This is a genomic window from Rhizobium sp. K102, assembly GCF_022385315.1.
Lineage (GTDB): Bacteria > Pseudomonadota > Alphaproteobacteria > Rhizobiales > Rhizobiaceae > Rhizobium > Rhizobium croatiense.
This window is the reverse complement of sequence record NZ_CP092437.1, coordinates 114,852-230,194: the sequence shown is the minus strand read 5'-3', so window position 1 is coordinate 230,194 and position 115,343 is coordinate 114,852. Positions and strand designations below refer to the sequence as shown.

95 protein-coding genes and 11 pseudogenes (1 of these 106 only partly in view) are annotated in these 115,343 nt (G+C 61.6%); 56 read left to right on the top strand and 50 right to left on the bottom strand.

All coding sequences use genetic code 11. From position 1 onward, the window contains the following. Nucleotides 1-716: 716 nt before the first annotated feature. Nucleotides 717-3,172, top strand: a pseudogene (locus MHI61_RS28565) (EAL domain-containing protein); the annotation flags it as partial. A 363-nt stretch (nt 3,173-3,535) separates the two neighbouring features. Next, nucleotides 3,536-3,730, top strand: a complete 195-nt coding sequence (locus MHI61_RS28560) for a hypothetical protein (protein WP_222138137.1) — start codon at nt 3,536-3,538, stop codon at nt 3,728-3,730. Nucleotides 3,731-3,773: 43 nt separating this feature from the next. Here MHI61_RS28560 and MHI61_RS28555 read toward each other — a convergent pair whose 3' ends face one another. From MHI61_RS28555 to MHI61_RS28545, 4 genes and pseudogenes are all read right to left on the bottom strand, one after another. Continuing rightward, a complete protein-coding gene (locus MHI61_RS28555) occupies nt 3,774-4,592 on the bottom strand; it encodes an ABC transporter ATP-binding protein (RefSeq protein WP_239793328.1) in 819 nt (272 codons plus the stop codon). Further along, entirely contained in the window at nt 4,585-5,280 is a 696-nt protein-coding gene (locus tag MHI61_RS28550) for an iron ABC transporter permease (RefSeq protein WP_275593098.1), read from the bottom strand. Before MHI61_RS28550 ends, MHI61_RS28555 begins: the two co-directional genes overlap by 8 nt. A gap of 49 nt (nt 5,281-5,329) precedes the next feature. Then, a pseudogene (locus MHI61_RS32675) lies at nt 5,330-5,617 on the bottom strand (iron chelate uptake ABC transporter family permease subunit); the annotation flags it as partial. Beyond that, nucleotides 5,614-6,504: an iron ABC transporter permease gene (locus MHI61_RS28545; protein WP_239793327.1), complete on the bottom strand. Its 891-nt coding sequence runs from the start codon at nt 6,502-6,504 to the stop codon at nt 5,614-5,616. The gene MHI61_RS28545 and the pseudogene MHI61_RS32675, both read right to left, overlap by 4 nt. 209 nt (nt 6,505-6,713) lie before the next feature. On the opposite strand from MHI61_RS28545, the gene MHI61_RS28540 reads away from it, so the two are divergent. Continuing rightward, nucleotides 6,714-7,634, top strand: a complete 921-nt coding sequence (locus tag MHI61_RS28540; RefSeq protein ID WP_239793326.1) for an iron-siderophore ABC transporter substrate-binding protein — start codon at nt 6,714-6,716, stop codon at nt 7,632-7,634. Between the two features lie 25 nt (nt 7,635-7,659). Here the strand turns inward: MHI61_RS28540 and MHI61_RS28535 are convergent, their stop codons facing one another. The 4 genes from MHI61_RS28535 to MHI61_RS28520 form a co-directional block, all read right to left on the bottom strand. Next, complete coding sequence (locus MHI61_RS28535; protein WP_239793325.1) at nt 7,660-8,382, bottom strand: RNA polymerase sigma factor; 723 nt, start codon at nt 8,380-8,382, stop codon at nt 7,660-7,662. Between the two features lie 39 nt (nt 8,383-8,421). Next, complete coding sequence (locus MHI61_RS28530; RefSeq protein ID WP_239793324.1) at nt 8,422-8,739, bottom strand: cupredoxin family copper-binding protein; 318 nt, start codon at nt 8,737-8,739, stop codon at nt 8,422-8,424. Nucleotides 8,740-8,746: 7 nt separating this feature from the next. Next, the gene (locus MHI61_RS28525) at nt 8,747-9,268 is read right to left on the bottom strand and encodes a DUF4142 domain-containing protein (RefSeq protein WP_239793323.1); all 522 of its coding nucleotides are present in this window, start codon (nt 9,266-9,268) and stop codon (nt 8,747-8,749) included. A gap of 155 nt (nt 9,269-9,423) precedes the next feature. Then, nucleotides 9,424-9,771: a DUF488 domain-containing protein gene (locus MHI61_RS28520; protein ID WP_239793401.1), complete on the bottom strand. Its 348-nt coding sequence runs from the start codon at nt 9,769-9,771 to the stop codon at nt 9,424-9,426. Between the two features lie 195 nt (nt 9,772-9,966). Between MHI61_RS28520 and MHI61_RS28515 the strand changes: the two genes are divergently transcribed. Next, nucleotides 9,967-11,106, top strand: a complete 1,140-nt coding sequence (locus MHI61_RS28515; RefSeq protein WP_345774876.1) for a polysaccharide biosynthesis/export family protein — start codon at nt 9,967-9,969, stop codon at nt 11,104-11,106. Here the strand turns inward: MHI61_RS28515 and MHI61_RS28510 are convergent. Together MHI61_RS28510 and MHI61_RS28505 are read right to left on the bottom strand one after the other, a co-directional pair. Beyond that, nucleotides 11,103-12,017, bottom strand: a complete 915-nt coding sequence (locus MHI61_RS28510; protein ID WP_239793321.1) for a serine/threonine-protein kinase — start codon at nt 12,015-12,017, stop codon at nt 11,103-11,105. The genes MHI61_RS28515 and MHI61_RS28510 overlap by 4 nt on opposite strands. After that, the gene (locus MHI61_RS28505) at nt 12,007-12,459 is read right to left on the bottom strand and encodes a hypothetical protein (RefSeq protein WP_239793419.1); all 453 of its coding nucleotides are present in this window, start codon (nt 12,457-12,459) and stop codon (nt 12,007-12,009) included. The genes MHI61_RS28510 and MHI61_RS28505 overlap by 11 nt, the downstream gene beginning before the upstream one ends. Here MHI61_RS28505 and MHI61_RS28500 point away from each other — a divergent pair. After that, nucleotides 12,446-12,634, top strand: coding sequence for a hypothetical protein (locus MHI61_RS28500; protein WP_239793418.1), 189 nt, complete (start codon nt 12,446-12,448; stop codon nt 12,632-12,634). The two genes, MHI61_RS28505 and MHI61_RS28500, sit on opposite strands and share 14 nt — an antisense overlap. Nucleotides 12,635-12,982: 348 nt before the next feature. Here MHI61_RS28500 and tagF read toward each other — a convergent pair. The 13 genes and pseudogenes from tagF to tssA form a co-directional block, all read right to left on the bottom strand. Continuing rightward, nucleotides 12,983-13,285, bottom strand: a pseudogene (gene tagF / locus MHI61_RS28495) (type VI secretion system-associated protein TagF); the annotation flags it as partial. Between the two features lie 103 nt (nt 13,286-13,388). Then, nucleotides 13,389-16,865: a type VI secretion system membrane subunit TssM gene (tssM, locus tag MHI61_RS28490; RefSeq protein WP_239793320.1), complete on the bottom strand. Its 3,477-nt coding sequence runs from the start codon at nt 16,863-16,865 to the stop codon at nt 13,389-13,391. Continuing rightward, nucleotides 16,862-18,391 (bottom strand): type VI secretion system protein TssL, long form, encoded by a 1,530-nt coding sequence (gene tssL / locus MHI61_RS28485; protein WP_239793319.1) that lies wholly within the window; start codon nt 18,389-18,391, stop codon nt 16,862-16,864. The genes tssM and tssL overlap by 4 nt, the downstream gene beginning before the upstream one ends. Next, nucleotides 18,388-19,728, bottom strand: a complete 1,341-nt coding sequence (gene tssK / locus MHI61_RS28480; RefSeq protein WP_239793318.1) for a type VI secretion system baseplate subunit TssK — start codon at nt 19,726-19,728, stop codon at nt 18,388-18,390. The genes tssL and tssK overlap by 4 nt, the downstream gene beginning before the upstream one ends. Continuing rightward, a complete protein-coding gene (locus MHI61_RS28475; RefSeq protein WP_239793317.1) occupies nt 19,718-20,890 on the bottom strand; it encodes an FHA domain-containing protein in 1,173 nt (390 codons plus the stop codon). The genes tssK and MHI61_RS28475 overlap by 11 nt, the downstream gene beginning before the upstream one ends. A gap of 15 nt (nt 20,891-20,905) precedes the next feature. Then, complete coding sequence (gene tssG, locus MHI61_RS28470; protein ID WP_239793316.1) at nt 20,906-21,907, bottom strand: type VI secretion system baseplate subunit TssG; 1,002 nt, start codon at nt 21,905-21,907, stop codon at nt 20,906-20,908. A gap of 20 nt (nt 21,908-21,927) precedes the next feature. After that, complete coding sequence (tssF, locus tag MHI61_RS28465) at nt 21,928-23,709, bottom strand: type VI secretion system baseplate subunit TssF (RefSeq protein WP_239793315.1); 1,782 nt, start codon at nt 23,707-23,709, stop codon at nt 21,928-21,930. Next, the gene (tssE, locus tag MHI61_RS28460) at nt 23,702-24,211 is read right to left on the bottom strand and encodes a type VI secretion system baseplate subunit TssE (protein ID WP_097581090.1); all 510 of its coding nucleotides are present in this window, start codon (nt 24,209-24,211) and stop codon (nt 23,702-23,704) included. Before tssE ends, tssF begins: the two co-directional genes overlap by 8 nt. After that, a complete protein-coding gene (locus tag MHI61_RS28455) occupies nt 24,204-25,034 on the bottom strand; it encodes a type VI secretion system accessory protein TagJ (protein WP_239793314.1) in 831 nt (276 codons plus the stop codon). Before MHI61_RS28455 ends, tssE begins: the two co-directional genes overlap by 8 nt. Then, complete coding sequence (tssC, locus tag MHI61_RS28450; RefSeq protein ID WP_239793313.1) at nt 25,031-26,419, bottom strand: type VI secretion system contractile sheath large subunit; 1,389 nt, start codon at nt 26,417-26,419, stop codon at nt 25,031-25,033. Before tssC (MHI61_RS28450) ends, MHI61_RS28455 begins: the two co-directional genes overlap by 4 nt. Nucleotides 26,420-26,489: 70 nt before the next feature. Next, nucleotides 26,490-27,972: pseudogene (tssC, locus tag MHI61_RS28445) on the bottom strand (type VI secretion system contractile sheath large subunit). 127 nt (nt 27,973-28,099) lie between these two features. Continuing rightward, complete coding sequence (gene tssB / locus MHI61_RS28440) at nt 28,100-28,624, bottom strand: type VI secretion system contractile sheath small subunit (protein ID WP_064684020.1); 525 nt, start codon at nt 28,622-28,624, stop codon at nt 28,100-28,102. A gap of 81 nt (nt 28,625-28,705) precedes the next feature. Then, complete coding sequence (gene tssA / locus MHI61_RS28435; RefSeq protein WP_239793312.1) at nt 28,706-29,770, bottom strand: type VI secretion system protein TssA; 1,065 nt, start codon at nt 29,768-29,770, stop codon at nt 28,706-28,708. 231 nt (nt 29,771-30,001) lie between these two features. On the opposite strand from tssA, the gene tssH reads away from it, so the two are divergent. The 19 genes and pseudogenes from tssH (at nt 30,002) to MHI61_RS28340 (ending at nt 46,609) form a co-directional block, all read left to right on the top strand. Further along, nucleotides 30,002-32,707: a type VI secretion system ATPase TssH gene (gene tssH / locus MHI61_RS28430; RefSeq protein WP_239793311.1), complete on the top strand. Its 2,706-nt coding sequence runs from the start codon at nt 30,002-30,004 to the stop codon at nt 32,705-32,707. Between the two features lie 97 nt (nt 32,708-32,804). Continuing rightward, a pseudogene (locus tag MHI61_RS32840) lies at nt 32,805-33,282 on the top strand (type VI secretion system tube protein Hcp). Between the two features lie 151 nt (nt 33,283-33,433). Continuing rightward, complete coding sequence (locus tag MHI61_RS28415) at nt 33,434-34,510, top strand: hypothetical protein (RefSeq protein WP_222138116.1); 1,077 nt, start codon at nt 33,434-33,436, stop codon at nt 34,508-34,510. A gap of 10 nt (nt 34,511-34,520) precedes the next feature. Next, entirely contained in the window at nt 34,521-35,447 is a 927-nt protein-coding gene (locus MHI61_RS28410; protein WP_239793310.1) for a hypothetical protein, read from the top strand. Between the two features lie 29 nt (nt 35,448-35,476). Further along, a complete protein-coding gene (tssI, locus tag MHI61_RS28405; RefSeq protein WP_239793309.1) occupies nt 35,477-37,951 on the top strand; it encodes a type VI secretion system tip protein TssI/VgrG in 2,475 nt (824 codons plus the stop codon). Continuing rightward, nucleotides 37,951-38,577, top strand: coding sequence for a DUF4123 domain-containing protein (locus tag MHI61_RS32835; protein ID WP_345774875.1), 627 nt, complete (start codon nt 37,951-37,953; stop codon nt 38,575-38,577). The genes tssI and MHI61_RS32835 overlap by 1 nt, the downstream gene beginning before the upstream one ends. Then, entirely contained in the window at nt 38,520-38,912 is a 393-nt protein-coding gene (locus tag MHI61_RS28400) for a hypothetical protein (protein ID WP_239793308.1), read from the top strand. The genes MHI61_RS32835 and MHI61_RS28400 overlap by 58 nt, the downstream gene beginning before the upstream one ends. After that, nucleotides 38,909-39,763: a polymorphic toxin type 15 domain-containing protein gene (locus tag MHI61_RS28395; RefSeq protein WP_239793307.1), complete on the top strand. Its 855-nt coding sequence runs from the start codon at nt 38,909-38,911 to the stop codon at nt 39,761-39,763. Before MHI61_RS28400 ends, MHI61_RS28395 begins: the two co-directional genes overlap by 4 nt. Nucleotides 39,764-39,789: 26 nt before the next feature. Continuing rightward, a complete protein-coding gene (locus MHI61_RS28390; protein ID WP_239793306.1) occupies nt 39,790-40,260 on the top strand; it encodes a GAD-like domain-containing protein in 471 nt (156 codons plus the stop codon). Continuing rightward, entirely contained in the window at nt 40,211-40,468 is a 258-nt protein-coding gene (locus tag MHI61_RS28385; RefSeq protein ID WP_239793305.1) for a T6SS immunity protein Tdi1 domain-containing protein, read from the top strand. The genes MHI61_RS28390 and MHI61_RS28385 overlap by 50 nt, the downstream gene beginning before the upstream one ends. 70 nt (nt 40,469-40,538) lie before the next feature. Beyond that, nucleotides 40,539-40,841, top strand: a complete 303-nt coding sequence (locus MHI61_RS28380) for a PAAR domain-containing protein (RefSeq protein WP_239793304.1) — start codon at nt 40,539-40,541, stop codon at nt 40,839-40,841. Between the two features lie 134 nt (nt 40,842-40,975). Next, the gene (locus MHI61_RS28375; protein WP_239793303.1) at nt 40,976-41,368 is read left to right on the top strand and encodes a hypothetical protein; all 393 of its coding nucleotides are present in this window, start codon (nt 40,976-40,978) and stop codon (nt 41,366-41,368) included. 27 nt (nt 41,369-41,395) lie between these two features. Next, nucleotides 41,396-42,544 carry a hypothetical protein gene (locus MHI61_RS28370; RefSeq protein WP_239793302.1) on the top strand — a complete coding sequence of 383 codons (1,149 nt, stop codon included), beginning with the start codon at nt 41,396-41,398 and terminating at the stop codon, nt 42,542-42,544. Continuing rightward, on the top strand, nt 42,459-42,875 hold the full coding sequence (locus tag MHI61_RS28365; RefSeq protein ID WP_239793301.1) for a hypothetical protein: 417 nt from the start codon (nt 42,459-42,461) through the stop codon (nt 42,873-42,875). The genes MHI61_RS28370 and MHI61_RS28365 overlap by 86 nt, the downstream gene beginning before the upstream one ends. A 9-nt stretch (nt 42,876-42,884) precedes the next feature. Next, the gene (locus MHI61_RS28360; RefSeq protein WP_239793300.1) at nt 42,885-43,343 is read left to right on the top strand and encodes a GAD-like domain-containing protein; all 459 of its coding nucleotides are present in this window, start codon (nt 42,885-42,887) and stop codon (nt 43,341-43,343) included. 8 nt (nt 43,344-43,351) lie between these two features. Then, nucleotides 43,352-43,636, top strand: coding sequence for a DUF1851 domain-containing protein (locus MHI61_RS28355; protein WP_239793299.1), 285 nt, complete (start codon nt 43,352-43,354; stop codon nt 43,634-43,636). 84 nt (nt 43,637-43,720) lie between these two features. Next, nucleotides 43,721-44,710 (top strand): GAD-like domain-containing protein, encoded by a 990-nt coding sequence (locus MHI61_RS28350; protein WP_239793298.1) that lies wholly within the window; start codon nt 43,721-43,723, stop codon nt 44,708-44,710. Between the two features lie 170 nt (nt 44,711-44,880). Continuing rightward, nucleotides 44,881-45,720: a hypothetical protein gene (locus MHI61_RS28345; RefSeq protein ID WP_239793297.1), complete on the top strand. Its 840-nt coding sequence runs from the start codon at nt 44,881-44,883 to the stop codon at nt 45,718-45,720. A 466-nt stretch (nt 45,721-46,186) separates the two neighbouring features. Then, entirely contained in the window at nt 46,187-46,609 is a 423-nt protein-coding gene (locus MHI61_RS28340) for a chemotaxis protein (RefSeq protein ID WP_239793296.1), read from the top strand. Nucleotides 46,610-46,736: 127 nt separating this feature from the next. Here the strand turns inward: MHI61_RS28340 and MHI61_RS28335 are convergent, their stop codons facing one another. After that, nucleotides 46,737-47,780: an aldo/keto reductase gene (locus MHI61_RS28335; protein WP_239793295.1), complete on the bottom strand. Its 1,044-nt coding sequence runs from the start codon at nt 47,778-47,780 to the stop codon at nt 46,737-46,739. Between the two features lie 317 nt (nt 47,781-48,097). On the opposite strand from MHI61_RS28335, the gene MHI61_RS28330 reads away from it, so the two are divergent. The 4 genes from MHI61_RS28330 to MHI61_RS28315 all read left to right on the top strand — a co-directional run bounded on the left by MHI61_RS28330 (nt 48,098) and on the right by MHI61_RS28315 (nt 54,073). Continuing rightward, a complete protein-coding gene (locus MHI61_RS28330; RefSeq protein WP_239793294.1) occupies nt 48,098-49,177 on the top strand; it encodes a hypothetical protein in 1,080 nt (359 codons plus the stop codon). A gap of 310 nt (nt 49,178-49,487) precedes the next feature. After that, nucleotides 49,488-51,401 carry a diguanylate cyclase gene (locus MHI61_RS28325; protein ID WP_239793293.1) on the top strand — a complete coding sequence of 638 codons (1,914 nt, stop codon included), beginning with the start codon at nt 49,488-49,490 and terminating at the stop codon, nt 51,399-51,401. 105 nt (nt 51,402-51,506) lie between these two features. Then, a complete protein-coding gene (locus tag MHI61_RS28320) occupies nt 51,507-53,801 on the top strand; it encodes an FdhF/YdeP family oxidoreductase (protein WP_239793292.1) in 2,295 nt (764 codons plus the stop codon). Next, on the top strand, nt 53,798-54,073 hold the full coding sequence (locus tag MHI61_RS28315) for a hypothetical protein (protein WP_239793291.1): 276 nt from the start codon (nt 53,798-53,800) through the stop codon (nt 54,071-54,073). Before MHI61_RS28320 ends, MHI61_RS28315 begins: the two co-directional genes overlap by 4 nt. 55 nt (nt 54,074-54,128) lie before the next feature. Here MHI61_RS28315 and MHI61_RS28310 read toward each other — a convergent pair. The 6 genes and pseudogenes from MHI61_RS28310 to MHI61_RS28285 form a co-directional block, all read right to left on the bottom strand. After that, nucleotides 54,129-55,126: pseudogene (locus MHI61_RS28310) on the bottom strand (AraC family transcriptional regulator). Nucleotides 55,127-56,331: 1,205 nt separating this feature from the next. After that, the gene (locus tag MHI61_RS28305) at nt 56,332-57,408 is read right to left on the bottom strand and encodes a glycine betaine/L-proline ABC transporter ATP-binding protein (protein WP_239793290.1); all 1,077 of its coding nucleotides are present in this window, start codon (nt 57,406-57,408) and stop codon (nt 56,332-56,334) included. Continuing rightward, a complete protein-coding gene (locus MHI61_RS28300; protein WP_239793289.1) occupies nt 57,401-58,288 on the bottom strand; it encodes a proline/glycine betaine ABC transporter permease in 888 nt (295 codons plus the stop codon). The genes MHI61_RS28305 and MHI61_RS28300 overlap by 8 nt, the downstream gene beginning before the upstream one ends. Nucleotides 58,289-58,383: 95 nt before the next feature. Beyond that, on the bottom strand, nt 58,384-59,385 hold the full coding sequence (locus MHI61_RS28295; RefSeq protein WP_239793288.1) for an ABC transporter substrate-binding protein: 1,002 nt from the start codon (nt 59,383-59,385) through the stop codon (nt 58,384-58,386). A 68-nt stretch (nt 59,386-59,453) separates the two neighbouring features. Next, a complete protein-coding gene (locus tag MHI61_RS28290) occupies nt 59,454-60,248 on the bottom strand; it encodes a pyrroline-5-carboxylate reductase dimerization domain-containing protein (protein WP_239793287.1) in 795 nt (264 codons plus the stop codon). A 13-nt stretch (nt 60,249-60,261) separates the two neighbouring features. Next, nucleotides 60,262-60,891 (bottom strand): TetR/AcrR family transcriptional regulator, encoded by a 630-nt coding sequence (locus tag MHI61_RS28285; protein ID WP_239793286.1) that lies wholly within the window; start codon nt 60,889-60,891, stop codon nt 60,262-60,264. A gap of 146 nt (nt 60,892-61,037) precedes the next feature. Between MHI61_RS28285 and MHI61_RS28280 the strand changes: the two genes are divergently transcribed. The 13 genes from MHI61_RS28280 (at nt 61,038) to MHI61_RS28220 (ending at nt 73,646) form a co-directional block, all read left to right on the top strand. Further along, a complete protein-coding gene (locus MHI61_RS28280) occupies nt 61,038-63,074 on the top strand; it encodes an NADH:flavin oxidoreductase (RefSeq protein WP_239793285.1) in 2,037 nt (678 codons plus the stop codon). A gap of 60 nt (nt 63,075-63,134) precedes the next feature. Continuing rightward, entirely contained in the window at nt 63,135-63,740 is a 606-nt protein-coding gene (locus MHI61_RS28275) for a dimethylsulfoniopropionate lyase (RefSeq protein WP_239793284.1), read from the top strand. Between the two features lie 93 nt (nt 63,741-63,833). Further along, nucleotides 63,834-64,583 carry an electron transfer flavoprotein subunit beta/FixA family protein gene (locus MHI61_RS28270; RefSeq protein WP_239793235.1) on the top strand — a complete coding sequence of 250 codons (750 nt, stop codon included), beginning with the start codon at nt 63,834-63,836 and terminating at the stop codon, nt 64,581-64,583. 23 nt (nt 64,584-64,606) lie between these two features. Next, a complete protein-coding gene (locus MHI61_RS28265; RefSeq protein WP_239793236.1) occupies nt 64,607-65,536 on the top strand; it encodes an electron transfer flavoprotein subunit alpha/FixB family protein in 930 nt (309 codons plus the stop codon). 13 nt (nt 65,537-65,549) lie between these two features. Next, complete coding sequence (locus tag MHI61_RS28260; protein ID WP_239793283.1) at nt 65,550-66,242, top strand: dimethylsulfonioproprionate lyase family protein; 693 nt, start codon at nt 65,550-65,552, stop codon at nt 66,240-66,242. A gap of 91 nt (nt 66,243-66,333) precedes the next feature. After that, nucleotides 66,334-67,461, top strand: coding sequence for an S-(hydroxymethyl)glutathione dehydrogenase/class III alcohol dehydrogenase (locus MHI61_RS28255; RefSeq protein ID WP_239792215.1), 1,128 nt, complete (start codon nt 66,334-66,336; stop codon nt 67,459-67,461). A gap of 3 nt (nt 67,462-67,464) precedes the next feature. Then, nucleotides 67,465-68,301: an S-formylglutathione hydrolase gene (gene fghA / locus MHI61_RS28250; protein WP_239793282.1), complete on the top strand. Its 837-nt coding sequence runs from the start codon at nt 67,465-67,467 to the stop codon at nt 68,299-68,301. A 57-nt stretch (nt 68,302-68,358) separates the two neighbouring features. Beyond that, on the top strand, nt 68,359-68,931 hold the full coding sequence (gfa, locus tag MHI61_RS28245) for an S-(hydroxymethyl)glutathione synthase (protein ID WP_239793281.1): 573 nt from the start codon (nt 68,359-68,361) through the stop codon (nt 68,929-68,931). Nucleotides 68,932-69,446: 515 nt separating this feature from the next. Next, the gene (locus tag MHI61_RS28240) at nt 69,447-70,664 is read left to right on the top strand and encodes a sugar ABC transporter substrate-binding protein (RefSeq protein ID WP_239793280.1); all 1,218 of its coding nucleotides are present in this window, start codon (nt 69,447-69,449) and stop codon (nt 70,662-70,664) included. 73 nt (nt 70,665-70,737) lie between these two features. Beyond that, entirely contained in the window at nt 70,738-71,655 is a 918-nt protein-coding gene (locus MHI61_RS28235; RefSeq protein ID WP_239793279.1) for a sugar ABC transporter permease, read from the top strand. Next, nucleotides 71,655-72,485: a carbohydrate ABC transporter permease gene (locus MHI61_RS28230; RefSeq protein WP_239793278.1), complete on the top strand. Its 831-nt coding sequence runs from the start codon at nt 71,655-71,657 to the stop codon at nt 72,483-72,485. Before MHI61_RS28235 ends, MHI61_RS28230 begins: the two co-directional genes overlap by 1 nt. Nucleotides 72,486-72,498: 13 nt before the next feature. After that, complete coding sequence (locus tag MHI61_RS28225) at nt 72,499-72,921, top strand: ABC transporter ATP-binding protein (protein WP_239793277.1); 423 nt, start codon at nt 72,499-72,501, stop codon at nt 72,919-72,921. Next, nucleotides 72,828-73,646 carry an ABC transporter ATP-binding protein gene (locus tag MHI61_RS28220; RefSeq protein ID WP_239793276.1) on the top strand — a complete coding sequence of 273 codons (819 nt, stop codon included), beginning with the start codon at nt 72,828-72,830 and terminating at the stop codon, nt 73,644-73,646. Before MHI61_RS28225 ends, MHI61_RS28220 begins: the two co-directional genes overlap by 94 nt. Nucleotides 73,647-73,672: 26 nt before the next feature. Here MHI61_RS28220 and MHI61_RS28215 read toward each other — a convergent pair whose 3' ends face one another. Next, entirely contained in the window at nt 73,673-74,416 is a 744-nt protein-coding gene (locus MHI61_RS28215) for a GntR family transcriptional regulator (protein WP_239793275.1), read from the bottom strand. A 148-nt stretch (nt 74,417-74,564) separates the two neighbouring features. Between MHI61_RS28215 and MHI61_RS28210 the strand changes: the two genes are divergently transcribed. The 9 genes and pseudogenes from MHI61_RS28210 to MHI61_RS28170 all read left to right on the top strand — a co-directional run bounded on the left by MHI61_RS28210 (nt 74,565) and on the right by MHI61_RS28170 (nt 83,997). Next, nucleotides 74,565-75,764, top strand: a complete 1,200-nt coding sequence (locus MHI61_RS28210) for a mandelate racemase/muconate lactonizing enzyme family protein (RefSeq protein ID WP_239793400.1) — start codon at nt 74,565-74,567, stop codon at nt 75,762-75,764. A 10-nt stretch (nt 75,765-75,774) separates the two neighbouring features. After that, a complete protein-coding gene (locus tag MHI61_RS28205) occupies nt 75,775-76,542 on the top strand; it encodes an SDR family oxidoreductase (protein ID WP_239793399.1) in 768 nt (255 codons plus the stop codon). A 27-nt stretch (nt 76,543-76,569) separates the two neighbouring features. Further along, nucleotides 76,570-77,605, top strand: a pseudogene (locus MHI61_RS28200) (L-idonate 5-dehydrogenase). 450 nt (nt 77,606-78,055) lie between these two features. Next, nucleotides 78,056-78,772, top strand: coding sequence for a GntR family transcriptional regulator (locus MHI61_RS28195; RefSeq protein WP_239793274.1), 717 nt, complete (start codon nt 78,056-78,058; stop codon nt 78,770-78,772). Then, entirely contained in the window at nt 78,769-79,680 is a 912-nt protein-coding gene (locus MHI61_RS28190) for a dihydrodipicolinate synthase family protein (protein WP_239793273.1), read from the top strand. The genes MHI61_RS28195 and MHI61_RS28190 overlap by 4 nt, the downstream gene beginning before the upstream one ends. Beyond that, nucleotides 79,673-81,190 (top strand): aldehyde dehydrogenase, encoded by a 1,518-nt coding sequence (locus MHI61_RS28185; protein ID WP_239793272.1) that lies wholly within the window; start codon nt 79,673-79,675, stop codon nt 81,188-81,190. Before MHI61_RS28190 ends, MHI61_RS28185 begins: the two co-directional genes overlap by 8 nt. Next, entirely contained in the window at nt 81,187-82,533 is a 1,347-nt protein-coding gene (locus MHI61_RS28180; RefSeq protein WP_239793271.1) for an FAD-binding oxidoreductase, read from the top strand. Before MHI61_RS28185 ends, MHI61_RS28180 begins: the two co-directional genes overlap by 4 nt. Before the next feature lie 107 nt (nt 82,534-82,640). After that, nucleotides 82,641-82,886 (top strand): annotated as a pseudogene (locus MHI61_RS28175) (proline/glycine betaine ABC transporter permease); the annotation flags it as partial. A gap of 97 nt (nt 82,887-82,983) precedes the next feature. Next, entirely contained in the window at nt 82,984-83,997 is a 1,014-nt protein-coding gene (locus tag MHI61_RS28170; protein ID WP_097581048.1) for a GlxA family transcriptional regulator, read from the top strand. Nucleotides 83,998-84,046: 49 nt separating this feature from the next. Here MHI61_RS28170 and MHI61_RS28165 read toward each other — a convergent pair whose 3' ends face one another. Then, nucleotides 84,047-85,138, bottom strand: coding sequence for an FAD-binding oxidoreductase (locus MHI61_RS28165; RefSeq protein WP_239793270.1), 1,092 nt, complete (start codon nt 85,136-85,138; stop codon nt 84,047-84,049). Continuing rightward, a complete protein-coding gene (locus tag MHI61_RS28160; RefSeq protein ID WP_239793269.1) occupies nt 85,128-86,381 on the bottom strand; it encodes an aromatic ring-hydroxylating dioxygenase subunit alpha in 1,254 nt (417 codons plus the stop codon). Before MHI61_RS28160 ends, MHI61_RS28165 begins: the two co-directional genes overlap by 11 nt. A 111-nt stretch (nt 86,382-86,492) precedes the next feature. Between MHI61_RS28160 and MHI61_RS28155 the strand changes: the two genes are divergently transcribed. Beyond that, nucleotides 86,493-87,380, top strand: coding sequence for a LysR substrate-binding domain-containing protein (locus MHI61_RS28155; RefSeq protein WP_239793268.1), 888 nt, complete (start codon nt 86,493-86,495; stop codon nt 87,378-87,380). On the opposite strand, the gene MHI61_RS28150 is transcribed toward MHI61_RS28155, so the two are convergent. Further along, on the bottom strand, nt 87,381-89,033 hold the full coding sequence (locus MHI61_RS28150) for an acyltransferase (RefSeq protein WP_239793267.1): 1,653 nt from the start codon (nt 89,031-89,033) through the stop codon (nt 87,381-87,383). It abuts the gene before it with no gap. 68 nt (nt 89,034-89,101) lie between these two features. Beyond that, on the bottom strand, nt 89,102-89,596 hold the full coding sequence (locus MHI61_RS28145) for an Lrp/AsnC ligand binding domain-containing protein (protein WP_239793266.1): 495 nt from the start codon (nt 89,594-89,596) through the stop codon (nt 89,102-89,104). 173 nt (nt 89,597-89,769) lie between these two features. Between MHI61_RS28145 and MHI61_RS28140 the strand changes: the two genes are divergently transcribed. The 3 genes from MHI61_RS28140 (at nt 89,770) to MHI61_RS28130 (ending at nt 96,636) form a co-directional block, all read left to right on the top strand. Next, nucleotides 89,770-89,976, top strand: coding sequence for a hypothetical protein (locus MHI61_RS28140; protein WP_239793265.1), 207 nt, complete (start codon nt 89,770-89,772; stop codon nt 89,974-89,976). Between the two features lie 29 nt (nt 89,977-90,005). Then, the gene (gene putA, locus MHI61_RS28135; RefSeq protein ID WP_239793264.1) at nt 90,006-93,713 is read left to right on the top strand and encodes a trifunctional transcriptional regulator/proline dehydrogenase/L-glutamate gamma-semialdehyde dehydrogenase; all 3,708 of its coding nucleotides are present in this window, start codon (nt 90,006-90,008) and stop codon (nt 93,711-93,713) included. Nucleotides 93,714-94,095: 382 nt separating this feature from the next. Next, nucleotides 94,096-96,636: a HAMP domain-containing methyl-accepting chemotaxis protein gene (locus MHI61_RS28130; protein WP_239793263.1), complete on the top strand. Its 2,541-nt coding sequence runs from the start codon at nt 94,096-94,098 to the stop codon at nt 96,634-96,636. Between the two features lie 33 nt (nt 96,637-96,669). Here the strand turns inward: MHI61_RS28130 and MHI61_RS28125 are convergent, their stop codons facing one another. Further along, a complete protein-coding gene (locus MHI61_RS28125; RefSeq protein ID WP_239793262.1) occupies nt 96,670-97,992 on the bottom strand; it encodes an FAD-binding oxidoreductase in 1,323 nt (440 codons plus the stop codon). 317 nt (nt 97,993-98,309) lie between these two features. Between MHI61_RS28125 and MHI61_RS28120 the strand changes: the two genes are divergently transcribed. After that, the gene (locus tag MHI61_RS28120; protein WP_004679019.1) at nt 98,310-98,786 is read left to right on the top strand and encodes an Lrp/AsnC family transcriptional regulator; all 477 of its coding nucleotides are present in this window, start codon (nt 98,310-98,312) and stop codon (nt 98,784-98,786) included. Between the two features lie 27 nt (nt 98,787-98,813). Here the strand turns inward: MHI61_RS28120 and MHI61_RS28115 are convergent, their stop codons facing one another. The 4 genes and pseudogenes from MHI61_RS28115 to MHI61_RS28100 all read right to left on the bottom strand — a co-directional run bounded on the left by MHI61_RS28115 (nt 98,814) and on the right by MHI61_RS28100 (nt 103,318). Beyond that, a complete protein-coding gene (locus MHI61_RS28115; RefSeq protein ID WP_239793261.1) occupies nt 98,814-100,541 on the bottom strand; it encodes an FAD-dependent oxidoreductase in 1,728 nt (575 codons plus the stop codon). Next, entirely contained in the window at nt 100,538-100,834 is a 297-nt protein-coding gene (locus MHI61_RS28110) for a (2Fe-2S)-binding protein (RefSeq protein ID WP_183934798.1), read from the bottom strand. Before MHI61_RS28110 ends, MHI61_RS28115 begins: the two co-directional genes overlap by 4 nt. After that, nucleotides 100,815-101,942, bottom strand: coding sequence for an FAD-dependent oxidoreductase (locus tag MHI61_RS28105; protein WP_239793260.1), 1,128 nt, complete (start codon nt 101,940-101,942; stop codon nt 100,815-100,817). Before MHI61_RS28105 ends, MHI61_RS28110 begins: the two co-directional genes overlap by 20 nt. A gap of 53 nt (nt 101,943-101,995) precedes the next feature. Beyond that, nucleotides 101,996-103,318: pseudogene (locus tag MHI61_RS28100) on the bottom strand (FAD-binding oxidoreductase). A gap of 438 nt (nt 103,319-103,756) precedes the next feature. Between MHI61_RS28100 and MHI61_RS28095 the strand changes: the two are divergent. Continuing rightward, nucleotides 103,757-104,440: an aspartate/glutamate racemase family protein gene (locus MHI61_RS28095; protein ID WP_239793259.1), complete on the top strand. Its 684-nt coding sequence runs from the start codon at nt 103,757-103,759 to the stop codon at nt 104,438-104,440. Between the two features lie 81 nt (nt 104,441-104,521). Here MHI61_RS28095 and MHI61_RS28090 read toward each other — a convergent pair. From MHI61_RS28090 to ltnD, 10 genes and pseudogenes are all read right to left on the bottom strand, one after another. Next, nucleotides 104,522-106,176 (bottom strand): annotated as a pseudogene (locus tag MHI61_RS28090) (ABC transporter ATP-binding protein). Next, nucleotides 106,176-107,030, bottom strand: coding sequence for an ABC transporter permease (locus MHI61_RS28085; RefSeq protein ID WP_239793258.1), 855 nt, complete (start codon nt 107,028-107,030; stop codon nt 106,176-106,178). Before MHI61_RS28085 ends, MHI61_RS28090 begins: the two are co-directional and overlap by 1 nt. Beyond that, complete coding sequence (locus tag MHI61_RS28080) at nt 107,027-107,977, bottom strand: ABC transporter permease (RefSeq protein WP_239793257.1); 951 nt, start codon at nt 107,975-107,977, stop codon at nt 107,027-107,029. The genes MHI61_RS28085 and MHI61_RS28080 overlap by 4 nt, the downstream gene beginning before the upstream one ends. Nucleotides 107,978-108,067: 90 nt before the next feature. Continuing rightward, nucleotides 108,068-109,677: pseudogene (locus MHI61_RS28075) on the bottom strand (ABC transporter substrate-binding protein). Between the two features lie 63 nt (nt 109,678-109,740). Then, nucleotides 109,741-110,454: an HAD-IA family hydrolase gene (locus tag MHI61_RS28070; protein ID WP_239793256.1), complete on the bottom strand. Its 714-nt coding sequence runs from the start codon at nt 110,452-110,454 to the stop codon at nt 109,741-109,743. A 219-nt stretch (nt 110,455-110,673) separates the two neighbouring features. Further along, nucleotides 110,674-112,050 carry an aspartate aminotransferase family protein gene (locus MHI61_RS28065; protein ID WP_239793255.1) on the bottom strand — a complete coding sequence of 459 codons (1,377 nt, stop codon included), beginning with the start codon at nt 112,048-112,050 and terminating at the stop codon, nt 110,674-110,676. A gap of 13 nt (nt 112,051-112,063) precedes the next feature. Further along, nucleotides 112,064-112,900, bottom strand: a complete 837-nt coding sequence (locus MHI61_RS28060) for a GNAT family N-acetyltransferase (RefSeq protein ID WP_239793254.1) — start codon at nt 112,898-112,900, stop codon at nt 112,064-112,066. Nucleotides 112,901-113,080: 180 nt separating this feature from the next. Further along, nucleotides 113,081-114,361 (bottom strand): 3-oxo-tetronate kinase, encoded by a 1,281-nt coding sequence (otnK, locus tag MHI61_RS28055; RefSeq protein ID WP_239793253.1) that lies wholly within the window; start codon nt 114,359-114,361, stop codon nt 113,081-113,083. A gap of 3 nt (nt 114,362-114,364) precedes the next feature. Beyond that, on the bottom strand, nt 114,365-115,141 hold the full coding sequence (gene otnI, locus MHI61_RS28050) for a 2-oxo-tetronate isomerase (protein ID WP_239793252.1): 777 nt from the start codon (nt 115,139-115,141) through the stop codon (nt 114,365-114,367). 11 nt (nt 115,142-115,152) lie between these two features. After that, nucleotides 115,153-115,343: the 3' portion of an L-threonate dehydrogenase gene (gene ltnD / locus MHI61_RS28045; protein ID WP_239793251.1), read on the bottom strand. It continues 754 nt past the right edge of the window; only the last 191 of its 945 coding nucleotides appear in the window; its start codon lies off the right edge, out of view — the gene reads right to left on this strand; the stop codon is at nt 115,153-115,155.

The window sequence follows — 115,343 nt, the reverse complement described above, 5'->3', positions numbered from 1 at the left end:
ACATCTCTGCGAATTATGGATAGTCATGCCCTTCTGCCGGGCATAACCTTCCGGCCCGAAGTTAGGCCGCTCGGCCGGGGCTGTCTTGTTCTGACGAAGCGCGAATGGTGGGGGTTCGGATTTGGAAAATACGGTGATGCCGTCCGGCGAGTCTTTACAATCATTTGCTAGAGATATCGGCCATCATGGCACCCGGCCCCGCGCGGCGGGTGCGGCGGGCCGGGAGAATGGCGTTCACGTCGCTGACGTGCAGGCCGAACCGATCTCGAGATCGTCGTCCAGCCGTCAACGGATAGCCGCTCGTCTGTTTTCCGACCCAATCGCCAGGCCTTTCGGACGCAGCGTTTGAGGTCACGAGAATCATGAATATCCATAATGCGCCGACCCGATCCGGTTCGCGCGTCGAAAGTTGCTGAGCTGCCGAAGACCACAGCGATCTCTTAATTTTCTGACCGCAATATCCAATGCCAAGCCGACATGCTCGGATCGCGGCGGACCGGTGCCTTTGCGATCCGATCTTCAGGCCATAACTTTCCCCTCAAATGACTTGGGCGGCCTTTGCTAAAGAATTCTCGACCGGGTGAATGAGACATCTGGTTGTTTCCCATGGTTGAGGGAGATCCACGATGACCTTGTCCCAGTCGCTTCAGCAGCCGGCCCTTCCTGCGCGGGGGCATGACCACGGGCGAAACGGAGAGCAGCATCAGAACGCGGCAATCGATCGGGAAGCCCTGCTCGAAGCCTTGCTCGGCGCCTTTCCTCTTCCGGTTTTCTACCAGAACAGGCATGGGCGTTACCTCGGCTGCAACAGGGCCTTCGAGAACCTGCTTGGCCATGCGCGCGAGGAGATCATCGGGAAAACTGACGCCGATCTCAATCCGGAACATCAGGCGGAATGGCATTTGGCGCAAGACGCGGCTCTGCCGGAAAGGGGTGGAGCCCGCGATTGCGAGACCAAGATCACCACGGCGGGCGGGACGGTGCGCGACGTCGTCGTCAACAAGGTGGCGTTGTCGGGGAAAGATGGCGATGCCGCCGGCGTGATCGGCGCCATCGTCGACGTTACCGAGCACAAGCGGGCGGAGCGGGATCTCAAGAAGGCGCTTGAATTCGCCGAGGGGATCATCACCGCCATTCCCGACGTCCTCTTCGAGGTGGATGAGGACGGCCGGTATCTTCAGGTCTGGACACGAAATCCGGAACTGCTGGCCCAGCAGAAGGAGATGTTGCTCGGCAGGACGGTCAACGACGTCCTTGCGCCCGATCAGGCCGCCATCGCCATGGAGGCGTTGCGCGAGGCCGGCAAAGAGGGCGTTGCCTACGGCCGATGCATATGCATCGGCTTGCCGGACGGTCAGATGCGGTGGTTCGAACTCTCCGTGGCCAGACGGCCGAGCGCCGATCCTGCTGCCGCGACCACGCTCCTGGCGTTGTCGCGCGACATTACCGAGCGGAAGCAGGCGGAAGACGCCATCAACCTCGTGCGAATGCAGTTGCTCAGCGTGCTTCAGACCATGCCCGACATGGTGTGGGTCAAGGACATGGACGGTGTCTACCTGCTGTGCAACCACGCCTTCGAGCGGCTGACGGGATTGGCGGAAGCCGACGTTGTCGGGAAAACGGATTTCGAGCTGTTCGACATCGAAAGGGCGCGGTTTTTTCGGGAATCGGACAAGGCGGCTCTCGAGGCTGGAGAATGCATCCTCAGCGATGAGGAATGGGTCATTTCCCGGGAGAACGGGCAATCTGTTCTTCTTGAAACACGCAAGGTGCCGGTCGTGGATGCAGGGGGAGGCGTCGTCGGGGTTCTCGGTGTGGCACGCGACGTTACCGAATTGAACGTCTCGCGCCAGAAAATCCACCAGATGGCCTTTTACGATCCCCTGACCTCCTTGCCGAACCGATCGCTGTTCAACGACCGGCTGCGGCAGATGATCACATCAGCCGTGTCGCGCGGTCAGCGGGCCGGCGTGGCGCTGATCGACATCGACCACTTCAAGGTGGTCAACGATACGATGGGGCATCCCGTCGGCGATCAACTGCTCTGCCAGGCGGCGGCCCGCCTCAAGGCGAGTGTCCGCGACTACGACACCGTCGCCCGTCTCGGCGGCGATGAATTCGCGATCCTGTTGCCGGACATCCGCCAGGGCGACGACCTCGGCCGGATTGCCGGCACGATCCTCGAGAGGTTCAAGGAAGGCTTTCTGCTGGATGGCAAGGAAGTATTCATCTCATGCAGCGTCGGCATCGCGCTCTATCCCGATGACAGCGCTGACGTCAACGATCTCGTGAAATACGCCAACTCCGCGATGTATCTCGCCAAACGCTCGGGGCGAAACAGCTTTCGCTTCTATTCAAAGGACCTGACGGCGAGCGCCGAAGAGCGCATGCGGCTGGAATCGGATTTGCGCCGCGCCATCGAGCGCGGTGAACTGGAGCTGCACTACCAGCCCAAGGTGCTCCTGGACAGCGGCGCCATGATCGGTTCCGAGGCCCTGTTGAGATGGCGTCACCCGGTGATGGGCATGATTCCCCCGTCCGCTTCATTCCGGTCGCGGAAGACACGGGGCTGATCGTGGAGCTCGGCCGATGGGTGCTGCGCGAGGCATGCCAGACGGCCGCCGAGCTGAATGCCGACGGCGGGATACCGCACAAGGTGGCAATCAACCTGTCGGTCAAGCAGTTCCAGTCCGCCGGATTGATAAAGTCGATCGCCGAGATTCTCGAGAACACAGGCTGCCGCGCGGAATGGCTCGAAATCGAAATCACGGAAAGCCTGCTTCTGGATCAGAAGGATGAAACGCTGCAGATGCTCTCCGAGCTTCGGAGCATGGGATTTTCGATCGCCATCGATGATTTCGGCACGGGCTATTCGGCGTTGAACTATCTGGCCCGTTTTCCCATCGACACGCTGAAGATCGACCGGTCTTTCATCAACAGCGCCGACAAGCGCAACGAGGAACTGGTGAAGGCGATCCTCTCCATCGCGCGCTGTCTCGGCCAGAGCGTAGTGGCGGAAGGCGTCGAAACCGCCGAGCAGGCAGCCTTCCTTGCCGCAAACGGATGCGGGTCGGCGCAAGGTTTCCTCTACAGCAAAGCCCTGCCGAAGACGGAAATCATGGCCCTCTGGCTGGGCTCTTCGATGGGCGAGTCTGCAGGAGGGCGCCTATAACGCCGCGCGGATAAAGAACGACCGCTTGCGAGTTCGCTTCGAAGCATGGCAAGCGGCCGGGATTTCCGCATTTTGCCGGTTCTTAAGCTGCAGAGACTGAACGGTTCTCAAAGTTGACGGTTGCGTTATCCGAATTTCGCAACGCTGTCCGATCGGCGCAGCAAAGCTTGGAACTGAGCCGCCAGTAGGGGCAAAAGTAGGAGTTTGTTAAGGTTGACAAGGCGTTTACTGGGTGCAGGGACGAGCGCAACACATTGAAATGAAAAGCGAAGACGTTCCGGTCGATCGGCAATGAACCCACGCCGCATCCTGGAGACATGAGAGTTTCCATCCTCCCAGGCACAATGAAAATAATGAATGAGAATGGCTGAAATCATCCAGTTCCCAAATCCAGTCTCCGATATCACGTCGAATGCTCATGACCTGCAGACCGCAGCCGGACCATCCGGAGGCTCCGACATTGATCAGATGCTTCAGGCACGCGCCCGCATCCAAAAGGTTCTGCACGAACTCGACAGATTGACCGGTGAGCTCTGCCAGTTGTCTATCGAGGGGTGACAGCGGAATGATTGGTCGGCGCGCTCCTTGCCGGCGAGGCCGCCTACTCGGATGAGGTCTCGGCAAGGCGCAGCGGGATGCAGAGCGGCCGGCCGTGAACAGGATCGGTTATGACCCTTGCCTGCACGCCGAAGACGTCGGAGACCATCGCCTCGGTGACCAGATCGGCGGGCGCCCCCGTGGCGACGATCTCGCCGCCCCTCAGAAAAACCAGCGTGTCGCCGTAGCGCGCCGCGAGATTGAGGTCATGCAGGACGAGGACGACCGTTCTGCCGAATTGCTGCTTGAGACGGTCGACCAGTTCGAGGCATTCGAGCTGGTGGGCGAGATCGAGATGGTTGACCGGCTCATCGAGGCAGATGATGTCGGTCTCCTGCGCCAGAACCATGGCGATCCAGGCGCGCTGCAACTGCCCGCCCGAGAGCGAGCCCAGCCTGCGGTCACGCAGATGCCCGACGCCGGTGCCTGCCATCGCCTGCTCGATCGCTTCCGCGTCGCCGGCGTTCCAGGGCTGCAGCAGCGTCTGGTGCGGATAGCGGCCAAGCCGGACGAGCTCCTGCACCGTCATGTCCTCAGGGGCTGAAGGACTCTGGGTCAAGAGCCCGATCTTCCTGGCGAGCGCCTTTTCCCCGAGGCTGTGAAGGCTCAGTTCCTCAAGGAGGATCTCGCCCTTGCTGGGCTTGTGCAGCCTGCGGATCGCTCTCAGCAGGGTGGATTTGCCGCAGCCGTTCGCGCCCGCCAGCACGGTGATCTTGCCCCTGGGGATGGCGAGTGACAGGGAATGCAGGACGTTGACCTTGCCATAATCCAGGCTCAGCCCCTCGATCGATATGACGTTTCCGGTGGTGGTCGCACTAGCCATGGCGCTGGTTTCTCATCAGGAGATAGAGGAAATACGGAGCGCCAATGACGGCCGGAACCGTTCCGGCAGGCACCTCCGTCGGTGAAAAGAGCAACCGGACGATAAGATCCGCGCCCACCAGCATCGACGCTCCGATGAAGAAGCTGCCGATCAGGCCGAAATGGACGCCTCGCCCGATCAGCCGGCGCGCCAGATGCGGCGCCATCAGACCGATGAAGCCGACGCCGCCGACGAAGGCGGCCGAAAGTGCGGTGATGGCCGCGGCAAGGACAAAGATTTGAATGCGGAAGCTCGGCAGGTTGAGGCCGACGCTTCTGGCCGACATCTCGTCAAGGTCGGCCGGCGGCAGCCTGCGGGCGACGATCAGCACGATGAGGGTCAGCGGGAGCATGCCGATCGCCGTGATCCGGATCTCGTTCCAATTGATCTCGTTGACTGCGCCGGCGATCCAGCGGGCGGCCTGTCCTGCCTGGTAGACCGGGCCGACAAGCATGGCGATGACCGTGAGCGATTTGAGCACCGCGGCAACGGCGGTGCCGAAGAGAAGCAGACGGATCGCCGACGCCGATTGGCGGCCGGCAAAGGTGAAGACGACGAAGATCGCCGCTATCGATCCGGCAACCGCGGCGACGGGCTGATAGGCGACCGAGGTGAGGAGCGCGTTCGACTCGATTGGAGAGCGCCGCAAGGAAGCAGACGACCGCCAGCGCCGCGCCGTCGACGACGCCCAATATGCCGGGCGATGCGAGTTCGTTGCGGGTGACGCGCTGGAGAAGATATCCGGCGACCGCAAAGCCGCCGCCCGCCAGAGCAGCGATCACGACACGCGGCAGGCGGAACTGCAGGACGATGACGGTTTTGCCGCGGATCTCGGCGCCGAGAAGGACGTCCCAAACCTGGGCAAGCGGGATCCAGGTGGAGCCGAATGCCACGCCGGTCGAAGCGAGACCGAGGAAGAGGAGGACGATCGCCGCGAGCGTCAGCAGGGGTCTGGAGGCTGCGAGTGACCGGACAGGGGAGGTCATGCCGCTCTCCGTTTAAGCAGGATGAGCAGCGTGATGCCGCCGACGGTGGAGGTGATGGCGCCGACCGGAGCTTCGGCGGGATAAATGATGAAACGCGCGAGAATATCGGCCGCAGTCGCGTAGATGGCGCCGATCAGTGCCGAGGTGACGATGAGGCGGCGATGGCTGAGGCCGACGAGCCATCGGGCGAGGTGCGGCACGACGAAACCGACGAAGCCGACCGGACCGGCCATGCAGACGCCAACTCCCGTCAGCAGCGAGATCGTTAGGAACCCCGCCCAGCGCACGACGGCGAGCGGCACGCCGAGATTTGCTGCTGTCGTATCATCGGCCTGGAGGGCGTCGAGCGGCTGCGCGAGCATCCATGCGGCCGCCAGCCCGGCGAGGACCACGGGTGCGCCGCCGATCGCAAAGGCGATCGGCCGGTCGGCAAACGAGCCGGTCAGCCAGAAGAGCAGCTCCTTGAGCTGGGCTTCGTTGGTGGTCAGGATGATCTGGACGATCGAATATGCCAGACCGCCGACGGTCACGCCGACAAGGACGATGCGGATCGGCGAGAAACCTCCCGAAGTGGCGGCGACGCCGAAGACGAGCAGGCTGGTCGCCAGTGCGCCCGAAATAGCCGCCACCGACATTCCGGCAATCGAGCCGATCCCGAGCCAGATGCTGGAGGCGACGACCGCGAGAGCTGCGCCGCCATTGATGCCGAGCGTGTCGGGGGAGGCGATGCGATTGCGCGCCAGCGTCTGAGTGAGGACGCCGGCGACACCGAGAGCGGCGCCGACGAGCGGCGCGAGAAGAGCCCGGGGATGCGCAGCGTGGTGATGACGACGGCGCTTTCCGATCCGTCGAAAGCGAAGACCGCGTTCCAGATCGCAGCCGGCCAATATTGCCGATATCCCAGTGCCACGCTGGCTGCGACGATAAGGATGAGGATCGCCGACAAGGCGATCGCCAGCAATGTCATCGGCCGCGAAGACGTGGAGAGGGGATAGAGCGCACGAGTTTCAGCTTGACTTTAAGTGGACAATGTATCTCATCTTATGATCCAACCGATTGGTCGAAAAATCATTCAATTGTCAAGTTCGAGGCCTGTGTGCGTACGAAATCCATTCTGCTGGCGGCGTTCGCTGCCATTCTGTCCCTCATCGCCGTAACTGCGGCCGGCGCGCGCGAAGTAACCCATGCCATGGGCGTTACCGATGTGCCTGATGCGCCGAAGAGGATCGTCGTGCTGACGAACGAGGGAACGGAAGCGCTGTTGGGGATGGGCATCAAGCCGGTCGGCGCCGTGCGGTCCTGGCTCGGTAAACCCTGGTACGACCACATCGCCCAGCGGATGGAGGGCGTAACCGTCGTCGGCGACGAGTTGGCCGTCAACCTCGAACTGATCGCTTCGCTCGAACCCGATCTCATCCTGGGCACAAAATTCCGGCAGGAGAAGATCTATTCGCAGCTTTCGGCCATCGCGCCCACGGTCCTTTCCGAACGAATTAGAAGCGACTGGAAAGGCAACATGAAGCTTTACGCGGCCGCCGTCGGGAAACTGCCGGCGGCGGAAGCGGCCTTCAAGGCCTATGACGACCGCGTCGCCGCGATCAGCAAGGCGCTGGGGGATAAAAAGGCCGAAAAGATCTCGCTCGTGCGCTTCATGCCGGGGCGAACGCGGATCCTGCTGAAGGATACTTTTGCGGGCAATGTTTTGAGCCAGATCGGCTTTGCGCGCCCGGCAAACCAGGATCGGATGGAATTCGCCGACGAGGTGACGAAGGAGCGCACGCCCGAATTCGAAGGCGATCGGCTCTTCTACCTGGTTTATGACACCGGTGACGGCAAGACGGCCGCCGCCGCGGCCGATTGGACGTCCGACCCGCTCTGGAACAATCTTGCTGTCGTCAAGGCCGGCAAGGTCGGCGCCGTCAGCGACGCCGTCTGGAATACGGCCGGCGGCATTCTCGCGGCAAATCTGATGCTCGACGATATCGAGAAGATATACGGCCTGCCCGCCTCGCGCTGACGCGTCGCAGGCCGCCTTCCGCGGCTCAATCTGTCTCCGACTTCTCATGACGAAGGGCGGCGATGACACGATCGGCCATGAAAGCACAACGGGCGCCATCGAACGGGAACAGGGCCGAGAAGGCGCCGGACAGCCGTTTTTCCATCGATTGCCGCATCATCTTCCGCGCCCGGTGCAGCCGGCTCTTGGCCGTTTCGGGTCTTATTCCCAGGTGAGCGGCGGCCTCGTCGGTGCTCATGCCCTCGACATCCCGCAGCACGAAGATGGCGCGGAAATCGTCAGGAAGTTCGTCGACCGCATTTTCGAGGAGATGCCGCGCCTGGCTCCGTGACAGTTCGGCTTCCGGATCGGTTGCCGACAAGGAGGAGGGAAACTGGAGTATTTCGCCACCCGGCGATGTCGTCTGCATGTCGATTTCCTCAAGCCCGGCGGTGTTCTTTCGCCGCCGCACGCGGCCAAGCGCCTCGTTGACCGCAATGCGGGTGAGCCATGTCGAAAGCTGCGCATTGCCGCGGAACGCGGCCAGACCGGTGAATGCCTTGATATAGGCGGCCTGGACGACGTCTTCCGCCTCCGCGTCGTTGCGGATAATGGCGCGCGCGGTGCGGAAGAGGCGCTGGTTGTGGCGCTGAACGAGGATGCGGATGGCAGGCTCGTCACCCATTTTCGCTAAGGGTACGAGATCGGCGTCGGAGAGTGCCGATATCTGCTGCCGAAGTCGCTCGGTCGGAACCGGAATGGCTGTCATGGGGATTCTCCGCCTATAGTCTTTGATTGAAGCCCGGCCCTATGGCCGAACGTCCAGTTTGCCGGTCATGGCAGGATGAAAGCGGCAATAGAAATCGACGGCTCCTGCTTGGCTGACCGTCATGCGGCCTTCTGATTTCGGCGGCAGGTCGATATCGAAGCTCTTGTCACGCGCGGTTGCCGTGTGCCTGAATATATCATCGTTTCGCCAGACGATCACATCGCCGACATGCAGCTCGGCCGGCGATGCGCTGAATTTCATTCCGGCGATGCTGACCTGATATTCCGCAGCAAAGGCAATGCCGCTGTCTGTGCAAAGTAGCGCAAACAGCAGCAGCGATTTCGTCAGCAGGCGCATCGCAAACCTACTTCATTGTCGAAGCGAGATGTTCGGCATGCATCTGGTGCTGCTTGAACAGGGTCAGGCCGGTTTCCAAGAGCGACTTGAGCTCTTCATTCTGCGCCGAAGGGATCAGCACCGTGGAAAGCGCCTCGTTGACCGACTTGTGGTAGGCGACTTCGTTTTCGACATAGGCCTTGTCGAATGCGGCGCCGTCGAGCGCGCCCAGTGTCGTCAGTTCCTTGCTCGCCTGGGTCGACAAGGACTGGCTGATGTTATTGTCTTCGGGCGTCACTTTCAGCTTCTTGACGAGGGCGAGCGCCTGCTCGTTGACGGCCTTGTGGTCGCGCTCCATGGTTTTGGCGAATTCGATCACGTCGGCATTCTTGCTCTTCTTCAAAGCCTGTTCTGCAGCGGTGACATCGATCTGCCCGGCCGTATAGGCGATATGAGCGATCTGAGGATCGGTCGGCTTGGCATCGGCGGCCATCGAAGCTGTGCCGAGCGATGCGGCCATGAGCGCGGCGCCCAAGATTCGTTTCAACATGATCTGTCTCCCTTGTGTCCATGTGACTGAATGCTTGCCAGCGGCAACGGTGCCGCGCTTCGGAAGCGAGCATTGGATGCGGAGCGGCGCAAAAGGTTCCCGGAATTTTTTTGACGGAAGGCGACGACTTGTCATCGGCGCCGGTCACAGCTGCTTCAGTCCTTGCAGATGAAACGCTGCAGCACGATCGCGTGATTGTGGTGCAGGTCTTTCGCAGCATAGAGAAGTGTAGCGTCCGATTGCCCGATCCGGCGCTCGAGCTCCTCGACGCTCGCTGAATTCTTTTTCAACTCGTCCAGATAACGACGCTGGAATTCGGTCCATTTGGCCGGATCGTGGCCAAACCATCGGCGCAGCGCGGGGCTTGGCGCGATATCCTTCAACCAAATATCGACTGCGGCATCCTGTTTGCTTAGCCCGCGCGGCCACAGCCGGTCGACCAGAATGCGCGTGCCGTCTTCGTCTGTCTTCGGCTCGTAGATTCGCTTGATGTGCACAGCCATTTTACTCATTCGCAGGGGTTCAAACCAATCTCGACCGAATAGGCGGGCGAAGGATTTGGTTCCATATGGTTGCCAATTAGCCACAGCTGTCTGCCTCTAAGCTGTCACAATTGATTTTTCGCGCGTAACTGGTATTGCTCGGTCGTCTGCCGTTGCTATTTTTTGATTCTCTCAATATTGCCAAAAGGATACGTGATGCGAAAGTTGGCGCCGTTCATCGTTGTCGCGGTACTCAGCGCATGTGCCCGGCCATCGGATGGCCCAACTGCCGGTGGTTTCTACAACGCCACCTCACCGCAAACCAACGAGCGAATCCCGGTCGTGAGGTTGTCGGAAGCGCCGATGGGCCAGGTTGCCGTTACTCCGCTTGCCTATGCTGCCAGCGATCCCGGGCTGAGCGTCATGCGCTCGAACGGATTTGCCGACACGCGGCTCCGGCGCGGCGACGTCATCGACGTGACGATTCTCGATCCCGGCGAGGATGGGCTTTTCTCCTCGACTGAGAGCAAGACCCTCAATCTCGGCCGCTTCACCGTTGATTCGACCGGCAACGTGACCCTTCCCTTCATCGGCAAACAGCGCGTGGTGGATTCCTCGACCGAGGCGCTGCAGACGCGCATCGTCACCGGCCTGAAGGGCTCGGCCGTCAATCCGCAGGCTGTCGTCACCGTGGTCGACAGACCCTCCAGCGGCGTCACCGTCAATGGCGACGTGCGCTCCGCCGGCCGCTTCCCGCTCACCGCGCGCAAGGAGCGCGTGCTCGACGCGGTGGCACTTGCCGGCGGCGCTTCCTCCGATCCGGGATCGGCCACCGTCACGCTGATGCGTGGCAAACAGCACGCCACCGTGCCGCTGCAGCGCGTCATCGACGACAGCAAGCAGAATGTCTATCTGCTGCCGGACGACCAGATTTATGTCGACAAGGATTCACCGACCTTCACCGCCTTCGGTGCCTTCAAGAGTGTCGGCGAGTTCGAATTCGAGCCGGGCAGGCTGACGCTGGCCCAGGCGCTCGGCCGGGCGGGCGGGCTGCTCGACGACCGGGCTGATGCCAGCAATTTCTATGTGCTGCGCAATCAGCCGGTCTATACGCAGGTGGCGGCGGCGAATGCCAAGACTGCCGCGCCGGTCGTGGTGAGCAGCAAGCCGGTGATCTACCGCGTCAATATGAAGGATGTTTCCAATCTGGCGCTGATGCAGCGTTTCCAGATGATGGACGGTGATATCATCTACGCCAGCAATGCCAGCCTGGTGGACTTCGCCAAGCTCTTCAACGTCTACCAGAAGAGCGTGCCGACGGCCGCAGCGCCGATCCCCGGCTCGAGCGGCAACTAAAAATCGACTGGACTTTCCACGGGGCCGCCGAGCAGATGCAAGGCGGCCTTTGCATTTTCCGGCCTGTCTTGCGGATCCCGCTGGGACAGGCGGATCGCCAAAGCCTCCAACCTCTCGTCGTGTTCCGTGCAATGGCTGAGCAACAGGGACAGCAGGAGCCCGGCCGCGTAGAGATCGGATCGTCCGTCGAGCGGTTTGCCGTCCGTCTGTTCGGGAGAGGCGAAATCCGGCCGGCCGGCAAAAGCGAGATCGAATTGGCGATGACGGCATCCCGCCTCGAGCGCCACGCCGAAATCGGCGATCTTCAAACGAGAGAAATCCCCTTGAGATAGGAGGTTGAGCGGCGACAGGTCGCAATGAACGAAACCGGCGGCATGGATCGCGTCCAGGCCGGAAAACACCGATGTCATGAGCGAGGCCACGTCGCCAGGGGATAACGGCCTTTGCTGCAAAAGCTCCGCAAGCCGGCTTCCGATCCATTCCATGACGAGAGCAGGACGTCCGTCGGCAAGACGCAGAATGGTTTGCGTCGCGGCAATGTGGGGATGGCGCAGCGCCATGCCGATTTCCGCCTCGCGCAGCATGAGTTTCCTCAGCACGGGATCGTCGGCATGCTCGGGCCGCGGCATCTTGATCGCGTGAAGCGTTCCGAGATCGCGATGCCGGGCGCGGTAGACTTGGATGACCGCGCCATCATGAACCAGCGTCTCCTGCACGAAACTGTTGGCAATGATTGCGGTATCCAACTCACTGAGGCGGGCCTCGCCCCGGTCAAGTGCATCCCGGACCCTGTCTATCAGTATCTTTCGGGTGTCCGGCGAATACGCCTTGTCCGCATTCAACGCCTGCCAGAGATGCGAAAAACGCCGCGCGATCTCCTGGAAAGCCGCTTCCGGAGGGTCATGGCTCATCGGTCTTCACGTCGATCACAATGGCGCTGAGGTTGTCGCGGCAATTGGCGATCAGTCCCTCCTGAACGAGGATGTCGGCCGCCTTTTCGATTGTTGCGGAAAGGAGAATTTCGGCGATGCTGCGCTCGGACACGGCGCTCGGCAGCGGCGCGCTGCAAAGCAGGAGCCGGTCGCCGACTTGCAATCCGCCGGAGAGGACTTCCGGAACGAGATGCCCGCGCAGTCCGATCGCGCGCGACAGTGTGCGCCGCAGGCCGATCTCCACATGGTCGCGGGTGAGGCAGCGCATCATACCGTCCCGCAGAAGATAGCAGCGGGCATCGCCGGCCCAGAGCAGAGCGCAGCTCTCCTGCAGCGTGGCCAGCACGACGATACTGGCGGCCGCCGGCTCGCGAGGTCTCGGAAAGATAGGCCGACTGAAGCAGGCCGTGGGCACGGCCAAGCTTGCCCTTGATCTCCTGCACCAGAGCTTCGATCGTCTGCTGTTTGGCGGTTTCGGCCAGCACATGAACCGCGATCTTGCCGACATCCGCGGCAGCGTTGCTGTCACCGACGCCATCGGCGACGGCGAAGAGCGAGGGCGTTTCAGAAACGAGCAGCGCGTCGGCATTGACTGAGAGCCGCGTGCCGGCGTGCGTGGCATGGCTGTGCCGCAAGACGAGAGGATGAGGCGCTTCGATGCCGGCGGAACGCGGTGTCTCCGTCGTTTCGGGTTGCGGGCCTGCCGAAGCGGGGGAAACTTCGTGCAGCAGTTTCGAAAAATGCCCGGGCTCGGGGGCGCCGCTGACGCGAAAGCCTTTGGCGCGCCGCTCTTCGGGACTGATCCGCCACCAGAGCGTGCCGCGGCTGGCGGCGTCGTTCCGCAGTATCTCGTTTTCCGCGAGGTCGGCCGGGCGCAGGGTCCTCAGCCGCTTCAGGCTTGCGGTGAAATGGTTGATGTCGAAATCCCGCTTGGCCGAGCTTTCGGCGATCGCCTCGGCCGCCGTGAACCACGTGTCGTCGAGATAGAGCTGGCGTGGATGCTCGACAAAGCCATGAAGCTGCGCGGCGATGACGAGGGGAAAACTGCGCCCGACGCGGTCGAGACTTGGCAGCAGCACGCCGGCAACGGTTGCCGGCCCCCAGAGACCGCGCTCGATGATGAAACGCCATGCGGGCATTGTACGGAAGCGGCGTTTCCAATCCTCGCCGTGTTCCTGCTGAGCCGCCTGCATGCCGGCCTGCATCCAGGCATCGAGCGCAGATTGCAAGCTATGGCCGAGGCCCATCGAAACGAAATCGCCATGGCTCGGCAGCTTGCCGTAGAAGCCGATCCTGTCGGTTTCAGCAGGGTTTCGCTCGAGGGTGGCGCGCTCGTTCATGTCAGCCCGCTCAGAACTGCGCCGGGCATGAGAAGGCGCCAAGCGCCTCCAGCCGGAATGGGTTGAGCACCGAACCGAACTGTACGTCGAACTCCGCTGCCCGGCCGTCCTGCTGGAATTTTGCCCGGAAGAGATCGTCGCCCTGTATGGTGACGCTGGCATCGTCGAACAGCCGGAAGGGCGACCAGTCGCCGTTCTCCGTCAAGGCCTGTTGCCAGCCGCCCGGCTGGAAGGCGATGCGCGAGGCGTTGCTCGCTTCCGTCGACGGCCAGGTGATCGATTTCGACTGGATCGGCCCGTGGAAATAGACGACGCGTTCGCCTTCGATCTCCAGCATCACCGCGCTGGCGGCATCGGTCAGCGACACCGGCTTGATGTTGATCGTGATCGACGGGTTCTCGCTGCCGGCCGGGAAGAAGGCGCGGTTGATCTTGTCGGCGTTCTCGAACTGGGCGATCGCCGCGCTCGGAATGCTCGCCGCGCCGAAGGTGCCCTTCCAGCCCCATGGCGAAGCGCTTGTATCGACGAAGGCTTCCAGCTTCTCCTTGAAGAAGGTCTTGAACAGTCCCTCGGGTCCGAACAGCCTGACAAAGTCGCTCATCGCCACGTCGCGCGGGGATTTGCGATCGAAGGGATAACGGCCGGCGACGACGTTCGAGCAGAAGCCGGCCCCCTCTGCGGCCCAGGCGTCGGTGATGCGCGAACGGGCGGATTTGACCGCCAGCGATCCGACATCGGCGGCGAGCCCTGCCATCCATGTATCGACCGGCGCCGGCAGCTTGCGGGCCTGTTGCAGCAAGTCCTGGTTGGCATCGGTCAGCTGGCTGTCGACGTCGAAGACTTTCGCCACTTCGGCGGTGGAGGTCGTCGCCCGCGAAAGCTGCTCCTGTACCCTCTGCAGGATCGGTTCCAGCTGCCCGATCTCCGAGCGCGGCGCCTCCTTCGATTGGTCGGGAAGCGGCGACTGACCGGCTGGCGCCTTCAACGCCTCTCGCAGATTGCCGAAGGGGTCGGGCGCATTGGCGGCGCTGCTCAGCGCCGTGGTTGAGTCGGTCAAACTGTCACCGGCAGCCGAGGCGATCTCGGCGCCGGGGCCGCGCAGATCGGTGGCGGCGGCGATCGAGTTCGCGATCGCCTCGACGGGGCCGGGCTTGCCGGCCAGGATGCGGGTGGTCTCCGCCGCGTCGCTGATCGTCTGCGAGGGCTTGACCCTGATATCGGTCAACAGCGTCGACCAGCGTTGATCGAACCTGTCGAAGTAGAGCTGAAGTGTGGCCTGGGCGACAGTGTCGACCGTGACGCCGGCGGGATTGGGGACGCCGCGAACCCACTGCTCGTCGAGTGCCTCGCGCGCGGCCTCGCTGATCTCGGGCAGAACGACGGTGCGGTAGCCGGTCGCGGAAAAAAGGCCGGGGATGCTCTCGCCAAGCGGCGCCTTGGAGGTCCGCTCGAATGCCTGTTCGCCGAGCGGACCGAGCGCGCCGGCCGGGCTCCAGCCGGGAAGGGCGCGGGAGGCGCGGTATTCCGCCAGGATCTCATAGGCGCGGCTGGCGATGTTCTGCGAGCGGATGACGTCGCGCGCCTTGGCGATCAGCGTCTTGTCGAGCTCGATCGGCGGCAGCACGCCGCGCGCCATGGCTCCCGCATGGGTGATCAGCGCGTTACGCGCCGCGGCACGGCCTTCGTCGGGATAGAGCCTGGTAAACATGTCTTCCGCTTCCAGGGAGGCGAAATCCACACTCATCGGGCCGAGCCCGCCAAGCATGCCGTAGAGTTTCAGCGCGTCGAAGGTCCGGGTGACGTCGGTGGTCTCGGTCATCTCCTTCTGGAGCTGCACCAGCATGCGGGGCAGGAGCAGCGTGTTCAGCGCCCGCTGATAGGCTTCGCGCTGGCGGCTCGCGACCTTGCCCTCCTGGTCGAGGCCGAGGCTCACCGGCCAGACGCGGGTCTTGGAAAAATCGGTGCTGACGGCGGCGAGATTGTCGAGTGCCGGCAGGATGCGCAGGAAGTCGGCATCCGAAACGTCGCGCACCGGCACGCCGCGCGCCAGCTGCTCATAGGCATCGATGCGCCTTTCGGCTGCGGCGAGCGCCGTGGTGTTCTGGATGTAGGTGGCTGTCCAGCTCGTCAGCACAACGGCAAGCAGCAGCACAGCAGCGGCGTAGGCAGCCCGGCGGAACAGCAGCTGCCGGCCGGAAAGCCGCTTGTCACGCGCGACCAGCGAGGCCTCGCCGAAGATCACCTCCTTGAAGAGGCGCGAGAGAAAATAGCTGCGCCGCGTCCGGGGAACGGCAACCGTCTCGTCTCTCTGCGTGCCGGAGGCGAAATAGATGCCGCGTAAGAGCGGCGCTTCCACCAGTTTCGACCCGGAGCAAAGCTCGGTCACGACCTCCTGCAGGCGCTCTTTCAAAGAGACGAGCTCGGCCGGGAAGCGGAAGATGCGGCCGCGCAGCTCTGGATTGGGCTCCTGCTGCAGGCGTTCGATCAACATGGCGTCGACGCGCTGCTGGAGCAGGGTGAATTCCTCCATGAAGCGTTCCGGGAGGTTCACCGCCTTGTAGCTCTCGTCGAGCCCGAAGGTCGTGCCCCAGACCTGCTCGCGGTCGCTCTTGTTGAAGCCGTCGAAGAACTCGACGAAGCCGGTCAGGAGATCGGCCTTGGTCAGGAGCAGATAGACCGGCACGCGCGCATGCAGGAGTTCGTCGAGCTCCGACAGCCGCTGGCGGATCGCTCTGATTTCCTCGCGCTGCGCTTCGGCGTCGCGGGTCAAGAGATCGCCGATCGACAGCGTCACCAGCGCGCCGTTGACCGGCTGCGACCGGCGATATTTGCGCAACAGGCCGAGAAAACCTTCCCAGCCGGCCTTGGCGGTGCCGTTCAGATCGTCCTGCGTCGTGTAGCGGCCGGCGGTATCGATGAGGATCGCCTCGTCGGTGAACCACCAATTGCAGTGGCGCGTGCCGCCGATGCCCTGTATCGAATTGCTGCCGAGCGCATCGCCGAGCGGGAATTTGAGGCCGGAATTGCTAAGCGCCGTCGTCTTGCCGGAACCCGGCGCGCCGAAGATCACGTACCAGGGCAGCTCGTAAATATAGCCGAAGCGTCGCTTGGTGATGCGGCGCAGGAGCTGCAACGCCTCCTTCAGCCGGCCGTGGATCTCGCTGACCTCAGCCTGCTGGCTGGCCGCCGCTTCGGCCTCGGGGTCGCGCTCGATCCCTTCGACGAGCTGCTTGTCGCGGCGGCGGTCGCGGATCACGGTGAAGAGGAGGTAAGCGAGCCAGGCAACGAGCACGATGCCGATCAGCGTCAGCCGCGCCGAGGCGCTCGCCAGCGGCTTGAAGTCGCCATAGGCGGCGAGATAGCCGTAGAACCAGATGACGACGCAGATCGCCGCCACCCAGATGATCGAGATGAAGCGGCGGCCGAGAAGGCCGGCATAGGCCTCCACATAGGAGCGTAGCGTGTAGAAATAACTTAAGGGATTCATCGCGAAGCGCCTCCCGCGGCGGCAGCCGGTGCATTCGGTCTTTCGGCCTCGATCGGCGGTGTCTTGAACCCGGCCTCACTCAGCCGTTCGCTCGGATCGGTCAGCACCAGGATCTCGGTGCGGCGGTTCATCTCCCGGCCCTCCTGCGTATCGTTGCCGGCGATCGGATCGCTGTCGGCGCGTCCCTCGGTCAGGATCGCGCCCGGCCCGGTGAACGACGCCAGGATCTCGCCGACCGCCTTGGCGCGGGCTTCCGACAGGTGCCAGTTGGATGGGAACTGGATGGTGCGGATCGGCACATTGTCCGTATAGCCCACGACGACGGCGCGGAATTTCTCCGCGGCGAGCGCGCCGCCGATCCGCTGCAGGAGATCGTGGAACTTCTCGCTGACCTCGGCGCTGCCGGTGGCAAACAGGCCGGAATTGCTGATGCGCACCAAAAGCCTGCCGTTCGAATCCGACAGCGTGACGAGTTTCTTCTCGACCTCCGGCTGGAGGAAGGCGAGCAGATTGTCGAGCCGGCTGGGCGGCTTCACCTGCGGCGGCGGAGGCGGCGGCGTTTGTGCGACGACAACAGGCGGTGGGTCGCGCGGCGGCTCCGGCACCTTGACCAGCACACTTGGCGTCTCGCGCGGCGGCAGCTTGGCAAGACGCTCGAAAGTACCGTCGGAGGCGCGGTTCAGCGAGAGCGTGAAGAACAGGTAGCCGAACGCCAGGATCAGCGTCAGGACGGAAAGCAACGTCCAAAGGGCGGCGGCGGTGCGCAGCGGCTGGTGCCGGGCGGAAACGCCCTTCCAATGCGGGGAAAGCTCTCGCTCGAAGACCCCGTATTGGCCGAGCAGCGTCTTATAGAGACTGTCGCGGATGCGGGCGAGTTCCAGCGCGCCGCGCGCGGAAACGCGGGTGCGGCCTTCGAAGGCGAGCGACAGGCAGAGATAGATGAGGAGCAGCAGGTCCTTGTTGGCGCCGGGGCTCTGGTGGAAATGGTCGAGCAGGTCGAACACACGTTCGCCGCCGGTCACGTCCATATGGAAGGTGGAAACGAGGCCGGAGCGCGCCCAGCCGGCGCGCACGCCCCAGGCCTTGCTGAGCACGACGTCGTCGACCGTCGCGCAGACGACATAATGGGCGGCGCGCGCCCGTTCGGGACTGATGCGCGCGCTGGCGAGATCCCGCTCGTAGCGGCCGACAGCCGCAATCGCCACGGCTCTCAGCTCATTGATATCGGGCTGCTCTTCCGTGTAGCGCAGGCCATGGGCGAGGTTGAGCAGCGGTGCGGCCGAGCGCACCAGGGTCGGCACGTCTTCGGCGCCGAAGCGGAAATCCCGGACGAGCGTTTCGACCGATGCTCCGCCCGTTACGGGCGCTGCCGCCGATGCCGTTGCCTTCTCGCCTTCGGGAAAATCGAGAACGTCGTCCAGCATCTCCGCCATCTTGCGGGCGGATTGCTTTTTCTTCACGCCATCCTCGGTGAGTTCGACGATGGTCGGCAGGCTTTGCCAGTTGGAAGCGGGTTCGTTCTTCATTCTCTAAGGGCCCACAGTTCTATTTCGAGCCCGGGGAAATCGCCGGCGAGATGCACGGCGATGGCGCCGGAGGTGTCGAGTTGTTTCCAGAGCGGATTCTTGGTGTCGAGTTCGAAGTAGATGGTGCCGGAGCGATAGGGGAGCTGGCGCGGCAACACCGGCAGCGGCCGCACGGGAATGCCCGGCAGCGCCACGTTGACAAGGTCGGCGATGCGCTCGACCGGGCCGACCTTGATCTGCGCCGGCAGCTTGCGTCGCACGTCCTCGGCCGGCATCTCTGCGCGGACCGCGAGCACGAAGCCGGCATCGCGAAGCAGGGTGCGGTCGTTGATCGTGCCGATCCTGACACCATGCCGGCGTTCGGCAAGCTCGATCGCGACCGCGGCCTGTTCGAGCACCGAGGAAAGCGACGCGCGCAAATCGTCGAAGACGGCGGCGAAGGTCGCCTTCAGGTCGTCGTGCCGGTAGGGCGGGAAATCGCTCGCCCGCTTGCGTTCGGTCGTGAAGGTGGCGAGTTCGCCGGCGAGCTGGATGCAGTGCTCGTAAAAGACGATCGGGTGGATGCGCGTCGCATTGGCCGAGATATGCTTCAGCATCGGATCGGCGCGGTTGAGGATCTGCAGGAGCAGGTAATCGCCGACCTCCGCCGTGCCGCGGATGGTGGGATCGCCGATCCGTTCGGCGATCGCTTCGGCGCGGTGGCGCACGATGCCGAGAAGCTCGGTGATCAATTCGTTCAGCCGACCGGCGGCCGTGCAGTTGAGGCTCGGCAGGATGTAGTCGGGATCGAGAATGACAGCTCTGTCGGAACGGACTTCGATGATGCGGGCAAGCCCGATCAACTCATAGCCGGCAAGCTCGTCGCCGGTCCGGAGATAACGCAGGCTGAGGCGGCCGACATCGATCGGCGCCATGAAATCGGTTTCGACGTTGGCGTCGGGCGCTTCGTAGGGCGAAGCGACGAGCCGGACGCTGTTGCGCGCGGCGCCTCCGTTCAATGCCACATCGGCCTTGCCCGGCTGACGGGCGGGAAGCGCTAGATAGACGATCGCATTTTTGGTGTTCTCGTCGAGATCGAGGGGCGGCGGCAGGTCGGCATCGACAGGCGCTTCGAACGGCGTCCCGTCGGGCAACACGCCGCGCAGGTTCGACAGCGCGAACTGCCCGATCGCCAGCGCGCCGCGGTCGATGCCGATCTCAGATATCCCCCAGGGATAGGGCGCCAGCCCATGCGTGGCGGTTCGCACGAGCCGTTCGGTCCAGCGGTCCGCCTGCTGAAAATGCTGCACGCGAAGGAACATGCCCTCGCTCCAGGCCACCCGGTTCTCATTCCTCATGATGCGCGTCTTGTCCTTCCTGGCTGTCTTGCGGACGAGGCCCTGTGTCTCTGCCGTTGATCGCGGCCATCATGGCATCGCGAAAAATGTCTTGGATCGACCGGCTTTTGCCGTCTTTTTCGAATTGCGCCCGGTAGGCCCGCCAGTAGTTCCGGTCCCGACGCCAGCCGCCCGTCTCGACACGCGCTTCCAGGCTGCGCGGCTCCAGCTGGGCCGCCGCCTGGGCGAGGGCGCCGAGCGCGGTATTGAGCTTGAGCTGTTGGCCGAGCAGGGTCTCGATGCGGGCAAGCAGTGCCTCCTCCCTGTCAGGCAAGTCCGGCTGGCTGCCGGAGGGCGGTGCATTCATCTCGAAGACGCCATAGGCACTTTCGACAGCCTCCTCGAGCCGGCCGAGCAATGGCTCCAGCCTGTCGGCGAGGGCTGCAGGCCGGCCGATGATCAGCGCCGGAAAACCGTCGGATTCGGGCTGCGGGTCGTTGTCGTTGACGATGTCGGTCAGCGGCGCGGCCCGGCGCTGGGCGATAGGGACTGCGACATGGGTGGCGGGGCCGTGTTCCAGATGACTGCCATATTCGGTCTCTTCCGAATTCCAGTCTTCCGGCAGAAGCTGGGTCATCGTGCGAATCTCCGGGGGGCCGCTCCAGCCGATCTCGACATTGCGGGATGACGCCGCGCCTTTCTTGCCGGTCTGTTCGGAAAGGCTCCAACCATCGGCCGTGCGCTCACCGAGAATGCCGTTTGCGGTATGGCCGCCCGGCGCGATGTCGGCAAGGATCGCGGAAATGGTCAACGGTTCGTCGCTCAAGACGAGCCCGGCATCGGGGTCCTCGATCTCGCGATCCCTGTCGCCGGAGATGTGGACGGAAAAAGCAAGTCCGCCGATCTCCAGCCGCGACCTGTCGGAAAGCCGGGCGATTTGACCTTCATGCACGGCAACGCCGTCGACGCGGGAGCCGTTGGCGCTCTGGTCGCGCAACAGGAAGCCGTCGCGGTCGCGCTCGATGATGCAATGAAGTTTCGAAATCGAGCGCCTGTCCTCCGGCAGCTGCCAGTCGCAATCGGGCGCCCGGCCAAGCGTCCGCCGGCCGCGTTCGAAGAACCATTTCGGCCGGCCGGCCGTTGTCGCCGCGTCGCTGGTGATCTCTCTCAGTTCGAGCCGCATCGCATCCTCGCCTCCTCACCGCATCTCGGCCGACAGGCGCTCGACGATGATCGCATCGCCGCTGTCCTTTGCCGCCGGTGCGACCCTCGCCCAACTGTTCCAGCCGAGACGTGGCGGATCACCTGCCTGGCCGAGTTGGCAGAAGGGAACGTCGTCCTTCCTCAGCACGACCTGTATGTCGAATTCGAGCGCTGAGCCGACATAGAGCCGAGTGAGCGCGAAGAGTTCGGTGATGGCCCGTCCGCCCGGCGCAAGCGTGAGATAATCGGCATAACCGAGCGGGCCGATGACGACGCGAAAGCCGCCGCTGAAATCGTGGACGGCCGCACCGGCCGTGGCGTTGACCCCGAGCTGCACGCCCTGCTGCTGGCCCATCTGGCTGCGCTCTTCCGGCGGAATGCTCAGCCAGCGGCCGCGGAACAGTTCGATCTCCACCGGCAGGCCGCTGAATTCGGTCAGCATGGCGCGGAGATTGACGGTATTGCGGTTGCGCGTCGCGAAGAAACCGGAAAAGCGCAGGATCAACTCCTCGTCGACGCCGCTCTTTTCGACGAGCCGCTTGGTGCCGAAACCGGTGAGCGCGAGCAGCGTCGTGACGAAGGCATTGCTTGCCGAAGCACCACCCCAGCGCAGGCGCCTCGCAATCCGGTATTTCTCACAGGCGTCGGCGAAGAGCTCCGCCATGCGCGCGCCGAACAGATCGAAAAAGCTCGCCAAGCCCCGCGACCGGTTGCGCTCCTCGCGCATGACGAGTTCGTTATAGGCCGATGGCATGGAGCCGAGCGCACCGACGAGGCTGGCAAGCGCGCTGCGCACGGTGGCGCGGCCGGCCTTGCGCCTGTATCCGCTGATCGCAAGCGGCGCCGGCGAGACGCCGACATGGGAGGCGACGTCAAGCCGTCCTTCGCCTACCGACGCCTGCGCGACACGAAACGCCGTCACCGGCTCGAAGCGGCCGGGGTCGCGTTCGAGCAGGTCGGTAAGCGCGTCTGGCTTGCTGGCGCCTTGCATGTCCATGATCGACTGGCGGTCCTTTCTCAGAGAAGCGGGCGTTCGGCGGCGCGCGCCGGCCAGCGGGCGATCGGCCTCGACTGTCCCTTCATGCCGACAGTGAGCCGGGTGAAGCTGTTGACCGAGGTGTAGAGGCTGAAGAAGCGGTCGAGCACGTTGCCGAACAGGAAGGCCGACGGCCGGTCGATGGCGGCCGGATCGAATTCCAGCGCGATCTCGGTGCCGGGCACCATGCCCCCACTGCCGAGACGGGCGGTCGAATTGGCGGCCTTGATCCTGACCAGCGCATCGGCGAACTGCTTGGTCTCGGGGCTATCGCGGAAGGCGTAGAGCGACAGGATGTCCTTCAATGCGGCTCCCTCATTGTCGAACAGCGACAGATGATTGAGGAGGAGATGCGACATCAGTCGCCAGTTCCGGCCATCCTGATCGTTCATTCTGACTGACGGTGTCGGCGGGATCAGCGCCTCGACGCCTGCGACCGCCTCGTGGCCGGAGGCGAGCTGCAGCAAGGGGTGGCCACCGCCGAAGGGAAGCTGTTCCGGCAGGTCGCGGTTGAGGCAGAGCGTATCGACGCTCGCCACCGCGTCGACCGGACCGGGCGACCGGCGCTGCCGATCGACGAAGGCGATATCCATATCGCTGGTCCCGTCGTCTTCGTCGAAACGGCGAGAGGCCTGCCAGTAGGTCGCGCTCGCGCCTGCCCGTTGCGATCGTCCGAAGAAGGGCTGGCAGAATTCCTCCTGGCCGCGCGATCCGGTCAGCAACACGCGGTCGATCGAGTAAATCTCGCGGGTCTTCTGACGCCGCGCATCCGGCAGGAGACGGTATTCCGTGCGGGTGCCATCGATGGCGATCGGCTCGCAGACCTGGCGAAACAGGTTGATGACAGGCGTGGCGTTGAGCGCGAAGTCGCGGGCCGAAATCGCCCGCTCCAGCTTCGCGTCGCTTTCCTTGAGGTAAACGAAGAGCTCCAGCGTTTCCCCTCGCCAGGATTCGAGCCCTTCGATATCGAGAAAAAGAAATTTCCGCGGCAGAGCGAAAAATTCGGTGAGCAGCCGGTAGCCGATGAAGCTCGGCGCCGGATAGGGCAGCATGGCCTGTTCCGGCTCGAAGCCGACGGGTTTCAGGTTCCCTGCCGGCAGGAAGATCGGCGAACGGTCGTCTGCATGTTTGGCAAGCGCGATGCCGAGCGTGTGGTTGGCAAGCAGTTCGTAGATCGCCACGGCCTGCTGCCAGGCAGAGGGAATATGCAGGCGCAGCCGGCTCAGGCCGAGGCTGCCCAGGGGCTTGCGGGCATCGAGAGAGCGGATGGAGAGCTTGAGGCAGCCGGCAACGCCGGCATAGGACGAAAGCGGCGCATTGATCGGCTGGCCGGAAAGCACAGCGCCCGCGATCTCGATCGGCGCCATCTCGACGTCCTGCGTGGTGCGGAAGCGGCAGGCCTCGCCTCTCACCGGCTCGGCGAGCACCTCCGTGTGGCGGGGCACGGTCTGGACGGAGGCGAGCGTGTCGCTTGGGCGGAACTTGACGATGCTCATCGAGGGCAGGGGTGCGAGATAATGCGGATAGAGCGTTTCAAGCAGGCCATCGGTCAGTTCGGGAAATTCGTCGTCGAGCTTCTGACGCACGCGCGCCGCCGAATAGGCGAAACTCTGGATCAGGCGTTCCACATGCGGGTCGTCGGCGACGTCGCCGGTCATGCGCAGGCGTCCGGCGATCTTGGGGAAAGCGTCGGCAAAGCGCGCGGCCCGGCGCCGCAGTGCCAGCAATTCCTCATTGTAGCGGTGCAGGAAACCTTCAGCCATGCGCCGCCTCCACGAGGACACGCTGGGTCGACGGATCGATGGTCGATTCGAAGCTGATCGGCGGCATGCCCTCATGCAGACGGAAGGTCGCCTGGATGCGCATGCGCAACGCCCGCTCCGTCATCGTCCGGCTTTTCAGGATCGTCACCCTGATATCGGCAAGCCGCGTCTCGAACAGCGCAACCCGCCGCTCGATCGCTTCCGCGAGCTTGAGCTTCGCCTGGTCGGTCATCAAATTTGCCGAGACGATCCCGTCTACGCCATAGCTCACCAGGGCGTCCCGCAATTCGGAAAGGGCCGTCGGCGGCGTTGTCGGGCAGCGACGCGTATTGAGCAGCGCTTCGAGATCGCGGCGGATCGCCTCCCTGACCTCGCGGACCTGGTCGACGAAGCTCGTCGGCGGATCGACGGCGCGATCCGGGGCCTCATCGATCAGCCTGTCGAGGATCGAGCGAGACAGGACGCGGTCGCGCAGCCGGTAGCGTTCGAGCGGATCAACCATGCGCGACCTGCCTGCCGGCAGCGCTTGCCGGCAAGATCTCCAGACTTTGGGTGTCATGGAAGGAGACGAGTTCGTCGCCGGCGAGGAAGCAGCGCTGGCCGCGGCCGGTGGTGATGCCGCTCGCTTCCTCGACCCATTCGGTTTCGCGTCCGAGCCTGAGCGCCGCATCCTTGCCGGTGCCATGATAAACCGCCGGCAGAAGCACCGACGCGGCTGCGCCGTCGATCAGCGTCAATTCGGCGCGACGGAAGGCGAGATCTCGCGGCCGGGCAATCGGCTCGATCGACAGGGCTGATATCTTGGCGAAGTCGATCCAGAGATAGCCGCCGCCCGTCATGACGACTTCGAGCGCGTGTGGCGTGCGATCGTCGAGGTCGCGGAAATCGGAGACCGCCCTGTCGTTCCAGATCAGCGGGCGCTCGCTTCTGAGTTCGTCGAGCGCAGCGAGCGCGGTCATCGCCGCCTCGGCATCGCCATCACGATGGGCGATGCCGAGGCGGACGGCGAGCTTATCGAGTTCGCTCGGTCCCTGCGGAAACTCCGGCACGCCGCCGCTCGCAAACCAGGCGTCGCGCGCCGCCATCGCCCGAAGCTCGTTGCGCAGCAAGGCGAAACCCATCGTCGCGTCGGGGGAGAGGGTGGCGGCAAGGCTGCACTGATTGTCCGCCCGCTCATATTCTCCGGCAAGAACGAGAAGATCGATATAGAGATGCCGCGCCTCCTGATCCGATGGTTTGCCCTTCAGATGCGTCTTGACCTCCTCGAGCGCGTCCTCGAGGGCGTTGTCGCTGAGCGATCGGGCGATGCTGGCGGAAAGCGTCATGCGGACATCCTCTCGGGTATGGCGACCGGGCGGCTCAGAATCTGGCCCGTGGTTGCGGTCTCGGCGATAAGGTGGAAGCTGGTGGCAACGTCATCGAGCTGGAAATGCGGCTGCAGCCGGACGGTACAGGAGAAGCTGCCGGGCTTGCCCGGAATTTCGGCGACGCCGATGCCGGCCGAGCGCAGCGGGAAACGGGTGCGCAGCGTGATATCGGCATCGTCATTGCCGAGCGTATAGGCGGTCAGCCAGTCCATGAGCTTGCGCTCGATCGAGATCGCATCGGAGAGCTGGCCGATTTCGTCGCGCATGATGACCTTGAGATAATGCGCGAAGCGAGAGGCGCAGAGCACATATTGCAGCATGGCGGCGAGGCGGGCGTTCTGGCGTGCATGCTCGTTGGAATAATGCGGCGGTGCATGGAGCGACTGATTGGAATTGAAGACCGCCGAAGAGGAGAGATAGGTGGTCGCGGCGGGGATGATGCCGAGGTCGCACAGCTGCTGCTCCTGGCTGCTGGTCAGCTGGATTTCGACTGGCGCCTGGGCGGAAAGCCCGTTGCTCTCCGTGCCGAAATCATAAGGCGGCAATTCGCCTGCACTCAGCAGGCCGCCGTCGACGGCATCCTGCGTGACGCCGCGGATCTCCGCAAACCAGCCGGATGCGATGAAATTGCGAATGACGACGGTCGCAAAGGCGAAAGCGGCGTTGCCCCAGAGCAGCGAACTGCCGTCGGCAGCAATGCTTTCGCGGAAGGGAAAGCCGTCATTGCGATCGCGCGCATGCGGCGCAAGCGGCGAGCGCATCAGGATGCGCGGCGCGACGAGCCCGAGGAACCGCGAATCTTCTCGGGCGCGCAGACCGTTCCAGCGGATGCGGTCCGTCTCCGTGGCAAGCCAGGAGAAGTCGTTGACCCGGTTCAGCTCGTGAAAGTCTTCCAGCCCGATCGAGAGCGGCGCCGCACCCGCGACGAAGGGGCAGAAGGCGGCAGCCGCCACCATGCCGATCTGCGACAGCGTGCTGACCGGATCGCCGTCGACGGGATCGCGCGGAGACAGATGATAGTCGCCGACCAGCAGGCCGAAGGGCTCGCCGCCCGGCATGCCGAACTCGCGGCTGTAGATCAGTTCGAAGAGGTGGCTCTGGTCGAAATCGCTGGCACGCTCCATGCTGCGCGCGAGCTCACGCCAGCTGACGCTGAGAAGCTTCACCTTCACCTCGCCGCTGCGGCTTGCCTCGCGCACGAGCATGGCAAGGCCACGCCATCTCGCCTCCATCGCCTGAAAATCGGGATGGTGGAGGATGGCATTGACTTGCCTGTTCAGCGCCTCGTCGATCAGCGTAATCAGCTGATCCGCCTGGCGCCGCCATTCAGTGCTGGAACCCATCGTCGACCTGACCAAATGTTTCGCAAGAGCTTGGCGCGGCGGAAAACCGCCGCGCCGGGCTCTGATTTCATCAGTTCTTCGAAGGAATCCGGGCGACCATGCGCAGCGAGGTCGTCAATTCCTCCATCTGCAGCCAAGGACGCATCCAGGCGACGGCGTTGTAAGCGCCCGGCCTGCCGGGGATTTCCTGGACGGTAACCTTTGCTTCGCGCAGCGGATATTTCGCCCGCGAACTCCTCGCCGGCGTCGTCATTGGCGTTGACATAGTTGGAGATCCAGCGATTGAGCCAGGCCTCGCAATCCTCCGCCTCCATGAAGGAGCCGATCTTGTCGCGGCCCATGACCTTGAGGTAATGGGCAAAGCGCGAGGTCGCCATCATATAGGGCAGGCGGGCTGAAACGGCGGCGTTGGCGGTTGCCTCGGGCCGGTCGTAGAGCTTCGGCTTGTGCGCCGTCTGCGCCCCGAAGAACACCGCGTAGTCGGTATTCTTGTAGTGGCAGAGCGGCAGGAAGCCGAGCTTGCCGAGTTCGGCATCGCGGCGATCGGTGATGCCGACTTCCGTCGGGCATTTCAGATCGAGATCGCCGTCATCGCTGGAGAAGATGTGCATCGGCAGGCCTTCGACCTTGCCGCCGTTTTCCGCGCCACGGATGGCGGTGCACCAGCCATTCTTGGCGAAGGCTTCGGTCAGCCGCGTGCCCATCACATAGGCCGCGTTCATCCAGCAATAGGAGCCGTGCGGCAGTTCGCCGGTCTTGGAGCCGCCGGTCTCGTCGAAGTTGAACTCCTCGATCGGGCTGGTCTTCGGGCCGTAGGGCATGCGGGCGAGCACACGCGGCATGGCGAGCGTCACGAAGCGGGAATCATCGCTGTCGCGCAGGCTGCGCCACTTGGCGTATTCCACCGTCTCGAAGATCTTTTCCAGATCGCGCGGTTTTGCCAGCTCGCGGAAATCCTCGAAGCCGAACATGCGGGGGCTGGCCGCCGAGATGAACGGGGCGAAGGCGGCGGCGGCGATCATCGAGACGCCTTGCAGAAGCTGGACGTCGTCGAAGGAATTGTCGAATTCATAGTCGCCGATCAGCGCGCCCATCGGTTCGCCACCTGGTGTGCCGAACTCGTCTTCGTAGACGGACTTGAAGAGCCTGGACTGGTCGAATTCGACGGCCTTGGCGAGATCCTTGGCGACGTCGCGCTTGGAGGCGTTGAGCACGCGGATCTTCAGGTTGGCGCTGGTCTCGGTATTCTTGACGAGATAATGCAGGCCGCGCCAGGCGCCTTCGAGCTTGGTAAATTCCGGCGACTGCATGATCGCCGCGAGCTGGCTCGAGATCGCCTTGTCGATCTCGGCAATGGCGTTGTTCAAGGTGATCGTCAGGTTACGATCATAGGTGACGGTGCCCTTCAGGGCTTGATCAGTCAGGGTGCGCAGAAGATCCTGCGCACGGTCGGGCTCGGTCTGGCGGGTTGCCGCAACGACCTTCGAGAGCAGGTTCTCATCGGGTGCGAAGCCTACGTCTTCCTTTGTCTGCAATTGCGTTTCGGCGGTCATCTATCGATCCTTTTTTGCGAAAGCGGCGGCCCTCGGGCTGTGAGGGGTTCCCTTCAAAGGGGCCGCTGCCGGACAACGACTCTTCAGGAATTCGCGCGGGCCGCGATCGGCCCGCGATCCCAGGCACTCAGTTGAGAACGTCCTTCGCCTCTCCGGCTTTGCCGCCGCCAAGCTGGGCCACCAGCTGCGAGAGATCGGCCTTGTTCTGCAGGATGTCCTCGAGCAGGCGCTCGAGCTCCTCGGAGCGGTCCGCCTTGCTCATCAGGTCGCGCAGCTGGTTGCGGGCGTTGAGCAGGGCCTTCAGCGCCGGCACCTGATCGACGACCGCGCCGGGTTCAAAATCGGCCATGCTTTCGAATTTCAGCGAAACCGGAAGCTCCGTTCCGTCCTTTTCCAGGGTGTTCTCGACCGAAAGCGTGAGGCCCGGCGTCATGCGGCGCATGACGTCGTCGAAATTGTCGCGGTCGATCTGGACGAACTTGCGCTCGCCGAAAGCCTTGAGCGGCTGGGTGGGATTGCCGGAGAAGTCGCCGAGCACGCCGACGACAAAAGGCAGCTCCTTCACCACCATCGCGCCTTCGGTTTCCACTTCGTATTTGATATGGACCCGCGGCTTGCGAACCCGTTCCAGTTTCTCATGTACACTTGCCATCGAGGCTCTCCTTCGTCTCATCGGCGGATTACGAATTGCGGATGCTCCAGATTGCGGCCGGGCAAGCCCGACCTCAGGCCGCTAGCCTCCCTTGTCGGTTGCGGGCTGTATGCCGGCCGCCGTCAGCACTGCATTGCGCGTGTGCTGCTCAGGCAGGAGCTCGGCAAGAAGCTCGGAAAAATCCATGCGGCCGCGACGCACCAAGGTCTCGATCGACATGGAGATCGGTGAATGGGGTTCGGTACGACGGAAATAGCGCGCAACGGCAGCGAGCAGTTCGAAGGCCTCGTCGCGTGAACGAATCATCTCCGCGCCGACGGCCCGCACGCGGGCGGCCTCGGACTCACCGATATCGGTTGCCGGCAGCGGCTCCGAGCCTTGCGAGGCAGGGGTTTCGGCGATGGCCGAGGGAGCCTCGATGCCGGCGAGCATCCGGATTGCAGATGCCGCTTCCTGCAAAGCATTGCGTGTATTCGAGCTCGGCGGCGCCTGATCCCCGCAGTGTTGATCAAGTATTTCGATCATGCGGTCGAAAGCGGCGATGCACTCTGTCACCACCCTGAGATGGGCCGACATCTGTGCGACACCGGCTTCTCCCGCCGCCTGCTGCAATTCCTTGCGCCGCTCGGCTTCGTTCGACCGCTGCGAAAGCTGGAAATCCCAGAGCGAAAACTGAGCGAATTTTCCGTCCGGGATCAACGAAGTCAATCGAATAGCCTGAATAAGCGTTCCTTCGCCGCCCACGCCGTTAAGACCCGCAAAGGGAGCGAACCGCTCCTCGAAATCGCTGTCTCCGATCGAGTGCAAAGTGTCGAAATGCTTGTCTAAAAGCGACGCGGTTGCAACATATACGTCGCGCAATCCTGAGAAGCCGCGCAGCCGCAGCTGCGCTTCGGCGAGCCAGGCCAATACTTCTATGTCCTTGCTCTGGGAAGAAAGGATTTGCAATCCAAGATTGCTAACATCGTGCCACGCGGGTGCAAGCGCAATAACGTCGCCTGGTGAAATACTACGTTCGGCTGTACGTGCGGCGTTTCTGGCGTCTTTAATTCTATAGTATATTTCACGTGACGCAGTATTGATCCGAACGTTTTCTCCGCACGGATAATTTTGTTCAAGTGGATCTATGATTTCTCTAACATTCACGCTGTTAAATACCTCAAAACTCTAAACATACTACGACGGGGTCGGCATTTTGTGCGGCTTGTATTGGCTTGTCAACCATCTCCCGATGATGACGAATTTATGACGACTACTGTAATGCTCATTTTTAAAAATAGAGTCCTTTTTCTTCTGGACAAGGGTTTATGAGCGCCCTAGTTGTTGCTTCGCATCACGAGGACGCACTGAATTTCGTCGAATAAACGGGACTTGCGGATGTCGAATATCGATCTCAATCGTCTGATAAGAACGCTTGAGCCCAACTTACGTGTCGGACTTGAGACAGCGGCTTCGCTCGCCGTGCGCCATCAGCATGCTGTCGTGGATGTCGCTCACTGGCTTCGCTCCCTTCTTGATATTGCGGCGTTTTCGGCCGTTTTCGAAGAGCTCAAGCTCTCCTCTGAAATGCTGAGAACGGAGCTGGACGCGGCGATCGCCGACATTCCGCGCGAGGCCGGCGCCGCGCTGGCGCTCTCCGCCAACCTGCTGGCCCTTGGCCGGGAATCCTTCCTGGTTGCATCGCTGCAGTGCGGCCGTAATGTCGTGCGGCTGGCCGACCTGCTCGCCGCCCTGACCGGCGATTCGGCATTGCGGGTGGTTGTCCGCGGCATTGCCCCCTCGATACGCAATCTCGACCGGGCAATGCTCGACAAATTGCTGGAGAAGGCGGCGGCTGGCCCGTCGGACCAGCTTTCCGTGCCCACCGCGACATCGGCAGGCAATGAATTTCTGCGGCTCTACACGCACGAAATGACGGCGGACGCCCGCGCGGGCCGCATCGATCCTGTTATCGGCCGCGACGCTGAGTTGCGGCAGCTGATCGATATCCTGACGCGCCGTCGGCAGAACAATCCGATCCTCGTCGGCGAGGCGGGTGTCGGCAAGACCGCGGTGGCCGAAGCGCTCGCATTGGAGATCGCCGCCGGCAATGTTCCGGCCCGGCTGAAGGATGTGAAGCTGCTGCTGCTGGATCTGAGCCTTCTGCAGGCCGGCGCCGGCGTCAAAGGCGAGTTCGAACGGCGCCTGCATGGCGTGGTTGACGCGGTAAAGACGTCGCCGGAGCCGATCATTCTGTTCATTGACGAGGCGCACGGGCTGATCGGCGCCGGCGGACAGGCAGGGCAAGGCGATGCCGCAAATATTCTGAAACCGGCTTTGGCGCGCGGAGAACTCAGGACGATCGCGGCAACGACCTGGAGCGAATACAAGCGCTTCATCGAGAAGGATGCGGCCCTTACCCGCCGCTTCCAGACCGTGCATGTCCGCGAGCCGGACGAAGAGGCCGCAATCCGGATGCTGCGGGGCGTGGCGCAAAGCCTGAAAACCCATCACAAGGTGCGCATTCGCGACGAGGCGATCGTCGCCGCCGTCCGCCTTTCGGCGCGATACCTGCCGGACCGGCAGCTTCCCGATAAGGCGATCAGCCTGATCGATACGGCTGCCGCTGCCGTGGCGCTGGCTCGCCAGACGAGGCCGGAGGCTTTGAAACAGCTTACCGACGAGCGCGATCTCCTGGAAACCGAGGCGAACTGGCTTGCGCGAGAACCCGAGACACCGGAAAAGGCCGCCCGGCTTGGCGAAATCGCCGGCAAGCAGCAGGAGATCGTTGCGGAGATCGAAGCGCTCCGGTCGCGTTTCGAGGAAGAAAACCGGCTGGTCCGGGAAGCCGACCGGCTGGAGGAATTCTTCTCGCCGGACGATGCCATCGTCCCGTTGGCGGCGGCGGACAATGGCGGCGACGGCACGAATGTCGCGCCTTTCCCGCCGCAGGCCATGACGGCGGAAGCCGCGCGCGCCGCATTTGCCGTGACCGAACGGACACTCGCGGCGGTGGCGGATCAAACGGCCCTGCTGCCGCGCGTTGTCGACAAGGAGGTCGTTGCATCGATCGTTGCCCGCTGGACCGGAATTCCTGTCGGCAAGCTGTTGGCGGACCAGATCGAAACCGTCAAGACGCTCGATGCCCGCCTGAAGGAGAGGGTGCTCGGCCAGGACGCTGCGATCGAACGCATCGCTTCGGCCATGCGGGCCTCGCGCGCCGGACTTTCCGATCCGCGCCGGCCGCCGGCCGTCTTCCTGTTGGTCGGCATGTCCGGCACCGGCAAGACCGAAACGGCGCTGTCGCTGGCCGACATGCTCTATGGCGGCAGCCGCTACCTGACGACCATCAACATGTCCGAGTTCAAGGAGGAGCATAAGATTTCCATGCTCCTCGGCTCGCCGCCCGGCTATGTCGGTTACGGCGAAGGGGGCGTGCTGACCGAGGCGGTGAGGCGCAGACCCTATGGGGTGCTGTTGCTCGACGAGATCGACAAGGCCCATCCCGGCGTTCAGGAAATCTTCTACCAGGTGTTCGACAAGGGAACGCTGCGCGACGGCGAAGGCCGGGACATCGATTTCAAGAACACCACCATCGTCATGACCGCCAATACCGGTTCGGAAATGATCGCAGCACTTGCCGCCGATCCCGAGACGATGCCGGAGGCGGAAGGGCTGGAAGCGATGCTGCTGCCGGAATTGCAGAAGCATTTCAAGCCGGCCTTCCTCGGCCGCACGACCGTGCTGCCCTTCATGCCGCTCGGGCCGGAGACGCTGTCGGGCATTGTCGATATCCAAATCGGCCGTATCCGCGAGCGGGTTGCCGCCACTTACGGGACCACTCTTTCATTGTCGCCGGCAGCCCGCGACGCGCTGATTTCGCGCGCCCGCACCAGCGAGATGGGCGCCCGCGCCATCGAGGTCATGATCGCGCGCGACCTCCTGCCTGTTCTTTCGACGTTTTTCCTCGATGCCGTCGCGGCCGGGAAGAAAATTACGGGGATCACCATCGGTTACGATGGGCAACGCTTCGACCTCGATGTCGAAGAGGCCGCCCCGCAGGAATTCGGCACGCCGGGGAAAGCCGGTTGTCGGATGAAGTAGCCCCGAGCCGCAAACGCACTCGGGGAGCAGGACGAAGAAAGGCGACTACGCCTTAGACGCAACTAGGCACTCAACCGCCAATAGGAGAGCTTACAGAATGCCGATTTATCTTCAGATCGACGGTATCCAGGGTGATGCGACTCACGAGCAGCATCGCAAGTGGATGGACATCGAAGCCATCCACTGGAACGTGTCCCGCAACATGAACACCTCCGCTGGTTCTGCGGCCAACCGCGAAGCTTCCGAGCCGACCGTTTCGGAAGTGATCCTCACCAAGGTCAGCGAACTCCTCGTCGACCAAGCTCTTCCAGGAGGCCTGCTCGGGCCGCACCGGCAAGCGCTCGGTCATCCATCTCGTCACCACGGGCAATCCCGGCGACACCTATATCGAGTATTCGCTCGAGAACACGCTGATCGCCAGCTACTCGATCGATTCCAACGGCGACCGCCCGGTTGAGACGATCAAGCTGAACTTCACCAAGATGGAAGTGAAGTACACGCCTTACGACGACAAGCACTCGCCGCAGTCGCCGATGATCGCGTCTTACGATCTGGCGACCACCAAGGCCGCTTAAGCCTCTCGACATCGGCAGTGCCGGCCTTGCGGCTGGCACTGCAACTCCATGTTTCCGGCTATCTTCCCCCTGCCTTGGGGAAGGCGCTGAAACATGCTGTTTCCGCAGATGAGTTGAGAGACGTCCTCGCGCTTTGACAATGGAGATGATCGTGTCGGCTGCAACTGAGCGTTTGAACGATATTCTGGTAGAACTCCCCAAGTACAAGTCCCAATGGGAGGCGAACGTTTCCAGTCCCTATGTCAGGGCCTACGATCTCGCCATCGACAATTTTCAGAAAACCACAAAGGCCCAGGAAGCCCGCGACCGCATGCTGGCCGAGCTCTTCGTGTTTTCCGCTTCGATTCTGACGGGCAGCATCATGATGGCGGCCTTCGCGACCACTTCGGTGCGCGTGCTGGCCGGCCGCGCCGCGTTGAGCGTGATCTGCAACAACAATCTCAACCGCACCTTCAACGTCATGCATGCCGCCGCCAGCAACAAGGTGGTGATGTTTGCGCTCGGCGGCGTCCTCGACGAAGCCAAGAAGCTCGCCAACAAGCAGGTGACCAGCGCTGCTGAAAAACTGACGAGCAGCGCGCCGGTCGCCTCTGCGCCGACTGCCCTCAACTTCAAGACGCGGATCGACGATTTCATCGCCATCAACCACGTCTGCGTGCACGAATTCATCAGGGGTGTGCAGCAGGACAATACGATCAGCGAAGCTGGCAAATCCAGGCTTGCCGATCTTGTCGGTCAGACGCCATTCTGCAATCCGCCCGAAAGCCGGCGCGTGGACGAAAACCGCCTCTCCCAGAAGATGGAGCTGTTGTTCTACATGAGCGCGGTTCTGGATTCCGACAAGCTCGTGACCTATGCGCCTTCCACCGGCGGTACCGTTGGCGGCATCGGCCGCGACATCGAATACAGCAAGAAGGCCATCCCGCAGCTGCCCTCGGCAACCGATTATCCGAAATCCATTTCGCCGCGCCTGACGGGCCGGCCCTTCCAGCCCTACGATCCCGGTCAGCGTATCGAATACGACAATATCGGATCGGTCGTCCGCGAACGCATCAATACGCTCAGCCGTTTCACCGGCAATTCCTCTTTCTACCCGGAGCAGAATTCTGTCGAAAAGCTGTTTATCGACCCAACCAGCGGCGCCCAGATGGTGAAGGCGGAACAGATCATCAACCGGCTTTCCGCCGATGCGCGGCCGAAGCAGCTCACCGATGTCAGGATGATCTAAGGCGGTGCCGATGCTGTTGACCGGTCTTCTCAAGCAAGGATTGTTGGGGCGCATGCGATGGCCGCTGGCCGCGGTGACGATCGTCGGTGTCATGGCCGCGAGCGCTGCCGCCATGGTCGGCGCGTCTGATTCGACCGATCAATCCCTGCTGCAGATCGAAGCGGTGTCGTCGCGCCTCTCCGCCACGCCTGCCGCGGTCGAAAGCGTCGCCAAAGCTGCCGCCGACCGGAGCGTTCCCACTTCGGATGCGCAGCCGCTGCTCGAGACCGCTGCGCGGTCTTCCTTCGACGCCGACGGCATGCTTGCCGAAATCTCGAAAGCCGTCGCTGAAGCTGGCAGCGATGCCGTGGATCCCAAGGCTTTCGCCAAAGCGGCCGCGGCATGGCACGAGGGGCAGTCAAAGGTCGCGCGCATGTACCAGGCGCAGGACCAGGCCGGCGCGAAGGAGATCGAAACACGCCTTGCCGACCCTGACAAAGGTCCGGGTATCAAAGCGCTTGCCGATCTGATGGCCGGCCCGGACCTTGCCGTGGAAAGTGCCGTCACCTGGCAAGCCATGTATCTGTCCCTGGAGGCCCTTTCCAGCGCCGATGCCGGAAAACTGGCCTCGGTTTCGCAGGACAAGCTGCAGTCCGAGATGAAAGCCGTGATCGCGTCGCTGCGTGCGAGAAGCGAAAACGAAAAGCCGCTTCCCAAGGACATGGCGCGGGCGGACGAAAAGGCGCGGCTGACCTTCGTGCTGGCCACCCTGCCGCCCGAAGACCTGTCGGTGCTGACGGAATTCTATGAGAGCTCAGGCGGAAAGGCCAAGCGCGACGCGCTCGTCGAAAGTTACATGCGCGTGTCCGACCAGGCCAATAGCCAAATGCTGGGGCAATATTTCCAGGCGCTGGCGGAGTATTTCAAGACCCATCCCCGGCCGCAACAGCAGCAGTAATCCGGCTTTCCAATACGGAACGTGACCTTATGGACGATTTGCAATCCCTTGCCGCCGACTTCATCCAGGCGAACCGCATTCTGAAGATCGTCTCGCCGCTCGGCGAGGACCAACTTCTGCCGGAGCGCGTGGCGATCGATGAAGGCATTTCTTCGCTCTTCGAAATCAAGGTTTCCGCGCGCGCCAAGAAGCCGTCGGTCAAGCCGGAGGAGCTGATCGGCCGGCTGATGGATGTCTCCGTGGAAGTGCAACAGGGCGATGGCGAAGGCGCCGTGCGCCGGCCGTTCAACGGCCTGGTGACCGAACTCAACGAGGGGCCGCCGATCACCCGCGGGCTGCGCTCCTACTCCATGGTGCTGCGGCCGCAGATGTGGCTGCTGTCGCGCCGCTCCGACTGCCGCATCTGGATGGACAAGACCTCGATCGACATCGTCGAGACGCTGTTTTCCGAGCACGGCATTCCGGCGCCCGACACGTCGGGCGTGATCACGCCACCACCGCCGCAGCATTATTCGGTGCAGTGGAACGAAACCGACCTTGCCTATCTCACCCGCCGCTTTGAAGAGGACGGCCTGTTCTACTGGTTCTCCCATGAGGACGGCAAACACAAGCTGCATGTCGCCGACAGCGCCCGATCCTGGCTCGGCCCGTCGCCCTCGGCGCAGGGGGAGGGTCGGGTTCGCCTGGCGCAGGGCTCGGCCGACCGCAATCACATCACCGAGTGGAGCCGGCGTTATTCCTATGTGCCGGGCCAGCGGGCCGGTGCGGACTGGAACTTCGAAACCCCACGCATGGTGCCCGGCACCATGACGCAGTCGCTCGTGCAGATGCCCGAGGCGACCAAGCGGGAGCTTTACGAATATCCGGCGCGCATCTCTTCCGTTGCCGAGGCGGAGCGGGCGGAGAAGTTGAGAATGCAGGCCTCCGAAGCCGATCACGACCGGGTCTTCGGCGGTTCTACATCCCGCATCCTGGAGGCGGGACGCCGCTTCACCCCCTACGAGGTCGCTCATCCCGACCACGTCTATGAGGAGCATGTGGTGGTCAAGGCGACCCATACGGTCGTCGACCGCTCCTATGAGACCAACAGCAACGAGCCGGAATACACCAACACCTTCGAGGCGGTGCCGTCGCGGGTGCCGATGACGCCGCACCGCGAGACGAAGCGGCCGCGCATCGAGGGCACGCAGGTGGCGATCGTCGCCGGCCCCTCCGGCGAGGAGATCCATCCCGACCAATACGGCCGCATCAAGCTGTGGTTCCCCTGGGATCGCAAAGCAAAGAAGGACGGTTCCGACACCTGCTGGGTGCGCGTCAGCCAGGTCTGGGGCGGCGGCACCTGGGGTGCGCAGGTCATTCCGCGCATCGGCATGGAAGTGATGGTCGCCTTCGTCGACGGCGACCCCGATCGGCCGCTGGTGACCGGTGTGGTGCCCAATCCCAGCAACACGGTCCCTTACGATCTGCCAGCCAACAAGACGCGCATGGTCATGCGCTCGAACACCCATAAGGGCACCGGCTTCAACGAAATGACCTTCGAAGACGAGGCCGGCCAGGAGAACATGTTCTTCCATGCCCAGAAGGACCAGACGACCCGCGTGCTGAACGACCGAACCAAGCGCATCGACCGCCATGAGGTCTCGGCGATCGGCGCCAACCGGACGGTCGAAGTGGGCGGCAACCAGAAACACGAGGTCGGCGGCTCGATGAACACCGTCGTCGGTGGAACGGGACCGATGGCGATGGCGTTGATGGGTTCCGTGCAGGGAATGGCAGGCCAAACGGCGAGCCTGCTTTCACAGGCCGGCCAGATTGCCGGAGGTGGCGGGCCTGGCCTTGGTGCTTTTGTCGGTACGCTTGCTTCCTCTGCGCTGGGCTTCCTGAGTATCGGCGGGCTTGGTAGTCGCCAGGGCGTCGTCTCAGGTCCCAGCCCGCGCTCGGATGCGGGCACGGCTCTTGCCGGCTCCGGTACCGGCGTCGGCGAGGACGCCTCGAACCTGTTTCCGTTGCCAGGCATCATGAACACGATTGTCGGATCGTTTCAGTCCACCAGCGTCGGTGTCGCGAAGGCTGAGCAGATCGGGGTGAGCAAGGTCACCAATATTGGCCAGACGGAGATGATCAACGTCGGCAAGCAGCAGAATCTGGCGATTGGAAAGGTACAGAACGTCACGATCGGCGAGGAACAGAATACCAATATCGGAAAAGCCCAGGGCACGGTCGTTGGCGAGAAGATCACCGTCAATGTCGGCAAGCTATATGGTCTCGTGGCAGGTGAAAAATACCGCGGTGAATCAAAGGTGTGGGAAGTCTTCGCGGAAGACAAGATCTTCTTGTCCGCTCCCGGCGGCTACATCGAAATCAACAAGACCGGCATCCGCCTCTATGCATTGAAGATCGATATCGAAGGCAATCAAATCAACTTCAAGAAAGGTGGTCCCGGCCAGGAACCGTCTTGCCTGCGGCAGATGTCGAAGTCGTCCACGCCATTTGTAAGGATGTGATGATGGAAGCGACCCCAGTAATCGATCTGCCGGACATCGCCGAGCCTGCTCGAGTGCTAAGGAAGGCTGTCGATGAGATGAACGGGCCTGTCGTCGTGGTGCTGGACGGCGGCGCCTTTGACGATCTGCCGGATGCACTTGCGTCCGAAGCAATATCCTGCCGCTCGCTGTTTCTGGAGGGGGTACCTCTCGATTTTCGTCGTGCAGGACCATGGATGGCCGAGGCGTTGTCGGCATCGATGCGATCACATGTCGAATGGCTCGATACGCATCACAACTGCGCGGTCTATTGGTCGTGCCCTGCAGGGCCAGACGCACTCTACCGACATCTCCGGACGCTGAACGAGGTCATGATTCCACGCGAAGGCGTGGGGGTGAACAGCAGGGCGGGACGGAAAAGCAGCGCTATGAGCGGGTTCTCTTCCGCCACTGGGATCCCAATGTTCTCGGCGCGGTGCTGCCGATCCTCACAAGGTCGCAGTTCACCCGTTTTCTCGGGCCGGCAGATGGCGTCGTTTTCAATGGGCCGGATTATGGGGGTGTTCGGCGGGCGCGTAAGGCTGACAACATGCCGGATGCGACCATCGGTCCGCTCCGGCTGGAACCGGATCAGATGGAGAGGTTGAAGGCAGCCATGCTTCATTCCTCGCGGCTGCGGATCGCGCGCTTCTTGAAAAAGAACACGCCGCCGCATTTTTCGGGCGTGGACGACGATTTCGTGTGGGGTGCTACGCTGGCGAGCGAGCAAACGGCCGATGAGCTTGGAATTCGGACCGAGCGAGGACGGGCGCGTTGGGCATATGTAATGGTTGTGTCGGACGGCAAGGCGGCGGATCTTCCGGAAGTGCGAAGCTATATCCAGGAAAAGGGAGCCTCGCCTGACACCCGGGTCAAGCAACTGATTGGCCATACGGTTGACGCGCTACGCTCCGGCAACGCCTTCAATGGGGCGGCGTCATGACCTCAGTGGCAGCAGAAACTGTAGGCCAGTACGGTGGTCAAATCGCAGGCGGCGCTTTAGGCGGCGTCATTGGAGGCATTTTTGGTGGGCCGGTTGGAGCTTGGATCGGTCGTGCGATCGGGTCGAGGGTCGGGGGCATGGCAGGCCGCGCGGCGGCAGGAGCGATCGCGAGCTACATGGAGGGTGCTAACGAAGCAGCCGAGACCGAGACCAAGGAGCAGGAAGCTGCAAAGCCCTGCGTGGATTGCGGAGAGATCGATTGCTTCAAACCACCACAGGGATCGAATTCCGATCAAATTAATGAATTCAGGCGGCAGCTCAAGGAGCAACAGGACGCCATCAACGAGATTTCGCCGGACACGCTCCTCAAAAATATGGATACGTATGAGGATATCGGTCGAGGCGCCAAGGATGCAGTGGATCGAGCGACCGCACGGAGTAAGTGGCTTGATAACAAGACCGTTGATCTTGTCGAAGAAGGCCTCGACGAAACGGCTGCAAGAGCCGCAGCCCAAAAAGAGCTGGGTACCATGGATGTCATCCATACGCCCGACCTGTCAGCTGGTGGAACTGGAAAAATTTCCGAACATAATGGAGGCCTGGGACCGAGATCGGCAAACAGATCGATTGGCTCACAATGGTCCAAGACGGGTGACACATCGGAGAAGACACGACTGGAACAACTCAGGGAACACGCGGAAAAAGCAAAAGAGAAGGGAGAAGGCATGAACGCGGACTTGAAAATCTGCGACGAAGACGGATCTTCCGAATCTGGAAATCCGTCCGCGGCCCCGGGTTCCCAGTCCGACGGCAAACCCGGTCAATCGACTGGCTCCGTGCCAATGTCTTGATCACCCGTTAACTCGCAGGAAGATAGATGGAAAAATATAGCGATAGGTTGAATTCAGTTGTCGAAAAATTCTCCGGTGGGAATGTCGAAGAGGCAGTGGGTCTCGACATAGATCGCTCGTCGTATGAAGGGCGAATCCCAGGGGGCGTTTTTGATCTATGGGAGAAAGTTGGGGCAGGCCCGTTTTTCGGCGGATACTTTCAGCTGTGTGCTCCGCAGTCGTATCGGGGGATTATAAGCCAAGTCTTAGATGATGACGCACAAATAATTCCGGAGCAAACTCATGCCATCGGTTTCAGCGCATTTGGTGAGATCGTTGCGTGGAATGAGCAATATCGCGACGTCAGAATAGATCTAGTTAACGGTCAGATATCCTGCCGGTCGATGTTCAATCCGAAACCTCATATTGATCCGAGTGTGACCATCTTGAGCCGATTGCTACTGGCAGATGACCCATCCTTCGACGTTCTCGATAGAGGCGGAAAAGGAACTCTTTAAATCAGCAAAACTAAAGCTTGGAAAATTGCGAGCTGGTCAGATCTACGGTTTCAGGCCCATTCTTGCCCTCGGTGGTAACCGGACTGCTGACAGTATTAAGATTTATGACGCTCTTCCCCATATGGCAATCCTGGCCCAGGCGCACCGCATGCAACTCATGGATAACTCGGTATTTCCACCGAAGCTTGTCAGAACAGTTGGAGGCTGATGCTCTGAGGTTGGGGTCATAGGCAAGACTGACAATATCGCAAGCGGTTTCGAAGACGAGGAATTCCACGTTGGTTGGCAGTCCGGTTACTCTCAAAGGCCATATGCATGTTTGCCCGATGGTTGATCCCGGTCCGCGGCCGCATATCGGGGGGCCGGTGTCTTCGACATCTCAGTCTTTCGTCTGCGTCGAAGGCGTGCCAATCGCAACGTTAGGCGATAAATGCACGTGCGCCGGCGTTCCGACGACAGCCGGCATTACCAGTGGATCGTCGGTTGCCAATATCGGCGGTAAGAAGATCGCCCGCTTCGGCGATGCCTGCGAGCATGGAGGCCGGCTGGTGCAGGGAGTTCCTTGGCTGACGTTTGATTAGCGACCTCGAAAGTCGATCTGGAGGCCGATCAGCAATATGGCGTGGGGTATTATGCAAACAGGGCTATTGGCTGTGCACGCCGGCTCTTTTCGAGGGCCTCTTCCGCCCGACACTGACCAATGTACCGGAATTGAATGCCGATGACCCTGCCGCCTTCGGATATTCGAGTTGATCTCTGGAACAAGACAGGACGGCACTTCACATTTTCGCTCGATGTCGGACCGCTTATGGGTCTGACGAGCCGAAGCCGAACCGATCCCCCACCCCATGATCTGGAGGAGATCTATCGCGCGGCTAGGATGGACATGCCGCAAAATGCAGTTGAGTTGTTTCTGGAGGCCAAGTCCGCGCCGGAGGACATCTGGACCATGTTGTTGGCGGCAACCAGCACGGATTCATACAAGGCGATTTACGACGATAGCGGCAAAACCCTCACGCCGCAGCTTCGCCGAAGCCTCGGTGAGCTTTCGCAGGACGAGATCTACTTTCGCGTTAAATTTCCGAGGCGGGCACGCGTGATGCCCTGAAGGAAGGCACTTATTGAAGTTACGAACATGAAGCCATTCGATCCACTCCGACTTGACTGCGCCATTGCCCTGGCGAAAGACACATTCTGCGTCGTGTTCAGCGGCAAGGATTACGAGGATGTGGACTCCTATATCCTCGTTTACGAGGGGCGATTGGAACAGCCATGGTCCCGCTCCGACGTTCCGCGCAAGATCGATGGTCTTACTGGCAAAATCGGAGAGGATGGACGACCGATCATCTACGCCCTCAGCGATGAAGGCGATGTTTATACACTGCCGATGGGACAGAGCTCCTCGCACCGGAAAATTGAAGGGGCGGGCGTCTATTCCGACGATGCGACTGATCTCGGGTACGTCAACTCCATCGTACTGATTGGGGATGCGTTGTTCGTCACTGGTTATCATTCGCAGCTTTACCGCCTGACTGATTCCGACACCGGCTGGTTTCACAAGGAAAAGCTGCCGCAAGCACCAGCAACCTACGATTACCTCGTCTTCGGAGATTTGAGTGGCTCCACCGAGGGCGATCTCTATATGAATGTGACCTATTCGCCGGCAAGCACTAACAGGGAATTGACCGAGGAAGAGGAGGAGGAGATGGGCCGCCTTTACCTAGCCGGTCGGAATGAAGAGGCAGCAGCCATTCGACGGGCCTCAGAGGGGCCAAGCCGTGTTCTGGAAGGCCGCCTCTATCATTGGAACGGACAGGAGTGGCGGATTATAGCCAAGCCGCGCTCGGGAAAATATTATGCAGAACCAGCTACGCTTTCGGACATTTTCATCGAGTCGGTAGACAAGGTCTGGGCTGTTGGCGGCAATGGCGTCATTTTGTTCGGCAACGCCGAACATGGTTTTCAGGACGTCTCCTTCAAGGGAAACGACGAGAATTTGCGCTCGATCACGAAATTCAAGGATCGGATGGTGATCGCATCGGATTATGCTTTGCATTGGTTCGATGGACATCTGCTGTCTCCTTTGAAACCCGTCCTTGATCCGAGCATCAATCGCAATATTCCCAACCCGCTCAAAGTCCAGGCTGTTGACGATGTGCTGTATTACTTCGATACGAAACATGGCGTTCAGACCTTCGATGGTGAACGCTGGACAGAAATCGAAATTCCGCCTGAACTGCTGGAGCGCGATTTCAAAGGACTGCCGGCGGCCAAGCCTCGATGACCGATTTGCCGATATCTCGTCGATTGCCGACCGCGAGAAGAATTTCAAGGACGGCGTTCGTTGGCGTAGTGATCTGGTCCTTGCAACAGGGACTGAACTCTTCCGGTTCGATGGGCATTTGGCAAAGCCGTTTGTGCCCAAGGTAAAGATGCGCACCGCCCCCTTTGTCCTGCAGCCGAGCGCGATTTTCGTACAGAACGACAAGCTCTATGTCTTCGATTACGGACTTCGTTATTACATCTTGGATGATGCGGGTTGGCATCAATACGATATCCCGAATGACCTTTCGGCCCGGCCGTTCAAGGGTAGCAGCGGCAAAGGATCGCCTTAACGAAATCGAGTGGCTGATGAGCAACTGGTGGCCTCACGACAAGAATTTGGAGCCAACATGGCCGCTACACCTCGGCGCCCCCTGCGGGAAGTACTGGATGAATTCGGACCACTCCAAGACGGTATAGCGGTTTCCGCTTCGCAGGCTGAGCGCTACCGCGGGCAGTTGCCTGACGCCATGGTTGATTTCTGGATTGAACATGGACGCGGGCAGTGGCGTGATGGTCTCTACTGGATCTGCGATCCCGAGCCTATCATGCCTGTTCTCCATACATTGTTTGCCGGCGATCCGGAATTCGACTCCGCAAGAATGGTGCCCTTCATGCGTGATGCCTTTGGCGAAGTCAGCATCTGGCATTCCAAATTTAAGGTGATCACGCTCAACGTGAATAGTGGCACCGTCACTACGACTGACATTACTACCAAGGTCATCGAGGGCATCCCTCCATTCGATGACGATATGCGGTAGCTGCCGCCGTGGACGCCAGTGTTTTCGATATTAACGGCTGGGTGGATTCTACGACCGGCAAGCCAGTTTTCGATGCCGTACGCCGGCGGCTCGGGCCGATTGATGCCAATCAGGTCTATACTATGGTCCCGCATTTCCGCCTCGGCGGCGGCGCCGCCGCTAAGGATTTTTCAATGGGCGGCTTCATCGAATATCTGGGCGTTCTGACGCAGATGGGACCCTTGGGACGGGGTGCCTTTGGGCATCTCGAAGCTGTTCGTACGATCGGCCATGACCGTCTGATCGATAATTGATGTGCGCTTCGCCTTAGGTGCAACTCCATCGATTAAAGTACGCCTTCGAGAACTCCCCTAACAATGCTTTTCGGAAACCAGGACGTGGCTGAAAAATCAAACTACAACATCTTCGAGATCAAGTGGTTCGACGAATTCCTCTCGGCTTACAAGATCGACAATATCATCCGCCCGAGCGATGCTGAGATAGAGGGCTATCGCGGGAAGCTGCCGGATTTTCTTCTGCGTTTCTGGAGCGATCATGGCTGGTGCAGCTGGTCCGGCGGTCAGTACTGGCTTTGCAATCCTTCATTGCCGAAGCCCGTGCTGGACTATGTCTTCCGCGGAGATCCGGAGCTTAATCCTGAAAAGATGTATGCCTTCGGCTACACCGCCTTCGGTGAAGTCGATATCTGGTATGGCGATGCCATGATCAGGTTAAATCTCCTGATGGGCAAGGTGCGTGTCGATCCGCGCGGGTATAATGAGGAGCACCAGCGCGAATGGACCGATAAGGTCATGCTGGGTCTGCGCTTCTCAGGACGATTCGCTCCGGTCACGCCGCCGTGGGAAGATGAAAATCGGAAAAACATGATGCCTCAGGCTTTGGAAACTCTGGGGCATCTCGCATGCGGCCAAATCTACGGTTTCGCGCCCGCACTTAGCTTAGGCGGCCGCAACATTTTGCAGAATCTTCAGAAGATGCCATTGGTCGAGCATCTGGTCTTTCTGGCTTCCATGGAACCGCCAACCTATTACGACTATACCCCCCGCTCGGGGAGAACGTGGTCTCGGTACGGTGACGCCGCGCCGAACGATCGGGCCACAGAGCCGATGAGGCCGCGGCTGGTAGATTCCGACGAGGCGGAGAGTATTGGTTCATTTTCTGATCACGGTTCAGATACGAATGACTGCAGCGGAGTCTCTTGGGACGCGAGGCAAACCCCACGAGGCAAGAAGGGTCGCCGAGGCCGAAGCGGAAAGCGCCGTTGGGCGCATTCCGGAGAGCTTGCGAGAGTTCTGGATACAGTATGGCGTGGGTTACTATGCAAACAGGAACTACTGGCTGTGCACGCCGGCTCTTTTCGAGGATAGCGACCCACCGTCATGCGTACCGTTACGACGGCAGCGCATTCACATTCTATCAGCATGGCGACAATGCTGCGTACTGAAGAATTTCTACGCCCACCGCAAGGAAGAAGCCCGCTGCCGAAGGTCCTCGGCGGCGCCTAATTTTGCATGGCCGGTTTTGCTGAGGATCAATAATGAAGCGGTTTTGGAACGTCCGGACCCTGTTCTTCGCACCGATCGTTCTGATCGGGCTCGGCGGTCCGGCGGCATTGCCGGGGCAGAGTGAATGCGCCGGCCGTGCGGCAGACATCATACGGCGTGCCTATCCGAGCGCGACAAATGCCGACGATGGTACTCTTCTGTTCGAGGGGGCATCCATCACGCTACCCAAGGGCGACAGTGTTGATGGCGATCCGCATGCGGTGATATGCCGGGTTTGGCCGGCTCAGCCCCAGCTGATGCTGATTGCGGTCCCGTTGATGACAGAGCAGTCGGATTCGGAAAACGAAGGGGATATCGAACTGCTCGTCGTCGACAGCACCAAGCTGCAAGTAAGGCAGCGGCTGCGTCTTGACGGCCTTATGTCCGACGACGCCTTTCGTGTACGAAGCGTCGCCTTCGATACCGCACGCTATCAGCTCGCGCCAAAGAGAACGGCTTTCGGCCTGCGTATTTCGCGGGAAGGCAGCTCGCGCGCCAATCCATTTGGTGAAACGACCTTATGGCTCTTTTCGATCGAAGGTGATCGGCTGAAGCCGGTGCTCGACAACATTGTCGTTCGCGAAAGTCAGGGAGAATGGGACACCGTCTGCGCCGGTGAGTTTAGCGAAACCACGCGCACGCTTGCGATGGTCCCACCGGCGAAAGACGCGGTTGCCGACATCCTTGTCACCGACAAAACGACGACATCCGTCAATAGGGTCGGAACGGATAATGATTGCAACAGCGAAGATAAGACGACGATCGACAAACGCCGGCTGCGGTACGACGGATCGGGATATGGCGTTCCAAAAGACCTGAAGCGGGTCGATTAGGAGGAACTGACCGGGATGGTGGTCCAGGCTGCGCCTCGAACCGGCGGCGATGATCCGACGCCATGGCTGCAGGCTGCCGGATCAGGGTCAAAAAGCGCTGATGCTGTCCGTTCTGCGCGGCAATTATCCGGCGGTAGGGGCAAGGAATGACTTTTTTAAAGCGTCGCTGCCTTGGATGGTCCTGCCTTTGGCAAAACTGGCGCCGGCGCACTCATGAACGGCAGCGGCGCAATTGGTCAGTGGGGAATAGAATATGGTGCATGGCATTGCTGCTCTCTTGATCCGTCACGAGTCCGACGACGGCGGCGTGTTGCGCTAAGGCTGGTGCGTGGTCGAGACAGTGAACAGCTCCGGACCGAACACGACGCATCAAGGCCGGGATCCTCGCGATCCCGAAAGGGCGGTGGACCTCGAGGATCAGAAGGCCCGATTCTGTGCTGACATCGCGGCATTCGCCGATGCTGCCATGAACGGCGATCTGACGCGGCGAATGAATGCCGACTATACGGATCCGGATTTTGGGCGTTCGGCGACGATGCTCAATGAACTGATGTCGTTGATCGACAATAACCTCACCGATTTCAACGATGCGATGGCAGCCCTCGCCCAAGGCGATCTGCATCGCGGCATGCGCGACAAGCACCGCGGCGCATTTGGACCGCTGCAGAAGAACTTCAATCTGGCCATGGCGACAGTCCGCACCGTGCTCGGAGAACAGGGCGCGGAGCGCTTTACGAGCAAAGCGTCAAAATTCCGGCGAATGCTGGCGGCGGTTGGGCCAAGTGAGACCGGGCTCTGGCCCTCCGGCGACGATTCGCGGCCGGTTCCGCCGCCGCCGCACGATCTTTGGCTGCGGCTCGCTGAGGCGCTGAACGGCTTCCGCCGCTGAAAAGGCAGGCGCGGCCATCGGGCAACATGGTCGGTGCCATGCCGCAAAATATGACCTTGCCGGCGGCAAAGTAAACGGACTTCCCTTTGAAAGATTTGCGGTCCGACGAGCGCCAGGGGCAGATAAGTCACCGCGTTTTGTTCGATCCCTCGCAGACGGGCGCGTCGGCGCGCATCAAGCCAAACAATTTCAGGTCCTCCCACAGGGCGCTAGGGATAGGTGTGCTGCGCCCACGGATGTTTGACGCCACTTGAACGACCGATTGGCCACCGGGGATAACGGAAACGACAGCCGGATGGAAGAACGGAAAGTTGAGCGCCGCGTCTGACAGGGTAACGTCGTGTTTTCGGCAGACTTGCTCTATGCGCCGAACCTTGTCGACGATCTCTGAAGGGGCGTCGGAGTAGTTGTATTGTGCGCCAGCAATCGGCCCCGTCGCCAGGATGCCGGAATTATACGGGCCGCCGACCACTATGCCGATATCGCGCGCTTCGCACATGGGGAGAAAGGATTCCAACGCCTCCTGCTCAAGCAGAGTATAGCGTCCGGCAAGCAGGAACAGATCGAAATCCCCTCGTTCGGCAAGCGCCTGACACATCTCCCACTCGTTTATACCGCCACCGATTGCCTTCACGACCCCCTGGTCGCGCAGCGAAATCATTGCCTGATATCCACCGCTCATGAATTGCCCGACATAGTGGTCGCAGGCTGCTTGTGTGCCGTGATTGAAGACATCCAGATCGTGCACGAACAGAATATCGAAACTGTCGAGACCCGTGCGCTCGAAAGATGCTTCGAACGACCGCATGACTCCATCGTAGCTGTAGTCGAAAATTTCCCGGCGACTGGGAGTATCGAAGAATTTGCCGATGCCGGTCCGCTGTTCGGGTCGGCAGACCTTCATGATCCGGCCGACTTTTGTCGACACCACGAAGTCTTCGCGCTTTTTCGTTGCAAGGAAACGGCCGACCCGCCTTTCCGCGAGGCCAAGCCCGTAGAGCGGTGCGGTGTCGAAGTAGCGGATGCCGTAGCGCCAGGCTGCGTCCAATACGGCTGCGGCCGCGTCATCGGTGATTGCTCGATAGAGATTGCCGAGCGGCGCCGTGCCAAACCCGAGTTCCGTAAAGGTGAGCCCGCCGTCTCCCCTGCGATCCCAGTGTCGCGTCTTCATGTCAACTGCCAGTACCCTATATTTGCCTGCCACCGGTACGAGTTTGGTCGTCCCGTCTGAGGGTTTTACATCGACCGCGAACGCTCACGCAGGCTCTCACTTATGGCGACGTGACAGATAATATGGCGCTCCGACACGGGCTGTCGATATCATCGCCATTCCGGTTCTGGCTCTGCTCGTCGGGCTTTTTTCCAGCCCAGCATTGCTTCCGCCCCGTTAAGTCCAAGCTAAGTGAGACTGCACTGCTTTCGAAAAATTGAGAAAGCCGGTAGAAACCTCCGGCACAAACAGTGTCTGCTCGGCGAGAGGCGAGGTTCATGCAAAAGCGGGAATTCCTGATTGGCGCGGGTGTACTTGCCCTATCCCTGGCAGCAGGAGGTGAACGCGTGGCGGCGTCGAAGGAACCGGTTGATGCCGCAGCACTTGCAGCGCTACGGCCCGGCATGCCGATGTCGGCGGTCGAAAAGGCGATGGGCTCTGCCTGGCGTACGCCGGCGCCGCATAAGGGCGGCGTAGTCGACATTCTCGAAAACACGCATGGCGTTATCGTGAGGATCGATCGAAAAGGGCTGATCGGCAGGATCGATTTCAATTCCCGCTTCATGCATACCATCGCCGGCATTCCCATGGCGATATCGCTAGCGGACCTCCGCGCCACGGTGCCGGATATGGAGATCGGTAAGGAAAGCGCGACGAGTGGGGGTGCTCGTTTCGGCATGAAGCAACTGCCGGAAGGCACCTTGTCCGTCCGCATCACGTTCGACAAGGTCTATAATATAGCCATCTTCAATCCAAAAGCTGAATATGCGGAGCCGAGCGCTCCGCCTTACCCGGCTGTGGCCGGCGCTCGCGGCGCGCCTTTCTCGGATCCGAACCTGAAGCTGGCGGTGCTGTCCTCGCTTCTCTATGCGAAACTGCTTGATCTCGGCACACCGGAACAGCTTGCGACCCATGTGCTTGGGCGTGCGGTCGATCTGGAGAAGGATGGCTACGAACTCATCCCGGAAGCGCTGGATTATCTGGTCCGTTATCCCCTGACCGAGGAACTGCTGGCCTCCGTCGAGGATATTGAGCTCGATGGCGGCGCGGCGATCTATCCGTTTGCCTGGTATTTTTGGGGCGGCGAAGAAAACGCCTTCGATGTGAAGGATCTCTCCGGAATCCGTTTCTGCCCCAACCTGAAAGACTTTTCGGTTAATTCTATGATCGACAAGGTCGATATCCGCGCCCTCGTTCCGCTGAAAAAGCTCGAGCGCGTCAGCATCAACGTCCCGTCCGAAAACGTCGATGCATTGCTCGATCTGCCGGCGCTCAAAGAGGCAGGCCGCTTTTCGCCGAAGCCGGCCACGCAAGATATCTTCAACGAATTGGGGCGGCGCGGCGTGCAAGTGTACTGATCGCAGTCAGCCGATGCGCCGGACCAAATCGTTCGTGATGCCCGGGAGTGTGGCGTGGAAATCCGGCTGGTCTGTCGCGTTGGGATCGCACGCTAGCGGAGGTGAAGGGCAGAACCGGCACGCGGTGTAGCTCGGCATGCGTCTGGTACGGGGATTGGCGACCGCCTATGCCGCGCGCATTGCGGTCGCGCGCGCCCGCGAACCCTTGCGGCGACAAGATGTTCGCACACAAGTGGAACACCACGCAGAATTCGTCACCCTCCGATTTAACGAAGCTCAAACCAGTGTCGTCGTATAACACGTTCGTTACATGGTTTGGGAAGGTGGATCCAACGCAGTGAATGGCATCTGGACGCAATTCGGTGGCAACCTTTCCTTCGTGTGCCTGGCAATGTCGCTCTGGGCGCTCTTTTCGATTCAGTTTCAGCGCCGGTCCTTCATGCAGGAGAGGATCGCCTTCGGAATCATGGCCGGCGGCGCTTCCATCGGATCGATATTGCTCGCCATCGAATTTCATCCCGGCATCTATATCGATCTGCGTTTTTCGCCGCTTGCATTGGCCGGCATGTTCGGCGGGCCGATCGCGGCGGCTTTTGCCGCATCGCTGGCGATGGCCTTTCGCTTTGCCATCGGCGGCACGGCGATGGTCGACGGGATCGTCACGATGGCTGCTGCCGCCGGCATCGGCCTGGCCGGCCATTTCTGGACCCGCAAGAGATCTCCGGTGCTCATGGACGTTGCGCTGCTGAGCCTCGCCCTTGGCGTTGCACTGGTTCTATCCATGGCTCTGCTTCCCACTCTCGTGACCGCGCATGTGCTCGCCGGCGTCGGTTTTCCCCTGACCGCGTTGAATTGCCTGGCAACCGTTCTGGGCGGTTTCGTTCTGCTGAAGACACAGCACTGGGAGCTCGAACGCAGCATTTTGGTGACGGCATTTTCGCAGTCGCCCGACTATCTCTATGTGAAGGATCGAAACAGCCGCTTCATCACCGTCAATGAAAACATGACCCGGCTTTTCCGGTTCAGGACGACGGCGGAGATGATCGGATTGTCGGATTTCAATCTGATGTCGCGGCCGCTCGCCGAGAAACTCTATTATCTCGAGCAGCAGGTCATAGACACCGGCGTGCCGCTGATTGATTCCACCGAATATATTGAAGGCAGATTCCTGCTCGCATCCAAGGTTCCGTTGCGAGACAAGCAGGGCCGAGTGATCGGCCTTGCCGGCGTAACACGAGATGTGACCGAGCGCACGGCCCTGGAGCGCGAGTTGCGTGAAAGCAAGAACCTCTTATCGCATGCGATGGCCGGCATGTCCGATGGTATCGCCATGTACGACAGCAAGGGATTTCTTGTCTTTTGCAACGATCAGTACCGTAGCGCCTTTCCGCTGTCTGGCGATGCCCGGGTGGTCGGCGCGCATATCAGCGACATCCTGCGCCGTGTCGTCGAAACCGGCGAGCGGCCGGGCGTCGTCGAGGGTGATCCGGAAGAGTGGATCAAGCTGACCAGCGCGACGTTGCACAGCAACAAGGACGAAGAGGTTCAACTCCACAACGGCGACTGGCGCAGCATCCGGACGCGACTGGCAGATGATGGCACGGCGATGGCTGTCGTATCGGACATCACGGCGACGAAACAGGCGGAAATCGCGCTCAGGCTCTCGGCCGAGCAACTGAGGAATCTGGCCGAAACCGACGGGCTGACCGGCATCGTCAATCGCCGCGCCTTCGATGAAATCTTCGCGCGTGAGACCGCGGGTAGCGCCAGGAAGAACACGCCGTTCAGCCTGCTGATGGTCGATATCGACCGCTTCAAGGCCTATAACGATACCTATGGGCATCCGGCCGGCGACCAATGCCTGCGCGTCGTCAGCAAGTGCCTGCGCCAATCCGTCAGCCGGCCGGCGGACATCGTCGCGCGCTATGGTGGGGAGGAATTTGTGGTGTTCCTTCCCGACACCAGCGCCAAGGGTGCAATGATCGTCGCCGAGCAATTCGCCCGCCGTCTGGCCACGGAGAATATCCTTCATTCCGGCAGCGAATTCGGGCGGGTCACAGCCAGTATCGGCATATCCTGCGCGACAGGGGCAACGCTGCGCGCCAGCCCGAACCGGCTGCTGGCCGAGGCCGACGCCGCGCTTTATGAGGCCAAGACCCAGGGCCGCAATCGCATCCTGGCACATTCGCGCGAGAATGGGCATGCGCTGAAGGAAACCGGCTAATGCGCGCCGCTTCCCGCGCCCAATCCGTGCGCTTGATAGGATTTTTCTATCAATCCATCGCGCGGACGGCCTTGATGTTTGCCGCGCTTCGACAATACAGGGCGCATGGACACAAAATTCATCGGGAAGAAATCGGCGGCAGCCGGCGGCTGGGGCGCTTTGAAGAGCTGCGGCAAGCAGCTGCTTCAAAGCGGGATGCCGATCTCCGGGGCGCGAACGATGCTGAAGGCGAACCAGCCGGATGGGTTCGATTGCCCGGGCTGCGCCTGGGGCGATCCGGAACACGGATCGTCGTTCGAGTTCTGCGAGAACGGGGTCAAGGCCGTCGCCTGGGAGGCGACGGAGAAGCGGGCAACGCCGGCCTTTTTCGCGGAAAACACGGTATCGCAGCTTCGCCGGCTGTCGGATTACGAGCTTGAGCTCAACGGCCGCCTTACCCACCCCATGCGATACGATGCAATAAGCGACCGCTACCTGCCGGTGGCATGGGACGATGCCTTTGCCGAGATCGGCAGCATTCTCAAGGGCCTCGATAATCCCGATCGTGCGGAATTCTATACATCAGGCCGCGCCAGCAACGAGGCCGCCTTCCTCTATCAGCTGTTCGTACGCGTCTACGGCACCAATAATTTTCCCGATTGCTCCAACATGTGCCACGAGGCCAGCGGCATCGCCATGCGCCAGGCGGTCGGCGTCGGCAAGGGCACCGTTCTGCTGGAGGATTTCGAAGAGGCCGACGCGATCTTCGTGATCGGGCAGAACCCGGGCACCAACCATCCGAGAATGCTCGGCGATCTGCGCCGGGCGGCACTTCGCGGCGCGCGCATCGTTGTCTTCAACCCCATTCGCGAGCGTGGCCTCGAGCGCTTCTCCGATCCGCAGGACAAGATCGAGATGCTGCGCGGTGCGTCCACCGATATCGCCAGCCACTATCTCCAGCCGCATCTCGGCGGCGACATGGCCGCGGTTCGCGGGATGGCCAAGGCCGTGCTGGCTGCGGAAGACGCCGCCGTCGCCGCCGGTCTGCCGCCGGTCCTCGACCATGCATTTCTTGTCGAACACTGCGCGGGTTTTGCCGAATACCGGACGGCAGTGGAGGCGACGAGCTGGGCCGACATCGAAGACCAATCGGGATTGAGCCGGGAGGAGATTGAACGGGCCGCCGATGTCTATATCGCTGCCGAACGGGTCATTTGCACTTGGGCGATGGGCGTGACGCAGCATCTGCATTCGGTGGCGACGATTCGAGAGATTGCCAACTTTATGTTTCTGCGCGGCAATATCGGCCGGTCCGGCGCCGGCCTCTGCCCGGTGCGCGGCCATTCCAACGTGCAGGGTGATCGAACCGTCGGCATCAACGAAAAGCCGTCGGACGATTTCCTCGATGCGCTGGAGAAGCATTTCCGCTTCACCGTTCCGCGCCGGCACGGCCACAACGTGCTTGCCGCGATCGGAGCGATGCTCGACGGCTCGGCCGAGGCCTTCATCGGGCTTGGCGGCAACTTCGCCCGCGCCACGCCCGACAGCGCACTCGTCGAGAAAGCGCTTCGGCGGCTGAAACTGACGGTGCATATCGCAACCAAGCCCAACCATTCGCATCTGATGCCTGGCGAGACGGCCTTTCTCCTGCCGTGCCTCGGACGGACCGAGATGGACCTCAACGCGGCCGGCAATTCCCAGCTCGTTAGCGTCGAGGATTCGATGAGCATGGTGCATGGTTCCGCCGGCATCAATCGTCCGGCCTCAACCCATCTCCTCTCGGAAGTCGCCATCATCGCCGGCATTGCGCAAGCAACGGTCGGCTCTTCCGTGGTCGACTGGGCGGAACTTGCCGAGGACTACGATCGCATCCGCGATCATATCGAGGCGACCATTCCCGGTTTCGAACACTACAATGCGCGCCTGCGCAAACCGCGCGGTTTTCACCTGCGCAACGCCGCCGCCCATCGGGCGTGGCAGACGTCCACAGGCAAAGCGTCATTCGCCTGCCAGGCGCTTCCCGAACAGACGGTGCATCAGCGGGCGCGAAAAGGCGAGGGACGTTTCGCCCTGCAGACGTTCCGCTCGCACGATCAGTACAATACAACGGTCTACGGCCTCGACGACCGATACCGCGGCGTCTACGGAGAGCGGCAGGTCATCTTCATTCATCCGGAGGACTTGAAGGCGATGAATGCCGAGGCCGGCGACCGCGTCGATGTGGTTGGCGAGCATGATGACGGCATCGAGCGCGTCGCACGGGATTTCCGCTTCGTGCCCTACGACACTCCGCGGGGCAGCATCGCCGGCTATTATCCCGAGCTGAACGTGCTCGTGCCGCTTGGCAGCGCCGGCGAGGAAAGCGATACGCCGACCTCGAAATCGATCATGGTTTCCTTCCGCCGGCGACATGCCGCATGAGCGAAGAGGCATCCGACACCGGCCGATTTCTCGCCCTTGTCGCTGCGGCGCAGGAGAGGGATGCCGGGCTGACGTCGGTGCAGGCCGGCTTGCTCGTCGCCGCGGAGCTCGAGATCGCATCTGACAGCCGGTCTTTCGCACGCAGTCTGGGGATCGCGCATGCGCTTGTGCTGCGGGAACTCAACGCGCTCGCCGAGCGTGATGACACGCTTGAGATCGTCAAGCGGGATCCGAGGACGATGCGAGCGTTCTACAGATTGGTGAAGTCCTGAAGCAGGTCGCGCAATATTTTGCAGTGGTTTTGCGATGACGGCGATCCCGGCCGGCTTATCGACGGCTGACGCGCTTCCTCGTGTCTGAGGGATATTCCCCATAGGTCGTTTTATAGACCGCGGAAAAGCGGCCGAAATGAAAGAAGCCCCATTTGAGGCAGACGGCCTTCATCGTCTCCTTGCTTTCCGGGTCGAGCAGATCCTGGCGCGCCGCGCGCAGGCGAAGCATCAGCAGATAGGCGGCGGGAGACGTTCCCTTGAAGGCGCGGAAACCGGTTTCGAGCGCCCTGCTCGAGACGCCGGCCGCTTCGGCAACCTTCGGCATGGTGATCGGCTGATCGATATTGGCCTGCATGAATTCGATCGCCCTGCGCACATGCCTCGGAGCGATCAGGGCCGGCCCCTTGTCGAGGAAATGCGACAGCCGATGCGGCACCATGCGCACGACCAGATCGGCCAGCGCCTGCGTCATGTGCGCCATGGCGATCGGCGACTGCAGCAAGGGGCCGTCGTCGCGCATTCCTGATATGATCGTTTCGGTGAGATTGCCGATCGTCCGGCCAACCGGCGTCGATAGATCCAGTTCCGGCAGCAGGTCGAGCGAACCACTGAACGGCATTTCGAACGTCTCGCCGATCGTCTGGAGGATAACAGGCCAGTTGATCAGAAGTTCGTCGATGACATTCCTCTGCCCATGCATGAGAACGCTATCGGGTTCGAAATTGTTATAGAGCAGCAATTTCCCTTGCCCGGCCTCGGCCTTGCGCGCGCCATAGGTCACTCCCATGCCGCCGCGGCGCGGGACGACGAGCGACAGATACTCCGCCGTGCTGACGGTCGGCTCGATGTTGAACTGGAACTCGGCCTCATGATAGCCGGTCAGCAGGACCGCGCTGTCCGCCACCGAAAAGTCCAATCCCCAATGGAAGTCCTTGGCGCGGCCGACAGGCTCGGCATCAAACGCGCCGAATGCCCCCCGAGCGTTTCCACCATGTTGTCGAAGGACGAACCATGGAATCGGAATAAGAATGGCTTTGCGCTGTTTTCCGTCATGCTGTTCTCGTCATTTCTCCTGACCGAAGACGGCGCAATGCATTGGCTGCACGGGGTCGAGATGATGTACGTCCCTCTTTCTGGCCGCAGTCGCCGGCATTATCCTTCTTCTCCGCGCTTGATCAGGGCCCGTTGGATGAAACGAAGTGCGAGGCCCTGGGCGCATATTAGCGAAAATGCGGGCTCAGCGCAGCACGTGGCGGCGTAGCGGACAGGCTTCAACCGGATGCGGGCGTCGAAAGGTGTTCGGCCAGGCGAATTCGAGTCGAGACCGAAACTGGCAGGTGCCGGAAAAGCGAAGATTTCGAATGTTTTATCGATAATGCCCATTGGTCGGACTTTCCTGGCCGGTCGGCAGGAACTGACAGAGCCGGCAGCACTTGGCAAGCCTTGGCGCTGCTGTTTTTCATGGTAATCCGATGATGAAACGATTAGCCAGCTTGCACAGACGGCGCGCTTTAATGCGCCATGCAAAAGTCGCCTGCCGAAGGTTCTAAAGTGGACCGCTCGAGATAGCCTTCGGCAGGCTGACAGGCAGTTTGCATACGCACGGGATGGGGTGCGTATGGATGCAGCCCCTCCAATCATTTGGGGTGATCGATAGAGGGGTTTGGCTTTCAGACCGTAGACCATCATGGCCTCGGTCACGGTTACTTTAGTGTTCCGCTGCAATGGAGCAATTGTCGCGCGTCGATATTGTCGGTCGATCGGCTTTTCGCGACGCAGTCTGGACTGGTCCTGCGCAAAATGTACAGGCCGGCGCTCCGCTCTCCCGTCTTCGCCGCTGCGCATCAGAGATCCAATGCGAACTCGAGCTAGGTGACGCCATTGCCGTGCCATTCCAGCACGCTGATCTCCAGCAGCCACTTGACTCCGAGCCTCTTCAAGGTACGGCGAAGCGGTACGTCCGCGCCGATCAAGGGATCGGGTGAAGCATCGTCACAACGCGCCGCCGATGGCGCGTTCGCCATAATAGGCGACGTGCTAGTCACCCGGCACGCCGTCCCTGGCCATGTTTGCCGTATGCGCCCGAAGACGATCCGATTGCGCAAGCTGTGCCTGCGCAGGCTGACGGGCGAAAACAGACGCGGAAAAAGTTTCGACATCGTAATGTCTCAGACAACCGGCTTGCCGGTTGGAGTGGCGCGGCGAGGCACCGAAACTCGGTGTCGCCGGCCAACCCGAAAGAGGCCGCGCGCGGAGCGTCAGAGCGCGACCGAAAGGGTATTCTCGCGTCGGGCAGCGACCTCCTGCGAATTCACCATCGCGCCGGCGAGCTGACGGAAGGTGACGAGCCCCAGGGTTTCCCCCGACGGCGACACCACCCTGGCATCGTCGTCCGGCGTGGCGGCCAGCATGCGGACGGCCTCTTCGACCGTCGTCCCCGATACGATCGTCAATCCACCGGGTGCGGCGGAATGCAGCGGCGTCATGACGGCTTCGACATGGACGACCCGTCCCCGGTTCACTTCCTTGACGAAGTTGGCGATGTATTCGTCGGCCGGGCGCAGCACGATGTCCTGGCTGGTGCCCTGCTGGATGACTTCGCCGTCGCGCAGGATGGCGATCTGGTCGCCGAGGCGCAGCGCCTCGTCGAGATCGTGGGTGATGAAGACGATGGTCTTCTTGATTTCCTTCTGGATGTCGAGAAGCACCGTCTGCATATCCGTGCGGATCAGCGGGTCGAGGGCCGAATAGGCCTCGTCCATCAGAAGCACCGGCGCATCGTTGGCAAGCGCCCGCGCCAGCCCGACACGCTGCTGCATGCCGCCGGAAAGCTGGTTGGGATAGCGCTGCTCGAAGCCTTTGAGCCCGACCCGCTCCAGCCAGCGCATGGCGATGTCGATGGCTTTCGCCCGCTCCATGCCCTGTACTTCGAGGCCGAAGATGGTGTTGTCGAGGACGTTGCGGTGCGGCAGCAGCGCAAACTTCTGGAACACCATCGCCGTCTGCTGCCGGCGGAACGTTCGCAAATCGATCTCGTTCATCTTCACGACGTCGACGCCGTCGACCAGCACTTCGCCGGACGTCGGGTCGATCAGCCGATTGATATGGCGGATCAGCGTCGATTTGCCCGAACCCGAAAGGCCCATGACGACCTGGATGCAGCCGGAGGGGATCTCGATATTGATATCCCGGAGGCCGAGCACGTGTCCGTGCTTCTGGTTGAGCTCGGTCTTCGTCAGGCCCTTCTGCACCGCCTCGACATGGGCGGCGGGGTTGGGGCCGAAGATCTTGTAGAGGTGGCGGATCTTGATGCCGCCGAAATGCTGCTCAGCCATGGACGGTCTCCCGATGCTTCTGGAGCCTTTTGCCATACGCCTGGCTGACCCGGTCGAAGATGATGGCGATACCGACGATGGCAAGGCCGTTGAAAATGCCCAGCGTGAAGTACTGGTTGGCGATCGCTTTCAGCACCGGCTGGCCGAGGCCCTGGACGCCGATCATCGAGGCGATGACCACCATGGCGAGCGCCATCATGATCGTCTGGTTGATGCCGGCCATGATGGTCGGCAGCGCCAGCGGCAGCTGCACCTTGAACAGCTTCTGCGACCGCGAGGTGCCGAAGGCGTCAGCGGCTTCGAGCACGTCCTTGTCGACAAGCCGGATGCCGAGATCGGTCAGGCGGATCATCGGCGGGATGGCGTAGATGACGACGGCGATCAGGCCGGGCACCTTGCCGATGCCGAGCAGCATGACGACGGGAATGAGATAGACGAAGCTCGGCATCGTCTGCATGACGTCGAGGATCGGATTGACGATCCGCTGCAGCCGGTCGGAGCGGGCCATCAGGATTCCCATCGGAATCCCGATGGCGATGGACAGAACCGTGCAGACGAAGATCATCGAGACCGTCCGCATTGTATCGTCCCACATGTCGAAATAGCCGATCAGCATCAGCGTCACCAGACAGCCGGCGACAATCTTCAGGCTGCGGCTGCCAAACCAGGCGATGGCCAGAATGATCGCGGTGATGATCGGCCACGGTGTCTGCGTCATGAAGCGCTCGGCGGCGATAAGGAAATGCTGCAGCGGCACGAACAGGCTTTCGATGCCGTCGCCATAGCTGCGGGTAAATCCGCGAAAGCCGTCATCGATCGCCTTCTTCAAATTCCGAAGCGCGTCATCGTTCATGTGCGGGAATTTGTAAAACCATTCCATCTCGGTTCCCCTTTCATCAAACAGCCGTGGCAGTCTTTTTGATTTTGTCGGCGCGTGAGAAGCGGTGCGCTTTTCGCGCACCGCAATTTTTGGCTTTAGAGAGCAGCTTCGATCTTCGCGGCTGCCTCCGGCGAGACCCACTTGGTCCAGATGTCCTTGTTTTCTTTCAGGAAGTGCTTGGCACCGTCTTCGCCGGTCGCCTGGTTGTCGGTCATCCACGACATCAGCTTGTTGACCGTGTCGTTGCTCCAGGAACGCTTCTTCAGATAATCCATGACCTCGGGGCCGACCTTTTCAGAAAAGGGCTTTGCGACGAGGGTCACGACGTGATCGACGGGCCAGGCCGCCGGCTTCGGATCGGGGCAGTCGGCAACGGTGATGCAGCGCTTCCATTCGGCGGCATCCTCCGGCACCCCGGCTTCAAGCTTGACCATCTGATACTTGCCGAGCAGCGCGGTCGGCGCCCAGTAGTAGCCGACCCAGCCTTCCTTGCGCTCGTAGGCCTTGGCGATCGAACCGTCGAGACCGGCGGCAGAGCCGGTGTCGACGAGGGTGAAGCCCGCCTTCTCGGCTCCGAACGCCTTATAGAGTTGCGAGGTGACGACCGTGCCGCCCCAGCCCTGCGGGCCGTTGACGATGGCCCCCTTCTTCGGGTCCTCCGGATCAGGGAAGAGTTCCGGATGCTTCAGCACGTCGCCGATGCTCTTGATGTCGGGATGGGCGTCGGCGACATATTTCGGAATCCACCAGCCCTGCACGCCGCCGTCCGGCAGCGGCGAGCCGACCTGCACGATGCGGCCTTCTTCCGTGCCCTTCTTGACGACATCAGGCAGCAGATCGATCCAGGCTTCAGGAGCGATATCAGGCTGACCCTTTTCGGCCATGGACGTGATCGTCGGGACGGTGTCGCCGACGGTGATGTCGGCGCTGCAGCCGTAACCTTCGTTCAGGATGAACTTGTCCAGGTTGGAGAGAACTTCGGCGCTCTGCCAGTTCATGCTGGCGATGGTGACGGTGCCGCATTCTGCGGCGCTGGCAAAAGACGCGCCGCCGAGCAGGCCGAACGTCAAACATGTCGATGCGAGTAGTTTCTTCATTCTAGTTCCCTCTAGTTAGCGGCTGATCTAGCCAGGTGGGGTGCCGCAGTACCCACCCTCAACGGTCGTCAGGAAGCGTCTCCCATACTCACCGATTTCTTGAATGCTGCCGATAGTCCATCTGCCACCGCAGCGTCGAACCCGGCGTCGCGCATGCCTTCGATCGCTGCCGCGGTGGTGCCGCGATAGTCGAGAAAGGCCGCAATGGTATCGTCAGGAGATTCGTCGCGACGTTCCAGCAGGTGGCCGGCGCCGACCAGCACCGTATTGACGGCGCGCCGCGCAATCTGTGCCGAAAGGCCATGGGCGACGGCGTCGCTCATCATGGCGGCAGCGAGCAGTGCCGGAAATGCCGGACCGGATCCGGAAAGGCCCGTGAGGTAGTCGATGTCGCTTTCGCTTGCGACTTCGTCCTGTGACCCGCAAGCCTCGAAAATGGCGCCGACAATGGCCCGGTCATCTGCCGTGACACCGCTCGCGCCGATCCAGGGCGTATAGGATCTGGCCACTTCGGCGGCGGCGTTCGGCAGCGCGCGGACGACGCGACCCGTGTTATGGCGTTCTGAGAGGGCGTCCAGTCGGATGCCCGCCATGACTGAGAGGACCAGTTTGCCGCCGGCATCGACCCTCAGGCCATGCCAGTCACCGGGGCGGACGGAGAGAATGATCACGTCGGAGCGGTCGGCAAGCGCCTGATTATCCGAAGTCCAGGAGGAGGTCGGGAAACGGCGCGGCTGCTCGCCGCGATAGGAGAGGCAAAGATTTCGAGAATCGACCAGGCCGGCATCAATGATCGAGCCGGCGATTGCCCCGCCAAGCCAGCCGCCGCCACCGATTATGCCGATCCTCAAGGAAACGCTCATCTCCGGCCTTCCTCTAACTGGGCCTATAGCCATGCCGAGAGAAGAAGCGGTCAAGCTCCCTCTGCTGCGGCACTTCGCCCGTGTAGATCGCAATATACTCCGGAATCCGTTTCATGCGGACGGCGATATCCTCCCTCGACTGCATGGAGATGTACCCGATCTGCACGAGGTATGTTGTTCGCGCTCTGACATCCGATGTCGTTTCTGGTATCCCGAACCGCATAAACATGCGCTTCAACGCCTCCAGCCGGATCTGGTCGGCCTGCTGAACCTCGGCCAAAAGCTCGTCCGACTGCAGCGCCCAGCTGCGGATGGCGAACTCGAATTTCGCGTCGAAGAGATCGGTGTTGAGCCAGCAATCGAAGACGTTAAGCATCGCCTCGGCGAGCGATTCCGCGTAAGCCTCGGATTGCTTGATGATGTTGCCGGTGTTTTTGTCGCGCCACCGCGCCACCAATGCGCTCAACAGTTCCTCTCGATCCTTGAAGAACCAGTAGAAGCTCGTCCGCGACAGATTGAGCTTCTTCGCCAAGGGCAGAATTTTCACTGAGTCAACGCCCAACTCGAGCAGGGAGTGGTAGGCTGCTTCCAGCCATCCCTCCTGCGATCCGCGCCGGCCAGTGTCATTCAAAGCCTGATCCATGGATTCTCTCCTATCAAATTACGAGGCGGCGCACAAGAAAAATGTACATATGTGTCTATACCAATGACTTCGCTGTTTTCCACGTTGACACCTGTGTACATTGCGAATAGCGTTCCCTCGTCGTTTTTAATCCGGAACCACGGCCCATGTCGAATGATCCTCTCCTTCAGCCTTACCAGCTCAAGCATCTGAAGCTGCGCAACCGTATCATCGTGACCTCTCACGAGCCGGCCTATCCGGAAGACGGTATGCCGAAGGAAAAGTATCGCGCCTATACGGTAGAGCGGGCAAAGGGCGGCGTGGCCCTGACGATGACGGCGGGTTCGGCGGCCGTCTCCAAGGACAGTCCGCCGGTGTTCAACAACCTCCTCGCCTATAAGGACGAGATCGTCCCCTGGATCAGGGAAATGACCGATGCGGTGCACGAAGAGGGGGCGGCGATCATGATCCAGCTCACCCATCTCGGCCGGCGCACGCGCTGGGACAAGGGCGATTGGCTGCCGGTTGTGGCGCCGTCGCATCATCGCGAGGCTTCCCACCGCGCCTTCCCGAAGAAGGTGGAAGACTGGGATATCGAGCGCATCATCAAGGATTTTGCCGATGCCGCGGAGCGCATGAAGGCCGGCGGCATGGATGGTGTCGAACTCGAGGCCTACGGTCACCTGATCGACCAGTTCGTGTCTCCGCTCACCAATGAGCTCGATGGCCTCTATGGCGGTTCGCTCGACAACCGTCTGCGCTTCTGTTTCGACGTGTTCAAGGCGATCCGGAAAAGGGTGGGCGACGATTTCATTCTCGGCCTGCGCTATACGGCCGACGAATGTCTTCCCGGCGGCACGGGCAAGGCCGAAGGCATCGAAATCTCCAGGCGGTTGAAGGAGAGCGGCCTCATCGATTACCTGAACGTGATCCGAGGCCACATCGATACCGACGCCGGTCTGACAGACGTGATCCCGATCCAGGGAATGGCGAATTCCCCGCACCTCGATTTCGCCGGCGAAATTCGCGCCGCGACCGATTTTCCGACCTTTCATGCGGCGAAAATCCCCGATGTCGCCACGGCGCGCCATGCGATCGCGGCCGGCAAGGTCGACATGGTCGGCATGACCCGCGCCCACATGACCGACCCGCACATCGTCCGCAAGATTATCGAAAAGCGGGAAGAGGAAATTCGGCCCTGCGTCGGCGCCAATTACTGTCTCGACCGCATCTACCAGGGCGGAGCCGCCTACTGCATCCACAATGCCGCCACCGGCCGCGAGCTGACCATGCCGCATATCCTGGCCAAGGCGGATGTGAAGAAAAAGGTCGTTATCGTCGGCGCCGGTCCGGCCGGTCTTGAGGCGGCGCGGGTCGCCGGGGAGCGCGGCCACAAGGTCGTCGTTTTCGAGGCGGCGAACAATCCCGGCGGCCAGATCCGCCTCACGGCGCAGAGCGAACGCCGCAGGGAGATGATCAGCATCATCGACTGGCGCATGAGCCAGTGCGATAAATACGACGTGACCTTCCACTTCAACACCTGGGCGGAAGCCGACACGATCGAAGCCGAAAACCCCGATGTCGTCATTATCGCGACCGGCGGCCTGCCGCATACCGAAGTTCTTTCGAGAGGCAATGAGCTGGTGGTCTCCTCATGGGACATCATCTCCGGCGACGTGAAGCCCGGCACCAACGTCCTGATTTTCGACGATGCCGGCGACCATGCCGGCCTTCAGGCGGCGGAATTTCTCGCCAAGGCGGGCGCCAAGGTCGAGATCATGACGCCCGACCGGTCCTTCGCACCGGAGGTTATGGCGATGAACCTCGTGCCCTATATGCGCTCCCTTCAGAAGCATGACGTGACCTTCACCGTCACCTATCGCCTGGAGGCGGTCGAGAAGAGCGGCAATCAACTCGTCGCCCATGTCGGCAGCGATTACGGCGGGATTGCCAAGCAGAGCAGCTACGATCAGATCATCGTCAATCACGGGACCATTCCGCTCGATGAGCTCTATTTCGAACTGAAGCCCAATTCGAGCAACTTCGGCGAGATGTCGCACGACCAGCTTCTGGCCGGCGAACCGCAGTCGGTCGTTCGCAATCCCGAGGGCAAATTCCAGCTGTTCCGGATCGGCGACGCTGTCGCTGCGCGCAACACGCATGCCGCGGTCTATGACGGCCTGCGTCTCGCGAAAGATATATGATTGCAGGAGAGGCCACTGGCTGGCCGGGCTAAAATCGTCCTGTTTTAGGGAGGGGATGGCATGAGTTTACGCGGGGAGAGCCTGCAGCTTTTCCTGGACGCAGCGTCTCAGGCTTTCCAGAGGTTTGCGACGGCCCCGGAAGCCCGGCGCTCGATCCGGCAGTTTCTCGCAAGGCTGGAGCAGCCGGGGGCCAGACGGGCGGGGGACGGGAGCCGGTTGCCGGTCTGCGCTCACCTTGATGTGGCGCTCGCGATTGATACCTCCTATGATCCTTCGCTGGGGCGATTGGTCGAGGCGTTCAAAGGCATCGAGCCAATGCTTGAATGGCGTCGGCGCACCAAGTATGACCACTCCGCCAGCGACAATTTTGCCGATTGGCATGCCAATGCGATGATCATCGGCCCCGGCGGATTGGAGGAGCGGAGCGACCTGTGGCTCGGAGTGACGTTGATGGCGCCGCATGTGCGCTATCCCAATCATGATCATGCGCCGGAGGAGGTCTATCTCGTGCTTTCCGAGGGGGAGTTCAAGCAGGGGGAGGGGAACTGGTTTTCGCCTGGCATCGGCGGATCGTTCTATAATATCCCAGGGATCAAACACGCCATGAGGTCGGTCGACACACCGCTCTTTGCCCTCTGGGCATTGCTTTCTGATCGGCCGCACTAGCGCAAGGCACAGGTCTCGCGGTGTCCTTAGCTTGTCTGGCAAGACGCCGGCGCTGTAAGGGCCCAACATTCGGAATAACAAAGGGGATTGCAAATGAAGATTCTCGTGCCCGTCAAACGGGTTGTCGACTACAACGTGAAGATCCGGGTGAAGCCGGATGGTTCGGGTGTCGAGCTTGCCAATGTGAAGATGTCGATGAACCCGTTCGACGAGATCTCGGTGGAAGAGGCGCTGCGGCTGAAGGAAGCCGGCAAGGCGGAAGAAGTGGTGGTCGTCTCGATCGGCCCGGCCAAGGCCGAGGAGACGCTGCGCACGGCGCTCGCCATGGGTGCCGACCGGGCGATCCTGGTCGAGACCGACGATCAAGTCGAGCCGCTCGCCGTCGCCAAGATCCTCAAAGCGGTCGCCGATGCCGAACAGCCGGGGCTGATCATATCAGGCAAGCAGGCAATCGACGACGATTCCAACCAGACCGGCCAGATGCTGGCGGCATTGCTCGGTTCGGCCCAGGCAACTTTCGCCTCGAAGATCGAGATCGGTGACGGCAAGGCTGAGGTCACCCGCGAGGTCGATGGCGGCCTGCAGACGATCGAGATCAAGCTGCCGGCGGTTGTGACCACCGACTTGCGCCTGAACGAGCCGCGTTATGCCTCGCTGCCGAACATCATGAAGGCGAAGAAGAAGCCGCTCGACAAGAAGAGCCCGGCCGATTTCGGTGTCGACACGACGCCGCGGCTGAAGATCTTGAAGACCGAGGAGCCGTCCGGCCGCAAGGCCGGCGTCAAGGTCAAGTCGGTCGCCGAACTGGTCGACAAGCTCAAAAACGAAGCCGGCGTGCTGTAAGCCAGGAAAGAGAGAACACGATCATGACCATTCTTCTTCTGGCCGACCATGACGGCAATCACCTCTCCGACCAGACCGCCAAGGCGCTGACGGCGGCAAGCCAGATCGGCTCCGATGTGCACATCCTGGTCGCCGGCAAGGCCGCCAAGGCGGCGGCCGATCAGGCTGCCAAGCTTTCCGGTGTGACCAAGGTGCTGCTGGCCGAAAGCGACGCGCTTGCCAACAATCTCGCCGAACCGCTGGCCGATCTGATCGTCTCGCTCGCCGGTTCCTACGACGCGATCCTGTCTGCCGCCACCTCGGTCGGCAAGACGGTGCTGCCGCGCGTCGCTGCCCTCATCGATGTCGCCCAGGTCTCGGAGATCATCGAGGTCGTCAGCCCCGATACCTTCAAGCGGCCGATCTATGCCGGCAATGCCATCCAGACGGTGCAGGCAAGCGATGCCAAGAAGGTGATCACCGTGCGCACCGCCTCGTTTGCCTCCGCCGCGGAAGGCGGTTCGGCAACGGTGGAGGCGATCGCAGCGATCTCCGATCCGGGTCTGTCGCGCTTCGTCGCCGATGCGCTGTCGGCCTCCGACCGTCCGGAACTGACCTCGGCGAAGATCATCATCTCCGGCGGCCGGGCGCTCGGCTCGGCCGAGAAGTTCAAGGAGGTCATCCTGCCGGTTGCCGACAAGCTCGGGGCTGCCGTCGGCGCCAGCCGTGCCGCCGTCGATGCCGGTTATGCGCCGAACGACTGGCAGGTCGGCCAGACCGGCAAGGTGGTAGCGCCCGATCTCTATATCGCCGCCGGCATCTCCGGGGCGATCCAGCATCTGGCCGGCATGAAGGACAGTAAGGTGATCGTCGCCATCAACAAGGACGAGGAGGCGCCGATCTTCCAGGTCGCCGACTACGGCCTCGTCGCCGATCTCTTCGACGCACTGCCGGAATTGGAAAAGGCGCTTTAACGGGAGATCGAACGTGGTGCGCGTGGTGGGACGTCCAATCAGACCTGGTGCTGACCTTCTCCTGAACGATGACGAAAAGCCGGCTTATATCCGGCTGCACGACATCGGAAGGGAAAGGCGTCCCCAGCCGCTGCAGGAGTTTCTCAACGATATCGGTGGGCTGATGCTGTCGGCCGACGCTCCCGCCGTTGCCAGTTTTGTTGCCGGAAAGGTCCTTCAAAGACTGCTCAAGACAGGCAAGGTGCGCCCGGAAGGAAGCCCTCTCCCGGGGGTGCCCGAAGGGCTGAATGACGCCGTCAGCTATCTGGCGAAATCCGGGCGGAAATACGAGGCAATCGCCGATCAGTTCAACAGTCTCGCCGGCAGGCTGGTGTGGAGACGCGGCCGCACTGGCCCGTTTGCAAGCCTGAACTTCGGCAATACTCACTCCCATGCGGTTCTGGTCGGCCCTGGCGGCATGGAAGAGCGCGCCGATCTCCGGGTCGGCGTGATCTACATGGATCGCTACACCCGCTTCCCCGATCATGTTCAGACGCAGCCGCGCGCCTTCATTCTGCTTTCGCCGGGAGAAATCTGCCTTGGCGATTCCCAGTGGTTTTCTGCCGCGACCGGTACGGTCTTCGCGAATGATGCCGGGCAATCCTTTGCGATAAGGTGTACGGCCCAGCCGCTTCTTGCGGTGTGGTGTCAGGTCGAGCCGGGATGAACGAGGTGAGGCCGAAGTGGATCGTTTCGATCTCTCGGTCGTATCTCCGCATATTTAACAACCGAAATTGAATTAACAGGAGGATTATCAAATGGACGTACGCGCCGCCGTGGCCACGCAGGCCGGAAAACCGCTGGAAGTGATGACCGTGCAGCTCGACGGCCCGAAGGCCGGCGAAGTGCTGGTTGAGGTCAAGGCGACCGGCATCTGCCACACCGACGATTTCACCCTGTCGGGCGCCGATCCGGAAGGCCTGTTCCCGGCCATTCTCGGTCATGAGGGTGCCGGTATCGTCGTCGACGTCGGCCCCGGTGTCACCTCGGTCAAGAAGGGCGACCACGTCATTCCGCTCTATACGCCGGAATGCCGCGAATGTTATTCCTGCCTGTCGCGCAAGACCAATCTCTGCACCGCCATCCGCTCGACCCAGGGCCAGGGGCTGATGCCGGACGGCACCTCGCGCTTCTCGATCGGCAAGGACAAGATCCACCACTATATGGGCTGCTCGACCTTCGCCAATTACACCGTGCTGCCGGAGATCGCCCTTGCCAAGGTCAATCCCGACGCTCCCTTCGACAAGATCTGCTACATCGGCTGCGGCGTGACGACCGGCATCGGCGCGGTGATCAACACCGCCAAGGTCGAGATCGGCGCCACCGCCATCGTCTTCGGTCTCGGCGGCATCGGCCTCAACGTGCTGCAGGGCTTGCGCCTGGCCGGCGCCGACATGATCATCGGCGTCGACATCAATCCTGAGCGCAAGGCCTGGGGCGAGAAGTTCGGCATGACGCATTTCGTCAATCCGAAGGAGGTCGGCGACGACATCGTGCCCTATCTCGTCAACATGACGAAGCGGGGTGGCGACCTGATCGGCGGCGCCGACTATACGTTCGACTGCACCGGCAACACCAAGGTGATGCGCCAGGCGCTGGAAGCATCGCACCGCGGCTGGGGCAAATCGATCATCATCGGCGTTGCCGGCGCCGGCCAGGAGATCTCCACCCGTCCGTTCCAGCTGGTGACCGGCCGCAACTGGATGGGCACCGCCTTCGGCGGCGCACGCGGCCGCACCGACGTGCCGAAGATCGTCGACTGGTACATGCAGGGCAAGATCCAGATCGACCCGATGATCACCCACACCATGCCGCTCGAAGACATCAACAAGGGCTTCGAGATGATGCACAAGGGTGAAAGCATCCGCGGCGTGGTGGTCTACTAAGCCATGAAAACCATCTCGATCGACAAGTCTTACGGCGGCACTCAGGGCGTCTATGTCAATCGCTCCGAGGCCTGTGACTGCGACATGACCTTTGCAGTGTTCGTGCCGCCGCAGGCGGCCGAGGGCAAGCGCCCGGTTCTGTGGTACCTGTCCGGCCTGACCTGCACGCATGCCAATGTCATGGACAAGGGTGAGTATCGGCGGCTTGCCGCCGAACTCGGGCTGATCGTCGTCTGCCCGGATACCAGCCCCCGCGGCGATCACGTTCCTGATGAGCCCGACAATTGGCAGTTCGGCAAGGGCGCCGGCTTTTACGTCGATGCCACCGAGCCGCCGTTTTCGGCGAACTATCGCATGTACAGCTACATCACCGACGAGCTGCCGCGCCTGCTTGCCGCGGAATTCCCCGTCGACATGAATCGCCAGGGGATCTTCGGCCACTCGATGGGTGGACACGGCGCGATCACGGTCGCGCTTAAGAACCCCGACCGGTTCCGCAGCTGCTCGGCCTTCGCGCCGATCAGCCACCCCTCGGTGTCCGGCTGGTCGAAACCGGCCTTGCGGAAATATCTCGGCGCCGACGAAAACACCTGGCGGGCCTATGACACCTGCTCGCTGATCGAAGACGGGCATCGCTTCCCCGAGCTCTTCGTCGACCAGGGGACGGCGGATTCATTCCTGGAGGATGGGCTGCGTCCCGACGAACTCCAGCGAGCCTGCGAGGCAGCGGGTATTCCCCTCAAGCTTCGCATGCAGGAAGGCTACGGCCACTCCTACTTTTTCATTTCGACATTCATGGACGATCATCTGCGCTGGCACGCGCAGAGGTTGGAGAACTGATTTTAGCGAGCTCGGCCGGGCATAACGCAAACGGCCAGGGAGGAAGGGAGAAAAGCAATGAGCAGCATAGCCATTCATCCGGCGGTGGATTCAGGCTTTCGAGCGACTGACGCTGCTTTCACAGGCGGGACGCTCGTGTGCAACTGCACGAGCAGTCCCGTCAAGGTCAGGATCAAGGGCGATATCGCCCACAATCACGCCTGCGGCTGCACCAAGTGCTGGAAGCCCGAGGGAGCAGTCTTTTCGGTCGTGGCGGTCGCTCCGACCGAGAGCGTCGAGGTGCTGGAGAACGGCGACAAGCTCGCCGTCGTCGATCCCGCTGCCTTGATCCAACGGCACGCCTGCAAGCAATGCGGCGTGCATATGTATGGGCCGGTCGAGCGCGAACATCCCTTCCAGGGATTGTCCTTCGTCCATCCGGAGCGCTTCCAGGAGAGCGGCTGGGCCAAGCCCGGCTTTGCGGCCTTCGTGTCGTCGATCATCGAAAGCGGCTTCGATCCTTCGAAGATGGACGCCGTCAGAGCGCAGTTGAAGGCATCCGGTATCGAGCCGTACGATTGTCTCAACCCCGGCCTGATGGACTATATCGCCACCTGGACCGCCAAGAAGAGCGGCGTTCTGGCTTCGTGATTAACCGGGGGCGCCGACCCCGGCGCCCCCGGCAAACCTGCCGCCACCGGGATGGCAAAATATTCCCGTGGCCGCACTGCTGTTCGCTGCCTCCCGCACATTCCCTGCGGCTCGATGAACTGGATAATTTCCGGGCTCGAACGCGCTGACGTGAGCTTCGACAGTCTGCCCGCGCCGAGCCTACCCCTTCCATCAGCATTTCGAGGCTGTCGCCGGTCTGTTAGAACAACCATGGTCTTAGGCCGGGCTGCCCTGAAATCTGAATTCCGTTCCAAATTAAAACAGACCCCGCAATATCGTTTGAAAGTCTCTCACGCGTTTCGGTATCAGCCTCCAGGCTCGCGTTATTTCTCCATTGCTCTTCTCCCATGAAATTCACCAAGGCCGCTGCCAGCGTCCGTCGGCGATTGCCGACTAACTCCTTCCTCGTTGACTTTTGTGAAATATCACGACATTCTACGATCTATCATCGGCGTTGGAGAAGGGCGCCGATCGATATCAGGGAGGACCCATCGATGAAGAGTTCAATGAAATATCTAGCGGCCGCAGCCATTTCGCTGAGTTTGCTTCCGCTATCCGCACCGGCTTTTGCGAAGGACAAGATCACATTCGCGGCGGCGGTGTTTGCCGAAGCGGGTCGAGGCGACCGGGTCAAGGCCTGGATACAGCGGTTCAATGAAAGCCAGGCCGAGGTAGAGGTCGAGCCGATTGCGATCCCATTCTCGAGCCTTGCCAATACCGTATTCACCCAGATGGGCGGCGGCGGCGGTCCGGATCTCGTACGGTTCGATCAGACGGACTTTTTTGCTGCCATTCCGTCCGGAAGGCTGCTGCCGCTTGACGGTCTCGTCGATGACAAGAGCTACGAGTTCCTGGGGCCGGACAGGTTCATGAAGGTGAAGGGTGTTCGGTACGGCCTGCTGTTCGACACCACAGGATATGCGCTGCTTTACAACAAAGACATCGTGCCTTCGCCGCCGACGGATTTCGACAGCTTCCTGGCTGCAACCAAGGCCCAGACCAAGGACGGCAAATTCGGTTACGCCTATCGCGCCACGATGGCGGAGCGTGCAGGCTTCTGGCAGGATCTCTGCAACTACGTTTTCGGCTTCGGTGGGCGCTGGAGCGATAAGGACGGCAAGCTGACGCTCAACAGCCCGGACGTTATTCGGGGTGTGACGGCTTATAAGCAGGTCTACGATGCCGGCGTCACGCCGCGTGGCGCTGACGCGGCCACCTACCGCCGGATGTTCTGGGAGGGCAAGATTGCCATGAACGTCGACAATGGCGGTGTGGCGGCGATCTTCCATCAGAATGCGCCGCAACTGCCCTTCGCGGCCGCGCCGTCGCCATTCCCGGACAAGGCGCAGGGTCTCATCATGACGGCGCTGGTGGTCAATGCCAATACCAAGCACAAGGATGCCGCCGGCGCCTTCATCAAGTGGGCTTATGCGCCCGAAAACCAAAAGTCCCTGCAGGCCGCCATGGGCACCGGCGTCGGCACGAAGCTCGACATGTCACCCGAGGAACTCGCTAAGCAGCCGTGGCTGAAAGTTTATGAAGGCCAGATGGAGAACGCGCTGCCCCAACTCGTGATCGGACAGGAAGGTAAGACGCCGGAAATCCAGCAGATCGTGCTCGAGGAGGTATTGAAGGTCCTTCAGGAAAACGCCGATCCGAAGGAAGCGATGGATCGCGCTCAAAAACTCGTCGAGCGCCGGGTGTTGCGCTAGCGGAATCGGGAGGCTTCCCGAACGCCGGTGAAGCCTCCGACTATCGGACCATGTACCGATCGGGGAATGTTTGATGAAACGCGCAAATCTCGCCAGGCCCAGGCTCGATGGCAGCCGGTGGACACCTTACCTGTTTGCGGCACCGGTCGGTGTCTACCTGCTTCTGTTTCAGTTCTATCCGCTGATTCAGCAGTTCAACCTGAGCTTTACCGCCACGGACCTGCTTACTCCCGGCGTCAGTCCTTTTGTCGGGGCGGACAACTACGCCTTCCTGATCGAGGACGGTGAACTCTGGAAGGTTTTGTGGATCACGGCGATCTATACGGTGGCCTGTGTGGTGTTCGCCATCGGTATCGGCCTTGGCTCGGCGCTGCTGCTGGACTCGCCCTTCGTCGGGCGCGGTGTCGCCCGCGCGCTGATTACCGTGCCGTGGGCCGCTCCTTCGGTTGCCGTTGCGCTGGTGTTCACCTGGATCTTCAATTCGCAATACGGCATCTTCAATCATATCCTCGAGGCTCTCGGCCTGCCGCTCAGCGGCGAGAACTGGCTGGACGATCCGAAGCTGGCGCTGCCGGCTATTCTGCTGACGACGGTGTGGCAGATTTTCCCCTTCTCTTCGGTGGTCATTCTTGCCGCGCTGCAGGGTGTACCGCATGAATTGAAAGAAGCCGCGGTCATCGATGGAGCTGACCGCTTCAATATCTTCAAGACGGCCGTCTGGCCGACGATCCAGCCAACCGTTCTGATGCTGACGCTTTTCGTCACCATCTGGTCGCTGCGCCGCTTCGACCTGATTTGGCTGATGACCCAGGGAGGCCCGATCGGAGCGACCAATACGCTTGTGATCGAGCTTTACAGGCAAGGTTTCGTCTATCGCGATCTTGGCAGCGCCGCTGCCATGGGGATGATCGGCCTGTCGATCGCCCTGCTGATCACCGTGATTTACTACAAGGTCACCCGGATGACCGAACAAGCAGAGGGGCGGCGCTGATGAACGCTCTCCGCAATGTGCAACACTTCCGCCTCATCGCCGTTCTGATGATGCTCGGGCTCGCCGCCTTTCCTATCTATTGGATGTTCGTCACCTCGATGACACCGTCTTCGGAATTGTTTGCGGACGCGCCGCGCTTGTGGCCGAACTGGTCGCAGATCGGCATTTACCTCGAGGTTTTCAGCACCATCCCGGTCGCCAGGTGGCTGCGCAACAGCTTTCTCGTTGCTGCGGGAACGACGATATTGAGCATTCTGCTCGCGGTGCTGCCGGCCTATGCTTTGTCGCGCTTCCGCTTTGCCGGTCTTGCCGTTCTCGGCTTCGCATTGTTTGCGACCCAGATGCTGCCGGAAGCGATGCTGGTCGTGCCGCTTTATTCGATCTTCGGCGACCTGAACCTGCTCGACAGCATCCTTGGTCTAGTGCTCGCGAATACGGCCTTCGTCGTTCCCGTCATTACCTGGATCATCAAGGGGGCGATCGACAGCATTCCAATCGAAATCGAGGAAGCGGCACGCGTGGACGGATGTTCGCGGTTCGACATCGTTCTGGGAATCGTCGTTCCCCTGATCGCGCCGACGCTGGCAGCCGCAGCGGTCATCTCCTTTTTCCACGGATGGAACGAATACGTGTTCGCCCAGACCCTCGTCAGCAGCGAGAGCCTGCGAACGGCCTCCGTCGGGCTCGCGAGCTTCGTGGGCGAACTTTCCACGCCTATCCACTCCGTCATGGCGGTCGGTGTCATCTACACGTTGCCGGCGGTCGTCTTCTACCTCTTTGCCCAACGCTACGTCGTCGCCGGAATGACGGCGGGCAGCGTCAAAGGTTGATGGGAAAACCGATATGTCTGCTATTGAACTCAACAACATCTCGAAGCGTTTCGGTGCCAAGGAAGTTATCCGCGACATCAACGTCTCCATCGAGAAGGGCGATTTCCTTGTTCTTCTCGGACCGTCCGGTTGCGGAAAATCGACATTGCTGCGCATGTTGGCCGGGCTCGAAAGCATCTCCGGCGGCGAGATCAAGATCGGCGGCAACCGCGTCGATCAGCTTCCTCCGGGAGAACGCGACATTGCTTTCGTTTTCCAGTCCTACGCACTCTACCCCCATCTTTCCGTCCGCCGAAACATGTCCTTCCCCTGCTCATGCAGGAATTCCGCTGGTGGCATCACTTGCCTCTCTTCGGTGGATTCGCCAAGCGCAGGATCGAAACTTCGCCGCGCGTCGTGGAAAAAGTCGAAAAGACCGCGCGCATCTTGGCGCTAACGGAAATGCTCGACCGTTTTCCCCGGACGCTTTCGGGGGGACAGCGCCAGCGTGTCGCCCTCGGACGCGCCATGGTGCGCGAGCCGGAAGTCTTCCTCATGGACGAGCCCTTATCGAATCTCGACGCCAAGCTGCGCACCTCGATGCGCTCGGAAATCTCACGCCTGCACAAGGAGATCGGCGGCACTTTTGTCTATGTGACGCATGATCAGGTTGAGGCGATGACGATGGGCACGAAGATCGCGCTCATGCGGGACGGGATTATCCAGCAATTCGGCACGGCGCGCGAGATTTATACCGATCCGGCCAATACCTACGTCGCCCGGTTCATCGGCACGCCGCCGATGAACCTCATCGCCGGCAAGCTGGAGGGACGCGGAATCAAGATTGGCTCCGTCGCCATCCCGGTCGATCTTTCCAGCGCAGCCGCAGCTTCGGACGCGCTTCTCGGCATTCGCCCGAATGCTATTTCGCTGACGACCGTGCCGGCAAGCGGCGCATTGAAGGGGACGGTCGCAATGGTCGAGCATATCGGCGCCGAATCCGTCGTGGCGGTCCGGCTCGACGAAGGGAGGACCGCGCACAACGACGATGGCGACATGGATGCGGTCATGGTCACCTTGCCCGGCTACTGCGACCTCCAACTCGGGCGGGACGTCTATCTCCTAATCGACAGTTCGCAGGCAGTTTTGTTTTCGGCCGCGACGGGCAAGCGGATACAATGATGATCGCCCGCCGCACCATATCTCCGTCAACGCGAGAACAGCGGCTCGATGCTGCAGTCGAGCGCGGAAGGATCGATCTGTCGTTCGATCTCGCCGAACATGTCCTCGACGAAAGAGATGAGCTGGTCCGAAGCCTCGATTGCCTGTTCGACGTGACGGGAAGCGATGGCATCCAGTACATCCAAGTGACAGTCGATGGTGCGCAGAAGACTCTGCTCATGTCCGATATGGAGATGATGAATCCAGCCGATCCTGCGGAAGATCGTATGAAGCGGTCGCAGCGTATGCTCGAGGAAGGGCTCGCCCGCCGCTACGAGGATGAGCTTGTCGATGCGCCGGTCGAAGACGTTGAACTCGTCGATGGTCATCGTCTCCCGTCGATCGCGCAGGGCTCGCGTGACATGCAGCATCTGCGTTCGATGGGTGCTGTTGGAACGTTCGGCCACAAGCGTCAGGACGAAGCGTTCGAGGTCGCGCCTCAATCGCAAAAGCATCCGTTCCCTCGCCAGATCGATCGGCGCAATCTTCACGCCGTGGCGCGGATGGATCATTACCAGAGTGTCGGTCGCAAGGCGGTTCACTGCCTGATAGATCGGCGTGCGGCTGTAGCCCGTCATCCGTTGCAAGTCCTGGATAGACAGGAACGAGCCCGGTTTCAATTCGCATTTGATGATCAGTTGTTCCAGCCGTTCATAGGCAATTTCCATCAGGTTAGTCTGGCTGCGGCGCGGGCCGGCGGTGTCGGCCTCGGTGTCGTCTTCGGTCGTCATGGATATGTTTCGGCTCCAACTCGGTGGCAGGCGCATCGCCGCCTTTGTTTGTCTCACGATATATCACGACATTTTTCAAACCTCCAGCGATCGGGCATTCGGCATCGGGCCGTTGTCCATCGTTCATAACTCTCCTGCGCGAGGCAAAATGAAGATCACCGCCATCCGCACCTTCCGATTGGAAGAATTTGCCAATGTTCTCTGGGTCCACGTCGAAACCGACGCTGGTGTCGTAGGCCTGGGCGAGACTTTTTACGGAGCCGGATCCGTCGAAGCCCATATTCACGATGTGCTGGCCGGTCGCCTCCTCGGCCGCGATCCCTTGCGGATCGAAGCGCATTCGCGCGAACTGGTCAATCTGCCGATGGCGCAGGCGTCGACGGGTGCGGAATATCGCGCGGCGTCGGCTCTCGATCTGGCACTGTGGGATATATTCGGAAAAGTGTGCGGCCAGCCGGTCCATCAGATGCTGGGCGGCTTATGTCATGATCGCCTTCCAGTCTACAACACTTGTGCGGGCTATGGATATGTCCGTTCCAACAAAATCAAGCCGGTCGATACGTGGAATTTCCGCGATGCCGAAGGTCCGTATGAAGATCTGAAGGGCTTCATGACCGACGCTGGCGCGCTGGCCGAAAGCCTACTCGAACAAGGGATCTCGGCCATGAAGATATGGCCGTTCGATCCTCCGGCCATCGAGAATGACGGGCGCTTCATCACGGCGGAGCAATTGCGCACCGCGGTGATGCCGTTCGAGTCGATCCGCAAGCGCGTCGGCGACAAAATGAGCATCATGGTGGAATTCCACAGCCTGTGGAACCTGCCGACCATCAAGAAGATCGCACACGAACTCGAAGCCTTCGATCCCACATGGTATGAAGATCCCATACGCATGAATTCGGTTTCGGCTTTGTCCGAACTTGCCGCTTCGACGAGGGTGCCGATCTGCGCATCGGAAACCTTGGGCTCGCGTTTTCCCTATAAGGACATGCTCGAAGCCGGCGCCATCGGTGTCGTGATGACCGATCTCGTCTGGACGGGCGGACTGACCGAGGGGCGCAAGATTGCCTCCCTTGCGGACACCTATCATCGTCCCTATGCGCCGCACGATTGTACGGGTCCCGTCGCCTATGTCGCCGCCGTTCATTCATCGTTTTCGCAGCCGAACACGTTGATCCAGGAATCCGTTCGCGCCTTCTATACCGGCTGGTACAAGGAACTTGTCACCGAGGTTCCTAAGATCGAGAACGGCTATGTCTTGCCGATGGAAGGACCGGGGCTCGGCACGGAGTTACTGCCCCAGGTCTTCGAACGATCCGATCTGAGCGTCCGCGCGTCCGAACTTTGAAGTAGGCTGAATCATGAGCAAACTGTTCGATCTCAATGGCAAAACTGCGTTGGTCACCGGCTCCTCGCGCGGTTTGGGCAATGCCATTGCATCCGCGCTCGGTGATGCCGGCGCGCGGATCATTCTCAACGGCATCGACGCCGGGCGCCTGGAAGACGCATTGAAAGAAATGCGCGGCAGAGGTTATGAGGTTCTTGGCACCGCCTTCGATGTGACCGATGAAGCTTCTGTTCTTGGTGCATTCTCTCGTTTGGACGAGGCCAGGATCGAGGTCGATATTCTCGTCAACAATGCGGGGATCCAATTCCGCAAGCCGATGTTGGACCTGGAGACAGCCGACTGGCGCCGTGTGATCGATACCAATCTGACAAGCGCTTTCATGATCGGTCGCGAAGCTGCGAGGCGGATGGCGGCACGCGGGCACGGAAAGATCATCAATATCGGTTCGCTGACGAGCGAACTCGCGCGCGCCACCGTGGCCCCGTATACGGTGGCCAAGGGCGGCATCAAGATGCTGACCAAGGCGATGGCCGCCGAGTGGGCCGAACGCGGCATTCAGGCCAACGCCATCGGCCCGGGCTATATGATCACCGACATGAACGAGGCGCTGATCAACGACCCGAAGTTCGATGCCTGGGTCAAGGGTCGCACGCCCGCACGACGCTGGGGCCGCCCCGACGAACTCGGAGGCACGGCGGTCTTCCTCGCTTCCTCCGCGTCCGATTACGTCAACGGGCAGATCATTTATGTCGACGGCGGCATGATCTCCGTTCTCTGATTTCCATTGGCACATAGGATCGAAACCATGCAAGGCGTCGTCATTCACGCTCCGAAGGATCTGAGGATTGAGCCTGTGGAGGTCCGCACACCGGGTGCGGGCGAGGTTCGCGTCTCCATCACGGCGGGCGGAATCTGCGGTTCCGACCTTCACTACTACAATCACGGGCGGCACGGCGACGATCCGTATCCGCGAACCGATGACGCTTGGCCATGAGGTGGCCGGCATTGTGGTCGAAGTGGGAGAGGGCGTGACCGGCCTTTCCGTCGGCACAAGGGTCGCCGTCAACCCCAGCCAACCCTGCGGACGCTGCGAATACTGCGCGGCCGGCATGCAGAACCATTGCATCGACATGCATTTCATTGGAAGCGCCATGCGCATGCCGCACGATCAGGGTGGCTTTCGGCAAAGCCTCACGATGCGCTGCAAACAGATGTTCCCTATTGCGGACTCGGTTACCTTTGCCGAAGCCGCGATGGCCGAACCTCTCGCCGTCTGCCTGCACGCGACCAGGATAGCCGGGCCTCTTCTCGGCAAGAAGGTTCTGATCACCGGTTCCGGCCCTATCGGCGTTCTGTCGGCGATTTGCGCGCGTCTCGGCGGAGCACGCGAAATCGTCATTACCGATCTGCACGACTTCCCGCTGCGGATTGCCGGCCAATGTGGTGCCACCCGGACGATCAACCTGAAGACCGAGCCGAATGCCATGCAGGCTTATGCCGCCGGGAAAGGCCATTTCGACGTCCATTTCGAAGCATCCGGCAATCACCTGGCCCTGCAACAGGCACTGCCGGCCATTCGCCCCCGTGGTGTCGTCGTGCAACTCGGCCTGGGTGGAGAGTTCGCCATCCCGATCAATGCGCTGATCACACGCGAAATCCAGCTATTAGGTTCGTTCCGGTTCGATGCAGATTTTGCGCTTGCGGTCGATCTGCTGAATAGCGGCAGGATGGATGTGAAGCCATTGATTACTGCGATTACGCCTTTCGAAGATGCCCACAAGGCATTCGAGCATGCCAATGACAGAAGCTCCGCCATGAAGGTGCAGCTCACGTTTTCCTAGAACAGGATGATCTTAGGCCCGCCGGCCTTAAATCCGAATTTATGATTCAACGAAGCAGCGTCTGTGGTTATGCGAAAACCGGGATGCTCTGTTCGTGCGGGCGGACACTTAGCGTGGTTCAGCTTTTGATAGAAGCGCAGGATCGCTCTAACTTCTTGTTTTAACGCAATCCCAGGCAAAAGCGCTTCGCCATTACCTGGGAAATGCTTCGCACTTTTCCCGGAATTGCTCTAGATCGCGCAGCAATTCCGTTTTGCCGACGCCGCAGGACGGCCTCCCCTCTCACTTCACAGAGCAACTTGACGTAGGACGAATATCGCGGTCGCTCAAGCATCGGCTATTGTGTATCTTGAGAATAATAATTGTGTACACAAAGTACACAATTATTGACTCCTCCGGAGAGACGTGCCATCTTCGGGGCGTAGAGCAACGAATGGCCGGAGATCGACGATGGCGAAGACACCCAAGAATAATCTCTACGACGACCTGAAACGCCAGATTCTGACGATGGAACTGGACCCGGACGCCGATCTGGACGAGGCCAGTCTGAGCGAAAGATACGGGCTTTCCCGGACACCGGTGCGCGACATCTTCCGCCGCCTTGCCGGAGAGGGTTATATCGATATCCGCGAGAACAGGGGTGCGCGCGTCATCCCGATGAACCACTCGACGTTGCGCAATTTCTTCCTCGTCGCGCCGATGATCTATGCGGCGATCGGCCGTCTGGCCGTGCAGAATTTCAAGCCGGCGCAGCTGTCGGACCTGAAGCAGACCCAGGAGCGGTTCCGCGCCGCCAGCGAGGGCATGGATGCTCTGGCGATGGTGCTGGAGAACAATCGCTTTCACGAAATCTTCGGCGAGATGTCGGGCAACGTCTACATGCAGCCGAGCCTCGGCCGGCTGCTGATCGACCACGCTCGCATCGGGCATACGTTTTTCCGGCCGAAAAACGAGGATATGAGGCGGCGGCTTCAACTGGCCGTCGACCATCACGACGGCTTTATCGCAGCGCTCAGCGCTCACGACGAGGATGCCGTCGTCGATCTCGTTTTTGAACACTGGGAATTGTCTCGCGAGAACATGGAGATGTTCATCGCTCCGCAAGGCCTCAAGGCGGACGCCTTCGTGGGCGGTCCAGCCACGCAATTATTGGAGAAGTCATCGTGAAATTTGAGGGGATCTACACGCCGGCGGTAACGCCGCTCGATCGAAATGGTCAGATTGACCGGGCCGGCTTCGCCGCCGTGCTCGAGTCGCTGATCGAGGCGGGCGTCCACGGCATCATCGTCGGCGGCTCGACGGGCGAATATTACGCCCAGAGCAGCCAGGAGCGTTTCGAGCTGGCGGCCTATGCCAAAGAGGTGATCGGCACGCGGCTGCCGCTCATCATCGGCACCGGCGCCACGCGCACCGAGGATTCGGTCGAATATGCCAAGGCTGCGAAGGAAATCGGCGCGGACGCGATCCTGGTGTCGTCGCCGCCCTATGCGCTGCCGACCGAGCGCGAGAACGCGGTCCATGCCCTGACGGTCGATCGCGCCGTCAACCTGCCGATCATGCTCTACAACTATCCCGCCCGCATGGGTGTGGTGATGGGCGAGGAATATTTCTCCCGCGTCGGCAAGTCCAAGAACGTCGTCGCCATCAAGGAGAGCTCCGGCGACATGGGCAATCTTCATCGGCTCGCCCGGAAGTTTCCCCACATATCGCTGTCCTGCGGCTGGGATGACCAGGCGCTCGAATTCTTCGCCTGGGGTGCGAAGAGCTGGGTCTGCGCCGGCTCCAACTTCCTGCCGCGCGAGCATGTTGCCCTCTATGAGGCCTGCGTCATCGAGAAAAATTTCGACAAGGGCCGGGCGATCATGAGCGCGATGCTGCCGCTGATGGACTTCCTCGAATGCGGGAAATTCGTCCAGTCGATCAAGCACGGATGCGAGATCATCGGCCTCAAAGCCGGTCCGGTGCGGGCGCCGCTGCGCGGACTGAACTCCGAAGAGAAAAGAACCCTTGAGACCGTCGTTTCCACGTTGAAGCGCACGATCGGCCAGATCACGTCGGGAGCTAACCATGCATGAACCTTTGACCGCAGCCGAATACAAGGCGATTGCCGCCGGTCTTCAACTTCCGACGAATGCCTTCATCGATGGCGCATTCCGTCCGGCAAATTCCGGCAAGACCTTCACCTCGACCAATCCCGCCACCGGCGAGGTCCTGGCCGAAATCGCAGCCTGCGATTCCAGTGACGTCGATTTCGCCGTTGAGAAGGCGAAAGAGGCATTTGACGACGGACGCTGGCGGCTTCGTTCGCCGGGTGAGCGCAAGGAAGTGCTTCTGAAGCTTGCCAAGCTCCTGGAGCGTAACCGGCACGAACTCGCCGTCATGGAAAGCCTCGACAGCGGCAAGCCGGTCCGCGAATGCCAGACGGTCGACGTTCCCGACACGATTCATACGCTTCGCTGGCACGCGGAACTGATCGACAAACTCTACGACAACACCGCTCCTGTCGGCGCCAACGCGCTGACGATGATCGTGCGTGAGCCGATCGGCGTCGTCGGATGCGTGCTGCCGTGGAATTTCCCGCTGCTGATGCTCGCCTGGAAGATCGGTCCGGCGCTTGCCGCCGGCTGCTCGGTTATCGTCAAGCCGGCGCAGGAAACGACGCTCACGACGCTGCGCGTCGCCGAACTCGCCCTCGAAGCCGGCATTCCGGCCGGCGTCTTCAACGTCGTGACCGGTTCCGGCCGTGAAGTCGGCGAGCCGATCGGCCTGCACATGGATGTCGATATGGTCGCCTTCACCGGCTCGACGCCGACCGGCCGCCGCTTCCTGCGCTATGCCGCGGATTCGAACCTCAAGAAGGTCGTGCTCGAATGCGGCGGCAAGAACCCCGCCGTCGTTCTCGACGATGCCGAGGACCTCGACCTCGTCGCCGAGCAGGTCGTCAATGGCGCCTTCTGGAACATGGGCGAGAATTGCTCGGCCACCTCGCGCCTCATCGTCCATGCCAAGGTCAAGGACGAGCTGATGAAGCGCATCGGCGCCTATATGCGCGAATGGAAGACAGGCGATCCGCTCGATCCGGAAAACCGTATCGGTGCGCTGGTCAGCAAGTCGCACTTCGAGAAGGTCAAATCCTTCCTCGACGATGCCAAGACCGAAAAGCTGTCCGTAACCCAGGGCGGCGAAACCTATAATGGCATCTTCATCGAGCCGACGCTGGTCGAGGGTGTGACGCCGGCGAGCCGTCTCTTCCAGGAAGAGATCTTCGGGCCGATCCTGTCGGTCACGACGTTCAACACGCTCGCCGAGGCAACCGCTCTGGCCAACGACACCAATTACGGCCTGACGGCATCCGTCTATACCGGCAGCCTGCGCAATGCGATCCGGCTTACCCGCGACATCCGCGCCGGCCTGATCACGGTCAACTGCTTCGGCGAAGGCGACGCCACCACGCCGTTCGGCGGCTACAAGGAGTCCGGCTTCGGCGGCCGCGACAAGTCGGTCTTCGCTCACGACAACTATTGCGAACTCAAGACCATCTGGATCGACATATCCGAACGGTCGGTCGACGAGACGATCCGATGAGCCGCCATGTGATCAAGCACCTGCCGACCGACACCGGCGTTTCGGGATGGGAGGCGACCAGCGAACGCACCTTTCCCGTCGCGGCGCTTGAGTACGACATTACGGCGGACTGGCTGATCATCGGCGGCGGATTTGCCGGCCTGTCGGCAGCCCGCCGTCTCTCGCAATCGCGGCCTGAGGACAAGATCGTCGTCCTGGATGCTCGTGAGCTTGCCGAGGGGCCGGCCGGGCGGAATTCCGGCTTCATGATCGACGTGCCGCACAACCTGTCTTCGGGTGAGTATTCGGTGGCCGACGAAGCGGCGACGAAGGACGAGATCCGTCAGAACCGTCTGGCGATCTCCTTCGCGGCCGATATTGCAGCCGAATACGGCCTGTCGCGCGAGACCTTCGATCCGGCGGGCAAGGTGAATGCCGCAGCCTCCGAGCGGGGGATGGGCCTGAACGACAATTACTGCAAGTCGCTCGAAAAGATCGGCGAGGAACATCATGTTCTCGATGCCGCTCAGATGCGGGAGCTGACCGGCTCGCGTTATTATCTCGGCGGGCTCTATACGCCGGGTGCGGTGATGATCCAGCCGGCCGACTATATTCGCGGCCTGGCGCGCGGGATCTCCTCCAAGGTGATCATCCACGAGCACGCGCCGGTCCTGGAGTTGGCCCGTGAAGGCCGGACCTGGAAGGCAAAGACGGCCCGCGGGTCCGTTTCTGCACCCAAGGTCATTCTGGGGGTAAACGGCCATATTCAGAGCTTCGGCCACTTCCGGGGCCGGCTGATGCACATCTTCACCTATGCGTCGATGACATCGGCTTTTTCCCAGAACGAATTCGGCGGTGATGTCACCGGCGTCGATCGTTGGGCGCTGCTGCCGGCCGACCCCATGGGCGCAACGGTGCGCAAGATCACCAAAGACGGGCTTTCCAGGATCGTCGTCCGGACGCGGTTCACCTACGACCCGAGCCTCAAAGTGTCGGAGAAGCGGGTCGCCGGCATCGCCGCCGAACAGCGCCGGTCGTTCGATGCCCGCTTCCCCGGGCTGGAGCGCCTGCCGATGGAATACAGCTGGGCGGGTGCGCTCTGCCTCAGCCGAAACCATGTTCCGGCGTTCGGCGAGGTCGAGGAAGGACTTTTCTCCGCCTGCTGCGAAAACGGTCTCGGCACCGTCAAGAGCACGCTCGCCGGGATGATGGCGGCAGATCTTGCGACAGGAGTTGCCAGCTCGGAGCTCGACAAATTCAAGAACCAGCCGGAACCGACGAGATTGCCGCCTGAGCCCATCGCCTGGCTCGGCATCGAGTTGGTGATCCGCTTTCAGGAATTGCGTGCGGGCCGCGAGGGATGAGCCCTGGTCGCGGAAATTGAAGATCACCGCCTGCAGACGTCGATGGAGAAGGGACGAAGCTAGGAGTAACAGCAATGAAAACTTTGTGGGAGGCTTTCTGCGCGACGGCAGAGATGTTGTTCAAGATCCGTCCTCCCTTTGCGCTTCCGACCATCATGGCGGATCAAGCTGAGCCTGACGGCGGCGTCCGGCGTGGCCGTCGTCGCGGGCATTGCGGGTTCAGGCCGGCTCGAAGGAATGTTCTGCGGCGCGATCAGGACGGTCGATATCGCGACCTCAATCATGCAGCAATCGCCATCATGCTATTGACCATGGTGACTGACCGAATATGGCAGAGCGCCGCTCACTTGGGGAATAAGATGGAAGTCATGAATAGTTTGGACTTGCAGTTTCCGCCCGGCGCTTTCCTGATGCCGGCCGTCGACTGGCTCCACATGGCAGGAGATGAACATGCGACCTGAGCAGCATCGGGTGGTTGACGATGGCGCAAAGCAGGCAGCCCGACTCAAAGTGGGGTTCGTTCTGTCGCGGTCCTTCACGCTGTCGGCCTTTGCATTGTTCGTCGATACCCTCAGGCTTGCCAGCGACGAACAGGATCGTTCTGGAAGGGTGCTCGCCGATTGGCAGGTGATCGGCAGCACGCGGCATCTGATTACCTCCAGCTGCGGCGTCCAGGTGGCGCCGACCTCAGATTTCGTCGACCCGTCAAGGTTCGATTATATCGTGGTCGTCGGCGGCTTGCTGACGGTCGAAAATCCCGTCGACCAGCAGACAATCACCTTCCTGCGGCAAGCGGATGCGAAGAAGGTGCCGCTGATCGGCGTGTGCACCGGTTCGTTCATCCTGGCGGCGGCGGGCCTGATGAAACGGCACGAATCCTGCGTCAGCTGGCTGCATTACAAGGAGTTTCGGGAGCGCTTTCCGGAGCTTGCCGTCCGCTCCGACCGGCTCTTCAATCTCGATCGGCAGCGCGGATCCTGCGCCGGCGGCAGCAGCGCTGCCGACATGGCGGCATTGCTCGTCAGAAAATACATCAGCCGCGATGCCGAACGAAACGCGCTTGAAGTGCTTCAGATCGAGAAGGCCCGAACGCCATCGGATGTTCAGCCGCGGCGTCCGCTCTATGACGACTATGACGACGCCCGCGTCAAGGCGGCGATGATCACCATGGAGCAGTTCGTCGACGGCAGCATGCCGATCGAGAAGCTTGCCGCCATGGTCGGGCTCTCAAGGCGGCAGCTGGAGCGGATCTTCATCGAAAAGACGGGAATGTCGCCCGCCAAGGCCTACAATCGGGTACGCATGGAACGGGCAAAATCGATCCTCGCCCAGTCGAAGGCGCCGCTCATCGAGATCGCGCTGGACGTCGGTTTTGAAAACGCCTCGCAGTTCACCAGAACGTTCAAGCGCACATTCGGGCAAACGCCCTCGCAGCATCGTGCGGCGGCCTTGAGAGCACACTGAAGCGTCAGTGTCCGGGCAGTTCCCGTATCGATGACTGACGCGGCGTCGCTCAGCGTTCGATGACGAGATCGCTGAGCGGCTTCGAGCAGCAGGGCAGGAAGAAGCCGGCGTCGATCTCCCGCTGGCGGATGCCGCCATTGTGGTTCATGTCGACCGTGCCTGACGTGAGCTTCGACTTGCAGGTGCCGCAGACGCCGTTGGCGCAGGAGGAAGGGATCCTGACGCTCGCTTTCTTCGCGCAGGAGAGCACGCTCTGGTCGCCTGTTACCTCGATGCTGCGGGCCTGCTTCGAGAAGGTGACCTGAAAGACCTTGGCGGCCGCCTCCTGGATCGCGGGGATTTCAGGCTCGTCGATGACGGCGGCGTCGAAGCTTTCTTCGAGATAATGAGCGGCGGGAACGCCGAGTTCGGCGGCGATGCCGCGCGCTGCGGCCATGAACGGAGCGGGGCCGCAGCACATCACCGTGCGGTCGGCGATATCGGGAACCGCCAGCCTGAAATAATCCGCCGAAATGCGGCCGGTGAGGCCGGACCAGGAGGGCTCGCCTGCAACCGTTTCCGGCAGAAAATGCAGCCGCAGCCCCTTCAGCCTGCGGGCGATGCAGGCGAGTTCGTCGCGGAAGATCAGATCCAGCGGCGTGCGCGCGGCATGCAGGAAGACGACGTCGGCGGGCGCGCAGCTGTCGGCGAGTTCACGCAGAATGGACATGACGGGCGTGATGCCGGAGCCGCCGGAGAGCAGCAGAAGCTTCGGCTTCGATGCCTCGGACCGGACGAAATGACCGAGCGGGCCGTTCGCCTTGACCGACGCTCCCGGCACCAGCGTGTCGTGAAGCCAGTTGGAGATCTTGCCGCCGGGAACGCGCTTCACCGTCACCGAGAAGGCGTTCGTGCGATGCGGCGAAGAGGAGATGCTGTAGCAGCGGCTTTCAGGCTCGCCATTATGCTCCAGGTCGAACAGGAAATACTGGCCGGCCTTGAAGGCGAACCGCTTCCCGTCAGGGGACGCGAAGGTGAAGGTCTTGACGTCATGGGTCTCCTGCTGGACGTCGAGGCAGACGAGTGTATCGTCTTCCTCGGGATTCCAGGCGTCGTGACGGGCGGCTTTTTCGAGCAGCACTTGCGGGGTTCTAGTATCCATGAGCGCGCATCCGGTCGATGTACCAGGTGGCGAACTTGTCGAGGTTCGTCTCGGAGAAGCGGGAATAGGGACCCGGCTGATAAGCGGGATCGAGCGCGCCGGCATGGGAGCGGGCGACGAGGTCGGCGTCCTGATCCGTCGTTGCGACCCAGACATCCGTCAGCTTGTCGAGGTCGTAATCGACGCCTTCGACGGCGTCCTTGTGGACCAGCCACTTGGTGCGGACCAGCGTCTTGCCGGCTGACAGCGGGATGACGGTTGCGACGACGGCATGGTCGCCCATGAAATGGTTCCAGCTGTTATGGCCCCAGAGATGCGTGTCGCCGAGATCCTTGCGGGTCATCTGCCCGAGCAGCTTGGAGGATGCGGCGGTGGCATCATGCGTCTGGGATTCGCCGGCGCCTGATATGATCAGCCGCTGCGTGCGGAAGTTCGTGGCGCAGTCGGAGAGCTGCTCGATGGCGGCCGAAGGGAAGCCATCGGCCTCCCATGCCTGGGTGCGTGCCTCGTAAAGCCGGAAATGCTCCTCGGCCTGTTCGCGATCCTCCGGGCTCAGCGTTTCGGGATCGAAGCCGAAATCGAGATCGACGAAGGAGACGCAGAGCTCGGGATGGTTCGCGGAGCAGTGATAGCACTCGCGATTGTTTTCCATCGTTAGCTTCCAGTTGCCGTCCTCGATGACGTCGGTCTGGTGGGCGATCTTGGCATTACGGATGTCGTAGGGCGCGAGACGCTCGACCATCGCCTGTTCGAGGCCGGCAATGTCCTCCGGCGGATTGTCGGACAGGCAGACATAGATCAGGCCGCCGATCGATTTGAAGGTAACCGGCTTCAGACCGTGACAGTCCTTGTCGAAATCCTTGCCCATGTGCGGGGCATAGCTGAGCTCGCCCGTCAGCTCATAGGTCCAGGTGTGATAGGGACAGACGAGCTTCGAAACGATCGTCTTGCCCGGGTTGAGAAGACGGGAGCCGCGATGGCGGCAGACATTGTGCAGCACGCGGATTTCGCCGTCGTCGTCGCGCAGGAGGATCAGGCTCGTCGTGCCGATGTCGACGACGGTGGCGTCGCCGGGCTCCGGAACATCGCAGTCGAGGCCGACACAGATCCAGTGCTTGTGGAAAAAGACATCGATATCCGCTTCGAACACGTCTTCTCTAACGTAGAGGCCGGCCGGCAGCGCATGGCCTTCCGCGCGGGAGTCGAGAAGTGCCGAAATGGAAGAAGGAAGTCTGTTTAGCATGAGAACCCCTTATGTGAGAGTTTCCCTAGATTGCGCTTGCAGCGCCGGGCTTTCAACGGCATAAAAAATTAGCTTCGCATAAGTTTTTATCATGCGAATAGGAGTCTCGTGATGCAATTTCGAAGACGGCTTCCGTCGCTGACGGCGCTGGTGACGCTGGAAGCGGTGCTGCGCAGGAAAAGTTTCACGCTGGCAGCGACGGAGCTCGGCGTCACTCAGGCGGCCGTCAGCAGGCAGATCGCCGCCCTGGAGGAGGAACTCGGCCAGCCGCTCTTCCTGCGCAAACACCGGGCGATCGAACCGACGCCGGCCTGCGTCAGCCTCGGCGCGACGCTGGCGAAGAGCTTTGCCGATATCGCGGAAAGCGTGGAAGCGATCCAGTCGCGCAGCCAAGATGTGGTGACGATCGGCGCGACCGTCGCCTTCTCTTCCTTCTGGCTGCTGCCGCGGCTTGCCGAATTCCGCCGGGCCAATCCCGGTATTCTCGTGCGGGTGATATCCCAGGATAACCCGATCAGTCTTGACGATGGAGAGATCGACGTGGCGATCCGATACGGCGTGCCTCCCTTCAGCGATGGAACCGTCATTGCCTCACGCGGCGACGTCGTCTGCCCGGTCTGCTCTCCCGACCACCTCAGGCGTCGGGGAGATGGCCCGCTCGGCTCCGCCGACGAATTCATCGAAACGGATGTGCTCGATCGTTCCTGGTATGGCTGGGCGCAATGGGTGTCGCTGACCGGCGGCAATATCGACATCAAGCCGTCGCTTCGCTTCAACCATTACACCGAAAGCATCGCGGCGACGCGCGCGGGGCAGGGGATCGCTCTTGGTTGGCGCATGCTGATCGGCACCTTTCTGGAGGATGGAACCCTGGTGCCCACTTCGGAAACCGAGCTTGCCGCCGAAGGCCGCTATAATGTGATCGTGCCGATCAAGGCCAAGCGCAGCAACGCGGGCAATCTCGCCGCCGCCTGGCTGACGGCCTCGCTGCACGGTTGATCACAGGCCGAGCCCCGGAGTTGCCGTCCGGTGAACGCCCTTGGGCATGAAGGCGAACTGATCCGCCAGGCCGAGGAAGTCGGCCGCCAGGTGAATGACGGAAAGCCACATTTCCGTTCCCTGCAGGCCCGGTTCGCCACCGTCGGCGAACGGGAAGCCCTCGCCATCCCGCCATCTGTCGAGTGCCCGCGATATCAGACTGCGGGCGATCGCCTCGCCATCGGTCCGGCGGTAATCGGTCTGCCGCCCGATCAGCAGGAGAGGATGGATCGTGTCGAGCAGGTTGCAGGCATTGTATTTCTCGGCAACGAAGCCTTTGTGGTTGCGATAATTCAGATGAACCGTCTCGATCGCGGCAAGCGGGTGCGGAAGCGGCATGCCGAACTGGGCATAGGTGCCGCGCGTCAGGCGATAAAATCCATTCACCGGCTGGAGCCAGCCCTCCAGCGCGGTCGGCTCGCCCCAGAGGCCGGAAACGCTGTTGGCATTGCGGCTCAGCCACTCGAAGAGCGCCTGTCGCGGCCCGCTGGTACCGAAATACCTGGCGTTGAAATACATCGCGGTCCCGATGGCGTCGACGACGCTGCCGGAATGCCATGCCCGGCTCGCCCAGGGCAGGGCGTTCAGCCATTGCTCCAGCTCCTGAGCATCGATCTGAACCGCCTGGATTAATTGCCGTGGCCCGGAGCCGAGCAGTTCGAGCGCATAGCCGACCGAAAGTACATTGTAGAGCGCCTTCGGATCGTCTCTCGACGCCCGGCCCGGCACACGCGAATGGGCTTCCGGAAAGAGACCCGTCTCTCGATCCTGAAGACCCTGGAGACGCTCGACGGTTTGCGCCGCATCGAGCCCGGGCGGCAGCTGATCGAAGCCGGCCGCGATCTCGATGGCATCGCAGAGATGCCGGATCGCCGGCCGCCTGATCCCGTCCGCTTCCAGCGATTCATAGGCCTCAGGTGTTTTCCAGCGCGCAAGGATATCAGGCCATTGCTCTTTCGCCTTCTGCCCGAGCCTGACCAGTCGATCTTCGATGTCTCCAACGCCGGATTTCCTGGCGGGTGCGCCCCGCCTCCGCAGCACCTTTGCCGGTACGCCGCCGGCAATCGCAAGCGCAGGAATGTCTTGCGTGACCACCGCCCCGGCAGCAATGACAGCGCCGTTGCCGATCGTGACGCCATCGAGGATCACGCAATTGGCGCCGATCCAGACATCGTCGCCGATCACAATGCCGATGCTGACGACGCCCTGGCGATGGATGGGCCGATCGGGATCGTCGAAGCCATGATTGAAGCCGACGATCGATGCATGTGAAGCGATCCGCACGCCATTGCCGCACGTCACCTTGCCGGAAACGCAGGCATAAGGATTGATCGAGCAATCCTCGCCGAGGATCACATCGCCCCGCACGAGTGCATGCCCCGCAATCCAGGACCGCTCGCCCATCGCCAGGCTCTCGGTAAAGATCGCAGCATTTTCGGCGATGTAGGACGTCTCGGCCAATTCCGCGCCGCATGACCGCCTGAGCTCCGCCTTGCGGGCGAGGTGAGCGGGATGGTCGAGGTCTGCCGCGATGCGCTCCCAGGGGAGGTATTGCAGCCTGCGCCCCTCCCTCTCGACGTTCGCCGACATTTTCGGACTGTTGGCTTGGTCCATCTTGATCCTCGCTCTCAGATTCAGGCGCTGAATATCGGCTTAGCAGGACTGTCGGCAGCCGTCTTCCTTCACGAAAGGCTCGAGCCGAATTTGTCCCAGCCTTCCTTGATCGTCTCCATCGCGACGTTCGTCGAGGTGTTGGCAACATGGGGCAGCGTCGAGATGCGTTCGCCGAGAACGCGGCGGTAGCGGCCGATGTCGCGGGTGCGGATCTTCAGGAGATAGTCGAACCGGCCGGCGATCATGTGGCACTCTTCGACTTCCCGGATCTTCTTGATGGCTTCGTTGAAGCTTCTCAGTGCATCCTCGCGGGTGTCGGAAAGTTTCACCTCGACGAAGGCGATGTGGTCGAGCTGCATTTTCGATGGATTGAGGACGGCCTTGAAGCCTTCGATATAGCCGTCGCTGATCAGCCTTTTGAAGCGAATCTGGCACGGCGTCTTCGACAATCCGACCCGCGCGGCGAGATCGGTGATCGATAGCCTGCCGTCCTCGGCGAGCGCGGCAAGGATCTTTCTGTCGAATTGGTCTAATTCACTAAAGAAATCGGTTTCTGCAGCCATCTGAACTCTCATGGACGAATTAATAAGTTCATACAGCCTGAAAATAGCGAAAATCAAGTAAGATCGCGATTTGTGCCTGTGATAGGTTATGTGCCGGCAATGGAGGAACGCGTCCAACCGGCCGGCAGCTTGCCGGGACCGCTATCGGCGCCGAACGCAAAATGGGGAGTGACATGCACAGGAAAGAGACGGGTGAGGATCAAAAGCCGGATCTGCTCGTTCACTATCGACCACTGGCGATAAAAGCCGTGGCGGCGGCATTCACCCTCAAGCGCGACAAGCCGGATGCGCGCCCGCTCCGCGAGACGGAATATTCCGGCCCGATTTTCACGGACGATGCCACCTGGGATGATGAGCCCGGTGTTCCATTTATCCGTTAGACGAAATATTCACTGATCAGGGATTTCCCATGTTGAACGCAGCGATCGACCCCGCATCCTCCAAAGAACCTGCCGGCGGCGCGCCGTTCGCCGCTTTTGCGCCGCCGATCCGGCCGCAATCGGAACTTCGCCAGGCGATCACGGCAGCCTATCGCCGTCCGGAAACCGAATGCCTGCCGCCCCTCGTCGCGGCCGCGCGCGTTTCCGAGGCGAAACGCTATGACATCCGCAGCACCGCTCGCACGCTGATCGAAGCCTTGCGCGCCAAGCACAAGGGCACCGGCGTCGAAGGGCTGGTGCAGGAATATTCGCTTTCCAGCCAGGAAGGCGTGGCGCTGATGTGCCTTGCCGAAGCGCTGTTGCGCATTCCCGATACCGACACCCGCGACGCGCTGATCCGCGACAAGATTGCCGAGGGCAACTGGACCTCGCATATCGGCGGCGGCAAATCGATGTTCGTCAACGCCGCCACCTGGGGCCTCGTCGTCACCGGCAAGCTGACGTCGACGGTCAACGCCCGCAGCCTGTCGGCAGCGCTGACGCGGCTGATTGCGCGGGCCGGCGAACCGGTCATCCGCCGCGGCGTCGACATGGCGATGCGCATGATGGGCGAGCAGTTCGTCACGGGTGAGACGATCGAGGAGGCGCTGAAGCGCGCCCGGCCGCTCGAAGCGCGCGGCTTCCGCTATTCCTACGACATGCTGGGCGAGGCCGCGACGACGGCCGCCGACGCCGAGCGTTATTTCAAGGATTATGAAAAGGCGATCCACGCCATCGGCAAGGCCTCGAACGGACGCGGCATCTATGACGGCCCTGGCATTTCGATCAAGCTTTCGGCGCTGCACCCCCGCTATGTCAGGGCGCAGGCCGGTCGCGTAATGGGAGAATTGCTGCCCAAGGTCAAGGCGCTCGCCGTGCTCGCCAAGACCTATGATATCGGCCTCAACATCGACGCCGAGGAGGCCGACCGGCTGGAGCTTTCGCTCGATCTGCTCGAGGAGCTCGGCCTCGCGCCGGAGCTTGCCGGATGGAACGGGCTCGGTTTCGTCGTGCAGGCCTATGGCAAGCGCTGCCCCTTCGTGCTCGATTACATCATCGATCTCGCCCGCCGCTCCGGGCGCCGGATGATGGTCCGTCTGGTCAAGGGGGCCTATTGGGACGCAGAAATCAAGCGCGCCCAGCTGGATGGCCTCGACGACTATCCCGTTTATACCCGCAAGATCTACACCGACGTCGCCTATATCGCCTGCGCGCGCAAGCTGCTCGGTGCGCCGGATGCGGTTTTCCCGCAGTTCGCGACCCACAATGCGCAGACGCTGGCGACGATCTATCATGTCGCTGGTCCCGATTTCGCGGTCGGCAAATACGAGTTCCAGTGCCTGCACGGCATGGGCGAGCCGCTCTACGACGAGGTCGTCGGCAAGGAAAAGCTCGACCGGCCCTGCCGCATCTATGCGCCAGTCGGAACCCATGAGACGTTGCTCGCCTATCTGGTGCGCCGCCTTCTCGAAAACGGCGCCAACTCCTCCTTCGTGCACCGCATCTCCGATCCGAACGTTTCGGTCGAGGCGCTGATCGCCGATCCCGCCGAGACCGTTGCGGCCATGCCTGTCGTCGGCGCTCCTCATGTGCAGATCGCTGCGCCGAAGGCGCTCTACGGCCATGCTCGCGCCAATTCGGACGGGCTCGATCTCTCGAACGAGGCGACGCTGACGGATCTGGCGCAGGCGCTCGCCTCCACGGCCGCGAGCCCGTGGCATGCGCTTCCGATCCTCGCCGACGGTTCCACCGATGGAGTGACGCGCGACGTTCTCAATCCTGCCGATCACCGCGACGTCGTCGGCACGGTCACCGAGTTGAAGGTCGAGGAGGCGGCCCGTATCGTTGTGATGGCGGCCGACTATGCACCGCAATGGGCGGCGGTGCCGCCGGCCGAACGGGCGGCCTGCCTGGAGCGGGCGGCCGACATCATGCAGGCCCGCATCAAGACCCTGATGGGCATCGTCATGCGCGAGGCCGGCAAATCGGCGGCCAACGCCGTCGGCGAAGTGCGTGAGGCGATCGACTTCCTGCGCTATTACGCCGAACAGGCGCGCAAGACCCTTGGGCCGTCCCACGCGCCGCTTGGGCCTATCGTCTGCATCAGCCCGTGGAATTTCCCGCTGGCGATCTTCACCGGACAGGTGGCCGCCGCTCTCGTGGCGGGCAATCCCGTGCTGGCCAAGCCCGCCGGCGTGACGCCGATCATCGCCTCGGAGAGCGTCGAGATTCTCCACGAGGCGGGCGTGCCGGTCGGCGCTCTGCAATTCGTACCCGGCAGCGGCCGGCTCGGCGCCGGCATGGTCGGGGCTCCTGAAACCGCCGGCGTCATGTTTACCGGCTCGACCGAGGTCGCCCGCATGATCCAGGCGCAGCTGGCCGAACGGCTGTCTTCGAGCGGCAAACCGATCCCACTGATCGCCGAAACCGGCGGTCAGAACGGTATGATCGTCGATTCCTCGGCATTGGCCGAGCAGGTCGTGGCCGACGTTATTGCATCTGCTTTCGACAGCGCCGGCCAGCGCTGCTCGGCGCTCAGGGTGCTATGCCTTCAGGACGATGTCGCCGACAGGACGCTTGCCATGTTGAAGGGCGCCTTCCGTGAACTGACGGTCGGCCGAACCGATCGCCTGAGCGTCGATGTTGGCCCCGTCATTAACGACGGCGCCAAGGCCGAGATCGACCAGCATATCGAGCAGATGCGCGGCTCCGGCTGCAAGGTGGAGCAACTGCCTTTGCCCGAAAGTGCAGCGGCAGGCACCTTCGTTCCGCCGACGATCATTGAGATCAAGTCGCTGTCGGATCTGACCAAGGAGGTCTTCGGACCGGTCCTGCACGTTTACCGCTTCAAGAGAAACGGCCTCGACCGCCTGATCGACGATATCAATGCCTCGGGCTACGGCCTCACATTCGGACTTCACACGCGGCTTGACGAAACCATCGCGCATGTGACGAGCCGCATCAAGGCCGGCAACCTCTACGTCAACCGCAACATCATCGGTGCCGTCGTCGGCGTCCAGCCTTTCGGCGGCCGCGGCCTGTCGGGAACGGGTCCGAAGGCAGGCGGCCCGCTCTATATCGGTCGCCTGGTGCAGCGCGCCCCGGTGCCGCCGCAGCAGAATTCGGTTCATACGGACCTTGCCCTGCGCGACTACATCGTCTGGCTCGACACGAAGGGCCTGTCGGGCGAAGGGGAGGCGGCGCGCGGTTATGCCGGCCGCTCGGCACTTGGGCTCGAACGTGAGCTCACCGGCCCGGTCGGCGAGCGCAATCTTTACGCGCTGCATCCGCGCGGCCGCATTCTGCTCGTGCCGCAGACGGAGAGCGGGCTCTATCGTCAGATCGCCGCAGCCCTTGCAACGGGCAATCATGTCGCGGTGGATGCCGGTTCCCTCTCGAAATCGGTGCTCGCCGATCTTCCGGCGGCGGTCGCCAGCAGGATTTCCTGGGCCTCGGACTGGGAAAAAGACGGGCCTTTCTCGGGTGCGCTCGTCGAGGGCGATCGCGACAGGGTTCTCGCCGTCAACAAGAAGATTGCCGCGCTGCCCGGTCCGCTTCTGCTGGTCCAGGCTGCGACCACCGAGGAACTGACGAGTGATGCCGAGGCCTATTGCCTCAACTGGCTGCTGGAGGAGGTGTCGACCTCGATCAACACCGCCGCTGCCGGCGGCAATGCAAGCCTGATGGCGATTGGCTGACCGAAACCGACGAGGGCGTCAAAAGTCCGCCTTCAAGACCGCTGACAGAGCCCTCTTTCGTCATGCTCGGGCTTGTCCAGGCTTGTCCCGAGCATCTGCTATCCGTCGATAGGGCAGCAGATCCTCGGCACAAGGCCGAGGATGACGTCGAGGAAAGGGCGAGGTTGCCAGCAAATCGGGGCAGAAGAGGCAGAAAAAATATGCCTTCGGTCATCCTCGCGAACGAACTCGACACCATTGACCATTTTTTTAGTAGTTGTGCCTATCGTGATGGCCTCGGGGGCAGCCGCCGACTGGAACGGGTCAATTCGCACATAAGCGTGCCGTTGGATGGTGGAGCGCACCGGAGAAAGAGGCGATTTTCCTGGGGCGGGGGCTTCCTATGTCGTTGATTGACCGACTGTTGCAGCGTATGCGGATCGTGACGAAGGTCCTGTTCTTTGTGGTGCCTCTGATCGTTCTCATCGCGGGCATCGGTCTTTTCGGCTATTTCACCGCGGGCACGCTGAACGGCCAGATGACGCTGACGCGGCAAACGATCGATACGCTTTCCAGTTTCCAGCAGCTTCGCTCCTCGCTGACCGCCTTTACCGACCTGCCGACACAGGCGACCCGCGATCGGCTGGTCGCCAGCATCGCCGATCAACAGAAGGGTGCGGCGACGCTCGATGCGATGTTGATCAGTCCCGCCCAGAAACAGCAGATCTCCGCCGTGCGCGAACTCGGCGGCAAGATGCAGGGCGGCGCTGACGCGCTGTGGGCGGTGGCGCAGGAGCGCGCCAATACCGAACTGGCGATCGATGGGGCGGTAGCGCAACTTTTCAAGGAAAGCCAGACCGCCCGCAAGCAGCTCGACGTTCTTCAGGACCAGGCCAACGGCAAGGAGGCCTTCGTCCGGGCGCTTCTTCTCGACGCCTCGGCCTATAAAAATCTCGCGGGACGCATCGCGAAATTGCGCAAGGCGACCGCCGCCGCCGCCGACCCTCAGAAGCTTGGCCAGGCCATAGCCAGCCTTCTGCCGCCGCTCGTCAAGGAAGTCGGCGAGGGTGAGGCGCTTGGCTCCGACAAGGCGAAAAGCCAGATCGCCCCGCTAAAGCCGGTTCTGGACAAGCTTGCCGCGATGGCGAAGGACAGCGTCAATCTGTCGCTCGACGGTTATGCTCCCGTCGACCAGGATCTGCAGCGTTTCGAGGAGCAGTTTGCAAAGCTTGCTTCCGGCAATGCGGATACAGCGATCGAGCGCTTTGCCGGCATGGATGCGAGCATAGCAACGCTTCGCTCGATGGTGGCGATCGTCAATGCCGCGTTCAAATCGATTGACGATCTGCGACTGCACCTGAGCGAACTGAACAGGCGGGTCGATGCCGAATCGCGCGATGCAGTTCTGGTGGATCTAAAGGCCTTGCGCGAAAGCGCTGCAAAGCTCGAGCCCTTGAGCGGCAAGAACGCCGCTTTGAAGGATCTTGCCAAGAAGATCGAGCCTTCCCTTGCCTTGATCGAAAAGGGGACCTCGGCACTGATATCGATCGCGGATCAATGGCAGGGCAACAAGCAGGCAGCGACCCAGCTGGTCGCGGCCGCAAGCCACACGCTCGAACAGTTCGTCAGCACGGCGCAGGAGAGCGGCAAGGAAATCAGCCAGCGCTCGGCCACGATGTCGCTCTCGGCCATGATTGCCGGCACGGTGCTTGCCATCATCGGCGGACTGATGCTGATCGAGACGCTGCGCGGACCGCTGAAGCGGATCACCCAGACGATGACGAGACTTGCCGCCGGCGATCTCAATGTTCCGATCGGCGATGGCAAGCGCGGCGATGAAATCGGCGATATGATCCGCTCCGTGACCGTCTTCCGCGACCAGGCGCTCGAAAAGACGAGGCTCGAAGAGGTCGCTGAAGCGAACAGGGCGCGGGACGAACAGGAACAGGCCAGCCGCGCAGCCGAGCAGGCACGCATCGAAGCCGAGCAGAGCGAGGCCCTGGACGCCCTGTCCGACATGCTCGGCAAACTCGCCGACGGCAACCTCGCTGCCGTGATGAGCGAGGAGCTGGCCGCCGATTATGTCGCGATGGCCAGGACCTACAACCAGGCGATCGATGCGCTGCGCCGCACACTCGCCGAGGTCCGCAACACCACCTATGAAATCGCCGAGGGCAGCACCAATCTTTCGGGTGCAGCCGACGATCTGGCGCGGCGCACGGAACAGCAGGCGGCCGCTCTCGAAGACAGTTCACGCGTGCTCGGCGAGCTGACGGCCAGTGTCCGCACGACGGCGGAAAATGCGCGCCAGACATCGGTGTCCGTCGCCGAGGCGCACCGGCAGGCGGAGCATTCCGCGGCCGTCGTCGCCAAGGCGGTCGACGCCATGGACGCCATCAACCGGTCGTCCGACAAGGTCACCAGCATCATCGGCGTGATCGACGAGATCGCCTTCCAGACCAATCTTCTCGCATTGAATGCCGGCGTCGAGGCGGCGCGGGCCGGAGAGGCGGGCAGGGGCTTTGCCGTTGTCGCACAGGAGGTGCGCGAGCTCGCGCAGCGTTGCGCCACCGCCGCGCGCGAGATCAAGGGTCTTATCTCCAACAGCGCATCGCAGGTCGGCACGGGCGTCAAGCTCGTCGAGGAGACCGGCCAGGCGCTGGCGGCGATCATGGAGCACTTCACCTCGATCAACGGGCTGGTGCAGGTCATTTCGACGGCGACGAGCACTCAGTACAAGGGGATCGACGAAGTCAATAACGCCGTTCGCGACATCGAGCATATCACCCAGCATAACGCCGCCATGGTCGAGGAAAATACCGCCGAAATTCACAGGCTGCGGCAGCAGGTGGAACTGCTGAACGAACGCATCTCCCGCTTCCAGACCGCCGACGCCCGCAGAGCGTCAACGACCGCCAGCCAGCGGATCGCCCTGGCCTCCTGAGGGAATATCTTTGGCTGTCCCGCGGGCCGAGCCTTAGAAATCGGCGACCTTGCCCCAGGCTGATCTCTTAAATCGGTCGGGGTGATAAGACTTCGGGTCGACGATCGGCTCGTTGCCGGTGACGATATCGGCAATCAGATGACCGGCGCCGGGCCCGATGCCGAAGCCGTGGCCGCTGAAGCCCGCAGCGAGGATGAAACCCGGAAGGGCGGTGTCGCCGATCGCCGGCACGCCGTCCGGCGTGCTGTCGATATAACCCGCCCAGGCCGCGTTGATGCCGGTGTTCTTCAAGGCGGGCAGAAGCTCGAGCGCCCGCGCATGCGTGAGGGCAACGGTGGCCTCGTCTACCGCCGGGTCGAGGATGCGCATGCGTTCCATCGGCGTCTTGCTGTCGAGCCGCCAGCGCGCCAGCGATTCATGGCCCGAGCGAAATCCCTCCAATCCGCCGGGTGCGAGGCTTCGCCAGCGCCGGGCGAACATCGGGAGGAACTGCGGCGCGAAACGCAACTGCTGCGCGGTGGGATCAATGCGGCCGCGGCCGCTGATCGCAAGCGTGTAACCGCCGTCGCCGCGACGTGTCACGGAAACCGCGGATGTATGCAGGGCATCCGGCAGGCCGGCGGCACCCGATGAAACCGAGAGGATCGACGAGCGGATCGAGGCTTGTGGAAATCGGATGCCGAGCTGTCGGCAGAAGGAGGAGGCCCAGGCGCCACCGGCGAGGATCGCGATTTTTGTCCGGATCGTGCCATGCTCCGTGACAACGCCCGAAAGCCTGCCGCCTTCGATCTCGACGCCGCGGGCCGCACAGGACTGATGCACCGTGCCGCCGAGCTTGATGATCGCACGCGCGACGGCCGGCGCCGCATTTGCCGGATCGGCGGTGCCGTCGGTCGGTGAAAATACCCCGCCTTTCCACACGGCGCCGGTAGCACGCCCGCGTTCGGTTGCCTCGGCGCTGCTCAGCATATGCGTCGTGACGCCGACCGACCGGGCGAACTCGCCCCAACGAGCCCAGCCGGAAAGCTCCTCGTCGCTGTTGCTGAGATAGAAGAGACCGCAGCGGCGGAAGCCGGTGTCCTCGCCGGTTTCGGCCGCGAAGCGCTCCCACAAATCGAGGCTCTTCGTCGACATCGGCAATTCCCGGGCGTCGCGGTTCTGCTGGCGGCACCAGCCCCAGTTGCGGCTTGATTGTTCCGCACCGACAAGCCCCTTCTCGACGAGGGCGACCTTCAATCCGCGCCGGGCGAGATAGTAGGCGGCGAAAACGCCGACGATGCCGCCGCCGATCACCACCGCATCGGCGGCAGCAGGCAGTTCCGGTGTGGTGTCGACGAGCGTGAGCGGTGCGGGCATGGCATGGTCTCCGTTTCGATCCTGAAGCGCGTCGCCCGCGCTTTAGCTTTTTGTTCTTGTGCATGTCGTTCTCGCAAAACCGCTGCATACTTTTGCGCAACATGCTCTAGTCTGAGCGGATCCGACGCTTCGCCTTTGCCGGAGATCGGCCGGCGACAGCAGAAGATTCTGTCCTGTGGGGAGTCCGGCAGCCGTTTCTGCTTCGTCATGTGCCTCAACCTGATCGACACCGCCTTGCTATGTGTTAAGCTCGACGTTGGAAAGCCGCAGCATAATCTGCTGCGTCGTTGGCGATCTCAAGCACACGAAGGCGCGTGATGAAACTCGATCGGATCGACATAAAAATCCTCTACGAACTGCAGAAGAATGGCCGCGTCACCAATGTGGAACTCGCCGAGTTGGTCAATCTGTCGCCGAGCCCGTGCCTGATGCGGGTGAAGAAGCTGCAATCCGAAGGTTACATCGAAGGCTATTCGGCTCAGATCAATGTCAGCAAGCTCGGCCAGACGCTCACCGTGTTTACCGAGATTACGCTGAAGAACCATCGGCAGATCGACTTCGCCCGTTTCCTCGCGGCGATCGAGAAGGTCGACCAGGTGATCGAATGCCATCTGGTTTCGGGCGGCTACGATTATCTCTTGAAATTCGTCACCGCCGGAATCGACGAATACCAGACGATCATGGAGCGGCTCACCGATATGGACGTCGGCATCGACAAATATTTCAGCTTCGTCGTCCTGAAATCGCCGATCATCAAAGCCCACATGCCGCTGACCACGCTTTTCCCGCATTAGAGCCTTTCTGGTTAGAGCAGGGTTTCGTCAGGGCAGAGGCGATCGGCGACGGGCATACCCCTTGTTACGTCCGAGCCGATCGCTGATACCGTGCTTCCCATCTGGTGCCGTACTCGCTGGGATCTCATCAGCGAACGCATGAAGTTCGGCTGCCGCCGCCAGGCGCGGGGAGAACGCTCTTACGGCAACCCGGTCAGCGGCCAAAATCGGACAAGTTAGCGCCGACGGTACTGGCGCCCGTCGTGGGGGGCGAAGCTCGCCCTGCGCGCCGTCGTAAGGCCTTTCGACGGATCCGGCGACGGCGATGATAGCTGTCTCCGTGTGCGGCAAAGCGGCCAGCTCGCCAAGTGTCACGGGTTTGACCGGAGGGCGTAATCGATAATAACCGACTTCGCCTGGCGGAACGCCACGGCATTGCGCCAGCAGTTCAACGGCGGTCAGACCGCACAGGCGCCCCTGACATGGTCCCATTCCGCATCGTGTAAACGCCTTCATTTGGTTAGGGCCCGGCGCCCCGAGCGCCGCGACTTCTCGCAGCTTGCCGGTTTCGATTTCTTCGCAGCGGCAGACGATGGTGCCGTCGTCCTTTGGCACACGAAACCGTTCGCCGGGCCGGAACCGATGCTCTATAAAAGTCCTGCCCCTAAGGGCGCGCGCGAGCTTCCGCGCGAGTTGGTTTCGGCGCTTTTCGTAGGCACCGCGGCCAATGCGATTTAGAGCGAGTGACGCAGACAAGCCCGCAAGCTCTCCTTGCGATGCCGAGGCAACCGCCCCGACAGTTCCCGCCGCATCACCGGCGATCGAAACCCCCGGAACCGAGCTTGCGCCGCAAACGTCGACGGCCGGGCGGAAGGCTGCCAAGCGCTCGTCCCAGAGGTAGTCGCAGCCAGCCGCTAGCGCGAGATTGAGGTTCGGCGCAATTCCTTGGTGCAGAAGGAGCAGGTCGCCTTCAATGTGTAGGGACTTGTTGCCCTTGCGAACACGCAGCGTGCTGAATTGTCTCGAGCCAATCGCCTCCATCGCCGTCACTCCGCGGATAACTCTGGTTCGACGGTGAAGGTCGAGTAGAAGCTTCATACCCTTAAGCGCATAGGGTGACGTGGCAAAGGAAAATACGTGAGGGAGTGCGGAACGCCAATTTTCGGCTGGCGTAGTGTCGACAACCGCCGTGACAAAGACGCCTGCCCGAAGAAGTTGACTTGCAAGTAAATAGATCAGCGGCCCGGTCCCGGCGAGGATGGTTCGCCCCGAGGGCACAAGGCCCGATGCCTTCATCAAGATTTGCGCTGCTCCCGCGGCCATGACCCCTGGCATGGTCCACCCAGGAATTGGGAACGGACGCTCGAGCGCGCCTGTTGCGAGGATCACCCGATGGGCAGCGATCGGCTGAGCTATGCCGCCGAGTGAGATGCCGACTTCGAGTGGATGCACTCCGTCGCCGGTTTCCTCGTCAGCGGGCCCGACGCTCCACACCGTCGCGCTGGGGGCATAGCTCACCTTCGCTTGCCGGAATCGTTCGAGGAGCGTCCGACCGGTAGCGTAGTCCGGCCCCATACGGCCGAGATCGGCATCTGATGCATGCTCGACTGACCGATAAATTTGTCCGCCGGGGGACTGGTTTTCATCGGCCAACAGTACGACGAGGCCGTGGTTCGACGCTTCGATGGCTGCCGAGAGCCCGGCTGGCCCCGCACCAACGATAACAACGTCGTAATGAGGGGCTAGATCGGCCGCGTTGTGAATGTTTTGCATCATTCTTCCGCTCCAGCTGCGCCATCCTGTGTTTCGACAAGCATCCCGTTGGTCACAGCGATCATGCAAGCCTGCCGATTTGAACGGCCATCAATTCTGACTAGGCACTCAAAGCACACACCCATCATGCAATAGGGACCGCGGGCGGCGCCGGTTACCGGGGTCTGCCGCGTGGAGCAATGTCCAGCGGCCAATAACGCGGCAGCAACGCTGTCACCCTGGCGGGCCGTCATCGGCACGCCATCGAATGTGAATGAAATCGAACTCTCGTTTCTGTCAGACAGCCGCCGGAACACGGAACCTCCGGGAATGAAATGCGGAGAGATCTGCGCAGAACTCGCCGGCCGAAATTTGCCGCGGCAGAATCAGCGCATGGTTCGCCGCCAGGGTTACGCCGGAATGGCAGGCGAATGCGAAAGCACCCGGAAACCTCTCCGATTGCTCGTAAATGGGACAGCCGTCCGGCGTCATGACGCGGAACGCCGCCCAGGTCCGCACCGCCTTCACATCCCTGAGAAGTGGGAATGTGCGCACAGCGCGTTCGGCCAGGACCGCAGTAATCGGCCCTCGCGGCCGCTGGTGATCGATCGTCGCTTCCTTGCTCTCGCCGATCAGCACTGAGCCCTCGTCTGTCTGCCGCAGGTAGCCGGTGGCATGGCTGAGGAAGGGCTTCAGCCGCTCGGTGACGATAATTTGGCCGCGGCTGGGCGAGAGCGGAACGTTCAGCCCAACCATCGGCGCGAGGGCGGTGTTGCCGATGCCGGCCGCAAGCACAATCTTGCCGGAAGTAAGCGTCCACCCGTCCCCAGTCAATTCGAACGCACCGGCCCGATGGCGGATCGCCGTCGTCTTCCGATGCGGCAGATAATGAACACCACGCTGCTGCAGCGCCTTGTGAAAGGCCGCGAACAGCCGCAGCGGGTTGACGTGTCCATCGAGAGGACTGAAAATCGCGCCTGCCACTGTCTCCCCCACCAGTGGCACGCGGCGGCGTGTCTCCGCCTGATCGAGTATCTCATATTCGAGCGGCGGAGTACCTTCCGCCTCCATTCCCGGCTGGCTGGCGAGCTTCGTCATGGATGCGACGCCGCGCTCCAGCTCCGTTGGCGTGAGCCGAATTGAGAAACCGCCCGATTGGACAAAACCGGTGTCGATGCCGGTTTCCGCCTTGAGCTCGGCTGCCAGCCGATGCCAGTTCGCCGTCGAGGTTCGCGACCACCGCGAATAGGCGGCATTGCCAAGGCCCTTGCTTGAGCTCCAGACGAGACCGAAATTTGCCCGGGCGGCCCTGTTTGCCAAGTCGCCTTCGTCGACGATTGCGACCCTTTGTCCGCATCTCGACAGGCCCCAGGCTATCGATATGCCTACCAGCCCGCCGCCGATCACGATTACGTCGTAATCCATTCCGCTAGCTTTCCCCTGGCACCCCACGGCCTTCTCCGGATTTGGCCTCACGATCAGATTGCGCCGACTTTGACCTTCGAACCGTCAAGGAGGCGCGACAGGCGGAAGGGGTGGGGTCGACACAGGGTGTATCATTGGCAACCAGGTCGGCCGCCAGGCGGCCGATGCCCGGGCCAAGGCCGAAGCCATGGCCGGAGCAGCCCGCGGCCAAATAAAGCCCTCTCACACCGTCGGCTGGCGAGATGACTGGCACCGCGTCCGGCGTGAAATCCACGTAGGCTCCCCAACTGTCGGCGAGTTCGACTCCCGCCAATGCAGGAAACTGCTCGGTGACCCGTTTCAAAATAGCCGCAATCGTGCGGCGGCTCGGCGGCGGGTCAAGAACGCGCATCCGCTCGAAGGCCGATGGTTTACTCTTGTTCAAGCTTCCGAATGCTTCCGGACCCTGGAGGAAGGATTTGCCGATGCCGAACTGCACCGCTTTCAGACGCTTCATGAACATCGGCATGAACCAGCGGGCGTAGCGTATGCCTTGTGGGGTGATGTCGAGCATCGCCCTGCCACTGATCGCAAGCGTGTAGCTGCCATCCAACCGGCGGGTCAGCGCGCAGTCCGGCGTATAGATCGCCTCGCCCACATTCGCTGTGGGCCGCGTACGAAGCGCTGTCTGGCGCACGCTCGCTTGCGGAAACAGAACTCCGTGCTGGCGACAGAACATGGATGTCCAGGCACCGCCGGCGCAGAGAACGGCTTGGGTCCGGATTGTCCCCTTTTCTGTGATCACCCCGGCAACTGCTCCATTCGCCAAATCAAGACCTAGCGCAGCGCACTCTTGATGGACCGTCGCTCCAAGTTTGCGAGCGCCCTCAGCGATTGTCGGCGCGGCGATGGCAGGCTCTCCCTTGCCATCGTCAATTGAGTGGACCCCGCCGAGCCATCGGCGACCATTTGCCGGGATTGCGGCAGCCGCTTCTGCGGCACTCAGCATCTTCGTATTGACGTTGAACTGGCGGGCCGTATCACGCCATGCTTCCCATTCCGCCAGCTGCTGCGGATTGTCGGTAGCGTAGAGCAAACCGCATCGACGGAAACCGACGTCCTCGCCAATTTTGGATTCAAACTCACCCCAGAGCCGCAGCGCGACACCCGAGAGCGGCAACTCCCGCTCATCCCGGTTCTGCTGGCGGCACCAACCCCAGTTGCGGCTCGACTGCTCGCAGCCGACCTGGCCTTTTTCGACCAGAGCGACCGAGAGTCCCCGCTCCGCCAGAAAGAGAGCCGCGGTTGCACCAATGATGCCGCCGCCGATGACGACGACATCCGCCTTGGCGGGGAGTTCTTTCGTCGCTGTGTATTCGTTTGAGGAGTGGAGACATGGAGACTGACCTGAACTGATTTGGAACCGAGCTATACGGCACTGTCTGCTGCCTCTCCGGCAGAAGCATCCGAGGCAATGACGACTATCGTATCGAGTTGGAACGGCGGTGCGAGCCGGCCGGGCAGGGGCAGACTGCCTGGGTCAAAGATTGGTGTCACGGCGCGTCCTCGAAGTGAACTCAGGTGAAGCTACCGGAGGAAGGCGAGCAGCATGCATCAAATGAAAATGCAGGGACGGCGGAAAGTTCCGTGTTCGGCGACATGACAGTCGAAACTTCGGCCGTTGAGCAGGTAAGTTGTAAAGCATCGTCTGACGACAGTGGTTTTGGATCGATTTCCGGTCGTAGCACGACAGATGCCGGGTTCAGGGCCACATCAACCCGACTGCTGCCGGCTCCAATTGATGAGCGCGCACAACCAAAATAGAGATCTAAGCCATGCCTACGGAATTTAATGACTCCCCTGCGCTTGCCATGATCCATACGGTTCCCGGGATCATCCCTGCATTTAACGAACTCGTCGGTCCCCATCTGCCCGGTTGGCGCTCGTTCAACATGTTAGATGAGAGCCTGCTGGGAAACACCATTCGCGAAGGCGCGCTGTCACCTCAAACTATGCGGCGACTTGCGGGTCACATTTGGTCGGCGGTGGATGCAGGGGCCTCGGCGGTCCTCGTCACCTGTTCCTCGCTCGGTCCTGCGGTGGATGCGGCAATGCCGCTCTGCCCCGTACCGCTCTTCCGGATAGATGATGGCATGGCGATTGAGGCGATCCGACGCGGAAATCGAATTGGCGTCCTTGCAACTCTGGCTACGACAATGAATCCTACAACCCGGCTAATTGAACGCCATGCTCAAAGAATAGGGCATAGGGTTTCCGTGACCGGTCGTCTTTGTGATGGCGCCTTTGAAAAATTGCGAAGCGGAGACAGGGCGGCGCATGATGCAATGATACGTGAAGGCCTCGCTTCACTCGTGGGCAGCGTCGACGTGGTTGTTCTTGCTCAAGCGTCAATGGCGAATGCTCTCAATAAAATGGGCGAGGCATCGGTGCCGGTACTTACTAGCCCTGAGCTTGGTGTCCTGCACATGTCCTCCGCACTGAACGCGCTCCCACGTTGAAGAAAGTGCGCACAGGCATCAGGCGGCGCGGCATCGTCTAGACAAGCCAGTCTACCGCGAGCCGCACCATCGGGCCTGACCTCAGTGCCGGCAATAGGCCCGCACGAGTTCTGGATCCTGCTTGAGCCCGTCGAGCCACGCCGGATCGAGCGTCGGCACCGACGAGAACAGCAGTTGCGAATAGGGATGCTGCGGCGCCTTCACTTTCGAGGGGTGATTTCCTCGACTTTCCGGCCGCCGTACATCACGACGATCTCGTCGCAGATCGCCTCCACCACCGAGAGGTCGTGGCTGATGAAGATGTAGGAGAGGCCGAGTTCGCGCTGCAATTCCTTGAGCAGGTCGATGACGGCGGCAGCGACAACGGTGTCGAGGGCCGAGGTGATCTCGTCGCAAAGGATCAGCTTCGGATCGGCGGCGAGCGCCCGGGCGAAGTTGACGCGCTGCTTCTGTCCACCTGAGAGTTCTCCCGGCCTGCGGTGGCGCAGGTTGCGGGGCAGGCGCACCATGTCGAGCAGTTGGTCGATTCTGATGTTCTGCGCCTGTCGATCCATGCCGTGGTAGAACACCAGCGGCCTGGCGAGGATATCCTCGACGGATTTCGCCGGATTGAGGGCGGTATCGGCATATTGGAAGACGATCTGCATCTCGCGCAGTTGATCGCGCGAACGCTCGCGCGCATTGCGGCGCAGTTCCGTGCTGTCGAAGACGATCTTGCCGGCTGCGGCCGGCAGGATGCCGGCAATGGTGCGGGCGAGAGTCGATTTGCCGCAACCGGATTCGCCGATGATGCCGAGGTTGCGTCCCTTTTCCACTGTCAGGCTCACATGCTCGACCGCGCGTACGAGAGGCAGGCCATCCGCCTGGCGCTGCCCATAACCCGCTACGACGTCCTCGATCTTCAGGAGCGGCGCCGTCGCACTCTCGGCAATGCTTGCCGTGTCGCGCGGTTTCGGCTCGAAGGCAGCGAGCAGCTGCCGCGTATAGGGGTGCTTCGCATTGTTGAGGATCTCTTCGGTGGTGCCGGTTTCCTGGGTCTCTCCGCCTTTCAACACCACGATGCGGTCGGCAATCTGTGCGACGACGGCAAGGTCGTGGGAGACATAGACGCCTGCTATGCCGCCCTTCTTCATAACCGATTTGAACGCCCGCAGCACTTCGATCTGGGTCGTCACATCAAGCGCCGTCGTCGGCTCGTCGAAAATGACGAGCGTCGGGTCGCCGATCAGCGCCATGGCGGCTGCCAGACGCTGCAGCTGACCGCCGGAAACCTGGTGCGGATAACGGCTCCCGATTGTTTCCGGTTCGGGCAGGGACAGCGCCCGGAAGAGTTCGATCGCCCTGGCACGCGCATCCTCCGGCGACATCAGCTGATGGATACGCGTGACTTCGATCACCTGATCCATGATCGATGTGGCCGGGTTGAAAGCGGCAGCGGCCGATTGCGGCACGTAAGCGACCTCGGTGCCGCGCAGTTTGGCCCGCTGCTTTTCGCTCAGCGCCACCATATCCTTGCCGGCGACCGACACAGTGCCGCCGGCGATGCGACAGCCCGGGCGGGTATGACCCATGAGGGTCAGTGCGATCGTCGTCTTGCCGGAGCCGCTCTCGCCGATCAGCGCGACGATCTCACCCTCGGCAATGTTGAGGCTGACACCTTTGATGATCTCGACGCGTCGGCCGGAATCGGTAGTGGCTTCGACCCGGAGGTCACGAATTTCGACAAGATTGGTCATCACTCGCTCCGATCCCGGATTTTTTGCGGCAGGTTGTCGATCAGCAGGTTCACGCTGATCGTGAGGCTGGCGATGGCAAGCGATGGGAACATGACGGCGGGAGCCCCGAATGGCAGGCCGCCGATGTTTTCACGCACGAGCGCACCCCAGTCCGCATACGGTGGCTGCACGCCCAGTCCAAGGAAGGAAAGGCCGGAGAGCAGGAGAACGATGAAGACGAAGCGGAGCCCGAGATCGGCAAGTACGGGACCGACGATATTGGGCAGAATTTCCGAGCGGATCAGATAGAGGGTGCTTTCACCGCGGATGCGGGCGACAGTTATGAAGTCCATGGAATTGACGTTGACGGCGAGCGCCCGAGCGAAACGATAGGAGCCCGGGATATAAATCACCGAAAGCGTCAGGATCAGCACTGGGATCGACGATCCGACGGCTGCAACCACGACTAGGCCGAAGAGCTTGGACGGAATGGAATTCATGGCATCGAGGAAACGGGAGAGCAACGTGTCGAGCCAACCACCGGCGACGGCCGCGATCATGCCGAGTACGACGCCGCTGAAGCAGGCGATCGTCACTGCCGCAAGAGAGATGCCGACCGTGTAGCGCGCGCCCATCAGGATGCGCGAGAAGACATCACGGCCGAGATAATCTGATCCCATCCAAAATTGCTGGGATATCGGCCCGAAATAGTCGTAATCGACGATTTCGCCCACTGGATAGGGGATGAGCGTGTGCGCGAAAATCGCGATAAAGGCCCAGAACAGGATGACGGCAAGTCCTAGGAAGCCAACGAGATTGAAGCGGTAGCCAAGCCGGCGGGCCACAGCGGGCCGTTGTTCGATATGGGATGTCATCGCAGCCTCGGATTGGAAAGAATGGCAACAATGTCGGCCAGTGTAATGAGGATGAGGTAGCCGACGCAGAAGATCATCGCGCAGGTCTGGATGAGCGGCAGGTCGCGCGTTGCGACCGCATCGACCATGAGCTTGGCGATTCCCGGATAGTTGAAGATCGTTTCGACGATGATGACGCCGCCGAGCAGATATGAAAGCGACAGCGCAACCGCATTGATGATTGGGCCGAGCGCATTCGGCAATGCATGCTTCAAAACGATGCGGCTGCGTGAGGCGCCTTTCAGCAATGCCATTTCGGCATAGGGCGTGTTCAGGGTTTCAACCACGGCAGCCCGCGTCATCCGGATCATCTGCGCCGATACGCCGAAGGTCAGTGTGATTACCGGCATCGCATAGACCCGTAGCATATCGGTGAAGGTTTTCGCTTCATTGGTCAGGGAGATGGCCGGAAGCCATTGCAAATGGACCGCAAAGAACAGGACGGCCGACGTCGCGATCATGAATTCAGGCACCGATATTACGCCAATCGTAAGCACGGTGACTGCACGGTCATAGAGCGATCCTCGCATCATGGCTGCCGTGATGCCGAGTGTCAGCGCGATCGGCACCGCAAACAAGGCGGTGATGCCCGCCAGCTTCATCGAGTTTGCAAAGCGGCCGCCGATGAGGTCAGCGATTGGCATATCGTTGGCGTAGGAAGTGCCGAGGTCGCCCGACAATAGCCCCCTCATCCAGTAAACGAAGCGGAGAAAAGCCGGCTGGTCGAGATGCATCGCCTTGCGCAGTCCCTCGACGGCCTCCGGCGTCGCCGCCTGCCCAAGCAGGATGGACGCCGTATCGCCCGGAAGCATCGTCGTGGCGAAGAACACCGCGAAGGATACAATAATCAGCGTGACGACTGAGATCAGCAGCCTGCTTGCTATAAGGGACAGGATCGGATTGTTCATCTTCATGCTCCCCGTCGGCCGAAGTCCGACAGCTTATTCACGAAAGGCGAGGATGGCCGGGAACAATCCCGTTCCCGGCCAGGTGCCTCGTCAGGATTCCAACCAGATATATTCCGGGAAGGAATAGCCCATCATTCCGCCGAGCGGGTTGGACTCAAGGCCCTTGACCTTGGACGACACCGCATCAACGTTGGAGAGATAGGCCGGTATGATGGTGCCGGCTTCTTCCGACACCATGACCTGCATTTCGTTGTAAATCTCCCGGCGCTTCGCCTGATCGAGCGAGCCGCGGGCCTCGATAAGCATTCGATCGAACTTCTCTGACTTGTACTGGCTCTCGTTCCAAGGCGCGTCAGACGCATAGAGAAGCGAGAACAATATGTCGGGTGTCGGACGCGGATTGATATTGCCGAAGTGGATCGGCGCTTTGAGCCAGTAATTGTCCCAGTAGCCATCGGACGGTACGCGCTGGACGTCAAGCTTCATACCGATTTCGGCGCCGGCGGCCTGGACAATCATCGCCATGTCGATTGCGGAATTGGCTGCGTCGGAGGCAATAACAGGGATCGACTGGCCGAGAAGGCCTGCCTTCTCGAATAGGAACTTCGCTTTTTCCGGATCGAATGCCTTCGGCTTCAGGTCGGCATTGTAATAGAAATTGGCCGGCGAGATCGGCTGGTCATTGCCGATTTCGGCAAAGCCTCGCAAGGCCGATTTCTGAATCTGCTCGCGGTTGATCAGATATTTCATGCCCTCCACGAAGCCCTTCTTGTCGCCGGGAGACATGTCCAGGCGGATGTTCAGATCCGTGTAATTGCCGGACGTCGTTTTGGAGAGGAAGAAGCCGTCTTTGCCATCCATCAGACGCACGGATCGTGGATTGATGGCTGCGGCGAGGTGAATATCGCCCGAGAGCAGCGCATTAATGCGCGCATTGTCCTCGCTGATGGCAAAGAACTCAAAGAATCAACGTTCGGGTGGTTGGTCTTCCAGTAGTTTTTGTTCTTCAGCCCGATCGAGCGGACGCCGGGCTCAAAAACTTCCCGCACAAAGGCGCCGGTGCCATTGCCTTTGGAAAAATCGGTTGTGCCGTCGGCAACGATCATGAAGTGGTGCATGCCGAGAATCGTCGGCAGATCGGCATTGGGGTTTTCCAGCGTAATCTCGACGGTTAGTTTATCGACCGCTTTGAAGCCAGTCATTTGCTTGGCGATCTTGGCAACCTTGGAGCCGACCGCCGGGTCGAGATGGCGCTTCATCGAGAAGACCACATCGTCGGCAGTGAGCGGCTTGCCGTCATGGAACGTTACGCCGCTGCGCAGCTTGATCGTCCAGACTTTCGCATCGCCGCTTTCGATAGATTCGGCGAGTTCCATCCGCGGCGTACCGTCCGACTGGATATAGGTGAGACGGTTGTAGAAGGCGCAGCAGCGGACATAGTCAGTGGAGAGCGATGCCTTGGCGGGGTCGAGCGTGTCGGCCGTCGAGGACGACCAGCCGGCCGCCTTCAGCGCCCCGCCGGAAACAGGCGTGGCGGCAAGCGCCTTGCTGGCGCGACCGAGCACGAGCCCGCCGGCGGACATGGCCACGCCGCCCGCAAGCATCATATGCAGCAGCTCACGACGGGTGGCGCCGCGACGGATGGCGGTTTCGACCATGGCGTCGTCGGATCTGGTCCAATTGGTGATCTTGTCGTTCATCTCATTCCCCTTTTCTTCTGTGGCGGGCGGCCGTGCTGGGCGAGCCCGATCCGGTTTTAAAAATCAGGCGCGCTCGGCGGCCACGGCACCGGCAAGGCCGGCCATGGACGTGAAATGATAGTCGGGTGTGGTGAACTCGGCCGGCTCGATCGTGCCGCCGTAACCCTTCTCAGCGTGCCGCCGCTCGATCCAGCAATTGGTCAGTCCGAGCTTCCTGGAGATACCGATATCGTGATGCTGGCTCTGGGCGACATGCAGGATGTCATCCTTCGAATGCCCTTCCGATGCGATGTAGGCGAAGACCGCCTCGAAGAAGGCGGGGTCGGGTTTCTCGGTCCCGGTATCGTCGGCGGTGAAGGTGGCGTGGAAAGGATTGCCGAGCTCCTTCTCGAAGAAAGCGAAGGCCCAGCGGCGGGCATTGGTCATCGCAACGAGGCGGTAATTTTTCGCCAGGGTTCCCAGTGCTGCGGCGCTGTCTGCGAAGCCCTTCCAGCTTTTCGCCGAGTCCCGCAGCCGCTCGCCATATTTGCGATCGGCTGGAAGACCGAGCGTCGGCGCGATTGTGAGGTAGACGCGCACGAGGTCGTCGGGAAAGAGGTCTGCGTCGTCGGAATAGCGGGCCTCGCGATAGAGGCTGAGGGCGCGTTCGCCATCGATATCATTTCCTGTTTCGGCCGCGATCTCGGCGAGACAGGCCTTGATGCCGCCCTCGAAGTCGATGAGCGTGCCGACGACGTCGAAGGTCATATACTTGAAATCCGAAAGGCTCTTGCTCACGCGCATTCCCCAGTGTTCGGCTCCCATGGGAGCACGCTTCTCAAAGAAGAATATTCTGTTCCCGGCGGGATCATCGTCCCGCTCTTGTATGGAAGGCCCGCCTTTGCCGGGATCAAGGCCTTTCGTCGATTTCAGTTTGTCACCTGCACTGCGCCGGATTCTCTGAAAAGACGCCATGAAGCGGCACAAAATACCGAATCCGGCAGTTTCGCGGTATTCTCAAGCCCGCAGCGCCCGGCGCACATCCGGGTCCTCAAGCGTCTCGTCCAGCGTGATGCGCGTGCGCTCGACGATCGCATCGATTTCCGTTCCGGTGCAGCATAGCGGCGGCGCATAACCGAGGACGCCGTTGGCGAAGGCGCGGATGACGAGGCCGTTCTCCCAGGCGCGATCGAAGATGCGGCGGGCGGGTTCAGCGGATGGCGGCAGCGGCGTCCTGTTGCCTTTGTCGACCACCAGTTCCACGGCCGCGAGCATGCCGCGGCCACGGACATCGCCCACGAGTGGGTGATCTCTCAGCGATTGGAGGCCCTGCATCAGCCGCGCGCCAGCCCTGACGCCATTGTCGAGGAGGCCGTTTTCGTAAAGCTTCAAGACTTCGAGGCCGACGGCGGCGCTGACGGGGTGGGCCGAATAGGTGTAGCCGTGACCGATGGCGGTGGCACCGGCGCTCTCGGCAATCGTTTCATAGATGTGATCGGCCATGAACACGGCACCCATCGGGACATAGCCGGAGGTGAGGCCCTTGGCGGTCGTCATGAAATCGGGGACGACCTCTTCCTCGCTGCAGGCAAAAAGCGGCCCGGTGCGGCCAAAGCCGGTGATCACCTCGTCTGCCACAAAAAGGATGTCGTGCTCGCTGCAGAATTCGCGCATCGCCTTCAACCAGCCTTTCGGCGGTACGAGGACGCCGCCCGAACCCTGGATCGGTTCGACGTAGAAGGCGGCGACTCGCTCCGGCCCGATCGCCTCGACCTTGCTTTTCAGCGCCGCGAGCGAGGCCTCGATGATCGCCTGTGGATCATCGCCGACGGGGTTGCGGTAGGCGTAGTGAGACGGAATCTTATGCTGCCAGTCGAAGGGAACGCCGAAGCCGGCATGGAAGGCAGGCAGTGCGGTCAATCCCGCACCCGCCGTCGAGGAGCCGTGATATCCCTGTTCGACCGAGATGAACTGGTCGCGCTCGGGACGGCCTCGGGCATTCCAGTAGTAGCGGATGAACCGGATCGTGCTGTCCACTGCGTCGGAGCCGCCGAGGGTGAAGTAGACATGGTTGAGATCGCCTGGCGCCCGATCGGCGAGTTCCGAGGCAAGTCGGATCGCCGGCTCAGAGCCGAGGCCGAAATAGGCCGTTGCGTACGGAAGCTCCCGCATCTGCCGGGCCGCTGCCTCGACGATGCTCTCGTGGCCGTAACCGGCATTGACGCACCAGAGGCCGGCGAAGCCGTCGATCAGCTGTTTGCCGGAGGCGTCGGTGACCGTTGCGCCCTTGGCCGAGGCCAGCACGCGCACGCCATGTTTTTCATGACTGCGGTAGGAGGCTACCGGATGGATGAGATGGGCGCGGTCGAGTTCGATGAGCGAGTTGGCGTACATGGGGGTCTCCAAATCAGCCGAGCGCCTGGCTGGCAAGGGCGAAGGTGGTGGCAGCAGGGGCGGCGGCTTGGCCGACCGATGAATTCTTCATTGCGATGCCGCCGCCGACCTCGGCGAAGCCGTGTTCGGCGAGCCATGGGGAAAGTCCGGCCGCGGCCGTGGTGTCCACCCTGAGGAAGCGTCCTGGCCGCCTGGCGACGTGATGTTCGATGAGTTTCCTGGCGTCCTCGATATTCGCAGCAACCACGGGTCCGATCACCTCGCCGCGCCCGAAGGCGCGCAGGCAGCAGAAGCCCTGCACGCCGCCGTCGCGACGAATGACCGCGAACTCGCCGACCTTGGCGAGATAGGAGAGCAGGTCTTCGCGGTCGGCGCCGAAGGCAAGGCGATCGAGTGCCATGATGGCAGGGAGATCGTCGGCAGCGGCGGCGTCCGTGCCGGCCGGCGCAGGAATGTTTCCGGCAAGACCCTGGTGCTGCAGCACGGTTCCGGTTTCGTGGAAACCAAGCTTTTGATAGAGCGGCAGGCCGGCCGTCGTCGCGACCAGTCTCAGCGGCCGGTCGTCTGCGATCCGCAGCGCTGCGTCCATCAGGCTGCGGCCGAGGCCGCGCCCGCGCATCGTTTCGTCGACGATGTCCATGTTGATCGTCGCGCAATCTTGCTTGTATGGCGTGACGAGCACGGTGCCGACGACCCTGTCGTCTTCGATTGCGACTATCCCCTCGCTCAAGGCGAGGGCCATCTGCCAGTCTTCCGTCCGATGCGGCCAGCCGGCCTTGCGGGAGAGCGCGACGGCGGCGTCCAGATGTTCGGGCCTGAATGCGGCGATTTCGATTTGACGTGTTTGCATGGGCCGTCCTTGATGTCCTGCCCGCCAGTCTGCCGGAGCGCCGGCGGGCAGATCGTCTGAAGGCCGTGGTTCAGGCAGTATCTTATGGCTTTGCGATCACGGGTCGCCGCATCTTATGCTGGGGATGAAGGCCGCTCCATACATTGCCCTGCATCGCGTGTGCTGCAGGCCAAAGAGCTGTCACTGCATCATCGCCAGCGCTGCGGCGAAGAAATCTTCGCCGCCGAAATTTCCTGATTTCAACGCCAGAAGCATATCGCCCTGCGCATTGCCGACGGTGCGCAGCACCGGCACGCCGGGAGCAATTTCGGGGCCGATCAGAAATGCCGGGATGGCGAGCTTGTCGACTGCGGCTCCCGAGGTTTCGCCGCCTGCGACCACGAGGCGTCGCACGCCTCTCTCCACCAGCTCGGCGGCGATGATCGACGTGGCGGTCTCGATCGCGTAGCCGGAGGCCTCCCGCCCAAATTGCGATTGCAGCCGGGAGACGGTTTCGGGCGCCGCGCTCGCGGCGACCACCACCGGGCCGGCTGAAATGCGATCTCCGGCCCAGGAAATCGCCGCGGCGATCTCATCCGGACCGGCGGCCAGTAGCCGCTCCGGATCAAGCCGCAGCACGGGCATCAATCGCTCGGCGACCTCGAGCTGGCGCAGCGTCGCGTGCGAACAGCTGCCGGCAATGATCGCCGAAAGCCCGCCCACAGGGCGAATGGCGTCTTCAGCTGTGGTGCGGCCGGATATCCGACCGGAGCGGACGAGCGCGCGGGCAAGGCCGAGGCCGAGGCCGGACGCGCCGGTGGATACCGGCGTCTCCAATGCGACTTCGCCCAGCGTTTCCAGATCCCGCTCGAAAATCGCGTCGGCGATAGCCATGGTCACGCCCGTCGTGGACAACGCGTCGAGCTTCGCCTTGGCGGCGGCCGGTCCGGCCGCGATGGCCGCGAGATCGATCAGTCCGACGGCGCCGCGCGATTGCCGGGCGAGAACGCGCACGAGATTGGCGTCGTGCATCGGGTTGAGCGGATGGTCCTTGAGCGAGCTTTCGTTCAACGGCTGGCCCCCAACGAAGAGATGGCCGAGATAGACGGTGCGCCCCGTCTCCGGAAAGGCCGGTGTAACCAGCACACCGGCGCCGCCCGCCGCCTCGCTCAAGGCCTCGGTAACGGGACCGATATTGCCCGCATCGGTGGAATCGAAGGTCGAGCAGATCTTGTAAAGCACATGGCCCGCGCCCTGCTGGCGCAGCCAGCGCTCCGCTTTGGTCGCAGCGGTTACGGCCTCCGAAGCCGGAACGGAGCGGATCTTCAGCGAAACGACCACCGCATCGACATCCGGCAGCGCGAGTGACGGATCGGGAATGCCGACCGTCTGCACCGTGCGCAGGCCGTTTTTCGTCAGCGTGTTGGCGAGATCGGACGCGCCGGTATAGTCGTCTGCGATCGATCCAAGCGAAATAGCCATCGTCTAGCTCCGTGCAAAAGGTTTGAACCAGCCAAGGCCGTCAAGTGTCTGGCCGCGCGGGACATATTCGCAGCCGATGAAACCGTCGTAACCCAGGCGGTCGATTTCGCCGAACAGGTAGGGATAGTTCAGTTCCTCCCCGTCCGGTTCGTTGCGCGACGGCACGCTGGCGATCTGGATATGGCCTGTGATCGGCAGCAGGCGTCGCAACGCCATGGCGACGTCGCCATGGATGATCTGGCGGTGATAGATGTCGAATTGCAGCTTCAGGTTCGGCAGGTCGGATTCGGCGATCAGCCGCTCGGCTGCGGCGAAGTCGTTGAGGAAGTATCCCGGCATGTTGCGCCCATTGATCGGCTCCAGCAGGAGATCGATGCCTTTTTCCGCAAGCCGGCCGGCAGTGTAGGCGACGGAGCGCCGGTAGGAGGAGGCGGCCTCCTGATCATGAGGGTCGGCGATACCCGCCATCAGGTGTAATCGCCTGACGCCCGTTGCTGCCGCATAGTCCAATGCCCGCTCGACATTCGCTTTGAGATCGTCGAATCGTCCGGGAAGAGCCGCGATGCCGCGCTCGCCCGCACCCCAGTTGCCCGGCGGCAAATTGAACAAGGCTTGCCGCAGATTGTTGCGGGCAAGCCGTTCGGCGATGGCCTCCGGTGCAGCCTCATAGGGGAAGAGGTATTCGACGGCGGAAAATCCCGCATCGGCTGCGGCGTCGAAGCGGTCGAGGAATTCCCATTCGTTGAACATCATCGTCAGGTTGGCGGCGAAAGCGGGCATATCGATATTCCTTATCGGCTCTGCGGTTCTTTGACCGGGCCGGGCAATTGCGCGCCGGAAAGCTGGGCATAGAGCCGGGCGAGCGAGGAATCGTCGTCACGGCCCATGCCGGCGCCGGCGGCCGCCAGGTACATCTGCAGGGCCGCTGCCGCGAGCGGTGCCGGATAACGCTCTGAACGGGCCATATCCTGGACGATGCCGA

Bases quoted from the DNA above. Each gene is read 5' to 3' on its own strand.
- MHI61_RS28560 (WP_222138137.1), top strand. From the start codon at position 3,536: ATGGCTGAAATCATCCAGTTCCCAAATCCAGTCTCCGATATCACGTCG.
- MHI61_RS28555 (WP_239793328.1), bottom strand. From the start codon at position 4,592: ATGGCTAGTGCGACCACCACCGGAAACGTCATATCGATCGAGGGGCTG.
- MHI61_RS28535 (WP_239793325.1), bottom strand. From the start codon at position 8,382: ATGACAGCCATTCCGGTTCCGACCGAGCGACTTCGGCAGCAGATATCG.
- MHI61_RS28530 (WP_239793324.1), bottom strand. From the start codon at position 8,739: ATGCGCCTGCTGACGAAATCGCTGCTGCTGTTTGCGCTACTTTGCACA.
- MHI61_RS28525 (WP_239793323.1), bottom strand. From the start codon at position 9,268: ATGTTGAAACGAATCTTGGGCGCCGCGCTCATGGCCGCATCGCTCGGC.
- MHI61_RS28520 (WP_239793401.1), bottom strand. From the start codon at position 9,771: ATGGCTGTGCACATCAAGCGAATCTACGAGCCGAAGACAGACGAAGAC.
- MHI61_RS28515 (WP_345774876.1), top strand. From the start codon at position 9,967: ATGCGAAAGTTGGCGCCGTTCATCGTTGTCGCGGTACTCAGCGCATGT.
- MHI61_RS28510 (WP_239793321.1), bottom strand. From the start codon at position 12,017: ATGAGCCATGACCCTCCGGAAGCGGCTTTCCAGGAGATCGCGCGGCGT.
- tssM (WP_239793320.1), bottom strand. From the start codon at position 16,865: ATGAATCCCTTAAGTTATTTCTACACGCTACGCTCCTATGTGGAGGCC.
- tssL (WP_239793319.1), bottom strand. From the start codon at position 18,391: ATGAAGAACGAACCCGCTTCCAACTGGCAAAGCCTGCCGACCATCGTC.
- tssK (WP_239793318.1), bottom strand. From the start codon at position 19,728: ATGAGGAATGAGAACCGGGTGGCCTGGAGCGAGGGCATGTTCCTTCGC.
- MHI61_RS28475 (WP_239793317.1), bottom strand. From the start codon at position 20,890: ATGCGGCTCGAACTGAGAGAGATCACCAGCGACGCGGCGACAACGGCC.
- tssG (WP_239793316.1), bottom strand. From the start codon at position 21,907: ATGGACATGCAAGGCGCCAGCAAGCCAGACGCGCTTACCGACCTGCTC.
- tssF (WP_239793315.1), bottom strand. From the start codon at position 23,709: ATGGCTGAAGGTTTCCTGCACCGCTACAATGAGGAATTGCTGGCACTG.
- tssE (WP_097581090.1), bottom strand. From the start codon at position 24,211: ATGGTTGATCCGCTCGAACGCTACCGGCTGCGCGACCGCGTCCTGTCT.
- MHI61_RS28455 (WP_239793314.1), bottom strand. From the start codon at position 25,034: ATGACGCTTTCCGCCAGCATCGCCCGATCGCTCAGCGACAACGCCCTC.
- tssC (WP_239793313.1), bottom strand. From the start codon at position 26,419: ATGGGTTCCAGCACTGAATGGCGGCGCCAGGCGGATCAGCTGATTACG.
- tssB (WP_064684020.1), bottom strand. From the start codon at position 28,624: ATGGCAAGTGTACATGAGAAACTGGAACGGGTTCGCAAGCCGCGGGTC.
- tssH (WP_239793311.1), top strand. From the start codon at position 30,002: ATGTCGAATATCGATCTCAATCGTCTGATAAGAACGCTTGAGCCCAAC.
- MHI61_RS28410 (WP_239793310.1), top strand. From the start codon at position 34,521: ATGCTGTTGACCGGTCTTCTCAAGCAAGGATTGTTGGGGCGCATGCGA.
- tssI (WP_239793309.1), top strand. From the start codon at position 35,477: ATGGACGATTTGCAATCCCTTGCCGCCGACTTCATCCAGGCGAACCGC.
- MHI61_RS32835 (WP_345774875.1), top strand. From the start codon at position 37,951: ATGATGGAAGCGACCCCAGTAATCGATCTGCCGGACATCGCCGAGCCT.
- MHI61_RS28400 (WP_239793308.1), top strand. From the start codon at position 38,520: ATGCCGGATGCGACCATCGGTCCGCTCCGGCTGGAACCGGATCAGATG.
- MHI61_RS28395 (WP_239793307.1), top strand. From the start codon at position 38,909: ATGACCTCAGTGGCAGCAGAAACTGTAGGCCAGTACGGTGGTCAAATC.
- MHI61_RS28390 (WP_239793306.1), top strand. From the start codon at position 39,790: ATGGAAAAATATAGCGATAGGTTGAATTCAGTTGTCGAAAAATTCTCC.
- MHI61_RS28385 (WP_239793305.1), top strand. From the start codon at position 40,211: ATGACCCATCCTTCGACGTTCTCGATAGAGGCGGAAAAGGAACTCTTT.
- MHI61_RS28375 (WP_239793303.1), top strand. From the start codon at position 40,976: ATGCCGATGACCCTGCCGCCTTCGGATATTCGAGTTGATCTCTGGAAC.
- MHI61_RS28370 (WP_239793302.1), top strand. From the start codon at position 41,396: ATGAAGCCATTCGATCCACTCCGACTTGACTGCGCCATTGCCCTGGCG.
- MHI61_RS28365 (WP_239793301.1), top strand. From the start codon at position 42,459: ATGGTGAACGCTGGACAGAAATCGAAATTCCGCCTGAACTGCTGGAGC.
- MHI61_RS28345 (WP_239793297.1), top strand. From the start codon at position 44,881: ATGAAGCGGTTTTGGAACGTCCGGACCCTGTTCTTCGCACCGATCGTT.
- MHI61_RS28340 (WP_239793296.1), top strand. From the start codon at position 46,187: ATGAACGGCGATCTGACGCGGCGAATGAATGCCGACTATACGGATCCG.
- MHI61_RS28335 (WP_239793295.1), bottom strand. From the start codon at position 47,780: ATGAAGACGCGACACTGGGATCGCAGGGGAGACGGCGGGCTCACCTTT.
- MHI61_RS28330 (WP_239793294.1), top strand. From the start codon at position 48,098: ATGCAAAAGCGGGAATTCCTGATTGGCGCGGGTGTACTTGCCCTATCC.
- MHI61_RS28325 (WP_239793293.1), top strand. From the start codon at position 49,488: ATGGTTTGGGAAGGTGGATCCAACGCAGTGAATGGCATCTGGACGCAA.
- MHI61_RS28320 (WP_239793292.1), top strand. From the start codon at position 51,507: ATGGACACAAAATTCATCGGGAAGAAATCGGCGGCAGCCGGCGGCTGG.
- MHI61_RS28315 (WP_239793291.1), top strand. From the start codon at position 53,798: ATGAGCGAAGAGGCATCCGACACCGGCCGATTTCTCGCCCTTGTCGCT.
- MHI61_RS28305 (WP_239793290.1), bottom strand. From the start codon at position 57,408: ATGGCTGAGCAGCATTTCGGCGGCATCAAGATCCGCCACCTCTACAAG.
- MHI61_RS28300 (WP_239793289.1), bottom strand. From the start codon at position 58,288: ATGGAATGGTTTTACAAATTCCCGCACATGAACGATGACGCGCTTCGG.
- MHI61_RS28295 (WP_239793288.1), bottom strand. From the start codon at position 59,385: ATGAAGAAACTACTCGCATCGACATGTTTGACGTTCGGCCTGCTCGGC.
- MHI61_RS28290 (WP_239793287.1), bottom strand. From the start codon at position 60,248: ATGAGCGTTTCCTTGAGGATCGGCATAATCGGTGGCGGCGGCTGGCTT.
- MHI61_RS28285 (WP_239793286.1), bottom strand. From the start codon at position 60,891: ATGGATCAGGCTTTGAATGACACTGGCCGGCGCGGATCGCAGGAGGGA.
- MHI61_RS28280 (WP_239793285.1), top strand. From the start codon at position 61,038: ATGTCGAATGATCCTCTCCTTCAGCCTTACCAGCTCAAGCATCTGAAG.
- MHI61_RS28275 (WP_239793284.1), top strand. From the start codon at position 63,135: ATGAGTTTACGCGGGGAGAGCCTGCAGCTTTTCCTGGACGCAGCGTCT.
- MHI61_RS28270 (WP_239793235.1), top strand. From the start codon at position 63,834: ATGAAGATTCTCGTGCCCGTCAAACGGGTTGTCGACTACAACGTGAAG.
- MHI61_RS28265 (WP_239793236.1), top strand. From the start codon at position 64,607: ATGACCATTCTTCTTCTGGCCGACCATGACGGCAATCACCTCTCCGAC.
- MHI61_RS28255 (WP_239792215.1), top strand. From the start codon at position 66,334: ATGGACGTACGCGCCGCCGTGGCCACGCAGGCCGGAAAACCGCTGGAA.
- fghA (WP_239793282.1), top strand. From the start codon at position 67,465: ATGAAAACCATCTCGATCGACAAGTCTTACGGCGGCACTCAGGGCGTC.
- gfa (WP_239793281.1), top strand. From the start codon at position 68,359: ATGAGCAGCATAGCCATTCATCCGGCGGTGGATTCAGGCTTTCGAGCG.
- MHI61_RS28240 (WP_239793280.1), top strand. From the start codon at position 69,447: ATGAAGAGTTCAATGAAATATCTAGCGGCCGCAGCCATTTCGCTGAGT.
- MHI61_RS28235 (WP_239793279.1), top strand. From the start codon at position 70,738: ATGAAACGCGCAAATCTCGCCAGGCCCAGGCTCGATGGCAGCCGGTGG.
- MHI61_RS28230 (WP_239793278.1), top strand. From the start codon at position 71,655: ATGAACGCTCTCCGCAATGTGCAACACTTCCGCCTCATCGCCGTTCTG.
- MHI61_RS28225 (WP_239793277.1), top strand. From the start codon at position 72,499: ATGTCTGCTATTGAACTCAACAACATCTCGAAGCGTTTCGGTGCCAAG.
- MHI61_RS28215 (WP_239793275.1), bottom strand. From the start codon at position 74,416: ATGACGACCGAAGACGACACCGAGGCCGACACCGCCGGCCCGCGCCGC.
- MHI61_RS28210 (WP_239793400.1), top strand. From the start codon at position 74,565: ATGAAGATCACCGCCATCCGCACCTTCCGATTGGAAGAATTTGCCAAT.
- MHI61_RS28195 (WP_239793274.1), top strand. From the start codon at position 78,056: ATGGCGAAGACACCCAAGAATAATCTCTACGACGACCTGAAACGCCAG.
- MHI61_RS28185 (WP_239793272.1), top strand. From the start codon at position 79,673: ATGCATGAACCTTTGACCGCAGCCGAATACAAGGCGATTGCCGCCGGT.
- MHI61_RS28180 (WP_239793271.1), top strand. From the start codon at position 81,187: ATGAGCCGCCATGTGATCAAGCACCTGCCGACCGACACCGGCGTTTCG.
- MHI61_RS28170 (WP_097581048.1), top strand. From the start codon at position 82,984: ATGCGACCTGAGCAGCATCGGGTGGTTGACGATGGCGCAAAGCAGGCA.
- MHI61_RS28165 (WP_239793270.1), bottom strand. From the start codon at position 85,138: ATGGATACTAGAACCCCGCAAGTGCTGCTCGAAAAAGCCGCCCGTCAC.
- MHI61_RS28160 (WP_239793269.1), bottom strand. From the start codon at position 86,381: ATGCTAAACAGACTTCCTTCTTCCATTTCGGCACTTCTCGACTCCCGC.
- MHI61_RS28155 (WP_239793268.1), top strand. From the start codon at position 86,493: ATGCAATTTCGAAGACGGCTTCCGTCGCTGACGGCGCTGGTGACGCTG.
- MHI61_RS28150 (WP_239793267.1), bottom strand. From the start codon at position 89,033: ATGGACCAAGCCAACAGTCCGAAAATGTCGGCGAACGTCGAGAGGGAG.
- MHI61_RS28145 (WP_239793266.1), bottom strand. From the start codon at position 89,596: ATGGCTGCAGAAACCGATTTCTTTAGTGAATTAGACCAATTCGACAGA.
- MHI61_RS28140 (WP_239793265.1), top strand. From the start codon at position 89,770: ATGCACAGGAAAGAGACGGGTGAGGATCAAAAGCCGGATCTGCTCGTT.
- putA (WP_239793264.1), top strand. From the start codon at position 90,006: ATGTTGAACGCAGCGATCGACCCCGCATCCTCCAAAGAACCTGCCGGC.
- MHI61_RS28130 (WP_239793263.1), top strand. From the start codon at position 94,096: ATGTCGTTGATTGACCGACTGTTGCAGCGTATGCGGATCGTGACGAAG.
- MHI61_RS28125 (WP_239793262.1), bottom strand. From the start codon at position 97,992: ATGCCCGCACCGCTCACGCTCGTCGACACCACACCGGAACTGCCTGCT.
- MHI61_RS28120 (WP_004679019.1), top strand. From the start codon at position 98,310: ATGAAACTCGATCGGATCGACATAAAAATCCTCTACGAACTGCAGAAG.
- MHI61_RS28115 (WP_239793261.1), bottom strand. From the start codon at position 100,541: ATGATGCAAAACATTCACAACGCGGCCGATCTAGCCCCTCATTACGAC.
- MHI61_RS28105 (WP_239793260.1), bottom strand. From the start codon at position 101,942: ATGGATTACGACGTAATCGTGATCGGCGGCGGGCTGGTAGGCATATCG.
- MHI61_RS28095 (WP_239793259.1), top strand. From the start codon at position 103,757: ATGCCTACGGAATTTAATGACTCCCCTGCGCTTGCCATGATCCATACG.
- MHI61_RS28085 (WP_239793258.1), bottom strand. From the start codon at position 107,030: ATGACATCCCATATCGAACAACGGCCCGCTGTGGCCCGCCGGCTTGGC.
- MHI61_RS28080 (WP_239793257.1), bottom strand. From the start codon at position 107,977: ATGAACAATCCGATCCTGTCCCTTATAGCAAGCAGGCTGCTGATCTCA.
- MHI61_RS28065 (WP_239793255.1), bottom strand. From the start codon at position 112,050: ATGTACGCCAACTCGCTCATCGAACTCGACCGCGCCCATCTCATCCAT.
- MHI61_RS28060 (WP_239793254.1), bottom strand. From the start codon at position 112,900: ATGCAAACACGTCAAATCGAAATCGCCGCATTCAGGCCCGAACATCTG.
- otnK (WP_239793253.1), bottom strand. From the start codon at position 114,361: ATGGCTATTTCGCTTGGATCGATCGCAGACGACTATACCGGCGCGTCC.
- otnI (WP_239793252.1), bottom strand. From the start codon at position 115,141: ATGCCCGCTTTCGCCGCCAACCTGACGATGATGTTCAACGAATGGGAA.